The sequence below is a fragment of the Psychrobacter sp. CoH-33_TS_01 genome, assembly GCF_058189395.1.
Genome location: NZ_JBVGQI010000007.1, coordinates 1 through 115343 on the forward strand (window position 1 = coordinate 1; position 115343 = coordinate 115343).

Annotated in this window: 102 protein-coding genes, 6 tRNA genes and 2 pseudogenes (1 of these 110 running past the window's edge); 78 read left to right on the forward strand and 32 right to left on the reverse strand. The window is 45.9% G+C overall.

Annotated elements, in window-relative coordinates; translation table 11 throughout:
- Nucleotides 1-238 precede the first annotated feature (238 nt).
- Together polA and ACZ2XM_RS11090 are read right to left on the reverse strand one after the other, a co-directional pair.
- A complete protein-coding gene (gene polA, locus ACZ2XM_RS11085) occupies nucleotides 239-3217 on the reverse strand; it encodes a DNA polymerase I (protein WP_490611143.1) in 2979 nt (992 codons plus the stop codon).
- A gap of 383 nt (nucleotides 3218-3600) precedes the next feature.
- Nucleotides 3601-4014: an Ohr family peroxiredoxin gene (locus ACZ2XM_RS11090; RefSeq protein WP_490589829.1), complete on the reverse strand. Its 414-nt coding sequence runs from the start codon at nucleotides 4012-4014 to the stop codon at nucleotides 3601-3603.
- A 299-nt stretch (nucleotides 4015-4313) separates the two neighbouring features.
- Here ACZ2XM_RS11090 and ACZ2XM_RS11095 point away from each other — a divergent pair, with 299 nt between their 5' ends.
- The 9 genes from ACZ2XM_RS11095 (at nucleotide 4314) to rimI (ending at nucleotide 12183) form a co-directional block, all read left to right on the forward strand.
- Entirely contained in the window at nucleotides 4314-5909 is a 1596-nt protein-coding gene (locus ACZ2XM_RS11095; RefSeq protein ID WP_490589828.1) for a peptide chain release factor 3, read from the forward strand.
- Between the two features lie 240 nt (nucleotides 5910-6149).
- Entirely contained in the window at nucleotides 6150-7010 is an 861-nt protein-coding gene (locus ACZ2XM_RS11100) for an RsiV family protein (protein WP_490589827.1), read from the forward strand.
- A 157-nt stretch (nucleotides 7011-7167) separates the two neighbouring features.
- Nucleotides 7168-8775, forward strand: a complete 1608-nt coding sequence (locus tag ACZ2XM_RS11105; RefSeq protein ID WP_490589826.1) for an FHA domain-containing protein — start codon at nucleotides 7168-7170, stop codon at nucleotides 8773-8775.
- A gap of 239 nt (nucleotides 8776-9014) precedes the next feature.
- Nucleotides 9015-9090 (forward strand) — tRNA-Thr (locus ACZ2XM_RS11110).
- Nucleotides 9091-9201: 111 nt separating this feature from the next.
- Nucleotides 9202-9285 (forward strand) — tRNA-Tyr (locus ACZ2XM_RS11115).
- A 99-nt stretch (nucleotides 9286-9384) separates the two neighbouring features.
- Nucleotides 9385-9458 (forward strand) — tRNA-Gly (locus tag ACZ2XM_RS11120).
- An 82-nt stretch (nucleotides 9459-9540) separates the two neighbouring features.
- A tRNA-Thr gene (locus ACZ2XM_RS11125) sits at nucleotides 9541-9615 on the forward strand.
- A 424-nt stretch (nucleotides 9616-10039) separates the two neighbouring features.
- Nucleotides 10040-11230 carry an elongation factor Tu gene (gene tuf / locus ACZ2XM_RS11130; RefSeq protein ID WP_490610537.1) on the forward strand — a complete coding sequence of 397 codons (1191 nt, stop codon included), beginning with the start codon at nucleotides 10040-10042 and terminating at the stop codon, nucleotides 11228-11230.
- Nucleotides 11231-11691: 461 nt separating this feature from the next.
- Nucleotides 11692-12183, forward strand: a complete 492-nt coding sequence (gene rimI / locus ACZ2XM_RS11135) for a ribosomal protein S18-alanine N-acetyltransferase (protein ID WP_490589340.1) — start codon at nucleotides 11692-11694, stop codon at nucleotides 12181-12183.
- Between the two features lie 52 nt (nucleotides 12184-12235).
- On the opposite strand, the gene ACZ2XM_RS11140 is transcribed toward rimI, so the two are convergent.
- The 3 genes from ACZ2XM_RS11140 to trxB all read right to left on the reverse strand — a co-directional run bounded on the left by ACZ2XM_RS11140 (nucleotide 12236) and on the right by trxB (nucleotide 15142).
- Nucleotides 12236-12682: a MerR family transcriptional regulator gene (locus ACZ2XM_RS11140; protein ID WP_490589339.1), complete on the reverse strand. Its 447-nt coding sequence runs from the start codon at nucleotides 12680-12682 to the stop codon at nucleotides 12236-12238.
- A gap of 154 nt (nucleotides 12683-12836) precedes the next feature.
- On the reverse strand, nucleotides 12837-13667 hold the full coding sequence (locus ACZ2XM_RS11145) for a leucyl/phenylalanyl-tRNA--protein transferase (protein ID WP_490589338.1): 831 nt from the start codon (nucleotides 13665-13667) through the stop codon (nucleotides 12837-12839).
- A gap of 452 nt (nucleotides 13668-14119) precedes the next feature.
- Nucleotides 14120-15142 carry a thioredoxin-disulfide reductase gene (gene trxB, locus ACZ2XM_RS11150; RefSeq protein WP_490589337.1) on the reverse strand — a complete coding sequence of 341 codons (1023 nt, stop codon included), beginning with the start codon at nucleotides 15140-15142 and terminating at the stop codon, nucleotides 14120-14122.
- A gap of 553 nt (nucleotides 15143-15695) precedes the next feature.
- On the opposite strand from trxB, the gene ACZ2XM_RS11155 reads away from it, so the two are divergent.
- A complete protein-coding gene (locus ACZ2XM_RS11155; protein ID WP_490589336.1) occupies nucleotides 15696-19115 on the forward strand; it encodes a DNA translocase FtsK in 3420 nt (1139 codons plus the stop codon).
- Between the two features lie 382 nt (nucleotides 19116-19497).
- Here ACZ2XM_RS11155 and pepF read toward each other — a convergent pair whose 3' ends face one another.
- The gene (gene pepF / locus ACZ2XM_RS11160) at nucleotides 19498-21369 is read right to left on the reverse strand and encodes an oligoendopeptidase F (RefSeq protein ID WP_490589335.1); all 1872 of its coding nucleotides are present in this window, start codon (nucleotides 21367-21369) and stop codon (nucleotides 19498-19500) included.
- Between the two features lie 121 nt (nucleotides 21370-21490).
- Nucleotides 21491-22768: an MBL fold metallo-hydrolase gene (locus ACZ2XM_RS11165; RefSeq protein ID WP_490589334.1), complete on the reverse strand. Its 1278-nt coding sequence runs from the start codon at nucleotides 22766-22768 to the stop codon at nucleotides 21491-21493.
- A 350-nt stretch (nucleotides 22769-23118) separates the two neighbouring features.
- Between ACZ2XM_RS11165 and ACZ2XM_RS11170 the strand changes: the two genes are divergently transcribed.
- Nucleotides 23119-24612, forward strand: coding sequence for an amidase (locus ACZ2XM_RS11170; RefSeq protein WP_490589333.1), 1494 nt, complete (start codon nucleotides 23119-23121; stop codon nucleotides 24610-24612).
- 72 nt (nucleotides 24613-24684) lie between these two features.
- Here ACZ2XM_RS11170 and ACZ2XM_RS11175 read toward each other — a convergent pair whose 3' ends face one another.
- Nucleotides 24685-25452 (reverse strand): DODA-type extradiol aromatic ring-opening family dioxygenase, encoded by a 768-nt coding sequence (locus ACZ2XM_RS11175; protein WP_490589352.1) that lies wholly within the window; start codon nucleotides 25450-25452, stop codon nucleotides 24685-24687.
- Nucleotides 25453-25741: 289 nt separating this feature from the next.
- Complete coding sequence (rlmH, locus tag ACZ2XM_RS11180) at nucleotides 25742-26230, reverse strand: 23S rRNA (pseudouridine(1915)-N(3))-methyltransferase RlmH (protein WP_490589332.1); 489 nt, start codon at nucleotides 26228-26230, stop codon at nucleotides 25742-25744.
- A gap of 879 nt (nucleotides 26231-27109) precedes the next feature.
- Here rlmH and ACZ2XM_RS11185 point away from each other — a divergent pair.
- Nucleotides 27110-27556, forward strand: a complete 447-nt coding sequence (locus tag ACZ2XM_RS11185) for a DUF2147 domain-containing protein (protein ID WP_490589331.1) — start codon at nucleotides 27110-27112, stop codon at nucleotides 27554-27556.
- A 189-nt stretch (nucleotides 27557-27745) separates the two neighbouring features.
- Here ACZ2XM_RS11185 and ACZ2XM_RS11190 read toward each other — a convergent pair whose 3' ends face one another.
- A complete protein-coding gene (locus ACZ2XM_RS11190; RefSeq protein ID WP_490589330.1) occupies nucleotides 27746-28291 on the reverse strand; it encodes a DUF421 domain-containing protein in 546 nt (181 codons plus the stop codon).
- Between the two features lie 292 nt (nucleotides 28292-28583).
- Here ACZ2XM_RS11190 and ACZ2XM_RS11195 point away from each other — a divergent pair, with 292 nt between their 5' ends.
- A complete protein-coding gene (locus ACZ2XM_RS11195; protein ID WP_490589329.1) occupies nucleotides 28584-29234 on the forward strand; it encodes an O-acetyl-ADP-ribose deacetylase in 651 nt (216 codons plus the stop codon).
- Nucleotides 29235-29274: 40 nt separating this feature from the next.
- Here the strand turns inward: ACZ2XM_RS11195 and dacB are convergent, their stop codons facing one another.
- From dacB to dapC, 4 genes are all read right to left on the reverse strand, one after another.
- Nucleotides 29275-31161, reverse strand: coding sequence for a D-alanyl-D-alanine carboxypeptidase/D-alanyl-D-alanine endopeptidase (gene dacB / locus ACZ2XM_RS11200; RefSeq protein WP_490589328.1), 1887 nt, complete (start codon nucleotides 31159-31161; stop codon nucleotides 29275-29277).
- 129 nt (nucleotides 31162-31290) lie between these two features.
- Complete coding sequence (locus ACZ2XM_RS11205; protein WP_490589327.1) at nucleotides 31291-31896, reverse strand: 3'-5' exonuclease; 606 nt, start codon at nucleotides 31894-31896, stop codon at nucleotides 31291-31293.
- Between the two features lie 3 nt (nucleotides 31897-31899).
- Nucleotides 31900-33969, reverse strand: coding sequence for a DUF294 nucleotidyltransferase-like domain-containing protein (locus tag ACZ2XM_RS11210; protein ID WP_490589326.1), 2070 nt, complete (start codon nucleotides 33967-33969; stop codon nucleotides 31900-31902).
- A 196-nt stretch (nucleotides 33970-34165) separates the two neighbouring features.
- Complete coding sequence (gene dapC, locus ACZ2XM_RS11215) at nucleotides 34166-35434, reverse strand: succinyldiaminopimelate transaminase (protein WP_490589351.1); 1269 nt, start codon at nucleotides 35432-35434, stop codon at nucleotides 34166-34168.
- Nucleotides 35435-35789: 355 nt separating this feature from the next.
- Here dapC and ACZ2XM_RS11220 point away from each other — a divergent pair, with 355 nt between their 5' ends.
- A complete protein-coding gene (locus tag ACZ2XM_RS11220; RefSeq protein ID WP_490589325.1) occupies nucleotides 35790-36428 on the forward strand; it encodes a hypothetical protein in 639 nt (212 codons plus the stop codon).
- A gap of 129 nt (nucleotides 36429-36557) precedes the next feature.
- Here ACZ2XM_RS11220 and glnD read toward each other — a convergent pair whose 3' ends face one another.
- Both glnD and map read right to left on the reverse strand, forming a co-directional pair.
- Complete coding sequence (gene glnD, locus ACZ2XM_RS11225) at nucleotides 36558-39257, reverse strand: [protein-PII] uridylyltransferase (RefSeq protein ID WP_490589350.1); 2700 nt, start codon at nucleotides 39255-39257, stop codon at nucleotides 36558-36560.
- Nucleotides 39258-39580: 323 nt separating this feature from the next.
- Nucleotides 39581-40375 carry a type I methionyl aminopeptidase gene (map, locus tag ACZ2XM_RS11230; protein ID WP_490589324.1) on the reverse strand — a complete coding sequence of 265 codons (795 nt, stop codon included), beginning with the start codon at nucleotides 40373-40375 and terminating at the stop codon, nucleotides 39581-39583.
- Between the two features lie 326 nt (nucleotides 40376-40701).
- On the opposite strand from map, the gene ACZ2XM_RS11235 reads away from it, so the two are divergent.
- The 9 genes and pseudogenes from ACZ2XM_RS11235 (at nucleotide 40702) to ACZ2XM_RS11275 (ending at nucleotide 49504) form a co-directional block, all read left to right on the forward strand.
- A complete protein-coding gene (locus tag ACZ2XM_RS11235) occupies nucleotides 40702-41751 on the forward strand; it encodes an esterase/lipase family protein (protein ID WP_490589323.1) in 1050 nt (349 codons plus the stop codon).
- 164 nt (nucleotides 41752-41915) lie between these two features.
- Complete coding sequence (locus ACZ2XM_RS11240; protein WP_490589322.1) at nucleotides 41916-43028, forward strand: lipase secretion chaperone; 1113 nt, start codon at nucleotides 41916-41918, stop codon at nucleotides 43026-43028.
- A 539-nt stretch (nucleotides 43029-43567) separates the two neighbouring features.
- Nucleotides 43568-44620: an esterase/lipase family protein gene (locus ACZ2XM_RS11245; protein ID WP_490589321.1), complete on the forward strand. Its 1053-nt coding sequence runs from the start codon at nucleotides 43568-43570 to the stop codon at nucleotides 44618-44620.
- A 199-nt stretch (nucleotides 44621-44819) separates the two neighbouring features.
- The gene (locus tag ACZ2XM_RS11250) at nucleotides 44820-45872 is read left to right on the forward strand and encodes an esterase/lipase family protein (RefSeq protein WP_490589320.1); all 1053 of its coding nucleotides are present in this window, start codon (nucleotides 44820-44822) and stop codon (nucleotides 45870-45872) included.
- A 350-nt stretch (nucleotides 45873-46222) separates the two neighbouring features.
- Nucleotides 46223-46738 (forward strand): META domain-containing protein, encoded by a 516-nt coding sequence (locus ACZ2XM_RS11255; RefSeq protein ID WP_490589319.1) that lies wholly within the window; start codon nucleotides 46223-46225, stop codon nucleotides 46736-46738.
- A 216-nt stretch (nucleotides 46739-46954) separates the two neighbouring features.
- Complete coding sequence (locus ACZ2XM_RS11260) at nucleotides 46955-47923, forward strand: Xaa-Pro aminopeptidase (RefSeq protein ID WP_490589318.1); 969 nt, start codon at nucleotides 46955-46957, stop codon at nucleotides 47921-47923.
- Between the two features lie 69 nt (nucleotides 47924-47992).
- Entirely contained in the window at nucleotides 47993-48163 is a 171-nt protein-coding gene (locus ACZ2XM_RS11265; RefSeq protein WP_490589317.1) for a DUF2256 domain-containing protein, read from the forward strand.
- A 76-nt stretch (nucleotides 48164-48239) separates the two neighbouring features.
- A pseudogene (locus tag ACZ2XM_RS11270) lies at nucleotides 48240-48332 on the forward strand (DUF2256 domain-containing protein); the annotation flags it as partial.
- A 236-nt stretch (nucleotides 48333-48568) separates the two neighbouring features.
- Nucleotides 48569-49504 (forward strand): Abi family protein, encoded by a 936-nt coding sequence (locus tag ACZ2XM_RS11275; RefSeq protein WP_490589316.1) that lies wholly within the window; start codon nucleotides 48569-48571, stop codon nucleotides 49502-49504.
- A gap of 221 nt (nucleotides 49505-49725) precedes the next feature.
- Here the strand turns inward: ACZ2XM_RS11275 and ACZ2XM_RS11280 are convergent, their stop codons facing one another.
- Both ACZ2XM_RS11280 and ACZ2XM_RS11285 read right to left on the reverse strand, forming a co-directional pair.
- Nucleotides 49726-50652 carry a bile acid:sodium symporter family protein gene (locus ACZ2XM_RS11280; RefSeq protein WP_490589315.1) on the reverse strand — a complete coding sequence of 309 codons (927 nt, stop codon included), beginning with the start codon at nucleotides 50650-50652 and terminating at the stop codon, nucleotides 49726-49728.
- A 170-nt stretch (nucleotides 50653-50822) separates the two neighbouring features.
- The gene (locus ACZ2XM_RS11285; protein ID WP_490589314.1) at nucleotides 50823-51491 is read right to left on the reverse strand and encodes a hypothetical protein; all 669 of its coding nucleotides are present in this window, start codon (nucleotides 51489-51491) and stop codon (nucleotides 50823-50825) included.
- A 215-nt stretch (nucleotides 51492-51706) separates the two neighbouring features.
- Between ACZ2XM_RS11285 and ACZ2XM_RS11290 the strand changes: the two genes are divergently transcribed.
- Together ACZ2XM_RS11290 and ACZ2XM_RS11295 are read left to right on the forward strand one after the other, a co-directional pair.
- Nucleotides 51707-52045, forward strand: coding sequence for a virulence RhuM family protein (locus tag ACZ2XM_RS11290; RefSeq protein ID WP_490589313.1), 339 nt, complete (start codon nucleotides 51707-51709; stop codon nucleotides 52043-52045).
- A 198-nt stretch (nucleotides 52046-52243) separates the two neighbouring features.
- Nucleotides 52244-53179, forward strand: coding sequence for an Abi family protein (locus ACZ2XM_RS11295; protein WP_490589312.1), 936 nt, complete (start codon nucleotides 52244-52246; stop codon nucleotides 53177-53179).
- Nucleotides 53180-53326: 147 nt separating this feature from the next.
- Here the strand turns inward: ACZ2XM_RS11295 and metH are convergent, their stop codons facing one another.
- On the reverse strand, nucleotides 53327-57133 hold the full coding sequence (gene metH / locus ACZ2XM_RS11300; protein WP_490589311.1) for a methionine synthase: 3807 nt from the start codon (nucleotides 57131-57133) through the stop codon (nucleotides 53327-53329).
- A gap of 497 nt (nucleotides 57134-57630) precedes the next feature.
- Between metH and ACZ2XM_RS11305 the strand changes: the two genes are divergently transcribed.
- A complete protein-coding gene (locus ACZ2XM_RS11305; RefSeq protein ID WP_490589310.1) occupies nucleotides 57631-58170 on the forward strand; it encodes a fasciclin domain-containing protein in 540 nt (179 codons plus the stop codon).
- A 148-nt stretch (nucleotides 58171-58318) separates the two neighbouring features.
- Here the strand turns inward: ACZ2XM_RS11305 and ACZ2XM_RS11310 are convergent, their stop codons facing one another.
- Entirely contained in the window at nucleotides 58319-59848 is a 1530-nt protein-coding gene (locus ACZ2XM_RS11310) for an alanine/glycine:cation symporter family protein (protein WP_490589309.1), read from the reverse strand.
- 859 nt (nucleotides 59849-60707) lie between these two features.
- Here ACZ2XM_RS11310 and ACZ2XM_RS11315 point away from each other — a divergent pair.
- From ACZ2XM_RS11315 to ACZ2XM_RS11325, 3 genes are all read left to right on the forward strand, one after another.
- On the forward strand, nucleotides 60708-61346 hold the full coding sequence (locus ACZ2XM_RS11315; protein WP_490589349.1) for a LemA family protein: 639 nt from the start codon (nucleotides 60708-60710) through the stop codon (nucleotides 61344-61346).
- Between the two features lie 230 nt (nucleotides 61347-61576).
- On the forward strand, nucleotides 61577-62758 hold the full coding sequence (locus ACZ2XM_RS11320; protein WP_490589308.1) for a TPM domain-containing protein: 1182 nt from the start codon (nucleotides 61577-61579) through the stop codon (nucleotides 62756-62758).
- Between the two features lie 125 nt (nucleotides 62759-62883).
- Nucleotides 62884-63414 carry a TPM domain-containing protein gene (locus ACZ2XM_RS11325; RefSeq protein WP_490589307.1) on the forward strand — a complete coding sequence of 177 codons (531 nt, stop codon included), beginning with the start codon at nucleotides 62884-62886 and terminating at the stop codon, nucleotides 63412-63414.
- An 8-nt stretch (nucleotides 63415-63422) separates the two neighbouring features.
- Here ACZ2XM_RS11325 and ACZ2XM_RS11330 read toward each other — a convergent pair whose 3' ends face one another.
- Complete coding sequence (locus ACZ2XM_RS11330; RefSeq protein WP_490589306.1) at nucleotides 63423-64190, reverse strand: NAD-dependent deacylase; 768 nt, start codon at nucleotides 64188-64190, stop codon at nucleotides 63423-63425.
- A gap of 173 nt (nucleotides 64191-64363) precedes the next feature.
- Between ACZ2XM_RS11330 and ACZ2XM_RS11335 the strand changes: the two genes are divergently transcribed.
- A complete protein-coding gene (locus ACZ2XM_RS11335) occupies nucleotides 64364-64741 on the forward strand; it encodes a hypothetical protein (RefSeq protein WP_490589305.1) in 378 nt (125 codons plus the stop codon).
- 38 nt (nucleotides 64742-64779) lie between these two features.
- Here the strand turns inward: ACZ2XM_RS11335 and ACZ2XM_RS11340 are convergent, their stop codons facing one another.
- A complete protein-coding gene (locus ACZ2XM_RS11340; protein WP_490589348.1) occupies nucleotides 64780-65124 on the reverse strand; it encodes a DMT family transporter in 345 nt (114 codons plus the stop codon).
- 705 nt (nucleotides 65125-65829) lie between these two features.
- On the opposite strand from ACZ2XM_RS11340, the gene ACZ2XM_RS11345 reads away from it, so the two are divergent.
- Both ACZ2XM_RS11345 and ACZ2XM_RS11350 read left to right on the forward strand, forming a co-directional pair.
- The gene (locus tag ACZ2XM_RS11345; protein ID WP_490589304.1) at nucleotides 65830-66138 is read left to right on the forward strand and encodes a hypothetical protein; all 309 of its coding nucleotides are present in this window, start codon (nucleotides 65830-65832) and stop codon (nucleotides 66136-66138) included.
- Between the two features lie 364 nt (nucleotides 66139-66502).
- Nucleotides 66503-66763 carry a hypothetical protein gene (locus ACZ2XM_RS11350; RefSeq protein ID WP_490589303.1) on the forward strand — a complete coding sequence of 87 codons (261 nt, stop codon included), beginning with the start codon at nucleotides 66503-66505 and terminating at the stop codon, nucleotides 66761-66763.
- A 314-nt stretch (nucleotides 66764-67077) separates the two neighbouring features.
- Here the strand turns inward: ACZ2XM_RS11350 and ACZ2XM_RS11355 are convergent.
- Nucleotides 67078-67155, reverse strand: a tRNA-Arg gene (locus ACZ2XM_RS11355).
- Between the two features lie 338 nt (nucleotides 67156-67493).
- Here ACZ2XM_RS11355 and ACZ2XM_RS11360 point away from each other — a divergent pair.
- From ACZ2XM_RS11360 to ACZ2XM_RS11370, 3 genes are all read left to right on the forward strand, one after another.
- Nucleotides 67494-68177, forward strand: a complete 684-nt coding sequence (locus ACZ2XM_RS11360) for a c-type cytochrome (protein ID WP_490589302.1) — start codon at nucleotides 67494-67496, stop codon at nucleotides 68175-68177.
- 504 nt (nucleotides 68178-68681) lie between these two features.
- Complete coding sequence (locus ACZ2XM_RS11365; RefSeq protein WP_490589301.1) at nucleotides 68682-69644, forward strand: ABC transporter ATP-binding protein; 963 nt, start codon at nucleotides 68682-68684, stop codon at nucleotides 69642-69644.
- A 47-nt stretch (nucleotides 69645-69691) separates the two neighbouring features.
- The gene (locus ACZ2XM_RS11370; protein WP_490589347.1) at nucleotides 69692-70465 is read left to right on the forward strand and encodes an ABC transporter permease; all 774 of its coding nucleotides are present in this window, start codon (nucleotides 69692-69694) and stop codon (nucleotides 70463-70465) included.
- A gap of 130 nt (nucleotides 70466-70595) precedes the next feature.
- Here the strand turns inward: ACZ2XM_RS11370 and ACZ2XM_RS11375 are convergent, their stop codons facing one another.
- Complete coding sequence (locus ACZ2XM_RS11375) at nucleotides 70596-71114, reverse strand: AmiS/UreI family transporter (RefSeq protein WP_490589300.1); 519 nt, start codon at nucleotides 71112-71114, stop codon at nucleotides 70596-70598.
- A gap of 411 nt (nucleotides 71115-71525) precedes the next feature.
- On the opposite strand from ACZ2XM_RS11375, the gene queF reads away from it, so the two are divergent.
- The gene (queF, locus tag ACZ2XM_RS11380) at nucleotides 71526-72395 is read left to right on the forward strand and encodes an NADPH-dependent 7-cyano-7-deazaguanine reductase QueF (RefSeq protein WP_490589299.1); all 870 of its coding nucleotides are present in this window, start codon (nucleotides 71526-71528) and stop codon (nucleotides 72393-72395) included.
- Between the two features lie 108 nt (nucleotides 72396-72503).
- On the opposite strand, the gene ACZ2XM_RS11385 is transcribed toward queF, so the two are convergent.
- Nucleotides 72504-74219, reverse strand: coding sequence for a proline--tRNA ligase (locus ACZ2XM_RS11385; protein WP_490589298.1), 1716 nt, complete (start codon nucleotides 74217-74219; stop codon nucleotides 72504-72506).
- Between the two features lie 553 nt (nucleotides 74220-74772).
- Between ACZ2XM_RS11385 and ACZ2XM_RS11390 the strand changes: the two genes are divergently transcribed.
- Nucleotides 74773-75534: a DUF4230 domain-containing protein gene (locus tag ACZ2XM_RS11390; RefSeq protein WP_490589297.1), complete on the forward strand. Its 762-nt coding sequence runs from the start codon at nucleotides 74773-74775 to the stop codon at nucleotides 75532-75534.
- Between the two features lie 631 nt (nucleotides 75535-76165).
- Complete coding sequence (locus ACZ2XM_RS11395) at nucleotides 76166-76576, forward strand: hypothetical protein (RefSeq protein ID WP_490589296.1); 411 nt, start codon at nucleotides 76166-76168, stop codon at nucleotides 76574-76576.
- Between the two features lie 207 nt (nucleotides 76577-76783).
- Here ACZ2XM_RS11395 and ACZ2XM_RS11400 read toward each other — a convergent pair whose 3' ends face one another.
- Nucleotides 76784-78373, reverse strand: a complete 1590-nt coding sequence (locus tag ACZ2XM_RS11400; RefSeq protein ID WP_490589295.1) for a cryptochrome/photolyase family protein — start codon at nucleotides 78371-78373, stop codon at nucleotides 76784-76786.
- Between the two features lie 215 nt (nucleotides 78374-78588).
- On the opposite strand from ACZ2XM_RS11400, the gene ACZ2XM_RS11405 reads away from it, so the two are divergent.
- From ACZ2XM_RS11405 to ACZ2XM_RS11445, 9 genes are all read left to right on the forward strand, one after another.
- Nucleotides 78589-79239, forward strand: a complete 651-nt coding sequence (locus tag ACZ2XM_RS11405) for a phosphoribosylanthranilate isomerase (RefSeq protein ID WP_490589294.1) — start codon at nucleotides 78589-78591, stop codon at nucleotides 79237-79239.
- Nucleotides 79240-79345: 106 nt separating this feature from the next.
- On the forward strand, nucleotides 79346-80596 hold the full coding sequence (gene trpB, locus ACZ2XM_RS11410; RefSeq protein WP_490589293.1) for a tryptophan synthase subunit beta: 1251 nt from the start codon (nucleotides 79346-79348) through the stop codon (nucleotides 80594-80596).
- 192 nt (nucleotides 80597-80788) lie between these two features.
- Nucleotides 80789-81664: a tryptophan synthase subunit alpha gene (gene trpA / locus ACZ2XM_RS11415; RefSeq protein ID WP_490589292.1), complete on the forward strand. Its 876-nt coding sequence runs from the start codon at nucleotides 80789-80791 to the stop codon at nucleotides 81662-81664.
- A gap of 288 nt (nucleotides 81665-81952) precedes the next feature.
- Nucleotides 81953-82831, forward strand: coding sequence for an acetyl-CoA carboxylase, carboxyltransferase subunit beta (gene accD, locus ACZ2XM_RS11420; RefSeq protein ID WP_490589346.1), 879 nt, complete (start codon nucleotides 81953-81955; stop codon nucleotides 82829-82831).
- A 205-nt stretch (nucleotides 82832-83036) separates the two neighbouring features.
- The gene (locus tag ACZ2XM_RS11425) at nucleotides 83037-84431 is read left to right on the forward strand and encodes a bifunctional folylpolyglutamate synthase/dihydrofolate synthase (RefSeq protein WP_490589291.1); all 1395 of its coding nucleotides are present in this window, start codon (nucleotides 83037-83039) and stop codon (nucleotides 84429-84431) included.
- A gap of 405 nt (nucleotides 84432-84836) precedes the next feature.
- Nucleotides 84837-86081, forward strand: coding sequence for an SPOR and LysM peptidoglycan-binding domain-containing protein (locus ACZ2XM_RS11430; protein ID WP_490589290.1), 1245 nt, complete (start codon nucleotides 84837-84839; stop codon nucleotides 86079-86081).
- A 278-nt stretch (nucleotides 86082-86359) separates the two neighbouring features.
- Nucleotides 86360-86899 (forward strand): DUF2726 domain-containing protein, encoded by a 540-nt coding sequence (locus tag ACZ2XM_RS11435; RefSeq protein ID WP_490589289.1) that lies wholly within the window; start codon nucleotides 86360-86362, stop codon nucleotides 86897-86899.
- 209 nt (nucleotides 86900-87108) lie between these two features.
- Entirely contained in the window at nucleotides 87109-88554 is a 1446-nt protein-coding gene (locus tag ACZ2XM_RS11440; RefSeq protein ID WP_490589288.1) for a hypothetical protein, read from the forward strand.
- 141 nt (nucleotides 88555-88695) lie between these two features.
- Nucleotides 88696-89919 carry a hypothetical protein gene (locus ACZ2XM_RS11445; protein WP_490589287.1) on the forward strand — a complete coding sequence of 408 codons (1224 nt, stop codon included), beginning with the start codon at nucleotides 88696-88698 and terminating at the stop codon, nucleotides 89917-89919.
- Between the two features lie 32 nt (nucleotides 89920-89951).
- Here ACZ2XM_RS11445 and ACZ2XM_RS11450 read toward each other — a convergent pair whose 3' ends face one another.
- The 6 genes from ACZ2XM_RS11450 to gatC all read right to left on the reverse strand — a co-directional run bounded on the left by ACZ2XM_RS11450 (nucleotide 89952) and on the right by gatC (nucleotide 96323).
- Entirely contained in the window at nucleotides 89952-90923 is a 972-nt protein-coding gene (locus tag ACZ2XM_RS11450) for a DUF1853 family protein (protein ID WP_490589286.1), read from the reverse strand.
- Between the two features lie 159 nt (nucleotides 90924-91082).
- Nucleotides 91083-91418 (reverse strand): helix-turn-helix domain-containing protein, encoded by a 336-nt coding sequence (locus ACZ2XM_RS11455; RefSeq protein ID WP_490589285.1) that lies wholly within the window; start codon nucleotides 91416-91418, stop codon nucleotides 91083-91085.
- 1019 nt (nucleotides 91419-92437) lie between these two features.
- Nucleotides 92438-92514, reverse strand: a tRNA-Pro gene (locus ACZ2XM_RS11460).
- A 251-nt stretch (nucleotides 92515-92765) separates the two neighbouring features.
- Nucleotides 92766-94277, reverse strand: coding sequence for an Asp-tRNA(Asn)/Glu-tRNA(Gln) amidotransferase subunit GatB (gatB, locus tag ACZ2XM_RS11465; protein WP_490589284.1), 1512 nt, complete (start codon nucleotides 94275-94277; stop codon nucleotides 92766-92768).
- A complete protein-coding gene (gatA, locus tag ACZ2XM_RS11470) occupies nucleotides 94277-95773 on the reverse strand; it encodes an Asp-tRNA(Asn)/Glu-tRNA(Gln) amidotransferase subunit GatA (RefSeq protein ID WP_490589283.1) in 1497 nt (498 codons plus the stop codon). The genes gatB and gatA overlap by 1 nt, the downstream gene beginning before the upstream one ends.
- 235 nt (nucleotides 95774-96008) lie before the next feature.
- Nucleotides 96009-96323 (reverse strand): Asp-tRNA(Asn)/Glu-tRNA(Gln) amidotransferase subunit GatC, encoded by a 315-nt coding sequence (gene gatC / locus ACZ2XM_RS11475; RefSeq protein ID WP_490589282.1) that lies wholly within the window; start codon nucleotides 96321-96323, stop codon nucleotides 96009-96011.
- A gap of 831 nt (nucleotides 96324-97154) precedes the next feature.
- Between gatC and ACZ2XM_RS11480 the strand changes: the two genes are divergently transcribed.
- The 31 genes and pseudogenes from ACZ2XM_RS11480 to rpsD all read left to right on the forward strand — a co-directional run.
- On the forward strand, nucleotides 97155-98192 hold the full coding sequence (locus ACZ2XM_RS11480; protein ID WP_456320548.1) for a rod shape-determining protein: 1038 nt from the start codon (nucleotides 97155-97157) through the stop codon (nucleotides 98190-98192).
- 201 nt (nucleotides 98193-98393) lie between these two features.
- Nucleotides 98394-99215 (forward strand): annotated as a pseudogene (gene mreC / locus ACZ2XM_RS11485) (rod shape-determining protein MreC); the annotation flags it as partial.
- A 192-nt stretch (nucleotides 99216-99407) separates the two neighbouring features.
- Nucleotides 99408-99893 carry a rod shape-determining protein MreD gene (gene mreD / locus ACZ2XM_RS11490; protein WP_490589281.1) on the forward strand — a complete coding sequence of 162 codons (486 nt, stop codon included), beginning with the start codon at nucleotides 99408-99410 and terminating at the stop codon, nucleotides 99891-99893.
- A gap of 60 nt (nucleotides 99894-99953) precedes the next feature.
- Complete coding sequence (locus ACZ2XM_RS11495) at nucleotides 99954-100631, forward strand: Maf family protein (RefSeq protein ID WP_490589280.1); 678 nt, start codon at nucleotides 99954-99956, stop codon at nucleotides 100629-100631.
- 127 nt (nucleotides 100632-100758) lie between these two features.
- Nucleotides 100759-102513 (forward strand): Rne/Rng family ribonuclease, encoded by a 1755-nt coding sequence (locus tag ACZ2XM_RS11500; RefSeq protein WP_490589279.1) that lies wholly within the window; start codon nucleotides 100759-100761, stop codon nucleotides 102511-102513.
- Between the two features lie 309 nt (nucleotides 102514-102822).
- Complete coding sequence (rpsJ, locus tag ACZ2XM_RS11505; RefSeq protein ID WP_010196670.1) at nucleotides 102823-103134, forward strand: 30S ribosomal protein S10; 312 nt, start codon at nucleotides 102823-102825, stop codon at nucleotides 103132-103134.
- A gap of 56 nt (nucleotides 103135-103190) precedes the next feature.
- A complete protein-coding gene (gene rplC, locus ACZ2XM_RS11510) occupies nucleotides 103191-103829 on the forward strand; it encodes a 50S ribosomal protein L3 (protein WP_490589278.1) in 639 nt (212 codons plus the stop codon).
- A 14-nt stretch (nucleotides 103830-103843) separates the two neighbouring features.
- Nucleotides 103844-104446, forward strand: coding sequence for a 50S ribosomal protein L4 (rplD, locus tag ACZ2XM_RS11515; protein WP_490589277.1), 603 nt, complete (start codon nucleotides 103844-103846; stop codon nucleotides 104444-104446).
- A complete protein-coding gene (rplW, locus tag ACZ2XM_RS11520) occupies nucleotides 104443-104790 on the forward strand; it encodes a 50S ribosomal protein L23 (RefSeq protein WP_490589276.1) in 348 nt (115 codons plus the stop codon). Before rplD ends, rplW begins: the two co-directional genes overlap by 4 nt.
- Before the next feature lie 11 nt (nucleotides 104791-104801).
- On the forward strand, nucleotides 104802-105629 hold the full coding sequence (rplB, locus tag ACZ2XM_RS11525) for a 50S ribosomal protein L2 (protein WP_490589275.1): 828 nt from the start codon (nucleotides 104802-104804) through the stop codon (nucleotides 105627-105629).
- Between the two features lie 11 nt (nucleotides 105630-105640).
- Nucleotides 105641-105916 (forward strand): 30S ribosomal protein S19, encoded by a 276-nt coding sequence (gene rpsS, locus ACZ2XM_RS11530; protein ID WP_490589274.1) that lies wholly within the window; start codon nucleotides 105641-105643, stop codon nucleotides 105914-105916.
- A gap of 9 nt (nucleotides 105917-105925) precedes the next feature.
- Nucleotides 105926-106255: a 50S ribosomal protein L22 gene (rplV, locus tag ACZ2XM_RS11535; protein WP_201497758.1), complete on the forward strand. Its 330-nt coding sequence runs from the start codon at nucleotides 105926-105928 to the stop codon at nucleotides 106253-106255.
- Between the two features lie 3 nt (nucleotides 106256-106258).
- On the forward strand, nucleotides 106259-106984 hold the full coding sequence (rpsC, locus tag ACZ2XM_RS11540) for a 30S ribosomal protein S3 (RefSeq protein ID WP_490589273.1): 726 nt from the start codon (nucleotides 106259-106261) through the stop codon (nucleotides 106982-106984).
- A gap of 3 nt (nucleotides 106985-106987) precedes the next feature.
- Nucleotides 106988-107401, forward strand: a complete 414-nt coding sequence (rplP, locus tag ACZ2XM_RS11545; RefSeq protein ID WP_490589272.1) for a 50S ribosomal protein L16 — start codon at nucleotides 106988-106990, stop codon at nucleotides 107399-107401.
- On the forward strand, nucleotides 107401-107598 hold the full coding sequence (rpmC, locus tag ACZ2XM_RS11550; protein WP_201497755.1) for a 50S ribosomal protein L29: 198 nt from the start codon (nucleotides 107401-107403) through the stop codon (nucleotides 107596-107598). The genes rplP and rpmC overlap by 1 nt, the downstream gene beginning before the upstream one ends.
- Nucleotides 107595-107870: a 30S ribosomal protein S17 gene (gene rpsQ / locus ACZ2XM_RS11555; RefSeq protein WP_490589271.1), complete on the forward strand. Its 276-nt coding sequence runs from the start codon at nucleotides 107595-107597 to the stop codon at nucleotides 107868-107870. Before rpmC ends, rpsQ begins: the two co-directional genes overlap by 4 nt.
- A gap of 151 nt (nucleotides 107871-108021) precedes the next feature.
- Entirely contained in the window at nucleotides 108022-108390 is a 369-nt protein-coding gene (gene rplN / locus ACZ2XM_RS11560; RefSeq protein WP_169393464.1) for a 50S ribosomal protein L14, read from the forward strand.
- A 9-nt stretch (nucleotides 108391-108399) separates the two neighbouring features.
- The gene (gene rplX, locus ACZ2XM_RS11565; RefSeq protein ID WP_490589270.1) at nucleotides 108400-108717 is read left to right on the forward strand and encodes a 50S ribosomal protein L24; all 318 of its coding nucleotides are present in this window, start codon (nucleotides 108400-108402) and stop codon (nucleotides 108715-108717) included.
- A 21-nt stretch (nucleotides 108718-108738) separates the two neighbouring features.
- Nucleotides 108739-109275 (forward strand): 50S ribosomal protein L5, encoded by a 537-nt coding sequence (gene rplE, locus ACZ2XM_RS11570; RefSeq protein ID WP_490589269.1) that lies wholly within the window; start codon nucleotides 108739-108741, stop codon nucleotides 109273-109275.
- 12 nt (nucleotides 109276-109287) lie between these two features.
- Nucleotides 109288-109593 (forward strand): 30S ribosomal protein S14, encoded by a 306-nt coding sequence (rpsN, locus tag ACZ2XM_RS11575; RefSeq protein ID WP_201497751.1) that lies wholly within the window; start codon nucleotides 109288-109290, stop codon nucleotides 109591-109593.
- Nucleotides 109594-109604: 11 nt separating this feature from the next.
- On the forward strand, nucleotides 109605-110003 hold the full coding sequence (gene rpsH, locus ACZ2XM_RS11580; protein ID WP_490589268.1) for a 30S ribosomal protein S8: 399 nt from the start codon (nucleotides 109605-109607) through the stop codon (nucleotides 110001-110003).
- A gap of 385 nt (nucleotides 110004-110388) precedes the next feature.
- A complete protein-coding gene (gene rplF, locus ACZ2XM_RS11585) occupies nucleotides 110389-110922 on the forward strand; it encodes a 50S ribosomal protein L6 (RefSeq protein WP_490589267.1) in 534 nt (177 codons plus the stop codon).
- 11 nt (nucleotides 110923-110933) lie between these two features.
- On the forward strand, nucleotides 110934-111284 hold the full coding sequence (gene rplR / locus ACZ2XM_RS11590; RefSeq protein WP_490589266.1) for a 50S ribosomal protein L18: 351 nt from the start codon (nucleotides 110934-110936) through the stop codon (nucleotides 111282-111284).
- 2 nt (nucleotides 111285-111286) lie between these two features.
- Nucleotides 111287-111784 (forward strand): 30S ribosomal protein S5, encoded by a 498-nt coding sequence (gene rpsE / locus ACZ2XM_RS11595; protein ID WP_490589265.1) that lies wholly within the window; start codon nucleotides 111287-111289, stop codon nucleotides 111782-111784.
- Nucleotides 111785-111804: 20 nt separating this feature from the next.
- Nucleotides 111805-111984: a 50S ribosomal protein L30 gene (gene rpmD / locus ACZ2XM_RS11600; RefSeq protein ID WP_201497746.1), complete on the forward strand. Its 180-nt coding sequence runs from the start codon at nucleotides 111805-111807 to the stop codon at nucleotides 111982-111984.
- Nucleotides 111984-112439, forward strand: a complete 456-nt coding sequence (gene rplO / locus ACZ2XM_RS11605) for a 50S ribosomal protein L15 (RefSeq protein ID WP_490589264.1) — start codon at nucleotides 111984-111986, stop codon at nucleotides 112437-112439. The genes rpmD and rplO overlap by 1 nt, the downstream gene beginning before the upstream one ends.
- Before the next feature lie 19 nt (nucleotides 112440-112458).
- Nucleotides 112459-113787, forward strand: coding sequence for a preprotein translocase subunit SecY (secY, locus tag ACZ2XM_RS11610; RefSeq protein WP_490589345.1), 1329 nt, complete (start codon nucleotides 112459-112461; stop codon nucleotides 113785-113787).
- Between the two features lie 92 nt (nucleotides 113788-113879).
- A complete protein-coding gene (rpmJ, locus tag ACZ2XM_RS11615) occupies nucleotides 113880-113996 on the forward strand; it encodes a 50S ribosomal protein L36 (protein ID WP_201497744.1) in 117 nt (38 codons plus the stop codon).
- 224 nt (nucleotides 113997-114220) lie between these two features.
- Nucleotides 114221-114577, forward strand: coding sequence for a 30S ribosomal protein S13 (gene rpsM, locus ACZ2XM_RS11620; RefSeq protein WP_490589263.1), 357 nt, complete (start codon nucleotides 114221-114223; stop codon nucleotides 114575-114577).
- Between the two features lie 20 nt (nucleotides 114578-114597).
- A complete protein-coding gene (gene rpsK / locus ACZ2XM_RS11625) occupies nucleotides 114598-114987 on the forward strand; it encodes a 30S ribosomal protein S11 (protein ID WP_131668158.1) in 390 nt (129 codons plus the stop codon).
- A gap of 74 nt (nucleotides 114988-115061) precedes the next feature.
- Nucleotides 115062-115343: the start of a 30S ribosomal protein S4 gene (gene rpsD, locus ACZ2XM_RS11630; protein ID WP_201497742.1), read on the forward strand. It continues 360 nt past the right edge of the window; 282 of the gene's 642 nt are visible here — the first part of the coding sequence; its start codon is at nucleotides 115062-115064; the stop codon falls past the right edge of the window.

A 115343-nucleotide genomic window follows, 5' to 3' on the forward strand; every position in this document is an offset into this window, starting at 1 on the left:
AAAACACCAAATGCCTTATCAGCCTCAAGTCGCTCATATCGCCTCTTGATTCTGATTTGCTAAGATGGTATCTACATAGTCTAAGTATTACCATTTACGAAAAAATAAGCTGAGCAAAAAGCCCAGCCTATCTTGTTATTCACAATTAAGTTTTTATAGGAGATAAAAGCAAATCCCTCTAAATCTTCCTTTAATAAAGGGAGACTTCAAAGCAAAATGCCATGATATTGTTTAGCGCTTAATGAGCCTCATCCCAGTTCTCACCAGTATCTGTCTCAACCAATAGCGGTACGGCAAAGTCGACGTCCCAACCTAATTGTTTGGCGGTATCGTTCAACACGCCTTCCATGGCAGTCTTGATTAAAGCACTAATCTCATCGGTCTTATCCGCGTCCACTTCAAACACCAATTCATCATGCACTTGCAATAGCATCTTGGCATTTTCTTTCGGCAACACTTCGTCTACCGCAATCATCGCCAGCTTAATGATATCCGCAGCGCTGCCTTGCAGTGGGGCATTAATGGCAGCACGCTCAGCGGCTTGTTTGACCATGCGATTGCTATTGTTTATATCTGGCGTATACAGCTTACGGCCTAAGATAGTCTCAATATAGCCATGTTCATAAGCGCCAGCGCGGGTGTCTTGCATATACTGCTGCACGCCCGGATAGCGGCTGAAGTATAACTTGATATAGCTTTGCGCCTCATCGCGGGTCATTTGCAGCTGCTTGGCGAGACCAAAGGCGCTCATACCGTAGAGCAGTCCGAAGTTAATCGCTTTCGCATTACGACGTTCTGTAGAGCTGACATCCTCGACGGCTTTGCCCAACACTTCGGCAGCAGTAGCCGTGTGAATATCGAGACCTTCGTTAAACGCGCGAGTTAAGTTAGCATCGCCTGAGAAATGCGCCATCAAGCGCAGCTCAATTTGCGAGTAATCCGCAGCTAAGATGACGCGACCTTCCGGAGCAATAAATGCCTGACGGATTAAGCGACCTGTGGCGGTACGAATCGGAATATTCTGTAAGTTGGGATCTGTAGAGGACAGGCGACCAGTACTGGTCAGCGCCTGATGATAGCTAGTATGCACGCGGTCAGTCTCAGCATCAGCCACGGCATCGAGCGCATCGGTATAGGTATTCTTTAGCTTGGCCAGGCTGCGGTACTCTAAAGCAATATCGACCAGTTCGTGGTCTATTTTTGACAGTACGGACTCAGAGGTCGAGTACTGGCCCGACTTCGTTTTCTTACCACCTACGACACCGAGTTTATCAAACAGCATTTCGCCCAATTGCTTAGGAGAGCCTAGGTTAAACTCTTCATCTGCGACTTGATAAGCGCGTTTTTCTAAAGCGATAATCTCTTCGTCAAAGCGTTTGGACAGTTCGTTTAAGAAAGGACGCTTAATCAAAATGCCATTGGCTTCCATCTGGCACAAGATTTGTGCCGTCGGAATTTCTAACTCATGCAATAGACGTGAGTTGGTAGCGTCGTCTTTAAGCTTGCTACTAAATAACTCAAACAGTTGCCAAGTAATATCCGCATCTTCACAAGCGTAGTCACTGGCGATATCGATAGCGACTTGATCAAAGCTCACTTGCTTCGCGCCTTTACCGGCTACGTCTTCGAAAGTGATCGTTTGCGTGTGGAGATAATGGCGGGCGAGGTCGTCCATGCCATGACGGGTAATCGCCGCATTAATCACGTAGCTGGCGAGCATGGTATCCATTGCCCAATTATTCGGCGCAATGTTTAGGTCGATGCCGTATTTGCTTAACACGTGGGCATCATATTTTAAATGCTGCCCGATCTTGCCAATCTTTGGATTCTCTAAAATAGGTTTTAGGGCTTGCAATACAGTATCGCGATCCAGCTGTTTTGCAACGAGTTCATCTCCTTCTAGCGCATGGGTTAGTGGCACGTAATAAGCTTCATGCGCTTCTACCGCAAAAGACAAGCCTACCAACTCGGCCTGACGCCAATAGACACTGGTGGTTTCGGTATCGATGACGAATTGCTCAGCGTCTGCCAGTTTAGCAACCAAAGTCTCAAACGCGGGCAGGTCTAAAACGGTATGCCAAGCCTTGTCATGGTGCTTGCTGTCTTTGACGTGTTCGATGATTGACGCTTGTTTTTGGTTTTGCAGCGTTTTGGCAATCTGCGCTTGCGATTCGCTAGCGGCCTTACTGTTATCAATGCTATCGCTGCCGTTTTGCACATTAGACGGGTGGTTTGGATGGTCAAGCGAGGCCAGTTCGTTTTTAAATTCCAACTCGCTATACAGCTCTCGCAGATCGTCTATGAATTGACAAGGGTCGGTATTCACCCGCAGGTCTTCCCAATCTTGACCGATATCTAGGTCGGTGACGATGGTCGCCAGTTGCGAGTTCATGGGGATATCGTCAGCGTGTTCGATTAGGTTCTTACCCGCGCGGCCAGAGATTTTATCCGCATGCTCTAAGATACCGCCTAGACTGCCATATTCATTTAGCAGTTTTTCTGCGGTCTTTTTACCGATACCAGGCACGCCTTTGATGCCGTCAGAGGCATCACCCATTAGCGTTAGATAGTCGACCATTTGCGTGGGCTTGATACCAAACTTTTCGATGACCCCTTGTACGTCAGTAATTTTACCGGTAAAGCTGTCTTCTAAAATCACGCAGTCATTGACCAACTGCGCCATGTCTTTATCACCGGTTGAGATGACGACGTGGTGGCCTTCGGCGACTGCCCGTTGGGTCAGGGTGCCGATAATGTCATCGGCCTCAGCGCCTTCGATACGCAATAGGGGAATACCAAGCGCACGCACCAAACGATGAATGTACGGAATCTGCTCAGCGAGCTCAGTGTCCATCTTCGGACGGTTGGCCTTATATTCAGGGGATAACGCATGGCGAAAGGTGGGGGACTTAGTATCAAAACACACTGCCATATGGGTCGGATGATAGCGGCGCATCAATTTCAACAAAGCATTCAGTGTGCCGCGAATTGCGTTGGTCATCAGCCCTTGAGTCGTCATCATCGTCTTCGGCAGCGCGTGATAGGTGCGGAATAAATAATAGGAGCCATCGACTAGGATAAACGGCGGCGTGTCTTTATTCACGTGGGATGTGTCCATCATCGCCACATCTGGCATGTCTGAAAACTTTGGCATCACATTGGGGTCAAGCGCCGCGTGTGAAGTATCGGAAGTGCTAGTAGAAATATCGTCAGTCATAGAGAGCGTCACTTAGCAGTTATGAGGATTGTTATAAGATAAATAAAGAAAGAAAGGATAGCGCTAGTAGTCTTGCGATAGCTAAAAAATAATCAAAAGAAAAATTCAAATAATATGAGTTTATTATAACGAAAATTTTGCGCCCTGCCCGAGAGTTTGCCGTTGCGTTTTGGTTGGCGAAATATGGGGGAGGTAGTAGTCAAGGTTGGTTTTATGGCGGAGTAGGGTGGTGTTAACGAGAGCGTTTTATATTAATTCTATAAACGTTAAAAAGCCCAAACTATCGCTAGCTTGGGCTGTTAATCTGTTGTCCCTACTTGAGAATCTTATGTTTTTCAAAGTATCTGATTTTCAAAGTAGATAGTGCTAACTGAGCGATAGGACTATTTAACTTCTGAAGTCACTTCTACGTCCACGTTACCACGAGTGGCTTTCGAATACGGGCAGACTTCGTGAGCTTTTTCGACCAAGCTTTGGATTTCATCAGCAGACAAATCCGTGTTTTCAGCGATAACGTGAATTTTAGCCCCAATGTTATAGTCGTGCTCGCCACCAGACAATAGCTCGACAGTGACTTTGGCGGTAGAGTCAAACTTTACGCCTTCCATTTGCTTGACGACACCGAGGGCGCCATCAAAGCAGGCCGCATAGCCCATGGCAAAAAGTTGCTCAGGGTTGTTGCCGTCTTTACCAGAACCTGGTGCTACCATATTGATGGTCAAATCGCTGTCTTTTAGACTAGCGCTACCGGTACGACCACCAGTGACTGTGGCTTCTGTTGCGTATAATGTTTTCATAAGGCATCCTTGTTTTGTTTATATTAATAAGCATTTTATAAAGTTAAAAGAAGTTGCGGTGTTTATTATCACCCAATTCACTATAGCAGATAAATACCTTGGTAGCGTTTTTTACCCGTAAGCAGATGCTAAGGGTTTGTAACTTTTTTTCTGGCGGCTAACCTAAACATCTTCTGCAAGCCCCCCCTAAATCCGCTACAATACGCCCACTTATTTCTCTTATTTTTAATCGGTTGCCGGCATTCTAATTCCGATTGCTTACCTTTTATATTGTCATATTACAGTTGAAGCCATAAATTATGAGCGTAGATCAAAAGACCTTAAATGCGGAAGTGGCCAAGCGCCGTACCTTCGCTATTATCTCGCATCCCGATGCGGGTAAGACCACCATGACCGAAAAACTTCTGCTTTGGGGCCAAGCGATTCAGGTCGCTGGGGAAGTCAAAAGCCGCAAATCAGACCGTCATGCCACCTCGGATTGGATGAGCATGGAGCAGGAGCGTGGTATCTCGATTACCACTTCGGTCATGCAGTTTCCTTATAAAAACCATGTGGTCAACCTCCTCGATACTCCAGGTCACGCCGACTTCTCAGAAGATACTTACCGTACCTTAACCGCTGTAGACAGCGCGTTGATGGTGATTGATGGCGCGAAAGGGGTCGAGGCCCGAACCATTAAACTGATGGAAGTCTGTCGGATGCGCGACACGCCTATCATTTCTTTTGTCAACAAACTGGATCGCCAGATTCGTGATCCGCTCGAGCTATTGGATGAGATCGAGACTGTCCTCGGCATTAAGTGTGTGCCATTAACCTGGCCGGTGGGTATGGGTCAAGATTTCGTCGGCGTGTATAACCTGACGGAAAACAAAACTTATTTCTATACCAAAGGTCATGGCGGTGAGATTATCGCGACCGAGACCCGCGAAGGTTACGACTATCCTGATGTGCGTGAGCGCTTGGGCAATTTGGCTTTCGCGGCATTTGAAGAGTCGTTAGAGCTGGTGCAAATGGCATTAGAAGACTTTGACGCAGAAGCTTTCTTAGCGGGCGAGATGACCCCGGTGTTATTTGGTACCGCTCTTGGTAACTTCGGTATCGATATGGTGCTCGATACCTTGATTCAGTATGCGCCGCCACCGAAAGATCACCCGACGGAGCAGCGCGAAGTGCTCGCCAAAGAGACGGATTTTACGGGCTTTGTGTTTAAAATTCAGGCCAATATGGACCCGCGTCACCGTGACCGCGTAGCTTTCTTACGCGTGTGCTCAGGGAAGTACGAAAAGGGTATGAAACTCAACCACGTCCGCCTCGGTAAAGAAGTGCGTATCTCGGATGCGTTGACCTTCTTAGCAGGCGATCGTGAGGCGCTAGAAGAGGCCTACCCAGGGGATATCATCGGTCTGCACAACCATGGCACTATCAGTATTGGTGACAGCTTCACCTCAGGTGAGACGCTCAACTTTACGGGTATCCCGCATTTTGCGCCAGAGCTGTTCCGCCGCGTTATCCTTAAAGACCCGCTGAAATCAAAAGCCTTGCAAAAGGGTCTGCAGCAGCTCTCTGAGGAGGGCGCAACGCAGGTCTTTATGCCACAGATTAATAACGATTTAATCTTGGGCGCCATCGGTGTGCTGCAGTTTGAAGTGGTCGCCCATCGACTCAAAGAAGAGTATAAGGTTCAGTGTATCTTTGAGCCGGTCTCCATCGCTACCGTGCGTTGGATTCATTGTGACGATGAGATTGCTTTAGCGAAATTTAAGCGTAAAGCCCATGACCAATTGTCTCTCGATGGCGGTGGCTATCTGACGTATCTAGCGCCGTCACGCGTGAATCTACAGTTGATGATTGATCGCTATCCGGAAGTGACGTTTAGTAATACGCGTGAGCATTAAGATTTAGCCATCAACCATTTAAGGTGGTTATGAGATAGTTTTTAGTAAGAGAAGAAGGCACGCTGATTAGCGTGTCTTTTTTTATAGCTAGTCCTATTAACCTCAGTATCAACATAGTTTCAACAATGATTTAGGCTGAGATAAGCTATGATTAAATGGGTTGTAAAATAACTTAGCCGCTAGTTTTTAGGCAATAGCCCAGCTTTTTAATGAATAATAATCGTGAATAAGGATTTCGCTATGTCAGCTCGCCAATGGCAGCTTACGCCCTCATTTATTACCTCTACTCTTGCTCGGCAGGCTAAAAGACTGGGCGCTCCTATGCTTATGGCTATGAGTGCTAGTACGGTGCTCCCTGCGCAGGCGGCCACGCTGATTTATAATACGGATTACTTAGAATACTCCTTGCCTGAATCGGTCAGTGAAGCCTGCTTAAGCAAAGACAATTGCCCTGAGGTTCACATTCAGTATCTAGCCACCAATCACGCTTGGATGAATACTATCGTAAATGATTTGGTGAATGAGATCGCTACGGATGGCCGTGATATGAGTGCGCCGGCTAGCGAGAGTGTTAAGAGTAAGCCCAAAAGTGCAGCAGCGGTAAAGACCTCGTTAGATGAGTTTACCCAGTCGCAGATGGCGGATTTGCCAGCGGATAGTATGTTGCACTACAGCATTGATGTGCAGCCTGAGTATCTTGGACATGTGGGTGATTTTGAACTGTTTGAGGTGAGCTCTTATCTGTATTTAGGCGGGGCGCATGGGATGCCTTATGTCGAATATGTCTTGCTAGATAGCCAAAACAAACGGCGCTTAGGTTTGGATGATTTGTTGATTGCGGCAGCAAAGCCTAAGTTTGAGGCGCTGGCCTATGACGCGTATAAAAACTGGGTTAAAGACTTTACAAATGATGTGGCAGAATATGAAAAAAGCTGGCCTTTTAGTATGACAGATAATGTGTCGCTGAACGATCAAGGCGTGGTATTAAAGTATCAGTCTTATGCCATTGCCCCGTACGCTTCTGGACAGCCTGAATTGGTTATTCCTTATAATAAATTGGCGGGAGTACTCAGACCACAGTATTTATCGGCTTATCGTTAGACGCTATTTTACGCCTTAGCGCGGCAGCCAGTGAGTTGCAAAATAGCCACTGGTGAAACAATTAATCGTAGTTAAACTACTAGTAAAACATTAGCAAAATACTAGCAAATAGATAAAATTAATGACAATAGAGTTTGCACATAATAGGAGAGCGTAGATGGACAACCCGAGTAATAATTCGACGACAGATAGCGGCCCTAATGGGAACAATGCAACTGTGCAGTGGCAATTGAATGCCTTAACTGAAGCCTTAGGGGATTTGACCCTAAGTGTGACCGACAGCTTGTCCATTGGTCGCGGCTCAGACAATGACGTGGTCTTAGGCAGTAAGCAAATTTCACGCAATCACGCCTTATTAAGCGTGCTCAATGGTCAACTTTATCTTAAAGATTTGGCCTCTTCAAATGGTACTTTCGTTAATGACAATCAAATTGAAGCCAATAAATCTAAGCTGTTAAATGCTGATGATAAAGTCAGTTTTGCGGCCTTTAGTTTTGCGGTAGCGCCAGCGCCAACAGCCGCTTCTGTGTCCGATACAGCGCCCGTTGTGGCAGAGACCACCCAAGATACGCCAGAGGGCTTAGCTGAGCCAAGCGTCACCACTGAGAGCGCCTCTGCTGTTGATGCAGACCCCGTAACGAGTGTGAGTCAAGACTCTGTGGCTGCTAGCGAGCTGCCTGTCGCCGCAGATATGGGCAATATCCCTGCCCAGGATGCAGTCGCTAAGCTGGATACTGCTCAGATCGATAATACTGTTGCAGATAGCAGTGCTACTGACTCGGACAATGCTAGTTTGAATACCACGCCAGACCCTGTAGCTAGCGAACCTGAAGTATTAGAGTCCGTGTTACCACCAGTGCCTTTAGAAGCCTTAAGCTCAGTAAACGTTGACTCCATTTCTGATAATAGTAGGGAGGCGCAAGAGGCCGGTGCTGACACCGCAGAGACGATCTTACAACAGCCTGTACAGCCTTTACAGGCCAATCTAGAAGCCAGTCCAAGTAGCTCTACTGAAACGTCTTCAGCGGCCTTAGAGACGGATACTGTGTCAGACACTGCACCTGTGGTAGAGAATGATACTGCTGAGATTATAGAGACAGATGCTGATGTCGTAGATAGCTTTGACACTGTAGAGGAATCAGTTGCCGCTAAACCCACTTCTGTTGCGCCGACACCGGTATTAGCAGAGTCCTTGGCGTCAAAACCAACGGTCTCTACGGAAGCTGAACCAGTAGTAGAACCTGAACCAGTAGTAGAACCTGAACCCGTAGTAGAACCTGAACCCGTAGTAGAACCTGAACCAGTAGTAGAGCCTGAACCCGTAGTAGAGCCAGTAGTAGTAGCTGAGAAGGCATTAACAGTCACAGAACCAACCGTATCTGAGCCCGTACAACCCGAGCCCGCCTTAAAGCCTAGCGAGCCGTCACAGGAGAGCACCATGCCTACTAAAGATATGTCTGACCCGTCTGTCAAAGACCCTCATGATAAAACCACGACGACCGAGCTGCAGCAGGAAGCCGATCCCGATGTATTACGTGCCAAGCAAGCGGCTACCAGCCAGTTATCTGGGACTGCCAACTTAGGCAATCCTAAAGATTTGGGCACTACTGGCAATAATGCGATGGATCAGGCAGTGACCAATACCGCCACCCATTCGGATATCCATAAAAAACCAAGTGGCGGTTGGTTTATTTGGTTATTTATTGGCTTAATTATCCTAGGAATCGCTTTATGGATGTTCAACATGGGTGGCGTGGGTGGCTAGTTACTAGGTAAATCCAGTTAAGCGCCTGTTAATAGATAAAAAAATAGGGGATAGTGATAATTATTATTGCTGTCCCTTTTTTGCCCTCTAAGCCTTGTAGTATTTGGCTCTACGTGATTTTAATAGTTGTAAAAACGAGGCTAAAATTGATATTTCTCAAATTAATTTAAAATAAATCGCAAATAGGGGTTGTGTTTTAAATTATATTTGATAGAATACTCCCCACTTTGAAGCAACAAGCCGACTTAGCTCAGTTGGTAGAGCAACTGACTTGTAATCAGTAGGTCGCCAGTTCGATCCCGGCAGTCGGCACCATCTTCAAAGTAGCTATTTTAAATAGCCCGCTTTTTAAGTAAAGCAAAAACTTAAGTGATTGGTTATAATCAAAGAAGCCTTATGGCTTTGCGAAAACTAGTTACTTAATCAGGTGGGGTTGGGGAGCGGTCAAACCCAACAGACTGTAAATCTGTCGCGAAAGCTTCGAAGGTTCGAATCCTTCCCCCACCACCATTTTTTATCTGATTTAAGTATTTTACTTAATCTACGACTTAGACCTCCAACTGACGTCTAAGGGTTAGAATCAGAAACCTGCTGAAACTACATGGCTTTGCGGGTGTGGTATAATGGTAACACCTTAGCCTTCCAAGCTAATGACGCGGGTTCGATTCCCGCCACCCGCTCCACTAAATATACATCAATACCTTCTCAATAATTTTGCTGAGGGATTTTTTTGTATAATTATTAGCACGATAGTCTACTCTTTATGCTCATATAGCTCAGCGGTAGAGCACTCCCTTGGTAAGGGAGAGGTCTCGAGTTCAATTCTCGATATGAGCTCCAATTTTGAATAGAGTAAATAAGAAGGTAGCACATCTGTGTTGCCTTTTAGTGCTGTCAGTTAGTATATAATCAGCTCATCTATAAGCGTTGTTTTATCTATAACTTGGATTAAGTAAGATAAAATAGGCTGAAAATTCAGCAGTTTGTAAGTGCTAAAAGTTTATAAGTAGTACCTTTATAAGTAGTAACAAAGAAAAATTTAGAAAAACCCCCTAGTGTATAGTTTGTTTATAGTAGGGTGAGGCCGTAGCGATGGCAAAATAGAGCCATCTCTTATTAATGAACCGTTAATTAATGACAACGAAGTCTTAGAGTTGAATATCGTTAAAGCCGATACTGCACAGTGATATATATCACTGGTGACCGCAAGCAAAGCTTTATACGATAGCCGCTTCTAAACTTTTAATAACAGAAGGATATACCCATGGCAAAGGCCAAGTTTGAACGTCTAAAACCACATGTCAACGTCGGTACCATCGGACACGTTGACCATGGTAAAACCACTCTAACTGCTGCTATCGCAACAGTAGCTGCTAAAACTTCTGGCGGCGAAGCTAAAGACTACGCAGCTATCGACAGTGCCCCTGAAGAAAAAGCTCGTGGTATCACGATCAACACGTCACACGTAGAATATGACACACCTACGCGTCACTACGCCCACGTCGATTGCCCAGGTCACGCCGATTATGTTAAAAACATGATCACTGGTGCAGCCCAAATGGACGGCGCTATCCTAGTAGTATCTGCTACTGATGGTCCTATGCCACAAACCCGTGAGCACATCTTGCTATCACGTCAGGTTGGCGTACCATACATCGTTGTCTTCATGAACAAATGTGACATCGTTGATGACGAAGAATTGCTTGAGCTAGTAGAAATGGAAGTTCGTGAACTTCTATCTGACTACGACTTCCCAGGTGATGACACGCCAATCGTTAAAGGTTCAGCAACTGAAGCCCTTAAAGGTTCAGACGGTCAATACGGCGAGCCAGCGGTTGTAGAACTGCTTAACATCCTAGACACTTACATCCCTGAGCCTGAGCGTGACATCGACAAAGCATTCTTGATGCCTATCGAAGACGTATTCTCAATCTCTGGCCGTGGTACTGTTGTAACAGGTCGTGTTGAGTCTGGTATCGTACGTGTTGGCGACGAGATCGAAATCGTTGGTATCCGTGACACTCAAAAAACCACTTGTACTGGTGTTGAGATGTTCCGTAAATTGCTAGACGAAGGTCGTGCTGGCGAAAACTGTGGTGTGCTACTCCGTGGTACTAAGCGTGAAGACGTTCAACGTGGCCAAGTACTAGCTAAGCCAGGTTCAATCACTCCTCACACTAAGTTTGACGCTGAAGTATACGTACTGTCGAAAGAAGAGGGTGGTCGTCACACACCATTCCTAAACGGCTATCGTCCACAGTTCTACTTCCGTACTACTGACGTAACTGGCGCAATCCAATTACAAGACGGTACTGAAATGGTAATGCCTGGTGATAACGTTGAGATGGGCGTAGAGCTTATCCACCCAATCGCTATGGACAAAGGTCTTCGTTTCGCTATTCGCGAAGGCGGCCGTACTGTAGGCGCTGGTGTTGTTGCTAACGTTCACGCGTAAGTCATAACCCTAAGCTAAACTAACGCTAACCGAGCAATTGGTTATTCGTTAGCTAAAAAGCCGTTCTCTTTGTTGAGGGCGGCTTTTTTTATTGTCTTCTATTTAGTGCTAAATCCCTCCCTAACCCTGAGTCAGGAAACAGTAAAGGTTTGGGGAACCTTTACCCTGACGCAAGAGAAAATCTATGATTTTCTGTCAATAGCTAATCTCTGTTAAATAAAGGAAAAAATCCCTCCCTAGCCCTCCCTTTTTAAAAAGGAGGGAAAAAAAGCGTATATCTTTAAAGGGGTAGAGGATTGCTGTTTTGAAGTCCCCCTTTTCCAAAGGGGGATTTAGGGGGATTTGCAGTTTCTCTGTCCTACGCGAGCACAGTTCTGTCCTGACTCAGAGATTTAGGGAGATGTGCAGTCCTAATATATAATAAAACCAACCCAAAACTCTTTATCAACAATGGCCTTACTATGAGCCCAACTATTCATATTCAGCAATACCAAAAACACGAGTCATTACTCAAAAGAGAGATTAACGTGATTCAGGCCGTCGCTGCAATAGAAGCGCAAGTGCAGCCGTTAGATGCTTGGGCGGAGCAAGCAATCACTGACTTACTTAGCCAAGATATCAATAAGCTGCTGCTAGCTATCAAAGACAAAGAGGTGGTGGGCTACTGCCTTTATCAGCAGCTGTTTGAGCAAGGAGAAATTTTCCGTATAGCAACCCATCCTGACCATCAACGTCAGGGTATAGCGGCGCAATTGCTCAGTAAGTTATTTGAAGTATTAAAAGAGCAAGGAGTAGAGAGCTTATTGCTAGAAGTGCGAGCAGATAATGAGCCTGCGATAAGATTGTATGAACGCTATGGCTTTGCAGTCATTCACGAGCGTAAAGACTATTATCAAGCCGCCAACCAAGCTGCTATGGATGCTTTGATTATGTCGTGTGATTTAAAATATTAAGATAAGCGCTATTTTAAGACAGTTGCTATTCTTAGATAACCGCTATTAAGAGCTACTTTTTCTGCAAAGGTGACTCCGAAAAGGTATCAATATCGTAGCGGGGTATCGATTGGCAGTTGGCCAGTTTCATTTGCTCTAACTGAGAAAGGCGGTTGGTCAATTGCACAATCACGGTATCCAAGCTGCGTTGTTGCCGCTGAGCTTGCTCGAGCTTTTCCGTGATCGTCACGATTTGCTCATCAACATTCAAGGTGCCGTCGTAATAGTCATTAAAGCTGCCGCGCATTTCAGTCAATTTAAATCCAACCGTTTGCGCATCTTTGATGGTTTTAATCCTATGAATACACTCAGGATGATACTCACTATAATGGCGCGAGCCCGCTTGGCGTTTGCGCGACTTTAATAGTCCCAACTGGTCGTAATGGCGGATGGTATCTTTGGTAGTGCCCGCCTGCTTAGCCAGCTCACCAATGAGTAAGTAATGGACCTCCGTGTGCATAGTTTGCTCCTATTGTGTGGCCGAAACCTATCTTTCTACGACGGTTTTATAGATATAAGGGGTTAAGGGGTGCTGAGTACTGGTCGTTATCCGAATGCTGCCACAAAAATTACAGCCAGTCATTCTGCCGTAGTTTTAACGACTCCAGCGTCTATTAGCGACATTTGGCTTGCCAAGCGAAATAAGTAAGTAAAGACTGACAAGCTATGGGGTCGAAGTTGTTGGCTTGCCAAGAGATGCCCTGCTGTGGGGTCAATTTAGGAAGTAATTCTAAAAATTGCTGCCGCTCTAAAGTCTGTGCGCCCAAGCTGAGCAAATGTGGGTTGGGCAATTGACAGTCTATCAAAGGTATATCGCTATAGTCACACAAGCGCATCAAAGCCCAAAAGGCGACTTTAGAGGCATCAGTGACAGTATGAAACATCGACTCACCAAAATAGATGCTGCCTATTTTTAAGCCATAAAGCCCACCGATTAATTGTCGACCTTCGCCGCTATTATCGTCCCGTTGAGTATCTGCACCAGCAATACTATCATTAATTTTGTCAGTAGTATTATTAGTAGCTTGCCACACCTCAATACTGTGAGCGAAGCCCAACTCATGTAGATGCAGATAAGCCTCCATCATCTCTTCATGAATCCAGGTATCCTGCGCATAACTGCGCGGTAGACTACAATTTTGAATCACCTCAGCAAACGCTTGGTTTAAGGTAACTTGCCACTGTGCATTTTTTGCCGTACGCCGCAGCGATTTGCTCGGTTGATACTCACTAGGGGCTATGACGCAGCGGGGCTCAGGGCACCACCAAGCGATAGGCTCATCGTCATTAAACCAAGGAAACATGCCTTGGCAATAGGCCGATAGTAGGGTAGCCGGCGCTAAATCTGCGCCCATGGCAATCAGTCCCGAATGCTGCGGGTCGGCGGCAATGGGGTTAGGAAAGTCATAATGGTTGCTGGCCAGAATTTGTGACAGCAGGGTCATAAGAGCCCTCTTAATTTAACGGGATAACGTCTGTAAATGGGTGATGACTGCTTAACTTTTAAGGTAGTAGTCCTTGGTCATAAGCACTGACGCAAAAGGCTGCCTTATAAAAGACAGCCTCTCTATTCTAACGGATTATACCAACGAATTTTCAGGGCGTGTCCTCAATTGAATCATGAGGCTAAAAGTGAGATAGATTTTTGTCAGTCCATGGAAATTTTGCAGAGAATATGAGCATATTGTCTAGAAATTTTCGCAGAGTGACGAAAATATAGCCAGTTTTAGTCCATTACACGCTAGTGTTGTTAATTGAGGACACGCCCTAGTTATGTTATGTGCATAAAAATAGGCTTATCAATCGCTAACGGGCACTACTGGGAGCAAATAATGCCCCATTAACTCGCTCACATAATTAACCCTGCATAATTATCATAGGTATTGAACGGTACAGCTTAGCTATTGGCCGCTTGATCGGCAGTCAAAGTAGAAGCATAGGTATGATCTTTGGCGACAGTTTCACCAACAGCATCCAGATATTTTTCAGCATCTAGCGCCGCCATACAACCAGTACCGGCTGAAGTGATGGCCTGACGGTAGACGTGATCAGCCACATCACCACAAGCATAAACGCCTTCGATGCTGGTCTGGGTAGCATTGCCGGCTAGACCGCTTTGTACCACGATATAACCGTTTTTCATTTCAAGCTGGCCGGCGAATAAATCTGTATTGGGCTTATGACCAATAGCGACAAATAGACCGTGAACATCAACCTGTTTGGTGCTGCCATCTTGGGTAGATTTTATGATGACGCCATTGACGCCCATCTCGTCACCCACCACTTCTTCGACGGTTTGATTCCACTCGATAGTGACGTTGCCATTTTTAGCTTTTTCAAACAGTTTATCTTGGAGGATTTTCTCCGAGCGTAGGCTGTCACGGCGATGGATTAACACCACTTCAGAAGCGATATTGGATAGATAGAGCGCTTCTTCAACGGCTGTGTTACCGCCACCGACGACCGCGACCTTTTGATCTTTATAGAAGAAACCGTCACAAGTGGCACAGGCTGAAACGCCAAGGCCTTTAAATTTCTCTTCAGACTCTAGTCCCATATATTGGGCAGAGGCACCAGTAGCGATAATTAAGGCATCGCAAGTATAAGTGCCATTGTCGCCTTGTAGTTTGAAAGGACGCTCAGTCAAAGTCACGCTATTCACATGGTCATAAACCAATTCAGTACCGAAACGCTCAGCATGGGCTTTCATACGCTCCATAAGGTCAGGGCCAGTCAGACCGTGCGCATCGCCAGGCCAGTTATCGACTTCTGTAGTAGTGGTCAGCTGACCGCCGACTTGCATGCCCGTGACGATGACCGGTTTTAAGTTAGCACGCGCCGCATAAACGGCAGCAGCGTAGCCGGCAGGACCTGAACCTAGGATGATGAGTTTTTCGTGACGTGGGGCCGTATCTGACATAAAAATTCCTTATTATTAAATGAATACTGGTTACTGAAAAAGGTCTTTGACTAAAATTCGGGTAAGTATACCCGTTTAAAATAGGGGTAGGGTTATGCCTACTTAAACGCCGTAGTAATAGCCAACTGGGCAAAGTATTTATAAACCTAAACCCAGAACAAGTTATTAGCATGGCCGCACTAAATTTTAAGCTTTTTAGTCGCAAGAGGGTTCAATATACAATGCTACTACCATAAGGGCAGTGAGACCAAATCACAAGTGAGATTAAGTCATCATTGGTATAAGTGCAGTTGATAAACAGCGCTCAAAGGGCTAGCTTTAGCTCTCTGTAGCCAATCTTGCGTAGACTGCCTATAGTGTGTAGCAAATTTGCGATTATTGGGCCTATCGTATTAGCTAAGCGCCCCTAGTATTTGTTACTATAGAGCGCTCGGAGTACTATGATCGTCATCCTGCCCACCTGCGCTGATTCAGCCACGCAGCGTCGTCCTCTATCGGCTCCTCATAACCCTTACTACCCTAATACCCGTACGACAATTAAAGGTGACCATTCGTGACATTTGCACAAATTATAGAGTATGTCAAAAAAGGAATATTTACAGTATTGGGGCTATTTTTAGCCTTGTACTTGTTTGTAATTTTGGTGACTTATTCGGCAAACGACCCCAGCTGGTCGCATATCAGCAGTGATATGACCAGTATTAATAATATGGGCGGAACGACGGGCGCATGGTTATCTGACCTATTTTATGTCTTTTTGGGGTGGGGGGCATGGTGGCTATTTGCCTTTTTAGTTTATGAGACCGTGCTGCTATGGTGGGAGAGACGGCCTACTTTTGGCTTGCTAAGGCTGGTCGCCTATATTTTCTTACTGCTAGCGGGCAGCGCGCTATTCACGCAAATCAGTGCGCTATTGCAAGGGGCTACAGAAGGCACTGCGATCGCTGGTAAAGCGGGCGGCATCATAGGGTTAGAGTTGGCCACGCGGTTAGCGCTATTGATGACTACTATCGGCAGCTTAATTTTCCTATTGGTATTCGTGCTTATTACGATGACTTTTGCCTTTAATATTCATTGGCTTGAGCTATATCAAGGTTTGGTGGGCCGCGCTTGGCTCGGCTCTGGCGTCAAGGCGAATGACGATGCTATCAGCTATGATGACGAAAGGGCAGCTGCTGATGAACAGATTGCAGCAGACCACGCCGATAACCATGATTTTGATGAAGATAGCCTAGTGGATGATGACCATAAACATGGGCAGCTGCCATTACGTATGCGTGCGCCAATAGTGGATGAAATTAATAAAGATAGTGCAGACAGCACAGACAATTCGACCGCTAGCGCTCCGCAAACAAGTGGCCGTGCTAGCATTACAAATGTGCTTAATGACTTCTTAATGAAATCAGGTTTAGGCGCTAGTCTCAAGGAACAATTGCAAGCAGAACAAGAGGAGCAAGAAGCGGCTACGGCGGCTAATCTGGCCAATGTTACTGTAACCCCGAACGCTACAGATGAACCAACTTCTTTAGACGAGACTCCGTTACAGAATACGCAAGATACTGAGGATAATAAGCCGGCACCGGTAGCTGAAAATGTAGCTCCCGTCATTGTGAAAAAAGTAGAGCCCAGCTTTAAATGGAATAATGACGAAACCGTATCGTCGCTGTTAAATTCTAATAGCAGTGCGGCCAGTAATGTCCATGCCCATGATGCGCCCGCTACCCAAGAGCAACCAGAAGCTGCGGACTTGGCCGCTGCATCAGCCATCACGATTGTACCTGCGGTAGCTTCTGTCGTTGCTGCCACTACAGCGACTGCCACCACTTCGACAGCTCCGCAAACATCAGTTCCGCAAACACCTGAGTTGAGCGCGCAGGCTGAAACAGCGCCCGTGGCACAACCAAGCGCAGCAGTGGCAGCCGAAACCGTTCAAGAACCAACCGTTAATGAGGTTGCAGAAGATTTAGCGACCACCACGGAGACGCCAACGGCTGTTAGTGTGGATGCGTTGGCAGAGTCGTGGTTGTCCAGTACTGAGACTGAAGGATTGGCAGCCGATTGGGAAGCGGATAAACCGAAACCTGCAATTATAGATACGCTGGCTCCGGCTGCGTTGGCCGCTACTCAGATAGCCGATAGCGTGGCGACTCCTACTCAGACGGTAGCGAACCCAAAGGCTCAGCCTATTGAGTCTACTGAAGCGCCGGTAACCGCTCGTGCAGCTGTTGTGGAGGAGTCCGTTGGGTTAAATGGGTTCGATATGACGCCCACTAACACTCCGCCGGCGAACCCTAAAGAGCCACCTACCGCTATAGAGCCGGCTGCAGTAGCAGCACCTAGACCTACGGTGAGCTTTGCAGTGCCTGAAAACGGAGCTAGCAATCATATTGAAGATATGGTGCCAGAGGATGACGTTGCGACGTTACCCGCGATTGAAGATGATGCGGCTTATGCGGGCAGCTCGCGCTCTATGCAGACGGCCAAATATCGTGCAGGGTTAACCCCCATTCCAGAGCTGTCCATTTTGGATAAGCCGGACCCTGATCGTAAGCCCAGCTATACAGAAGCTGAGCTAGAGCAACTGTCAGAATTATTAGAAATAAAACTACAAGATTTCAATGTTAAAGCGGAAGTGAAAAACGCTATTCCTGGCCCGGTCGTTACTCGGTTTGAGGTCGAGCTAGCTCCCGGTATCAAGGCCAGTAAGGTTACTGGAATCTCGCGAGATTTGGCGCGCTCGCTGTCTATGGCCTCATTGCGCGTGGTCGAAGTTATCCCGGGTAAGCCTTATATCGGTATTGAAGTACCGAATAAAAAGCGTGAGATGGTGCGCTTAATTGAGCTATTAACCACTGAAAAGTACCAAGACCCGAAAGCACAAATTAGCATGGCGATGGGTAAAGATATCGGTGGCAATCCTATTATTACGGATCTTGCCCGTGCTCCGCATATGTTGGTTGCGGGTACGACCGGCTCGGGTAAATCAGTTTTGGTGAACTCGATGTTGCTATCGATGCTGCTGAAATATAAGCCTAGCGAATTGCGCCTTATCCTGATTGACCCGAAACAGTTAGAGCTGGCCAACTATAATGACATTCCGCATCTATTGACGCCGGTAGTGACGGATATGACTGAGGCGGCGAGCAGCTTGTCTTGGTGTGTCGCCGAGATGGAGCGCCGTTATCAACTGATGAGCTTGCTCAAAGTGCGTAAGCTGGGTGAATTCAATAAAAAAGTCATCGCGGCTGAAAAAGCGGGCAATCCTATGATTGATCCATTATGGCGCCCCAATGATAGCGTCAGCATTAGCCAAGCGCCAAAGCTGAAGACCTTGCCTATGATTGTCATCGTCGCGGATGAGTTTGCCGATATGATTATGCAAGTCGGTAAGCAAGCGGAAGAGCTGATTACACGTCTAGCACAGAAGTCCCGAGCGGCGGGTATTCACTTAATGCTGGCCACTCAGCGTCCGTCAGTCGATGTCATCACCGGTCTGATTAAGGCGAATATTCCCGTGCGTGCAGCGCTACGTGTGAACTCAAAGGTCGATTCGCGGACTATTCTAGATGCTGGCGGGGCAGAAGATATGCTCGGGAATGGTGATATGCTATTCCTAGGCCCAGGACAGATTGAGCCCGATCGTGTGCATGGGGCTTATGTCAGTGATGAAGAGGTCAACCGAGTCTGTGATGCTTGGCGTGAGCGTGGTGCCCCGGACTATATCGATAATATGGCGAGTAACTTTGAGTTGTCTAGCCCAAGCGATACGAGTGGCAATAATTCAGGCGAAGATGACAACCTCTATGATGAGGCCGTCGCTTTTGTGCTAGAGACCCGTAAAGTATCTGCGTCTAGTATCCAGCGCAAGTTTAGCATTGGCTATAACCGTGCTGCGCGTATTGTCGACTCGATGGAGGAGGCAGGACTGGTCAGCTCGATGGGTAAGAGTGGTAAACGGGAATTACTAATGTAGCATTTATAGAAAGTTAGAAAATTTTGTGGCTAATAAAAAAGTGGGTTACTGTTAAGTAGCCCACTTTTTTTATTCTCTATAAGACTAGTGCTGTGCCAGACGGTTTGTACTGGAATATTGCTGTTACCATAGAGGACAACCTCCGCACTGGCAACCATTTAAAACATATAGTTGGGCTAAAGCGCCAGCCTACAAAAGCCAAATCTTGCACAGGTTAAGTCTTACACAGGTAAAGTAAGTTAGCGTAGGCTGGGTTTTTAACCCAGCACTTACAGATATTTCAAACCTATAGCTGGGCTAAAGCCGCAGCCTACAAAAGCTAAATCTTACCTAAGTTAAGTAAGTCAGCGTAGGTTTGGTTTTAACCCAGCACGGTCTAAGCCTAACCTTCTTGCAGCTGCTCAGTAAGCTCAACCGCCTGCTCAACCAACTCACTAATAAAGCCGATACTGTCAATCAAAGTGGCTTTATCTGTTATATCCACACCGACCATCTGTGCCAACTCAGCTGGAGTTTTTGAACCCCCGGCGCGCAATACCGCTAGCCAATCGTCGATGACGTCTTCACCATTGCGCAGCTTTTTAAACAGTTGCGTGGCGATACTCAATCCAGCGCTATAGGTATAGGAATACAAGCCTAAGTAATAGTGGGGCTGGCGCATCCAAGTGAGGGCAGCATCGTCATCAATCTCTACCGTATCGCCCCAGAATTCCTGCAAGGTAGCCTTTTTCAGCGCATGTAAATCTTCGGTACTGAGGTTTTTGCCGGCATCGACAGCGCGGTAAACTTCACGTTGGAAGTGGGCTTCTAAGTAATGGGTGACGAAGTTATGGTAATAAGTATTGGACAGTAGGGAAGCGATAACGTAACGCTGAAAAGCCATATCATCTTGCTTTTGCTGCAATAGATGATGGCCTAGGAGCAGCTCGTTACAGGTAGAGGGCGCTTCAATAAAGTAGAGCGAGGGCTCATAACTGAGGTAGTTTTGCTGCTGACCGGCATTGTAGAAATGGCCGGCATGACCGATTTCGTGAATAAGGGTGAAAACGTCGCCCAAATTCTCTGTCCAAGACAGCAAGATATAAGAGTGCTCGCCATAAGGGGAGGCGCAGAAACCACCGGTACTCTTGCCTTTATTTTGCGCAAAGTCATACCAACGTTCGCTAAATGAGCGCTTAACCATAGCTGTGTAATCGTCGCCCAATAATGTTAAGGCGTCTACGCAATAGTCTCTGGCCTCATCAATGCTGACCTTGGCGACAAAATCCGCATCAAGCGGGACCTTTAAGTCAGCAAAGGTCATTTTGTCGATACCATTGGCCTTTTGTAGCAGACGGGCATAACGGCGCATCGGTTCGGCTAAATGGCTCATTATCGTATCGATATGCTCATCGTACATGGCGCGAGGGATTTTTTGCTCATGCAGCAAGTAATCAAATACGGAGTCAAAGCCGCGCATATCGGCAAGGATTTTCTCTTTTTTTACCTGAGCTAGATAATCGCTAGCAATGGTGTGCTGCGACTGACGTAATTGGTCTGAGAACGCTTTAAAAGCGGCACGGCGAAACTCAGTACGTACATCGCTTTCGTACTCATTTTCGAAGGTAGAAAAACTCAGCGGGTAAGTTTTGGTATTGCCTGTAGAGTCACTAACTGCAAAATCTGAAAAGCTCATATCGGCTAATTTGCACTGCTCATAATTGTTATAGGGCAGTTCTAATACCGGCGATAAAGAGATTAGCGCGGTCTCAACATCTAAACTTAGGGTATACGGTTTTTCCGCAAGTAGGTCGGTTAAAAATGCTTCGTATTTAGCGTTGAGTTCGATCGCTTGTTTTAGTAGCGACTCGTCGGCTTGTTTCAACGTTTGCAAAACAATGGTGGTTTGGCTATTCAGTTTGGCGACACGCGAGTCGAAGTCTTGCGCACGAATTTGCAGCTCGCTATCGCTCATATCGACGGCACTTTGCGCCCCGGCATAAGTACCTGCTTTGGATAGAATAGTGAGATAGTGCTCATACACTTCTAATAAATTAATAATGTCAGGGGCATCGGTCAGCGCCAGCATCTTCTCACTGCTAAGTTGCTCCGCCAAGGTAGCCGCTTGCTCTAGGTCAGCATAAAAGTCTGCAGGCGTGGGATAAAGGGCGCTCATATCCCAAGTCAGTTCGGTAGGCACGTCTTTACGTAGCGGTAAGGCTTGTGGTTTGCTAGGTGTCATTGTGTCTGACGTATTGGCAGTAGCTTCGCTCATAATTTTCCTTATTAGATTCTGTTTTGTTAACGGAGTATGGATAGTTAACAGGGTAGCTTGATTTCACTTAATGTAATGGCCTATTATTTATTTTTCATTCATTTATTGTCAGCACTGACGGCTAGTTTTCGGCTTCCCACCAGGCGTCAGTCGGCAATTTATCTAGGGTAAACACTTCGCCAACGCGCGGCGTTGCCAGTTTAATTTGTTTATCCATGGCTACTTGCGTATTGCCTTTTGCCACCGCTTGTTTGATACGGCGCACGGGGTCACGCCAATGATGGGTGGATAAGTCAAACTTACCCCAATGTATAGGTAGAACGACTTTAGCTTGTAAATCAAAGCCTGCTTGCGCCGACTCTTCGGGCAGCATATGCACATCACGCCAGCGCTCGTTATAGGCACCATCCTCCATAAAGGCAATGTCAAACGGGCCATAACGCTCGCCAATATGGGCAAACTCACTCGAGTAGCCACCATCACCGCTAAAGTAGACGTTTAATGTCGCCGATTGTACGACCCAACTGCCCCATAGCGTAGTACGGTGGCCTTTGATGCGGCGGCCACTAAAATGGCGGGTGGGGGTAAATACTACCCGTAACGCATCTTCTGTCAGTGAGGTATCCGTAGGACTTGCTTGAGAGGGTTCAATACCAGCAATCTGCATATCTTCGTACCAATCAAACTCGCTAATCATATTCTCCGGCACGCCCCAACGCACTAAATGAGCTTTCACGCCGAGTGGCGCATAGAAGTGGCCGGCTTTATTCTGCTGCATCAGCTGTTTAATAGCTTTGTGATCGAGATGGTCGTAATGATCGTGCGAGATAAGCACGACGTCAATGAAGGGCAGGTCGGCCACCTTAGGCGCATGGGTCATAGCAAAGGGCTTACCGCCAATAGGCGCAGGCGAAGCACGATGAAATACAGGGTCGGTGATGATGGTTTTGCCTGCTAAGCGAAACAGGACAGTGGAATGGCCGAGCCAGACAAACTCACCTTCGGCTAGAGGCTGCGTCGTTAGGGTCAATTTATGCGCGGTTTGTTGCTTCCCACTAGTTTGAGGTTTGCCCAATCGATAACTAAAAATAGGGTGGCTAGGATTTTTGCCTTTTGGCGGAAATAGGAACTGCTTAAGAATATTGCTTTCTTCTGATGAAACCCCATCGGTGACATCATCAATATCTAGCGTGGTGGCATGGGTAGGTACCAAATTGACGAAAGTTTCGCCATTAAAGTGCTTTGAGGCTTTAATTCTGGCTAAGGTTTCTGCGTCGGGTCTACCGCCAAAGGTAGGTGCGAGCTTGAGAAATAGCCAAGTCCCTACGCCTATAACCACCACCAACGTGACGATAAAAATAAGGAGCCACTTCACTATCAGCAACAGCAAATAAATCATCAATTAAGTCCTAATAGAATAAGTAAACCAGCGCGTATTCATCGCTTAATGAGGGTGAGAGTAGTCATTTGAAACAGCAGCAATAGTTTTAGCCCAGCTGCTCTATATTAAACCAGGGTGAGATAAAATTTGTATGACTTCGGGATGGCTTTGAGGGGAATTAACTGATGTTGCTATTAAAGTGTGACACTAGGCAGTATTTTATGCATCGCAATAATTCCATAAAAATAACTCATTATTATTGCTTAAGTTTTTAACTTTAAGACAGAAAGCTACTCAGTAAGACCGCTACTGTTCACGGGGGTAAAAAGCTATACTTTGCTATGACATACCACTAAGGAAGGTAAATTATGTTTAAAGAATACCGCCATTACGACGCTATGGGTCTCGCCGAACTGATTAAATCGGGTGACATTAGCGCCAAAGAAGCCCTCGATGCCGCTATCTATCAAGCCAACACCTTAAACCCTAAGCTCAATGCCATTATTCATCGCTTTGATGAGCGTGCGTATCAGGCTATGCAGGCAGGATTGCCGGAGGGCATTTTTAGCGGCGTCCCCTATTTGCTCAAAGACTTGTCTTTTTACTTTGCGGGGGAGCCTATTAAGATGGGCAGTCGTAGTGTCCATATTGTGCCCGAGCAAGATAGCGAAATTGTGACGCGAATGCGCGCTACCGGTGTCAATACTTTTGGTAAGACCAATACGCCTGAGTTTGGCTTAATCATTACTACCGAACCAAAATCACAAAAGCCTGCGCACAATCCTTTTAAAAAGGGCTATAGCACAGGCGGCTCATCGGGCGGTAGCGCAGCAGCAGTGGCGGCAGGAATTGTGCCGATGGCAGGAGCGGGGGATGGCGGCGGCTCCATTCGCTTTCCCGCGGCTTGGTGCGGCGTGTTTGGTCTAAAGCCCAGTCGCGGTCGCAACCCTTCTGGTCCGGTCTATGCGGAAGGTTGGGAGGGCGCAGTCGCCGATCATGTCATCACCCGCAGTGTGCGTGATAGTGCGGCCATGTTGGATGCGACGGCGGGTGCAGAAACTGGGGCACCCTATGTGATTGCTCCGCCTGACGGCAGCTTTTTGCAAGCCGCCCAACGTGCGCCTAATCCCTTAAAAATTGCTTTGATGCGCGAGCCGTTATTTCCCAATGCGCAACTGGATGCTGAAGTGCTGGCGGTACTCGAGCAAACCGGCAAGCAATTAGAGGCGATGGGGCATGTGGTCGAATACGCCGTACCCAACATCAATATCGATAATATGTGGCGAGACTTTTTCACTGTGGTCAGCGCGCACACCGCTTTTCATGTCCGTGAAATCAGCCGCGTCTATGGCCCTAAGCAAGTGGCGAAAATAGAACCGCAAACGCGCAATATGGCGATGATTGGCAACGCATTAACCGCTATGGACTTATTGGCCGCGAAGCATGGCTGGCATGACGTACAGTATCAAACAGGGCTGTTTCTGCAGGACTATGACCTGATACTGTGTCCAACGGTGCCCACGCCAGCAGTGAAGCATGGCGTATTGCCACCCAGCAAGCTCGACGAAGTGTTGCTAGGCGCCTCAGGACTTCTCAACAAAGGGGTGAATATGGGCAAACTGGTTTATAACTCCAGCCTCATTGAAAAGCTCAGTGCCCCCGTCTTAAGTAAGATGGCCTATACCACTTTGGGCAATATTACGGGTCTGCCAGCGATGTCCGTGCCCTTAGGAATGAGTAAAAAAGGTTTGCCCATAGGTATGCAGTTTATCGGTCAAATGAATGATGAAGCGACCCTATTGTCTTTAGCGGGCGAGTTGGAGCGAGCAGGGTGCTTTACTAAACTGGCTTTTGAGAGCTAAGCATTTATTGTTTTTACAGTTTTCACCATCATTGTAGCTGGTCAGAGTTAGTCTGATCGGCTATTTTTAGGGCTAATCAAAGCGATAAATATCCATACCCAAACTGTGATGCGCCATACTTTCATGGACGACGGAGACCCGTTGACCGGCCCCTAAGGCAAAGAATAGCGGCAATAAATGCTCACTGCTCGGATGCACTTTCTCAACTTCAGCAAACTGTTGCCAATCTAGCGCCGAGGGGATATGGGTCTTGAGCTGCGCCAATAACCAAACCTTAAAAGCTTGTGCGGTATCGTCAACACTAGTGGCATTCCACCGTAGCGCAGCTAGATTATGGGTAATATTACCGGAACCAATTAACAGCACTTGCTCTTGGCGTAAGGCGGCAAACATAGCCCCCAGCTGATAGCAAGCATGACTGTCATAGTGCTGCGGCAAAGACAACTGCACTACCGGCACATCAGCATCGGGATATAAATGCAGTAGTGGAGTCCAGACCCCATGGTCTAAGGCTCGTAGCGGATTGACACTACAGGGGACGCCACGAGTAGTCAATTGTTGAGCAAGCGATTCTGCAAGTGGAGGGTGACCGGCTACTGGATAGCGAATGCGATAAAGCTCAGGGTCAAACCCCGAAAAATCATGCCAAGTGACCGGTTCTGGATGACCGCTGAGCTCAAGCTTAGGCGATAGCCAATGCGCTGACATAATAACAATAGCCCGCGGCTTCGGTAAGTTATGACCTAAGCGGGCGAGCGCATTGGTGGTAGCCGATTGCTCTATGGCCAACGTTGGGGCGCCATGCGAGATAAACAGAGCCGGCAAAGTGGCTGCATCCAAGTCCGGCGTTAAAATGGGCGCGCCCGTTAACGGCGGCTGACTCAGGGGTACAGCGGCAGGTAAGGGCAAATCCAGATAAGACGAAGCAGTATTTTTACTCATTGCCTTATTATGGGGTCAATATTGGCGCTTTTAAACGGTCGCAACAGGGTCGATGGCCTTTAGTTGTTTAGGTGATTTATCAGCGCCATTTTTGCTAGCCATTTTTTATAATAAAAGCTTAGGTTTATATGGCAGCTTAGTTGCTGCACTGGCTGAGTTTCCACAGTTTTTTAGGTGCTGCACTGGTTTAATTGCCCCGATGGTAAGGATGGTTGTTGTTTAAACTCATAGCACGATACAGTTGCTCCATCAGCACCACCCGCACTAGCGGATGTGGCATGGTCAATTCAGATAATGACCATTTAAAATCTGCGGCTGCTAGCACCTCAGGCGAGACCCCATCGGCACCGCCGATCACTAAGGCAATATCATCGCCCAACTGCATGGCATCGGCTAATTTGCTAGCTAGGCGCTCTGTAGATAAGGACTTGCCTTTGACATCGAGTACCCAAAGCTGCTCACGACTGGCCGCTTGATGTGTGCTCAAAATAGCTTGGCCTTCTTGCTCACGGTATTGGGCTAAATTCGCTAGCGAAGGGCTTTTTGCTCGTTTAGCAGCCGGCAGTTCGATGACTTCAGTGGTCAGCATAGGGCCGATGCGCTTGTGATAATCGTCAAATCCCGTTTGGATCCATTGGGGCATTTTATGACCGACGGTCAAAATTCTTACTTTCATGAGCGCTATCGCTTATTTAATTTATTTCATTAATAGTGAGTGAAGGGGGTAGGGTAAGGCTAAGTTTAAGGCTCTACATCGTGGTCAATATAGGCAGTCCTCTAAAGACTCGCTATCTGCCCGTTTGCAACAGGATATGACTATATTGACGGTGACTCTAGGCGTTATCGTCAATACCGAGCACCCGCCTATGATAAAAGAGTTGTCCCCTATAATAAAGGGGCGGTATGAGCAGTAAGGTTAAAATAGTAACTGATTAAAAATTTAATTTAGCTCTAAAACGCATCTCTTATTTACTGGTTATAATTGGTATTAAAAGGAAGTTAGAAAATAAAAGCCTAGCTATTACTAAGAACCAGTATTTAATAAAATATGATTATTCCATAAAGATTTTGGCTTAGTAATTAATAGTTATTTGATGAGTCATTGCTATTTGCCTGAGCGCTATATAGCAGCTACTTGCAACATTATAGTATTTTATTTAAATATTTTTATGTTAAATGATTCGATTTATATCGTTATAAATAATTACCGTTTACTAGAGCGTAACAAGCTTTATAATTCGGGAGCTGTAGGCAATAGCTAAGCTAATAGGCTGAATTTATTGGAATAATATTAAAGCTATCTTTTGTATTAATTGGTTACATATAAATAATATTGCTCCATCTCAGTAAGGTTATTAACATTAGTGCTCAACAGTTGCTCTGTTTTGATAGCATTATATATGGTCTACTGAGTCTGTATTAGACAGTTGTTCTTTTAGCATAAATGTTTTATGCTGCATTCGAGTTTAAAAAGAGCAATTTATTTATCTTAACTTATTTAAATAGCTAGCATTAATGTCTAATGTTAGTGGATTAAAAACGAAAGGAGTCGTTTATGAAACGCATCGTAACTGGTTTAGTAACTATCGCAGCAGGTACTTTATTATCAACAGCCGCTATGGCCGCTTCATTAAATGGCAGCCAATGGCAAACCGTTGATGAAAAAACCGGTGAGAAAAAAGCTATCGTACAGATTACCGAGAGCAATGGCCAAGTCTCTGGCAAAATCATTAAAGTGATGAACGCAGCAGACGCCAAAGAAAAGTGCACCAAGTGCTCGGGTTCTCTTAAAGACAAGCCCATCGAAGGCTTAAACTTCTTATACGGTATGAAAGCGGATGGCACTAATGAATGGTCAGGCGGTAAGCTAGTAGACCCTGAATCAGGTAAAGTTTATTCTGGTAAAATCACGCTAAGTGATAATGGTCAGAGCTTAAAACTACGCGGTTATGTCGGTAGCCCAGTCTTTGGTCGCTCACAAACTTGGAAACGTATCAAGTAAGGCGCTGCAACCGCTAGTGTCATTGATTATTAGTCTCGCTGACTTATGAAGCTAATATTAGCTAAGGTCTAACCCTGGGTTGGACCTTACGAAAAAAAGGATAGCCGTTAACTACGCGCTATCCTTTTTTTATGGCCAATTTTTACTTAGATTGTTTCTTTAGATTGTTAATGGGCATATGAGTAAAATTTAGCGCATCAAAGTTTGGATGCTTTGGGAAATAGGTAAGCCGTTGACGCTATTTTTATGGGCTGCTGTGTCAGGTTTTGGAATGACTGTGAGTTTGGCATCAGACTCAAACACGATAGCCTCAACCTCATCGTAATCGTTGATGCCTTCAGCACGCATCGCACATTCCAACTCTTGGCGACACAGACGCTCTTTACGCATAGCCTCGGGTAAGAACTGCCCTTGATAAAATACAATCCTAGGCTCTGATAAAATAAAGGAGCTGAAATGGGGCGAGATTGACGCCGTTTTAGTCACCAAGTACTGTAGAGTATAAAGGGTCACTATCGACGCTGCGCCTTCTACGAAAGGAATGCTTTTGAGCAAAATAGTGCTGGCACCGATAGAGCCGATCATGACGGTGACGACCCAGTCGAAGTTATTAAGCTGTGAGGTGGAGCGCTTACCGGATACTTTGGTAATGCCCACAATTAACAGATAAACCATGGCTGAAGCGATGACGATACGGCCCAACTTATCAAAGTTATCAAAAATGAGATGTTCCATACGGGCTCCTAGCGCTTAATTAAACCTAGCGCTTAATTAAAATGGTATCAAGATAGCATGACGCTAACTCGTCTATAACATCAGCAATATTTACTACTGAGGTAACCGTAAACTATGCTTAAACATTGTCGGCGGGCTATAGTAAAGGGTGAAAGTACCAGCGTCCATTACCCTCTGTAAATATAGATAAGCTGTAGCTAAATCCCGACAGTGTGTCGTTTTACTTAGCTTTGCCAAGAAAAACCATTTAGGTAAACTTACTTTATTAATTAAACCATATAAGGAGTAGTCTATGTTGTCTGAAAAGCCTAAAACAAATAAAAATGCCAAGTTAAATCAAAGCGGCACGACGGGTAGTCCAGCAATAGGGGAGCCGATATACAGCAAAAACATAAGTGCCCAGTCGCAAGATACGGCGATACGATTGAGCGTGGTACAGGGCGATATTACGAAACTACCTGTAGAAGCTATCGTCAATGCAGCAAATTCTAGTTTGCTAGGAGGCGGGGGTGTAGATGGTGCGATTCATCGAGTGGCGGGGCCGGAGCTGTTAGCGTATTGCCGCACGTTAAACGGCTGTGCGACGGGTGAGGCCAAAATTAGCCCAGCTTTCAAGCTACCGGGCAAGTATGTGATTCATACGGTAGGGCCCATCTGGCATGGCGGCAGCCGCGGGGAAGCGGAATTATTAGCCCATTGTTATCAGCGCGCCATCCAATTGGCGGTAGACAAGCAGGTTACCAGTATCGCTTTTCCAGCGATTAGTACCGGCGTTTATGGCTACCCCTTGGCAGAGGCGACTCAAGTGGCCATTACTAGCGTGCAAGAGAGCTTATTACATCATGCCAGCACGGAGCAAAACTTAGCACTGACGGAGGTCATTTTTTGCTGTTTTTCAGCAGACGATGCCGAGGTCTATGCGCGGATGTTGGCAGCGAGCTGACCCCCGTTTGTAGCGTGTAGTTAACTATCTATGGCACGCTCTAGTGTTGCGCGGTCCAATCCAGCATGTCGTCGAGTACGCGGCGCGCCTCGTAAGTGTTAAGCGCTTCTTCTTTATTAATAAGACCGACCACCACGTAATCTTGCCCGGATAAGCCTTTGACATAACCGGCCATTGAGGTGACATTATTGAGCGTGCCCGTTTTAATCCAAGCGCGACCAATAGCTTGCGAATTAGGCAGACGCGCGCTGTGCTCCTTGATGGTGCCACTGACGCCAGCGATACCTAACGAGTCTACGTAGGCGGTAAACTCGGGGCGAGTGTAGGCATATTGCAGCAACTCGGCCAGGTTGGCTGCGGTCACGGTACAAGTACGGCACAGCCCTGAGCCATTGGTCATCACTGGTGGGGGCGTGGTGAGATGACTGCGCCACCACTGCTGGATAGTTGTCAAGGCAGCAGGGTAGTCGCTTGAGAGGTGTTGGTAGTACAAGCTATGCCCTACTTTATGAGCGGCTGTCGTAGGGACCTCTTCAGTCGTGGCTGCAAATAAAGGTAAGGTTAACGTCACTTGTTCAGTCATAACATTGTTTGAATGATGATTAATATCATGGACAATATCGCGTAATGACGCTGAGGGATAGCTGATCAGAGGTAATACGGATACGGCCTGTTGGCGGACTGGGGACTCTTGACTGATGACATCACCACTTAAGGAGTTGCCCAGTTGCCTCCACATTTGCTTGACGGCGCGCTTGGCAAAGTCCTTAGCATCGGGATAAGCCACATAAAAGGTGCGCTCACCACAATTAGCAGGCATGGCGCTAGCGAAATTTAAGGCATTCGTACGCCACTGCGGCGCTAGACTATACCGCGGGCTGCTACAAGCCCCTTGGCGCATAGCGATAGTGGGGGGCAGATCATAATCGGCTAACCGCGGAGCATATTGCAACTGCGCACTGCCGCTAGTGTCTGGAAAACTGTGAATCTCTAGGGTGGAAAAATTGACCAAAAAACCGTCGGGACTGGCGTTATAAGGGCGCAAAGGGTCATTATCAAAGGCGGCAGGGTTTTTACTCACATTACGAAAGACCGAAGTATCTACGATAATATTGCCTTGGATATGGCGAATACCGGCCTGCTGCACGCGGGCTAGCAACTGCTCTAAGCGTTCTTTGGTCAGCTTTGGGTCGCCGCTACCTTGGATAATCAAGTCTCCATAGAGTGTCTCACCGATGCGCATCCCTGAATAATACACTCGGTTTATCCAAGCGAAGTCACTGCCTAGAGTATCCAAAGCGATAAAGGTGGGAATGAGCTTCATTGTGCTGGCGGGCGTGCGCGGGGTATCCGGTAGATGATATAAGGCCGTTGGTAAGGGGGTGGGCAAAACAGGAGCAGGCGCGGCAACCGTCGTATTACTTTGCGAATGCTCTGACGAAGTAGCCGCTGACTTACTGGCTGCGTTAACAGTCGCCGTGGTCGCCTCAGTGGGTATCTCTGTGGTTATTATTAAGGGGTCGCTTGCAGGCTTGGTCTTAGTACTGCCAGTACCAATAGCACTACCAATATCAGGGCCATTACCAGTGGTCGGACTGCTCGGCAGCGTACTGGTAGCGGTAAAGCCTGGGTCAGAACTTAGGGTCTGACCATTGTTTTCGGTCAGTACTGAAGGCGGCTCTTTTTCTAAGACCACCGCGGCTGGCAACTGGCTGGTTACTGTGGTCTCACCCTGGTTTTTTTTACCGACAGGGATTATGACTAGGCTTATCTCTTCTGAGCTTAAATTGGCTTTATGCAAAGCCGTTTCGAGTTCTGCAGGCAGCTGCGCTTGGGCAGAGATACTGATGGCCAAGGTACAGGCAGCTAATCCGGTAAGGGCAAATAGGCGCGCTAACGGGGTCAAGATATGAGACAAAGTGGGCATGAGACAGACAACTACTATAGCAGGCAAAGGAAAGTGCGAGTACTCTACTATGAAGCGGCCGTTATGGGAAGTAGGAGCAAGAAAAGTCTGTTTAAGCACGCGCACTTACTATAACTATAACGCTAATAGCTAACGCAAATGCAAAAAAGCCATCGCTGTCATTACCGCATCATTATAGGCATCATGGCTGCCCAAATCCGGGATGTTATATTCTTTGATAATGTTATTCAGGTGATGCGACTGGTGCTGAATGCCTCCTGTATTGTGGCCATTACGCCGTTGATAGAGGGTGCGAATATCGATGACCGGATTGGGCAGCGGCGTGCCCATATAAGCCTTCACTAAAGGGTTTAAAAAAGCCATATCGAGTTGCGGGCAAAAGCCTACGATAGGGCGGTTGCCGATGAAGGGCAACAAGATAGCCAGCATGTCCTCATAACTCATGCCGCCCTCGACATCGCTGGGGCGCAGACCATGAATAATAATGGTGTCTGCTGAAGGCATGACCGGTGGCCGGCACACCATATATAGGCCATTACCAGTATCGATACGCTGGCCATTCACATGAATAGCGGCGATGGATAGTAGATGGTGACGCTTGGCATTGAGCCCCGTCATCTCACAGTCGATCGCTACCCACTGCTCAGCGTTAGGCGCACTAAACATATTGGCCAGTTCAGGTCGAGTGAGTGCGCGCTTAGCGAGGCCCGTTTTTAAGCTATGCAACCAGCTCATCGGTTAGGTCACCTCAAGCTGGTAGCGTTGACGCAGCTCATTCTTAAAGCTTTTGACCACATTTAAGCACTCTTTGAGCAAGTCACGTTCGAGGGCTGATAAGGTGGTCGGGTCGACTTGACGGGCAAACTTATCGTCGTTGGTCAACGCGACCCCCAAGCGCAGCCCCATAAAAAACTCTAACGCCTCGTTTAAGGTCTCAGCGCGGAGCTCGGTAAACACGCCCGCTTGCACCAGCGCAGTCAGTCGCCCCTTACTGCTGGTCACTGCTAAGATGTCCTGTTCTAAAGCTATCGCACGAATGCCATGCACTAACGGGAATAGTCCGGCCTTTTTAAGGTCTACATCTTGCGAGGCAGGCTTACCGATGAGGGGAGCAAACTTCTTCCACCATTGGCTGACATCGCCAAACTGTAGCGCGGCACGGGCAAAATTACGCACAAACATAGGGTCGGCATTTTTATGAGCGACTTGCAGATGGGTGCGTAAGCTGTCGAGTAGTCGCTCATCACCGCAGACATACGCCGCGTCTAACAGCGCAGAGAGCCAAACACTATGGATAGGCTCACGTACCTCAAACCATGAGGAGATTTGGTTTTTAAAACGTCCGAGCGGCTGCCGCCAAATAGGGTTGGTCATCATGATGTTGCCATCGCATAGCGGATAGCCCATATCGGCGAGGGTCTGATTGAACTGCTCAGCAAATTCCGCCAGTTGGGGGTGGCTAAAGCCATTACGGATAATCAGAGCATTGTCCTGATCCGTGCGCATGATTTGCTCACCGCGGCCTTCTGAGCCCATGACGATGACGCAAGTATTTTCAAAAACCATCTCAGGGACTAATAACCGCCACAGCTTGGTAAAAACTTGCGCATTAAGCGTTTGTACCATACGACTAATCACACCAATCTTAATGCCATTTTGCTGTTGTGCGCGGATATATTGGCCGATTTGCTCAACAGCGTCATGCAGCATACTAACATTGACCGCCTGCTCGATTTGTACTGAGATAAGCTGCGAGTGCTGATTGAGAAAGGCCAGTAAATCACTTTGACCGAGTATCCCAATAATCTCACCGTCTGCACCAATGACCGGCAGCCGGTGAACACGATAGCGAATCATAGTTAGCAGTGCTTCGCTAACGTCTTGCTGATGGGCGATCGTACGCAGTTTAAATTTGGCATAGTCGCCACAGAGCGTCTCGGACATATTGACTGACTCACTGACCGCTCGGCAGATATCCGCATCGGTTAGGATGCCAATATGGCTTTCCTGCCCCTTGGTCGGATGGCGCTCAATGCTTGGTTGCCGACGGACTAGCACGTGTTTGAGGCCGGCTGCGGTCATGGTCTGAGCCGCTGTGAACAGACTGTCGCTTGCTGCGACCATATGCACGGGCAGTAAAGGAATCGTGGTGACCGGCTGCAGCATAATTTGCTGGGTTTCTCGTTGCAGCGGGTGAGTTGCTCCGGTCTCAGGCGTGGAGAAAGCGTGGGTGCTATTTAGCGACTCGCCAGCAGTGGTGCCCATACGTTTACGGCGATTTAGCGCTTGTAAGCGTTCGCTAAGTTCACCCGATAACAGCTGCCGGATATGATGGTTTTGTGCTGACAGGCGGTCGATAGCGGCCCCATCAATCTGTAGCAGCAGCGACTCCTCTAGTGCGCTATAACTATAATGGTCGGCTGGGATAGGGATGGCTTGAGTGTCTTTGGCAGGCAGGCGATTATTATCTTGGTGGGGGCTAGCATAGTGACTGGGATGGTGTGCAGAGCTAGCAGCGTGCATAGCGCTGCGCTCGCTACTTAATTTATAAGCATCGCTTTCATTGATGGGCTGACGGGCATCAAACCAGTCGTTACTAAAGGCAGAGGCCGCAAACTCGCCTATATAGTCATCAGCGAGTTGCTGCTGCACGCGGCCCTTTAAGACCACATAAAAATAAGCGTACTCGTCATGAGTTAGCGCCTCTCCTTTGCCCAAATAGCGGACTTGGGTATGTTTTTTTAGGCTCTGGCGCTCAACCGGACTTAAAACATCAAAAGGCGGCTGGGAAAAGTCCAAACTGGTCATGGGCAACTCCTTTGCTATGACGGGGGCAGTCGTTGGTCTCATCGCACATACTACATTATCCTACCCAGCTCTTTTTTAGCCTGCCTGGCCTTAAAGAGAACTGAGTAGTGTCTTAAAAAAACCGAGTAGTTTATCTATAAACTAACAGGTTATTGACCACTGCAGATTGAATTAAGACACGCAGTCAATAACAACATTAAGCCGTAGTGTCCGAGGTAGCAGGCATCGCCAATAAGGACTTAATACGGCTAATAGCCTCCTGGTTCTCTTCTATACTAGCCACTAGGGCAATGCGGACATAGCCTTTGCCTGGGTTAATGCCATCGACTTCTCGCGACAGATAACGGCCGGCTAGGGCATGAATATTGACCTGTTCAAACAAAGCGCGAACCAAAGCTTCATCATCCCCTTCACCAGCAGCATTGGTAAAGGCTGCGGGCACGCGTACCCAAAGATAGAAGCCGGCATCCGGCATCGTTAGCGCTAAGGTATCGCCCAACTCTGCCATCCATAGCGCAAATTTCTCAGCGTACAAGCGGCGGTTTTCACGCACATGGTTTTCGTCTTGCCAAGCTGCAATCGAAGCCAGTTGATGCGGAATAGGCATCGCACAGCCATGATAGGTACGATATTGCAGGTATTGGGCCAGTACTTGCGCATCCCCGGCGACAAACCCTGAACGTAGTCCCGGCAAGTTTGAGCGTTTAGACAGCGAATGAAACACCAAGCAGTTTTTGAAATCGTGACGGCCCAGCATCGCACATGCTTGTAATAATCCCACTGGTGGGGTGTCAAAATACAACTCGCTATAGCACTCGTCGCTAGCAATGACAAAGCCGTATTGATCGGATAAGCGGATTAAGTCTTCCCAGTCCTCAAAGCTCATCACTGCGCCAGTAGGGTTATTAGGGCTGCAGACAAAGACCAACTGAGTATGCTCCCAGACCTGCGCCGGCACACTACGATAGTCACCCTTAAAGTTATTCTCAGCTGTACAAGCAATAAAGTAAGGCTCAGCTCCTGCTAATAAGGCTGCCCCTTCATAAATCTGATAGAAGGGATTGGGCATAACTATTAATGGCTTATCAGTAGCAGCAGCTGACTTTATCCCTGTCGTTTCTGACGGCAGGTTAATGATAGCCTGCACACTGCTAAAGATAGCTTCACGCGTTCCCATAACTGGCAGGACTTGGCTGTTCGGATTGACATGATGCAGCATAAAGCGGCGCTCTAGCCAATGCGCAATGGTTTGCCGCAGTTCAAACAGACCGTTCGTCGTAGGATAGTGGGCTATTTTGTCCAAATTTTCTGTTAAAACGTCCAGCACAAAGGCCGGCGGCGCATGTTTTGGCTCGCCAATACCTAGCTTAATCTCTTTAAAATCAACAGCTGGCGCACTATTTGCGAGCAAAGTTGCCATCTTGGCAAAGGGGTAGGGATGGAGGTCAGCAAGTTTGTGATTCATCATATTCATATCTATAATAAAAGTTAACAATAAGAAACGTAACTATATAAAAGGTAACAATCAACAAGTAATCAATAAGTTGGCGGAGAAGCTATCAACAATATGTTAATAAGCCCTATCCACAGCGATAATTATGCTGATTGGCAATAGTTAAAAACAATATAGGTCAATCGCAGTGTAGCACTTTCGACGAAAAGTGTCTTATCTAGTACAGCGGAATTTTACGGCTATTTATAGGGCCTAGCCCATAGCGCTACTAGCCCGCTTTAATTTAAGCGGAGGACACGATTTGGACGCAAGCTGGTCACGGCGAGTCTGGCTTTTACAATTATAGATGACACAGAGGCTGGTTATTATGGGCAAAGCATTAGCAAATGATAGCGACAGCTTAAGCACAATCAACGGAAATATGATGGATTTATTGATAGATCAAGAGCGGGAATGGCTAATGGCACGCGAGAAAGTGATTGCGCTGCAGTCCCGTATGTTATTTTGGTATGGTGATAACAGTAATATTTTATGGGTATTATCGCAGTTGATAAGTTATGCCATCGGGACGATGTTGCTGATGTTCTTAAGCCGGCTGTTCGATTGGGACTTGACCCTATGGCACTATGTGGCAGTTTTTATTATACAGACCGCCGCTTTTGTGATCGCTTATACTTCGCGAGGCCGGTTAGCACAAAGGTTAGAGCGGCGTATTGCGCAATCAGACCAACGTCGTGAGCAGTCGCTCGATAGACTGTATACTTTGGCCACAGACAGTATCTTACGCGATATTCATGCGCATACACCGTTGACCTTACTGGATATTGAAAGTCGCTATCAGTATCGCTTACAGCTGGCGAGCCTACAGCTTATCTTGCAAAAAGAAGTCGAGCAGGGGCGACTGTTATTAAATCATCAGGACTTTACGGTCCATCTGCCGCCTGAGTTTGCGGAATACGAGCTGCATCAGTATGCCGGGCAAATGATTTATAAAAGTATGCTATAGCTTTACTTGTTGACCATCTTTGCTTTTAGGATAAAGAGGCCGCCATAGAAAAAGCTCTTAATAAGTAGAATAAAAAAGCCCCTTAATAAGGGGCTTTTCGCATTGGGAGTCATAGTGCATAACCGCAGGTTAAACAGTTTCAGCCGTCTGGGTAAAGCTGTCCATTAAAGCCTGTTTTAAGGCCGCTAAGCGCGGCTCAGACAACGGCTGGTCATTGTTATCGCTAATATAGAACATATCTTCAGCGCGCTCGCCTAAGGTCGTAATCCTAGCGGCATGCACTTCGATAGAGTGTTGCAAGAAGATTTGACCCACGCGCGCGAGCAAGCCGGGCTGATCCAAAGTCTCTAAGGTCATAACGTGCTGCTTAGACGAGGCATTGAAGTCGAACGCTACGCGAGTCGGCACTTCAAAATGGCGCAGTTGTCTAGGGAGTCGCTTTTGCGCCAACTTGACAGTAGTGGGGTGCATAAAGGCGCTGATAAGCCGCTCTTTGAGCTCCTCTTGGCGCTCCGTATCGGTCAGTAGCGTGCCGTGACGGTCCAGCAGCACGTAAGAGTCCAAAGCGAAGTCACGAGTCGCTGTGATAATACGAGCATCTAGAACATCTAAGTTCATTTGGTCAAAGACCGCCATAGTGACGGCAAACAAATTGGCCTGATCCTGCGTGTAGACAAACACCTGCACCGCATCTAGGGCCAGCTCGCGATGTTCTCGCAATACCACTAGCGGCTGACTGTCGGCATTAGAGGCTTGACCTATCGGTGGATGATTAAGGATAGCTTCGGTATGCCACAAAATATCTTGCGGTATCTCCCGTAAGAAATACTCATCGCCCAAGTCGTCCCAGAGCGCAATCACCTCAGCCCGGTCCATATGCTGATTATCGACGCTGTCTAGCATCTCGATAGCTTGCGCACGGGTAGCGGCAATCATATCTTGGCGATTGGTCGGAGCATCGATATCAGCCCGTAAGATACGGCGCGTCTGCGAATACAGCTGCTTCATGAGCGTTGCGCGCCAGCTGTTCCAAAGTTGTGGATTGGTCGCATTCATATCTGCGACGGTCAGCACGTACAGATGGTTTAAGTGGGTGACATTACCAACGATATTAGCAAACTCGCTGACGACCTCGGGGTCGGAGATGTCTTTTTTCTGGGCGGTCATCGACATTAATAAATGATAGCGGGTCAACCAGCCTACTAAGTTGGCATCGGCTTGGCTCATGCCATGCGCTAAGCAAAACTCGATAGCATCCAACTCGCCTAAAGTACTGTGGTCGCCATCGCGGCCTTTGGCGATATCATGGAACATCGCAGCCAATACTAAGATTTCTTTACGCTCAATCCGGCCAAAAATCGCACTCACTAGCGGATACTCATCTTGATGATGGGCGTCTAAAAAGCGCCGTAAGATACGGATTAAGAATAAGATATGCGCATCGACAGTATAGCGATGAAACAAGTCGTATTGCATCAAACCCGTGACTAAGGCAAAGGCCGGGATGTAGTTGCTCAATACCCCATAGCGGTTCATCGTGCGTAGACGGTGATAGAGGTAGTTTTGTTCTTTTAAATTGGCTAAGAATAACGCTTTATTTTTCGGGTTTTCGCGATAGCCTTGGTCAATGCCGCGCGCAGCAATTTTTAACGCGCGTAGGGTACGGGTACGAACGTGTTTAATCCCGTGCTGACCCATTAATAAAAACATCTCTAGGATAGCATCAGGATGCTGCGCAAAGACCCGGTTGTGGGAAATCGCAATCTGGGTGCCAATCTGATTAAAACGGGCGTTCAGTGGGGTCTTTTTAGGGCGCTCGTCATCAGGCAAGCGCGGCTCAATGATGGTCTCATAATAATGGGTGGTGAGCATCTCAGAGAGCGTTGAGATTTGCATAGCGCAGCGGTAATAATCGCGCATAAAACGTTCAACGGCCGCATTACGCGTGTCCTCTGGTCGCGACTCATAGCCCATTAACGTCGCTATTTCCCTTTGATAATCAAACAGCAGCTTGTTTTCATTGCGTCCAGTCAGCTCATGCAAGTAATGACGTATCTGCCAGAGATAGTCTTCAGCAAAGGTGAGGTCATCAAACTCTTTTTCGGTCAAAAAGTCTTGCTGCACTAAATCATAGAGTTTACTGACTCGGAAGTAGCGCTTGCTCACCCAACCGATAATATGAATATCCCGCAGACCACCGGGCGCCGTCTTGATATTAGGCTCCAGATTATATTCGGTGGCGTTATGATTGAGGTAGCGGCTTCTGGCCTCCGCCATCTTAGTCTCAAAAAAGTCCTTTTGCGGCCACGCTTGATTGACTACGTCTCTTGGGACATTAGTGAGCGCCTCATTGCCCGCCAATAGGCGCGCCTCTAATAGGGCGGTAGCAATGGTTTGATCGGCTGCAGCGTCTAAGCAATCATCAACGCTACGTACAGAAAGCGCCGGCTCAATGCCCATATCCCAAAGTTTGGCGACAAAATCATTGAGCTGGGGTTTGGTCGCATCGTCAATCTCTGCAGGCGAGAGTAACAGAATATCGACGTCAGAGTGCAGGGACAACTCTCCGCGGCCATAACCGCCAGTAGCAAATAGCGCCAAGTCAGTTTTGTCTAATGCGAAATGTTCGAATAGAGCGACCAGTAAGCTGTCGATAGCCCCAGCGCGGGCGGTGACCAATTGACGAATACCGACCCCATGCGCCAAGGCTTTATTGATATCGTCATTGACTTGCGCCAACCAAGCGGGTACTCCGAAGTGGCGTTCAGTAGATTGAGCTAGAGGAGGCAGGGGGGTAATGTAGATCGTCGCGGCGTCGCACGTAAACATAGGGGCATCCAATTGAGGTGGAAATAAGGGTCGTACTGGCAAGACTGCGACTAGGGCAGCCGCCGCTGCGATGCAAATATTGTCCGTATCTGCATCGCTATATCTGTGGGCAAAATTAATGGCTATCGCCACGATATAGTAGCATTACTAAGCTTTTACCATAACAAAAAAAAGATCGCCTTGGCGATCTTTATCTGCAAACTATAGCGGTAATAATTGCGCGCATTTTACTAAAAAAACGGTCAATTCAATAGGTTAGTCATGGGACAGTCAGCTTTTAACAGATGGCTAGTTTTTGACCAACTTTAGCCATTTAATAAATTCTAGCTATTTAAAAAGCTTAAGTCTTCTTCAGGACGGGTGGTAAAGACTTCACAGCCATTATCCGTCACGACCATAGTATGTTCCCACTGTGCAGAGAGCTTACGGTCTTTCGTCACCGCAGTCCACTCATCGGCCAGCACTTTAGTCTGCCAAACGCCTTGGTTAATCATGGGCTCGATGGTGAAGGTCATGCCGGTCTTCAGCTGCATGCCCGTACCTTTTTTACCGTAATGTAGAATCTGTGGCTCATGATGGAACTCGTTACTAATGCCATGACCGCAGAATTCGCGGACGATGCTAAAGCGCTCAGGCTCTACCACTTCTTGGATGGCCGCGCCGATATCGCCTAAATAAGCGCCGTCTTTGACCACACTCATGCCCGCATACAACGCCTTTTGTGCGACGTCACAGATACGCTGCGCCATAATTGAGCCATTACCCACGATCCACATTTTTGAAGTATCGCCGTAATAGCCATCTTTGATGACGGTCACATCAATATTAATGATATCGCCATCTTTGAGGATTTTACTGTCAGTAGGGATGCCGTGGCATACTACGTGGTTTACTGAAGTACAGATCGACTTCGGAAAGCCATTGTAGTTTAGCGGAGCCGGGATGGCTTGTTGGACATTGACAATATAGTCATGAGCAATTTGGTTTAAAGTTTCAGTGGTGACGCCAACTTTGACGTGCTCATCGAGCATGACCAACACATCGCTGGCCAGCTTTCCCGCCACGCGCATTTTATCGAGTGCTTCGGGAGATTGGATTAAAGAAGTCTTTTTCATCATGGTAGGTCTTATTTTATATAAATTTTGTAGAGCGCAATTATACCATAAAGCGGTTCGCCCCCACCAAGAGCACTTGGTTATAGTATAAAAGATGGCCATGAGCTAAACCGATAGGCAGTGCTATACAAGTAATACGGGCCAGTACACGTTAACCTGCTGATTTATACTTAAATAAACTGTATGTTATCGTATTAGTTGTATTCCTAATTGTTAAGTATTATCTTATAGCAATTGTTAAGTATTGGCTTATAGCTATAAGCCCGCCGCCATTATGCTGACGGCAAGTTAAGGACTGCTGCCCTAGGGCTATTTACAAGGATGTTATTATGAAGCTTTCTGTGGCCTCGTTGAGTGCCCTCGCCGCCAGTGCTATGGTATTTGCTATTCCCGCTACCAGCGCTCAAGCCGCCAACTATTATAACTGTGCCAATGCTACCGGCTGTAAACTGGTCAACCAGCAGCGTGCCACCTCCAACCATACCGCTACCCAATATCCTGTGGTGATGGCGCATGGCCTCGGCGGTTGGACACGCCTATTTGGGGTGGTGGATTATTGGTACGGCATTCCGCAAACCCTGATGCAAGGGGGCAGCGAAGTCTACGCCACCAAAACCTCTGCAGTGCATGATAGTGAGTACCGCGGCGAGCAGCTATTGCAGCAAGTACGCACCATTACCGCTATTTCTGGCAAACCTAAAGTCAACTTATTTGGTCACAGTCATGGCGGGCATGATATCCGCTATGTGGCCGCGATAGCGCCGGAATTGGTCGCGTCAGTCACCGCAGTCTCAAGCCCCGAACAAGGCTCAAAAATGGCCGATTGGGTGGTAAAAATGGTCACGGAAGGCAGTGCGAAAGATGGTTATGCCCCCGGTGAATTCAACCTAGGCAGTCAAGCGGCTCTAGCCTTCTTTCACTTCGTCGGTGGCTTTATGGATGTCGGCTCGGGTGTGCCCTTAAATCAGCTGCAAGAGCAAGACGGTTGGAAAGCTGTTGTGGCCCTGACCACCGACTATAGCAAAGGCTTTAACGCCAAGTACCCTGCTGCCATGCCGACCAAATACTGTGGTATGCCTGCCGATACCAAGGTCAATGGTATCCCTTATTACTCGTTTAGCGGGGTAGGGCAAGTCACCAATGGTCTCGACCCCTCTGACTATATGTTTGCGCTGACTGCGCTGAGCTTTGGCGATGAGCCCAATGATGGGCTAGTGTCTAAATGCTCAAGCCGCCTAGGCTACGTCATCCGTGATGATTATAAAATGAACCATTTGGATTCTGTGAACCAAGCCTTTGGTCTTACCGCCTGGCTGCAACCAGACCCAAAATCTATCTACCGTACCCAAGTGAATCGTCTGCGTACAGCCGGTTTATAGTCAGTAAGCGCTTATCATGGTCGGCTCGTAGCGACCAAGCTAACCGTTTACAGCGACCAGTTAAGTCTATTGTTAAGACAATAAAACAGCAGGCTGATTACCCCTTTTATTTATAACTGTATTGATAACTGCTATTTTATCTGAGCAGGGAAGCCCGTGGTATTATGCAAAACAAACAACGCTCGAAACTCGTTATCATCGTCATTGCGCTTTTGGTATTGATATTATTGGCCAGTTTTATTTGGTGGTTAAAGCCGGATAATAGCGCTGCCAATAATGCTGGTTTAAATGCTGATGGCACGCCTAGTAACGCAGTGGCTTCGGCTACCGGCGAGACTATCTTGCCGGGTAGTGCCGGTGTTGCCGGCAAGGCAAACGCTAACTCACCTTTTGTCACTGGCTTAGAAAATATGCCACGCTCGCTGCAAGATACCGATGTCGATGGTGAAATCATTATTGATGAAAATAAGCAGCTGGTAGTCACCGAAGGCCTCCGTCGCTTGTTCGATTATTTTTTATCAGCGATGGGTGAAGAGGACGAAGCCACTATTATCCAGCGGGTAGAGGCCTATATCCGCAGCCATACCCCTGAGCCTGCGGCGAGCTCTGCTATTGAGATATTCGCTCAATATAGAGAGTACCTCAAAGCCCTCGATAGCTTGCAAAACAGCTATGGCAATCTGCAGATGCAAGCGACCCAAGCAGGGGAGGTGGACTTGAGCTTAATTGAGCAGCGCCGCCAAGACATGATCCGTCTGCGCAAACAGATATTTACCCCTGAAACCATCGAAGCTTTCTTTGCAGGAGAAGATGCCTACGAAGACTACAGCATGGCGATGGTGCGGATTCAACAAGACAGCAGCTTGAGCGAGGCACAAAAACAAGCCAGCCGTGAGGACTATATCAGCCGTCTGCCGGATGGGGTCATCAAGCAAAACTTTGAGCAGCAAGCCAATTTTGGCGAATTGATGCAGCGGACAGAAGAGTTAAAAGCTAAAGGGGCTAGTCCTGAGGCCTTGTATGCCATGCGTCGCCAAATAGTGGGAGAGGCGGCGGCCACCCGTCTCGCGGAAGTCGATAAACAAGAGGCGGATTTTGATACGCGATTTAATGACTATCAGGCCAAGCGCCAAGCGCTGATTGCCCAAGCAGGTAGCGAAGCTAAAGCCCAAGCGCAAATCACTGAGCTCGAACGCAGTCAATTTGATGAGTTAGAACGCAAGCGTTTGACCGGGTATGCCAAGCTCAAGCAAGCCGAGCAGAGCAATACGCCTTAATAGCCCCTATGTATAGCGGTTAAAAAGTAACAATTCATGACCTCAACAGTCATATTATCGTGATTATAGTGCCTAATATATTAAATAATCTAAACAATCCAGCAAAGCCACTTTGCTGGATTTTTTGTTGGTTTTAATTATCGGCCTCTCTTTAGCAGTAGCAATAACATAACTACATATTGCTACTATAGGGTTAAACTTGACTAACTTACTTGCGATAAAGGCTGAACAATACCGTGTTCACCCTCTAAACAGACAAAACGACCGTATGAATAATAAACAACCAATGTTTAGTAAGATTAACGAGTTTTCAGATTACCAATTGCTTGGGCTGCCTTGCTATGTCAAAAGATAGCCGCTAATGTTAAATAAACGCTCTAAGACAGTTGTAAAAGTGGATACTTTGCTCAGTGAGGATGCTGGGCAAGCTTTTAGCCTAATCTTGTTATGTTATAGCAGGTAATACTGCTCGAAGATTAAAAGTGAGGGACTGTAATCAGCGTACAGACCCTATTATTAAACACAAGGACGTCAGAACAATGAAGAAGCCCGCCAATCGTTTTCAGCTACTCTCTGCCAGTGCAGCTATCTCTGCTATGGGGATGCTAGCTATGACCTCAACTTCCGCTTCTGCCAGCAGCACGTATTACACCTGTGATGCGCCGACGAGCTGTAAACAGGTCGATAAAAGATATCTAACCACCAGTTATAACAATACTAAGTATCCTATCGTGTTAGTGCATGGCTTTTTGGGATGGAATCGTCTGGCTGGTGTTTTAGACTATTTTAATGGCGTACCGCAAACGTTAATGAGTAATGGTGCTGATGTTTTTACTACCAAAACCTCTTCGGTCAACTCATCAGAGGTGCGCGGCGAGCAACTGCTTAAACAGATTAACTACGTGACCGCTATTACTGGCGCCAAAAAAGTCAATCTGATGGGTCATAGTCAGGGTGGGATTGATAGCCGCTATATCGCTACGGTAGCGCCGTCTAAGGTCGCCACGGTAACTGAAGTCTCCAGCCCTAATAAAGGCTCAGGCACTAGTGACTTTGTGGTGGAGAACCTGATCGATAATAAGGCGACAGCCAATCAGTTGGGTGGCAAAGTGTTGATCGCTGCGGTCGAAGCTGTCGGGGTGTCCTCCGATATTCTGTCTGGCGTACCCCTAGACCAGTTGCAAGACCAAAGCAGTCTTAATTTTGTGACCACCACCACCACCAAGGCCAGTGCTGATTTTAATGCGAAGTATCCTGCGCCGCTACCTGCGAGCTATTGTGGCCAGCCTACTTCAACCAAAGCGCCTAATGGTATCCCTTACTATTCTTGGGCAGGGATAGGCAACGTCACCAATGTCTTAGATGCCAGTGATTATGTACTAGCATTGACCGGTCAGACGCACAAAGGTGTGCCTAACGATGGCTTGGTGGATCATTGCTCTACTCGGGTGGGCTATGTGATTCGTGATGATTACCAGATGAACCATCTAGATACTATCAATCAGTTGTTTGGCTTATCGTCATTGCTCGAAACCAATCCATTGACGGTATATCGTGCCCAAGCAAACCGTCTAAAAAATGCCGGCTATTAACCCTTAGATTAGGCCTTAATCTTTAATAAAAAGCAGTATTCAAGGAGTGAGTGCTGCTAATAGTTCGTGCCATCCATGACCTAATGCAGCGTGGTGAGCCCTGATAACATTAACAGCAGCATGGCTGACTGTTAATCAAGGCTGTGTTCACCGCTATTGTTTTGTTCCACTTATTGTTTACTACAAGGAAGTATAATCAATGAAAAAAATTCCCAGCCGTCTCAAGCTGCTGTCCGCCAGTGCCGCTATCTCTACTATCGGCCTGCTAGCGATGGGCTCAACCTCTGCGTCTGCGAGTGGCTCGTACTATACGTGCGATGCGCCTACCAGCTGTAAGAAAGTCGATAGAAGAATACTCACCACCAGCTACAATGCCACCAAATATCCTATCGTCATGGTGCATGGATTCTTTGGCTGGAACCGACTGATCAGCTCTTACGATTACTTTAATGGTGTGCCGCAAACTTATATGAGAAACGGCGCCGAGGTGTTTGCGACCAAGACCTCTTCGGTCAACTCTTCAGAAGTACGCGGTGAGCAGCTGCTCAAACAGGTTAATTATATTACGGCGATCACGGGCGCGCCGAAAGTCAACTTGATGGGTCATAGCCAAGGCGGGATTGATACTCGTTATGTCGCGACTGTAGCGCCAAAAAAAGTGGCCTCAGTGACCGAAGTCTCTAGCCCTAACCAAGGCACCTTAACCAGTGACTTTATCAAAAAAAATCTATTGGAGAATGACAACCCAGGGGTGCAGTTAGGCAGCAAAATATTGATCGCAGCGGTCGAAGCGGTAGGTTTTAGTGAAGATGTGCTATCAGGGGTTCCCTTAGATCAGCTGCAAGACCAAAGCGCACTAAACTTTGTCAATACCACCAATACAGCCAGCGTAGTCGATTTTAATGTTAAGTATCCGGCCCCCGTGCCTGCTACCTATTGTGGCCAGCCAACCGCGACAAAAGCTCCCAATGGAGTGCCGTATTATTCTTGGGCTGGGACCGGCAACCTCACCAACGTGTTAGATGCCAGTGATTATGTGCTGTCATTAGCTGCCTTGACGCATAATGGTATCCCGAATGATGGTCTAGTCGATCATTGTACTGCTCGAGTGGGTTATGTGATTCGTGATGACTATCGTATGAACCACTTAGATACGATTAACCAGCTGTTTGGCCTTAGCTCTTTGTTAGAGACCAATCCGCTTACGGTCTATAGCACCCAAGCCAACCGCCTTAAAAACGCGGGGTATTAAGGGATAGTTGAGCTGAAGAGCTATTAGCATCAACGTAAATATAAACAGCCTGACTAATGATAAAAGCCCTCGTTATCGTAATGATAGTGGGGGTTTTTGCTATTTAGACGATTTATAAGGGGGACAGCGTTATAAGTCTATTAGTTATAAACCTATTTAAGTCATTGAAATATTTAAAAGTGTTAGCAGGTTATCTTGTCCCTGACAATAGATGGTAGCAAAACACCTAACAGAGCAAACACAGTTGTCTCTGTTGTCATACATAACTGCCATGACATTGGCAGGGTTTGAATCCATAATAGCGCCATTAGATAAATTAATATATTTAGCAATAACTTAAGGACTATTTTATGAAAAATTTAACCACGGCTCTATTGACTGCTACTATCGCTGTTGGCGCCCTTGCGGGTTGCCAAACCACGCCAAGTACGCCATCTACACCAGACCAAAATATGGGTGCCGCTCAACCGGTTAACTCAAAAATTCTACAAGCTTACGATTGGCAGTTAGTAGACGCAAAACGTGCCGATGGTACGAAAATTGCGCCATTATTCTATAACCCAGCTAAGCCATTGACGCTAAAATTCACGACTGAAGTGACCAACCAAAGCAATGAAGACCGTGTTTCATTCGTGAACACGTGCAATAACTTAGGTGCGGCTTACAGCATCCGTAATGGTAGCGTAGAGCTAAACAACGCGCTAAGCACCATGATGTCTTGCCCAGAGCCAGAAGCTAAATTTGATAGTGCGACTATGGCCGTTGTTCAAGGTAAATACAGCGTGTCACAGCAAGGCCAACAAGCACCAGTGTTGACTATCCAAGGTCAAGATACCGTTGCTCATTTTAAAGCGGTTAAAAAATAAGACTTGTTATTATCAACCTAGTTATTAACCGAGATCTTCTGTAAGTTGGTTTTAAAGTTTTAATCTAATAAATCCTTGCAGCAAAACACCGTCATTACTTATGGCGGTGTTTTTTTATGGAAATTTTATAAGTTTAATAATACGAGTAAGGCAGTCGCTTTTTACCACTAGGTCTATTATATTACAGGCTTACTAACCAATTATTGTGAGCTTACTATGTCTCAGGCTCAAGCCAAATTGATGCTAATTAAAACGGCTAGTTTGACGGTGTTTATCTTGTTAGCTTCGGGCTGTGCGACGACTCTGCAGAATGGGGTAGGACAGACGGTTGTGCAACCGTCAATTAACCCTACTTTAACGGCTGGTATGCCCGCTATCGATCGCCAAGGCCACATTGCCTATGTCGAGGAGCAGGGCTCAGGGACTAACAAGCACTCAGCACTGTATATGATTAGCCCTGACGGCAGTAATCGTCAGTTGCTCACTTCGGTCAATGGCTATATCTATGCGCCGACTTGGTCTATGGATGGTAGCAAGCTAGCTTATAGCGTGCAGACCACCGCGAGCTATCCTTTTATTTATGTCTATAACCTGGCAGATAACACCGTCTTTAAAGCGGTGGGGGCGGCGGGCAGCAATCTATCTCCTTCATTCTCGGCAGATGGCAGCAAGCTGCTGTATAGCTCAACGGTGGGTGGTAATGCCGATATTTATGAGCTGCAGTTGAGTGATGGCAGTCTTAAACAACTCACGACGTTGCCCAGCACCGAGGTGCAGCCGAGCTATGCGCCCGATGGTCGTAGCTTTGTCTATGTCAGTGATAAGGCCCGCGCGGGCAAGCCGCAACTGTATCGTTATAGCTTTGCCACCCAGCAGGCGAAGCGGATACCCACGTCAGGCTATGCCGCCAGCCCGCAGCTAAGTCTGGACGGCAGCAAGCTGGGGTATCTGAATGGTCGCCAAGCTGCAGTGATGTCGCTCGCTACTGGGCAAGTGGTTAACTTGGCAGAAACCGGTCTTGATGAACCCGCCAGATTATCGCCTAGTGGTCAGTATGCGGTGTATCCTGTGCGTAGTGGGCCGGAAGGCGGCAGTTTAGTGATTCGCTCATTAAATGGGGGCGCGAGCTATACCATTTCTAGTGGGGTAGGGACTACGGCTCGAGCACCGGTTTGGGGGCGCTAGCTGGTTTTCAGTCTGAGCAAGCATCAAGGCATGTTATTATCAGGATCATAATACTGAAATGAGAGCCTTATGGCGCACAAAAAAAAGAACGTCCGCAAAAAAGAATGCCCGGTTTGCTTTCGCGAGTTTAGCTGGAGCAAAAGATTGGATAAAAATTGGGATGATATGGTCTATTGCTCAGATCAGTGCCGCCGCGTCAAAAAGTATGAGAATTTAGACCATCAGGGCAAAGAAATGTGAGCAGGGCTGGGCTATGGCGCATAAAAAAATCAATTTACCACAGAAGACTGGCCCCGTATGCTAGCGGCCCTTTACTTGGCGCAAGAAGTGGGAGCGTGATTGGGATCAGGTAATTTATTGCTCTGAGCGCTGTCGGCGAAGTGGTAAGGATGATAACTGGAAAGAGTAAGCTGTGTAAAAGAATTAAAACTTGTAAATCGGGAGCTCTAAAAAACTCTAGTACTATAATTAGTTAAGGTTAATTAGTCTGCTAGAGCGTCATCTATAATAAGAATTTGACGATATGGGCTTTCTATCATTAGCGTAATTGTAGATGTATAGTGGTTTAAAAACACAAGCACATTAGCTTAAATATTAGGTGTTTTTTACTCTGTTAATACTTGATTATCCCTAATAGAGAAATGTATGACCCCTCATCAAAGTAAAAAACGTATTCTTAAGAAGTGGTATTCTTTTGATCAGCAACTGACTCTCTTGCAAGGAAGAGACCTAGTTATCAAAGATTTTGAGCGCGCAAAGCATTATTTATCTTGTATTGGTTATTATCGGTTAAGTGGATACTGGTATCCTTTTCGACAACCAATGAATAATAAGATGAGACATGATAAGTTTGTAGCAGAAACTAATTTTAATGATATTTTAGATATTTATCAGTTTGATAAGAAATTAAGATTGATTTGCTTAGATGCATTAGAGCGCATTGAAATGGCTTTGAGAACTGACATAGCTTATGTGTTGGGGCGCTCAGATCCTGAGGCTCATTTGGACAGTCGATATCTAGATGGAGAGTTTACAAAATTTGATAAGCGTCTAGGTTTTTCTAGACATGAACGATGGCTGGAGCGTTATCATCAGCAAATAAACCGGTCAAAAAAACAAGCTCTGGTTCAGCATCATTTACAACATTACGAGGGTATACCCATATGGGTTGCAGTTGAAGTATTAGATTTTGGCTCAATCTCCATGTTGTATTCAGGAATGAAATATAAGCAGCGTCAAGAGATTGCAGGTAAGTACTTGATAAATGAAAGTATTTTTTCTAGTTGGATTCATTCCTTAAACGTTGTACGAAATATCTGTGCTCACCATTCTAGACTATGGAACACTAATATCGCGAAACCAGCAAAAAAGTCCAATCAGAGTGATAATTGGCATTCATTAAACAGAAAAAAGATATTTTTCTATTTATGTATGATGAAGTATTTGTTAGCTATTATTAATCCTCGTGCTAATTGGGATGCGCGAGTTGAGTTGTTATGTACCCAATTCCCCATACCTAGTAATAAGGCAATCTCTCTTGAAGATATGGGCTTTAGAAGCTGGCAAGATTGGAAGCTTTAGTTTAGGTATTCTGTAGACAAAAAAAAGAAGACCGCCACATTTCTTATCGAGACATGCCCAATAAGTAGAGGTGACGGTGCTGTTGAGCTAATAATAGCAAACGCTATTATCGCAAACAAGATAGTTTTGTAAACTTATAGCTTGAACGAAAATGTTGTCTAAAGATATAACTGGTCTATTCTTAAAAAATAGTCAGGTTTATAAACTTTAATATAGTTTTTTTACTTATCCCGCCGAGAACAGATATTAGCCACAATAGCCCCGCTAAAGTTATGCCAGACGCTAAAGATAGCACTCGGTAGACCGGCGACGGGATTAAAGTAAGTAGCGGCTAAGGCGGCCCCTAAACCTGAGTTTTGCATACCCACTTCGATCATGATGGCGCGGCGTTGGCGTTCAGTGAAACCGCAAGCGCGGGCGATTAAATAACCAAGCGCAAAACCAATTAAGTTATGTAGAGCAACTACCAAAAACACCATGGCGCCACTGTCTAAAATAGTGGCTTTCGAGGCAGCAATAATAGCCGCGACAATCACCACGATACCCACTACTGAAAACAGCGGCAAGATGCTGGTGACTACTGCAATCTTTTTACCCAATAGGCGATGTACCACAATACCCAAAACTATCGGTAAAATAACGATTTTGGTAATGGTCAGCATCATGCTGGCCAAGTCGATATCGATTAATTGACCGGCAAATAATTTGAGTAAAAGTGGCGTTAAGACGGGAGCTAAGACCGTAGCGATCGAAGTAATAGAGACGCTCAGCGCCACATCGCCTTTGGCCAAAAAAGTAATGACATTGCTGGCGGTGCCGCCGGGACAACAGCCTACCAAAATCACGCCGATAGCGATAAAAGGGTCGAGATGAAAGACCACTGTTAATAAATAGGCAATCAGAGGCATCAAGGTAAATTGCGCTAATAGCCCCACTATGATGGCTTTCGGGCGTTTGATAATCGTCAAGAAATCATCGATATTGAGCGTCATGCCCATACCAAACATAATCAGCCCTAGCACAGGGACAATGAATTTCACCAACGGCGCAAAGACTTCCGGAAAGAAAAACCCTAGTACACCACTCACTAGCGCCCAAAGTGCAAAAGTTTTACCAATCCAACTTGATAGGGCGGCGATTTGCTTCATGGGTCATCCCTGTTTATTTGGCTAAAGCCATCTATTATAGATAAGTGGGTTTAATTTTACCTAAGTTTACTAGGCAGTTAGTAGGTTATCTACGCCAAGACTGATTTATATCTAAAAAAATACCGAGCTATCGTCTCGGTATTTTTGGTTTATTCGACTGAAGGTTAGTGCTAACCCATATCTACAGGGTAGCCAATGTCTAAGATGTCTTCGACCAATTGGGCGATATTCACTAGCGGATTTAAGCGCTGCACCATGTCTTTATTCAAAGGTTTATGGGCAAAGATGTCGGCGACGATTTGCTCATCGATAGTAATTTCACTATCGGGCTCGAAATCGGGTTGATAATAATCACGTGCCCAAGCGATATAGGCCAGCTCTTTATGCGCTAAAAATCCTAAAAATGGAATGTTTTCCATAGCGGGTGTCGCTGACCAAGCGCTCTCAGTGGCCAACTGATAAAAATATAAGCTAGCTTCCTGGTGGGCAAAAGACTCTTCATCTAAAAAGTCTCGTAGTGGGGCATTATTGGCGCTAGCGGTAATATCAGGTGCGCTGGTAGTTTGGGTTAAGGATTTGGCAAACAGCTTGCCAACGGCATAGGGGGGCGTGTCTTCCTTCATATTACTGAGCATAATAAAGTAGTGCGAGCCATTGCCGTCACGCATCTCAGCCATCGCTTGCTGGTCATCCCAATATTGGTCAAAACCAAAGTAGCGAAAATTTCCTGCAGGGTCCAATATCGCATCCAGCATGGCTAGGCTTTGGCAGGTTTTATAGAGAATCTCGGGTGTGGGTAGGTCGCTGATTTGGGGTAATACGGTTGGGTCTTGGGTCATTTTATTTTTTGCGTCCTTAATTGATGAAATTAGGTTTTTTGGCTAAAAGTTGTAGGGTTACTGATAACTAAGGTCAGGCCATAATATCGTTTTTATTAGCTTAAAGGGGCTTTGTGATGGTGAGGGTTAGCATATGACACAAACAGTTCGTCAGTTTTCATGTCAAGTAAACCACTTTAAATAGTGGTAGAGTAAATAAAACGTAAGGATAAACCATGACTACTAATAATAAGAATAACCCTTCAAAGGACAGCCTTTCCAATATTGAAATCTATCAAGGCGAAGACGGTAAGGCTGACATTCGAGTCCAGTTTGATAATGACAGCGTATGGTTAAATCGACATCAATTAGCAGAGCTGTTTGACCGGGATGTCAAAACAGTCGGAAAACACATTAATAACGTATTTAAAGAAGGCGAGCTGGATGAAGAGGCAACTGTCGCAAAATTTGCGACAGTTCAGAAAGAGGGTGAGCGACCTGTCAACTTGATAACTACAGCAGTCTTTACGAATCAGTTCGTACATATGCGCGGTAAAGGCTTCGGTTTTATCTAGTAGCAATACTGGATTGTCTTTAATATCCGCTTCATGTCTAATTATCATTTAAAGTATTATTGTTATAAGCCAAATATATGCATATTAAATAATATAAAGTTATCTATATAGAGGTTAATTATCATCTCGGTTCATATAATATGATAAATTAATTATTATTAAGAGACTCTTTATAGTTAAAAAAAGGATGTGGATAATTTGAATCAACAAGCTTGTAAGCCGTGGCAGTCTATAAACCAGCAATTAACTATACTTGAGAGTCGTGGAATGACTTTTATAGATAAAGCTAAAGCAGAGCACATTCTTGCGCATATTAATTACTATCGTCTAAGTGGTTACTGGTATCCATTTCGTCAAATGATGCTTGATTCGTCAAGAAGTGATAATTTCGTTCAAGATACAACATTCGAAAATATTTTAAACATTTATTTATTTGATAAGCAATTACGTCTTTTGTGTTTACGAGCACTTGAAAGTATAGAGATGTCAGTACGAACCAATATAACCTATAGCTTAGGCCGAATTAGCCCAATTGCACATTTCGATAAAAACAACTTTAATCAACAATTTGTAGAAAAAAATGATAAAAGAGGTAAAGAGAAAAGAATACACTATGAAAAATGGCTAGAGAAATACACTCTGCAGCTTCGGATAGCTCATAAGACTCCATTTATTAAGCATCATACAGATAATTATACCAATGTACCTATTTGGGTCGGTATAGAGGTGCTAGACTTCGGCTCAATATCGGTCTTGTATTCTGGTTTGAAAGGAGTTCAACAAAGAAAAATAGCTCAATCATATGGTGTCAATAATGCAAAAACTTTTGAGAGTTGGCTTAGATCGCTCAACTATATACGCAATATTTGTGCGCATCATGGACGTTTATGGAATGCCAATATAGATGTTATTGCACGAATGGATAAAAGTATTATGGGACTATCCTCAGCGGACAACAAAAGATTATTCTTTTATTTGCTGATGATTAAATATTTACTAACGATTATTAACCCAAACTCTATGTGGAGCGTTGAGGTTAAAAACCTGTTGCTAGAGTTCCCTAATCCTAATAATAAAGCAATCTCTTTGGATGGTTTAGGGTTTACACAGTGGCTAGATTGGGCTAATAACTAAAACTTAAGCAATAGAAAACCGCCACGTTTTCTAATCCAATGTTGCCAGAGGTAGTAGATAGAGGTGGCGGTGCTGTTAAATTAATAATAGCAAATGCTAATGTTGTAAGCAAGCTTCCTTCAACAAAGTAGGTTGAATTTTGTAAGTCTACAAATTCGGACTCAACCAACGCTCAGCTGTCTTCATATCCCAGCCTTTACGCTCCGCATAATCCGCCAGTTGCTCTTGATCGATCTTACCCACGTTGAAGTAAGTACTCTCTGGGTGCGAATAATAGAAACCACTCACACTAGAGGCCGGCCACATCGCAAAGCTCTCGGTCAAGATAGTACCGATAGCGTCGGTCGTACCTAACCACTCAAAGAGTTTGCCTTTTTCCGTATGCTCAGGGCAAGCAGGGTAGCCAGGAGCAGGGCGAATACCAACATACTTCTCTTTAATTAGCTCTTCATTGGTGAGCGACTCATCGACTTGATAGCCCCAGTACTCTTTACGGATTAGCTCGTGCAGATGCTCAGCGAAGGCTTCCGCAAGACGGTCACACAGGGCTTGTACCATAATAGCGCTATAGTCATCACCGTTTTCTTTGTACTCGGTCGCTAGCGGCTCGGCACCAGTGATAGAGACGGTAAACCCGCCAAGATAGTCGTCATGCTCACTGAGTGGTGAGATAAAGTCAGCCAGGCTATAGTTCGGCTTACCACTGGCTTTATCGGACTGTTGACGTAAGTGCTCAAATTGGAAAGTAGGCTGACCACCTGCACTGACGGGTTTATCATAGACCGTCACCGTATCATGACCTGTGCGGCTGGCGGGCATAAGCTTAAACACACCTTTGGCGCTGATGAGTTTTTCATCAATCATTTTACGCAGTAGATCTTGCGCATTACCAAACAGGTCTTTGGCTTCTGCACCCACCACGTCATCTGCAAAGATTTTAGGGTATTTGCCGACCAAGCCCCATGAGATAAAGAACGGCGTCCAATCAATATAAGGTATAAGATTATCGATAGGGTAGTCGTCAAAAATCACTTGGCCCAAAGTATTCGGGACTGGTGGCGTGTAACTTTCCCAATCAAACTGGAAGCCTTGCTCGATAGACTCGGCATAGCTAAGTTTGGGAGCTTTCGGTTTACGATTGGCCAGACGCTCGCGTACTTTGGCGTATTCCTCCCGCGCTTCTTCAATTAGACTCACACGGTGTTCCGCTGAGAGTAGTTTAGTCACCACGCCCACTGCTCGTGAGGCATCGCTCACATAGAGGACGGCATCGTTCTGATATTGCGGTTCGATTTTCACTGCCGTATGCGCTTTTGAGGTCGTCGCGCCGCCAATCATCAGCGGCAAGGTCATGCCACGCTCTTGCATCTGCTTAGCGACATAGACCATCTCATCGAGACTGGGAGTAATCAGACCTGATAGACCGATGATGTCGACTTTCTCAGCGATAGCGGTGTCTAATATCTTATCGCAAGCTACCATCACGCCTAGATCGACGACATCATAGCCATTACAGCCGAGTACTACGCCGACGATATTTTTGCCGATATCATGCACGTCGCCTTTGACCGTGGCCATCAAGATTTTACCTTTGGCCTCACCTTCGACTTTTTCCGCTTCGATGTACGGGTTGAGCCAAGCGACCGATTGCTTCATGACGCGGGCAGATTTAACGACTTGTGGTAAAAACATCTTACCGGCGCCGAATAAGTCGCCAACCACGTTCATGCCGTCCATGAGTGGTCCTTCGATAACATCGAGGGGTTTAGGGTACTTGAGGCGCGCCTCTTCAGTATCCGCATCGATATAAGTGGTGATGCCTTTTACCAGCGCGTGTTCAATACGTTTTTCTACCGATTGCTCGCGCCAAGATAAATCGACCGTGCCATCGTTTTTCTTACCGCCAGCCTGGTAGCTCTCAGCGATACTCATTAGGCGTTCGGTCGCGTCTTGCCCCGTCTCACCTTGATTGCGGTTAAACATCACATCTTCGATGGCTTCGCGCGCGTCTTTCGGGATTTCATCATAGACCTCAAGCATGGCTGGGTTGACGATACCCATGGTCAAGCCGACTTTGATGGTGTGATAAAGGAATACCGCGTTGATGGCCTCGCGAATAGGGTTGCCACGGAAGCTGAAAGAGACGTTGGAGACCCCGCCGGAGACCATAGCATTGGGGAGATTATTACTAATCCATTCGGTGGCGTTAATAAAGTCTGCGCCGTAGTTATTGTGCTCAGGGATACCGGTAGCGACCGCGAAGATGTTCGGGTCAAAGATGATATCTTCACTTGGGAAGCCAACATCATCGACTAACACGTCATAGCTGCGCTTACAGATTTGAATTTTGCGCTCGTAAGTGTCCGCCTGACCGTCTTCATCAAACGCCATGACGATGACCGCCGCCCCATAACGCATGCATAGCTTGGCCTTTTCGACGAACTCTTCATGGCCTTCTTTCAGCGAGATAGAGTTGACGATGGCTTTACCTTGCGTGCGCTTCAGTCCCTCTTCGATGATGTCCCACTTTGAGGAGTCAATCATCAGCGGCACTCGGCTAATATCTGGCTCACTAGCGACCAAGTTAAGGAAGTGAATCATCGCTCCCTTGGAGTCGAGCATACCCTCATCCATGTTGATATCGACGACCTGCGCGCCGCCATCGACTTGGTCACGGGCGACATCTAACGCTTCGTTAAACTCGCCGGTCTTGATGAGACGTAAGAATTTCTTCGAGCCGGTCACGTTAGTCCGTTCACCGACGTTGACGAACAGGCTGTCTTTAGTAATGTTAAAAGGCTCTAGACCCGATAGACGGCAGGCTGGCGCAATTTCAGGAATTTTACGGGGTGGGAATTTCGCCATCTCTTTACTGATAGCTGCGATATGTGCTGGGGTTGTACCACAACAGCCGCCGACGATATTCACGATACCCGATTTGGCAAAGCCATGCAGTAGCGCCGCGGTTTCATCAGCCGTCTCGTCATACTCTCCAAATTCGTTGGGCAAGCCCGCATTAGGATGCGCAGAGACATAAGTATTGGCGATGTCTGATAAGGTCTGAATATGGGGCTTGAGCGCATCGGCGCCTAATGCACAGTTAAAGCCTACGCTTAGCGGCTTGGCATGGCGAATAGAGTTATAGAAAGCCTCGGCTGTTTGCCCCGAAAGCGTACGCCCTGAAGCATCGGTAATGGTGCCCGATATCATGATGGGCAGCTCATAACCAATCATCTCAAACACGCCAGTCACCGCAAAGATAGCGGCTTTCGCATTCAGCGTATCAAAGATAGTTTCGATAAGAATAAGGTCTACACCGCCTTCAATCAGCGCTAAGGTGGCCTCGGTATAGTTATCCACTAGACCATCGAAGGTGACGTTACGAAACCCTGGGTCATTGACGTCAGGAGACAGTGAGCAGGTGCGTGAAGTTGGGCCTAAGACACCGGCGACGAAGCGCGGCTTTTCTGGGTTCTGCGCGGTCATCGCATCTGCTGCTTCACGAGCTAGACGGGCCGCTTCACGGTTAATCTCAGGGACGAGATATTCCATATTGTAGTCGGCCATCGAGATGCGCGTACCATTAAAGCTATTGGTCTCGATAATATCGGCACCGGCATTCAGATGGTCGGTGTGGATGGCTTTAATCAGCTCAGGTTTGGTTAATACCAGCAGATCGTTATTGCCCTGTACGTCTTGCGGGATGTCCGCAAAGCGCTCGCCGCGATAGTCTGCTTCCTGCAACTTATAGGTCTGGATTTGCGTGCCCATAGCGCCATCGAGCATTAAGATACGCTGATCTAACTGCGCCACAATGCGTTCTCGTGCCGTCAGCTGCTGCGTCTTAAATGGCAGCACCTCAGGTGGGGTGAGTACAAAAGCCTTGGGGTCGTGATTAATAGGCTGGGCAGGGGCGTCAGTAGCGGCGGCGGGCGAGTGAGAGCATTTGGTCATAACGATGTCTTATACGAGTCAAGAAAACGAAAAATAAGGGGCAGGCGAGCAGTAGCGTGCCATACAGAATGCTAAACAATGTAACGACCTAGTTTAGCATAGCCATGACCTAAGCATAATTGCTGATGAGTCATAATTTGCTGAATTTAGAGACTATATAGTATATAGAAGGTGGCAAATGCCCAGTTAAACATACCTTATCAAGGCGAGAGAATAATAAGCGTGCTGAAATGGTGAGAGGGAGAGATGAATAGCTGATAAGCCAAGATAAATACGTATTTAAGTTAGCATCAAATCTGGTTGCATTATTTACATAGAGTCAACATAAATTCATAAAACACAAGTTGCGAAACAACGGCTATTAAATTAAATTAATCTTAATAATCAAAAGTGGTTATTAATATTAATTTACTAATCATTGTTGTTTACTTAACGTTTTTATTTCATCAGGGACATTGATAGGCTGATGAACCACTTCAGGAAATTAAGGATAAATTATGAAGACTTTAAAGATTGCTATGTTATGTACCGCAGCGGTAGCTATGGGTGGCTTAACAGCTTGTAATAATATGATGCCTACTAAGACTATGCCAGCTCATACCCAACCTATGGCAAAAATGAATGTTGTGCAATTGGCACAAAGCAACCCAGACTTCTCAATTTTAGTAGAAGCTATTATGCAGGCTGGCTTGGTAGATGTCTTATCTAACCCAGATGCACACTACACAGTATTTGCACCAAACAACGCCGCTTTTGCTAGCTTGTTGCAAGAAACAGGGATGACCAAAGCCCAGCTATTGGCAAATAAACCAATGCTACAGCAAGTGTTGTCTTACCATGTGGTTAGCACTCCAATGGCTATGTATGCCAAAGATGTGAAGCCAGGTATGGTCACTACTGTCAGTAATGCGAAATTTACGGTAACCCCGCAAATGATGATTAAAGACAGCAAAGGCCGTATGGCGAAATTGGTTAAGACTGATCTTGCTGCTAGTAATGGGGTAGTGCACGTTATTGATAAAGTACTGCTTCCATAGAAACTATAATAATAGAAACTAATATTTCTCTAAGACGTATTAGCGTCAGAAATTTAAGTTAGTTATAACTTAAGATGGCGCAATAAAAAACCCGACACTCAACTGAGTATCGGGTTTTTTTAATTCAGACAGTCATAACAACCGAGTATTAACGAATGTTATGCTTATCTTCTTCAGCTCTACGCACACGCTCTTCCCAGTAAGGGGCGTTTTTGATACCGAATTTTGCAGGATCAAAAGTATAGCGAGCAACGCCGGCTTTACGCTGGGCTTCGTAATCTTTAAGCGCAGCAATAGCAGGCTTACCGATAAAGAAGATAACCAAAATACCTACGATGTTCAACCAAGCCATCAAGCCAACACCGATATCACCGATACCCCAGATGTAGCCTGCGCTATTAAGACCGCCGTAAGCTACCATCAACATGATTAGTACTTTAGCGATAAATAGGCCAGTTTTCTGCGCACCACGGCCGATAAAGCGCGTCAAGTAAGTGACGTTGACTTCAGCGATATAGTAGTAAGCAAGAATAGTAGTAAAGGCAAAGAAGAATACGGCTATGGCAATAAAGGTATTACCGAAAGTACCATAAACGGATTCCATCGCCATTTGGGTAAAGGCTGGAGAGTTGATTTCAGTGGCTTTATCTACATTTTGTAGGATGAATTCGCCATCAGGCTTAGTGCCCTGAATGTTATACATGCCTGTAGATAAAATCATAAATGCTGTGGCAGAGCAAACCAGTAAAGTATCTACATAAACTGAAAATGCTTGTACCAAACCTTGCTGTGCAGGATGGTCAACTTCAGCAGCAGCGGCCGCATGAGGACCTGTACCCTGACCGGCTTCGTTAGAGTAAACTCCACGTTTTACACCCCAACCAATCGCAGCACCAAAACCTGCTTGGGCTGTGAAAGCATCACCGATAATCAAACCAAATACTTCAGGGACTTGTGAGAAGTTACTGAACATGATGATGAGCGCTAGTAAGATATAACCGATAGCCATGAACGGTACGACGTATTCAGTGAACGTAGCAATACGCTTGATACCACCAAAGATGATGACGGCTAGGACTAACAAGATACCTGCTAGTGCAGCTAAACGAATGATACCGACTTCCATACCTAGGAAGTTGATGACTGAGCCTTCGCCCAATACCTGCGCAGTAGCGTTGACAACGCCGTTAGCCTGTACGCCTGGTAAGAAGATACCACAAGCGATGATGGATGAGATGGCAAATAAGATACCATACCATTTTTGCCCTAAAGCTTTTTCGAAGTAATAAGCTGGGCCACCACGGTACTCGCCCGTAACGATGTCTCTTTCTTTATAGATCTGCGCTAGAGTAGATTCTGTATAAGCAGTAGAAGCGCCTAAGAAGGCCACGACCCACATCCAGAATACGGCACCTGGACCACCAAAACCGATGGCTGCTGCAACCCCAGCGATGTTACCCATACCAACACGGCCGGCGAGTGATACTGCCAAAGCCTGGAATGAGGAGATACCTTGATCACTTGATTTGCCTTTGAACAATAGGCTAATCATCTCACCGAACAGACGCACTTGCACAAAGCGCGTCAAGATAGAATAAAATAGTCCTGCGCCTAAGCACAGATAGATTAGAGCGGGGCTCCAAATAATCCCGTTAAAAACGTTGACCAAAGCTTCCATATTATTATTCCTAAAATTATCCTTTTATAACCTCAATACTCGAAAACCGAGTCAGCGCAGTTGTCACATCCTATGAAGCAAGCTACGTTAAGCAAGTTAGGGCGGCCAAGACCACCTGATTCACTAACTGTTTAACAAAGGATTGTTTCACAAATTACTGTTTAACAAAGCGTCGTAATGAACAAAGTAAGGTGACTCAGAGTAGCGTTGACTTAGCAGTTATGCCTAGAGGTCGTTAAGATAAAACATTTAGTGAACTGTATCTATCGGCTAGTCTAGTTAACATGACTTCAGATGGTAATCGAAGCAGCATACAGAATGGACCAGCGGATAAAACAGACGATAAAACATACAATTAAGCAGGCATACTTAAGTTATATACGGGTGTGTGTCCTAGTTTGTGTTAATAAACTAACCCAATGTAACTGGGAAGTACGCCTAAGTAACTGCAATTTGCCACAAAAGTAAAACAAATACTAGAATTTTTTTAGCAAATCGTCAGTTTATTAAAATTAGCAAAACTATTATAGTATTCGCCTGCTCCGATAAGGGCGCAAAACCTTATGAATAAAGCACTAAAGCAAACAGACGTCTAGTGTTAATAACTCAGACTAAGTGGTTAATATGGTGAATATTTTCGTTAGAAAATATCGATTTAAGCGGCCAAAGCGTTATTTTTAGTAACTACAATTTGTAATATGACTAAAGTGGTATCATTATTAGAGTAATTATAACTTGCTAAGACCTTGACCGACTGTCCGCAAGCTTGCCTTAGCTATAAAGTTACCATTATGGCTATAGAGGCAGGACTATTATTAGCGGCAATAGCGGTCTTTTTATGGAGAGAAATAGGATGAACATGCAACACACAGACTCAGCTCAGCGTAAAAAAAGCGCTGGCGTACTAAAGCCAATGATGTTGAGTGCGATATTGGCCGTGTCTTCGGTCGGTATGACCGGTTGTGGTTATAACGGCTTACAAGCCCAAGATGAGCAAGTCACTGCGGCTTGGTCTGAAGTGGTCAACCAATATCAGCGCCGTGATGACTTGGTGCCAAACTTAGTCAAAGTGGTTAAGCAGTACGCTGACCAAGAGCAAGAGGTGTTTACCCAAGTGGCGCAAGCACGCTCACAAGCGGGCAGTATCCAAGTGACTCCAGAGGTCTTAAATGACCCACAAGCTATGGAACGCTTCCAAGCGGCACAAGCTCAGATGGGCAGCGCCTTATCACGCTTGATGGCGGTATCTGAGCGTTATCCGGAATTAAAGTCCGATAAATTGTTCCAAGACTTGCAAGCTCAGCTAGAAGGCACGGAAAACCGCATCACGGTAGCGCGCAAACGCTATATCGATGAAGTGCAGAGTTATAACACCACGGTTCGTCAGTTCCCAACTAATATTACTGCCAAAGTATTTGGTATGGATGCGAAGCCGAACTTTACGGTCGCTAATGAAGAAGAAATTTCAAAAGCGCCTGAAGTCGACTTTGGCGAATAAGCGCTATGCTGGGTGTGTATATACAGTAGTGGGCTAGACAAAACGGTAAGGCGACCTTTGATGAGATTTAAGAATAGTCAGATGAATCTTGGAACGGGGATAGCTCTTACCGTTTTTTTTGGCACATTGTTGGCAAAGTAAATAAGCAAACAAATAAAAAATATTAGTTTTTCGCGCCCATTTCGTTAGGCGCGTCACTATAAGTAAAATATTAGGTGGTAGAGATCAACATGCGAAACTTTAAGCCATGCCTAACTGCAATACTCATAGCGTGGGGTACCCTGTATGCGCCAGTAGGTTTTGCCGCTAATGAGGCGACTGCTGCGGCAAGTAGCGCGCAATCACAGCCCTTAGTGGATCGTAGTGTTGAGGATTTGGTCGCTATCTCTAAAGCGGGTCAAAGTAACGAAGCGATTAATGATGCAGTACTGGGCAATGAGGCGATTCGTGAGGCGCTGCCTAATGCGGCTGAGTTTGATGCCGACTCAAATTCTGCAACGGCGGAAGCTACTGCGACGCCTACCGTTACGCCACGCCGCTCAAGTGCGGAAGGGGTAGCCGTAGACAAACTGATTTTAAATAATCCTGTCGTCGACCAAGCGGGTATTTTAACACCGCAAGAGAAGCAGCGTTTAACGGCTCAATTGCGCAGTATCTACGATCAAGGGTTGGCCCAAGCTGCGTTAGTTATAGTGCCTACCACCAATGGCATTCCTATCTTTGATTACTCTTTAAAGGCTGCTGAAAAATGGCAGTTGGGTGATGCGGATACGGACGACGGTTTGCTCATAGTGGTCGCGGTGAATGATCGCGATTTATATATACAGTCAGGTTATGGCCTAGAAGGGGTGTTACCTGATGCCGCGCTCAATCGCATTATCCGTGAAAATATCACGCCAGCCTTTAAACAAAATGATTATGCTGGTGGTCTTTCTGCTGGTATTAACCGCATTCAAGAGCGGTTAACGTCAGATCCTGATGTGTTGGCGCGAGCGGATGCCCAAGCTGCCGAACGGACGCAAAGTCAAAATGACATGGAAGGCTCGCCATCGCCGATTTTCTTATTCATTATCGCTATGATTTTTGGTAGCGTGATCACCTCTATCTTTGGTCGTATTTTAGGCTCTATCTTAACCGCCGGGGGGTTTTTCTTTGGCTCGCTAGCGTTGGGTGGTGGCTTCTTTATGACCCTGATTATGGCCATCTTCTTATGGATGTTCTTAATCGCTAAAGGGAGCGGTGGTGGCGGCCGAGGGGGTCGTGGCGGCCGCGGTGGTGGTTTCATCTTCCTACCAGGCGGTGGTTTTGGTGGCGGCGGAGGCGGCGGCTTTGGTGGTGGTGGTTTCGGCGGCGGTGGCTTTGGTGGCGGCGGCGGTGGCTTCGGTGGTGGTGGGGCAGGCGGCTCTTGGTAGCTAGGCCTCACTTTCATTCACTCCATGGCTAGGGCAGCTAGTTCAATAACTTACTGTCCAAGCCCCATCGCTAACCCGTGTAGCAGTTAATAAAAAACAGCTCGTATTATTTTGAGGAATTTTTAATGGAACAATTACATTCACAGCCGACCCAGCCAAGCTTTGCGCGTTGGTGGCGACAAGTGATGTTTGTCCCTTTTTTGCATAGCAAATGGATTACACCTGATGCTCGGCAACGCCTAACTGCCAAAGTCACTGAGGCTGAAATAGGCCATCGCGGCGAGGTATTTTTGGTCATCGAAAACCATTTACCTATTGGCAATGCCTATCATCAAAGTTGTCATGAGCGTGCTATTGAGTTGTTCAGCCTATGCCGTGTTTGGGATACCGAAGAGAATACCGGCGTATTGGTCTACGTCAACGTTTGCGAGCATGACTTAGAGATTATCGCAGACCGAGGGATCAGTGAGCACGTCAGTCCTACGGTCTGGCAAGCGATGTGTGATAAAGCTATCGCGGGCATCAAAAATAAGAAAGTAGAAGCCAGTCTCGCCGAGCTGCTAGACGAGATAGGTCAGCTCTTAAGACAGTATTACTATCTAGAGCATGACCCTGCTGGCAATGAGCTGTCAGATACGGTGATGTACATAAAATAGCGGCTATTTTAATTTTTAGCTTGGCTAAGTTGCACCACTATTTCAGGTAAGACTTGACCCGCGGGATAAGGCAGTTGTATATCCACAAGACCACTGTCTGTGGGCTGTGGGTTAATCTCAATCACTGTGGCACCATTCTGCTTAGCGGATTGGGCCAGTCCAGCCGCCGGATAAACCATACTAGACGTGCCAATACTAATAAACACGTCACAGGCTTCTGCCGCCTGTTGTGCCGTTTGCCATGCCTCTTGCGGCAGCATCTCTCCAAACCACACTATACTCGGGCGTACTTTACCGCCACACGACGTACAGGCCACCAGCTCGGTCGTCGCCGTATCAATATCTGCCTCATGCGTCTTGCCGCATACGCTACAATGATTCTTCCATAACTCCCCATGTAAATGAGTCGCTTGACTGCCGGCTTGCTCATGTAGGTCGTCTACGTTTTGGGTAATTAGACTGATGTCGTGGCCCAATTCACTAGCTTGAGCCTGCCAAGTGGCTAAGGCTTGATGGGCAGGATTGGGTAGTTTCTCTTTCACCTCACCGCGGCGCCATTGATACCACGACCAAACCAACGCGGGATTTCGCTCAAAGGAGTCGATACTCGCTAAGTCTTCTGCCCGAAAATTCTCCCACAGCCCGGTTTGTTTGTCTCGGAAAGTTGGAATACCGCTTTCTGCAGAAATGCCTGCGCCCGTCAGAATACAAATGCGCTGGGCATTATTGAGCACATAAACCGCTTTGCTTAAGTCAGTATGAGCATCTAAAGTCATGGCAATGTCCTTTTTTAAAATTATATTTGAGAAATTTACTAATAGTTTATTACAGGCTACTTGTCAGTCATGAAAGCGTCACACTTTAGGTTTCCTGAGTTGGTGGTGAAATCCTAGAGGATAGGCGATATACTGGTGTTTTACTCATTAACCATAGCAGAAAAATAGAGGATATGACGATGACATTAGGTGGGGGGTGGTGGCTAATTATCGTGCTGGTCGTTGTGGGAGTATTATTTGCGATAGCGCTCAGTCGTCGCGACAATAAAAGCTCGCAAAAAGATAAGATTAAACCGGTAGCGCCGCCGACAGCTGATATCGTAAAGCTGGATCAGTTGCTAAATAGGCATCTGCCGAATGTGACTACAACCGTAAAGCACAATCGCATCTTAGTGCAGGATGGCCAGAATCAGCGTCTGATGCTCACGATGGATAAAAAGCTTAAGGCGGGCAGTCGCCAACTCGGTGAGGCAATGGTTATCAATTTTCATAAATTACCCAATGATGAAGTACTGAAGCAAACGGTACAAGCTAGCCTTAAGTCTTCTTAATGAGTAAGGTTTGAGCCAACCGCGCAAGCATCTATAGGCTAATGCGGCACGGTATTAGAAAATATATTTAACACCACCACCCCAGTGACAATCAGCGTAATTCCCAATATCGCCGGCAAGCCGAGAGACTGCTTAAAGATAAACAGCCCTACGATAGACGTCAATACAATCCCCAAGCCGCCCCAAATCGCATAAGCCACGCCCAGTGGAATGACCCTGAGGGACTTGGCTAAAAAAAACAGTGAGATACCATATAAGGCAGCCATCGCCACGGTCGGAGCCAGACGGGTAAATTCGGCAGATTTTGCCATAAAGGTGGTGCCAAGCACTTCACAAATTATAGCAAGGCCTAGGTAGCCATAGGCAATTGTCGTCGGAGACATCATAAGTGCTTCACTTGGTTAAAAAAGGATAGGAGGCAGCAGGGTACAGTAAAGACAGCCGGCCTGACGTAGTATTGTAATAGCTATATTTTAAAATTTATACCCGATAATACCTTCACTTACACCTTGCGACTTGGCAATATTTTTGGCAATAGCGGGTTAGCGTTGAATTAAACGAGGTCAAGATGAAATAGCTTTGACTAGTGGATAAATAGTAAAGAGGGGTATAAGTTACTTTGATAGATTATAACATCTAATAGATAAAGGTGATTATAAGCCTCTGGCGATGAAATAAGAAGCGTGAATGCCGCCTCTAGCCCATATAATAAAAGGCTTTGATGTAAAAACTCTTATATAGATTTTGGTAGCGGAAAAGGGGACACAACCAGTTTAGAAGATAGAAGGTGAGTACCCGTAACAACAACTGTATTAGGAGTTACCGTTCCTCTGGGTTCGGCGCAGAAATTTTTTGGAAGCTTGCACGTACAGGTACAAACGATAATTCTATAATAGGAAATGCTTTTCATGATAAAAAAGAAAAAGAGATATCTGATAAAGCATTGAAGAAATTTAACGATAACAAATAAAAAAATTTCAAAGGGATATAGTGATGAAAAAAGCTACCATTATTGTTTTATTAGTCTTAATTTTATTGGTAGTTCTAGCTATAGTGATAGAGGGCTATCACAATCTATTATCGAGATATTGAAAACTCTTCACAAGAATGGACAGCTTGAATTAGGAGCAGCGGTAAGCTATGCCACAGGCAATGATGCTTTAACAGGGGGCGAGTGTTGGGGCTGTTATTCGCATAGTAGTTACTATGCAGAAGTACCTACCCAATACCTTATGGATTCTACTAGAACGAACTATGTGGATAAACGAGGAAATATTGTTCCTGGAAACCAAAGAATAATAAATCAAGAAAGAATCAAATATGAGGAAAAATGGGGTAAACCAGTTAATGGAAATAAGCCTTCTGCTACTATTTTAGTCATCCCTAAAAACTCCTAACAAGGAAGTAATTACAATGAAAAGCCTTATTAAGATTAACGTTGTCATGATGTCGTGTCTGATATTAACAGGATGTTTTCCCTGTAAGTTAGGAGACTGGAATTGTAGTCAAATAGACCCTACATGGTCTAAAAATATTGATGAATGCCAACGCACTCAAAGGAGTATTGCAAAAAAAATTCTCACAGACAGATATTCTGACAAAGTAGATAGTGAAATAGGAAATAGCTGTATACAAAACACAAAATACAAATTTAAGACCACAAACTAAGTCATCGTCTTAATCAGATTTATACTAATAGATTGAAGCTAATGAATACCAAAGACTTAGTCAGCATAAGTAGTAATGTGGAGTTCAAATATAATGAAAAACCTTATTAATTCTATTGCGGTATTGGTGTTTCTTTCAGGTTGTGTATTTCCTGGGCCTAGTTGTGGCTATGACATCAATTGTAATAAAGATATCAGCAATACTGCCTGGTATAAGAAAAGAAAATCATGCATTAATGAACAACAAAACATAGCCAAAAAATTATTGCAACAGAATTACAATGAAAAAATTGACAGTGAAATTTATAGTGAGTGTGTTAAAAACACAAACTACAAATTTAAAACGCCAAACTGAATTTTGGTTTTAACAAAGCTTTAAAAAGTAGATTCGTACTAATGGATTAATTTTAATTTAAACCATGACTGCAATCAGAAAGAGTTTAGGATTAAAATCCTTTCTAGTTTTATAGCTATAGTTTTCTGCATAAGTCCTGCAAGCAAACTTATCCCGATGACATTATTACAGAGTAGGCTACTTCTTAAAGGTTGATAAAGACACAACAGACAGCCCTTGTAGATAAAGGCTTTAAGAGAAATATTAGACACAAAAAAACCTCAAACAATATAATCTTTGAGGCGAAACTTGAATAAAAATTAAGTTGAAAAATATGGTGCGCCCGGCGGGAATCGAACCCACGACCCTCGGCTTCGGAGGCCGATACTCTAATCCAACTGAGCTACGGGCGCGATGTAGCGAGATACTTCAATATGATTTTATTGCTCGCCGTAAGCTAACAACAGTGAACCATGGAGCGCTGAATAAATACAGGTCGTATTTATAGCAGATTTGCAGACCGCCTAGTCTAGCAAATAAACCACTAAAAGCCAATATAAGACGCCATATCAAGAAGTTTTTTACGAAAATCCACTTAGTCATCAATCCGGCATGGCAATTTGGTACCCTTTTCCCTTATAATACTAGGGAGAATTTATATAATTTATGTTCACCGAAGCCAAGTTCGCTCGCTAACGCCGCTATGCCGCCACAGCCAGCCACTGGCTTTCGTAATAAGAGAACGTGACGCATGAAAAAAACAGCCATTAAAACAGCTGCCATGTTATCAGCAGCTGCCTTGTTAGCCATGTCTGGAATAGCCGTTAGCCAAGCAGAAGAGACCACCCCAGCCGCCGAGCCTGTTGCCGAAGTGGCTACCGCTGAGCCGGCTGCTGCAGAAGCTGCGGCTACGGATGCTCCTGCCGCAGAAGCGGATGCCGCTGCAGAAACCGACGCTGCCGCAGAGGGCACTGAAGCTGCTGCTGACGGTACAGATGCTGCCGCCGCTGAAGCTGCCCCGGTGGCTGCCGCTGCTGATGAAGAACCTATCCCAGTAGACACTCCGCAAGTTCAGAAGCTTATGGCGCTATATCCTAAATTGATCGCCCGCATTGAGCCTGTTGGTAACGTCTGCTTTGAAGGCGAAGAATGTGATATTACTGTGAGAGCCGCCGGAGGTTCAGTAGATGGTGAGCCGCGTGATGGTAAAGCGGTCTATGATGCGGTTTGTCACACGTGTCACGCTACAGGTCTGCTAGGCTCGCCTAAGTTAGGTGATGCTGGCGCTTGGGGCCCACGTATTGGCAAAGGTAAAGACACTTTGTACAATCATGCCATCAATGGTTTTAACGCTATGCCTGCAAAAGGTGGCGCGGATATCGATGATGAAGAAGTACAAAACGCTGTCGATTATATGGTTTCTGAAGCCAGCTAGTTGCTGGGGTAGCTTAGACTTAAGGCGATTACGCCAATCGCTGTTTTTTGTCTGATTCTGCTAAGAGCGCTTATTCTATTCTGTAGAGTAAGCGCTTTTTGCTGTGGTGGGTTTACTGGTCTTTATCATAGCGGCTAGGGCTATTACTCTAGCTTTGTAAAATTGTACGGTAGTTTGCCAGAGGTTTGGTCAGTAACTCAATAGGTTAGGTAAAGCAGTGTCTTGAAATACTTATCAATGAACCTCACTGTATGTCTTTAAGATTCATCCCTACTGTTGTCGCTATAAAACTGCCGTTATAAATAAGCGTCACTATAAATAGCGTCATAATAAATTTAAAATATTTTTTCTCTCCCTATTATTCAGCAGCGTTTACGTAGCCAAGTCTTGCCTATTATAAAATTTCTGCTTATAGACTGACTGAGTAAAGAGCGCGCCTATTATCTAGCGCTTGTGGTTGAGCTATTTTAACTGCGCTGTCATCCACCATATATAGAGGTTGTCATGGCTGAAGTTCCTGCCCTTCAAATCGAACATCTATCAAAAACTTATGCCAATGGGTTTTCTGCATTAAAAAACGTCAGTCTTACCGTCCCACAAGGGGGCTTTTTTGCTTTACTTGGGCCCAATGGCGCCGGTAAATCGACGATGATTGGTATCATCAGCTCCTTGTTTAAACCCACAGAAGGCAGTGTGCATATTTTTGGCACCGATTTATTGAAAAATCCAGGCGTTGCCAAACAATACCTGGGCGTCGTCCCGCAAGAGTTTAACTTTAACCAGTTTGAAAAAGTTGAAGATATTCTTATCATTCAAGCGGGCTATTTTGGCATCCCAGCTAGTGAGGCCAGACCACGAGCCAAGCGTCTATTGACTGCCTTGGGACTGTGGGACAAGCGCAATACCAAATCGCGTGAGCTGTCCGGCGGTATGAAACGCCGTTTGATGATTGCCCGTGCCTTGATTCATAAGCCGAAGCTATTGATTCTCGATGAGCCGACTGCGGGGGTAGATATTGAGCTGCGCCGCTCAATGTGGGAGTTTATGCAGCAAATTAATATCGAAGAAAACACCACCATTATTCTCACCACCCATTATTTGGAAGAGGCTGAGCAACTGTGTAAACGCATCGCTATCCTCGATCAAGGTGAGATTCGCATTAATACGGAGATGAAAGACTTACTGGCGCAGCTGTCGGTTGAGACTTTCGTGTTTGATTTGGCGCAGCCGTTAACCCAAAAGTTGGTCATCGATAAAGTAACTGAGGTCAAGCAGCCTGATGAGCTGACGTTAGAGGTGACCCTCACAGAAGGCGAGTCCCTCAACTGTGTGTTTGAGCAGTTGAACGCGCTGAATATCGAAGTGGCGAGTATGCGTAATAAAGCCAACCGTCTAGAAGAGCTGTTTATGCGCTTGGTAGATCAAAACATTCATGGACAAAGCAGTATGAAGGAGGCAGGACTATGAACCAGGACCCTATCACTCAAGCACCTGTAGTGACCTCACAGCGAGAGATGACTTTTGCCAAAAAGTGGGTTGCGTTTAGTACCATTCTGCTAAAAGAAGTGCGCCGAATTCTACGTATCTGGCCACAGACGCTACTGCCTCCGGTCATCACCATGACCTTGTACTTTGTCATCTTCGGTAAGATGATTGGTTCGAGAGTCGGTGAGATGGGCGGCGTACCGTATATGCAGTTTATCGTGCCTGGCCTTATCATGATGTCCATTATTACCAACAGTTACTCTAACGTGGTGTCTAGCTTCTTTAGTGCGAAGTTTACCTCCAGTATCGAAGAGCTGTTGGTCTCGCCGGTCTCCAAACACGCTATCTTAATGGGCTATGTCAGCGGTGGTATCTTCCGTGGGTTGATGATTGCGGTGATTGTCTCCATCGTCGCGCTGTTCTTTACCGATTTGAGTATTGTGCATTATGGCGTGACGATATTTACTGTATTAGGGACAGCGATTTTATTTGCGCTAGGGGGCTTTATTAACGCGGTATTTGCCCGCTCGTTTGATGACATCTCTATCGTGCCTAGCTTTGTTTTGACCCCATTAACTTACTTGGGTGGGGTGTTTTACTCGCTAGAGAACTTGTCGCCATTTTGGCAGAATATCTCGCTATTAAACCCTATTGTGTATATGGTCAACTCTTTTCGCTATGGTATTTTGGGCTATTCAGACGTCAATGTTTGGTACTCGATGGCAGCAATCTTTGTCTTCTGTGCCATCTTTTATGTGATCGCTTATCGGCTGTTAGATAATGGGTCAAGAATTCGCATTTAGCACTACCTAACAAAACCGGATTGGTGAAAAGGAGGGCCCAATGATTATTGGGCTCTTTTTTATGGTTAAAACTAAGGGGATAGGGCGCAAAGTCATCTTACAGGGGCAAATGATCGCCGTAAATTAGACGCTAATATATTTTATAGATATCTTGTAGGCTCAGTAGTCCCGGTAGCCAGCCGGTGGTCACTGCGCAAAATATCGTATAGAGTCCCACTTGTCGTTGGATGTTTTTGGACAGACTGAGCATAACAAAATAGCAAAACCACAGCGCTGACCAAGCGTACCAGTTAAAGATACTCCAGCCACTGAAGTCCAGACTGACCTGAAAGGTGGCGTTGAGGGCAATGCTGAACGCGGTAACACTGACAAAGAAGCAAAACCAGCCCAACCCTTTAGAATTTGCCTGTAAAAACTGGTTGGCACCGACCCACAGATAGGTGAAGGCAAAAAGGAAGGTAAAAGCGCCGGCACTGATTAATTTCGCATCTTGCGCAGGGTTAAACACCAAATACACCGCAATAAGGAAGCTGAGTAGCCCGACCAGTAAGTTGATAACGGTCACTTCTTTGTCTTCAATCTTGCCTAACAGCCACAGGCCATTGATAAATAAAACCGCCCCAACAAACAGCAAAGTTAAGCCTAACATGGGTATTTCCTTATAGCACCAGTGCGCGCCATTGCCTGTTAAGGTGAAATGGTGGCAAATGGGGGAGTGGTAGATAGAGTCACTGAGTGATGAACTGGCTGAGTACGCGGGTCTATTTTAGCTAGCAGAGGGGGCTAGACTGAGGTGGTAGACCTTGGCGAGTGCCAATATATTCTTAGCTTAAGCGTCGGATTATAATCCTTTTTTTAAAGGATATTAAACTAAATTATTGCCTATCAATGTGGGTTTATAATGGGGCTGAATCATGGCGGTTTTTACGTCAATTCGCTACGAATATCGGTATAAATTTAGCAGGATTTTCACTGCGATCCCTCAAATTCTTAATCCGGCTGTCTTATTATTGCTGTAAGATAGCGCTCGTTTCTTATTAGCAGATATTAAAGGTTTTTTATGAGTATCCATGGCGTATTAGGCGAATCCACCAGCTATCCCAAAACTTATCATCCTGAATCACTGTATGCGATTCCGCGTAAGCTAGGCCGTGATGTAATCTTAGGACAGAATGAGTTGCGTCAGTTGGATAGTTTGACTGTAGGTGTTGACTGGTGGCATGCTTTCGAAGTGTCTTGGGTCAATCTGCAAGGGGTTTCGCAAGTGGCTTTAGCACGCTTTGCTATCCCTGCGACCTCGCCCAATATCGTCGAGTCTAAATCACTGAAGCTATATTTGAACAGTCTCAACTTTACTGAGTTTGCAGATTGGCAAACGGTAGAGACGACCATCACTAAAGATTTATCCGAGTGTGTGGGTGCACCAGTGACAGTGAGTTTGTTTGCGCTAGCAGAAGTAGGTAGTGAGACAGGACTATTAATCAATCAGCCGCAAGGTCGTTGCATCGATAAGGCACTCGAAGGCCAAGATATCAAAATAGCGCTGACCGAGCATCCCGATGCCAGTTTGCTAGGGGAAGTGAATACTGCTGGCGAGATTAGCCAAGACTATCAACTGTATACGGATTTACTGCGCAGTAATTGCCCTGTGACCGATCAACCGGATTGGGGTACGTTGGCCATTGAGATGAGTACCACCGCTAGTGTCGATGAGGGCAAGCTATTGACCTATATCTTAAGCTTCCGTCAGCACAATGGCTTTCATGAGCAATGTGTCGAGCAGATATTCGCCGATTTAACCGACCATTTTGCACCGTCTAAACTGATGGTGCGTGCTTGGTATACGCGCCGTGGAGGTATTGATATCAATCCTTGCCGCGTTAGTGATTTATCGTTGTTACCAGAGCCTAGCCGTTTGGTCCGTCAGTAGTTTTATAACTCTAAAGTTCTAGCATAAAAAAAGACCCTCAATGCAAATCGAGGGTCTTTTTTATTTTGACTAAATTAAGGGATTAACCGCTAATTTTAGCTCATTGCTTTAGCCCAGTATTTTAACTAATAACTCTTCACGGCTAAGCAATTGCTTTTCGCTATCACGGCGGTTCACATACTCGTATTTATTCTCAGCTAGGTTGCGGTCTGAAACCACGATACGATGCGGAATGCCCACTAGCTCTAAATCGGCAAATTTGACCCCAGGACGCTCATTACGGTCATCTAAGACCACATTGATACCTTTGGCTTTCAGCTCTTCATACAGCGCTTCAGCGGTCTGCATGACCGTCTCTTCTTTCGACTTCATCGGTACGATAGCGACATCGAACGGAGCAATAGAGTCGGCTAGGTCCGGCGTTTGTGGCCAGATGATGCCGTTTTCGTCGTTATTCTGCTCGATAGCCGCCGCTACGATACGGCTCACACCGATACCATAACAACCCATCATCAAGGTGACCGGCTTGCCATCTTCGCCAGAGACTGAGCAGCCTAGCGCTTTTGAGTACTTGTCGCCCAATTGGAAGATATGACCGACTTCGATACCGCGTTTGATCTGAATCGTGCCTTTGCCATCTGGTGAAGCATCGCCTTCAACCACGTTACGAATATCGACGACGCGGGTGATAGTGGCATCACGGTCCCAGTTCATGCCCGTGCTATGCTGGTCGGCGACGTTGGCACCACTGACGAAATCAGAGAGGGCAGCAGCAGCACGGTCGACGAATACCGGCATATCTAAATCAACGCCGATGTAGCCTTTAAGCAGACCAGCCTTTTTCATGTCTTCATCAGAAGCCATGGTAAACGGTACATCAACTTCTTCGATTTTTTCAGCTTTGATAGTGTTCAGCGTATGGTCACCACGAATTACTAGCGCGACCAATTGCGGATTGCCCTCAGCATCATGACCATTCGCGATTAAGGTTTTCACTGTTTGTGATAATGGGATATCCAAATGCTCAGCGACTTGCTCACAAGTAGGCATATTGACCGTAGCTACGTTGGCACGTTCTTGGGTGGGCGCTTGGCGCTCAGTCGTACAGATGGCTTCTGCCAATTCAACGTTAGCGGCATAGTCTGAATCCGTAGAGAAGGCGATATCGTCTTCACCACTGTCTGCCAACACATGGAACTCGTGCGAGGCAAAACCACCGATAGAGCCGGTATCGGCTTGCACAGGACGGAAGTCTAAACCTAAACGGGTAAAGATACGGGTATAAGCTTCAAACATATCTTGGTAAGTGTTGGCCAATGAGGCTTGGTCCACGTGGAAAGAGTAGGCGTCTTTCATAGTGAATTCACGCGCCCGCATCACACCAAAGCGCGGACGAATCTCGTCACGGAATTTGCCTTGGATTTGGAAGAAAGTCATTGGCAGTTGTTTATAGCTGCGCAATTCTCCTTGAGCCAGATTGGTAATCACTTCTTCGTGAGTAGGGCCTAGGACGAAACCGCGCTCATGGCGGTCAGAGAAACGCAAGAGCTCAGGACCGTAGTCTTCGATACGACCGGTCTTTTCCCACAGCTCTGCTGGCTGTACCATAGGCATCAGCACTTCTAAACTACCGATACGCAACATCTCTTCACGGACGATACGCTCTACTTGTTGCAGGACGCGTAGGCCCATTGGCAACCAAATATAGAGGCCTGAAGCCATCTTACGAATAAGACCGGCTCGCACCATCAATTGGCTCGAGGCGATGTCGGCATCGCTAGGCGTTTCTTTCAATGTCGCGAATAAAAACTGACTGGCTTTCATATGTGTCAAGCAACCTTAACTGTATTAATAATAGGCAATCTGACTATGGTAGGTAAACTTGGCTGCAGACGCAATGACTTTTTCTCTAAAGGGTAATGGACAGCTTGGCAAACCCTTGTAAACGTTGACGCTTAGCCCATAGCCTCTAATATTTATTTATCAGAATATTTATGGGGGGTAAGGCTGAATTTGTAGGACTAGATGGCTTTTTAAGCAGGGGAATAGGAACAGGCTGATAGCAAAATATTATTTATGAATCAGTTGTAGCCTTGCCTAAGTATTTTTTAATACTGGCTATGGGATAGTTATTGCGACTTTGCGCCGAATTTATGGCTTTATTGGTTATCAAAATGCCGCTAAAGATGTAAGTAGTAGTAATTAGGTAAAAGTTAATGATTTACTAGTGGCCAACCCCCATATTAGAACTATAGATAGATAATAAAGCTTAAGTAGCTAACTTGGGTCAGAATAGACTCGGAGCTCCCGGCTTAAAATAATCAGAAGGTTGCTACAGCTAATCGGTTGGCGACCTAAAATAGAGCGAGAAGAGACTATGCTAAAAAAACCTCAGCCGAATACCCCTGCGCAACCTAGCCATCTGCACGCTTCCCCCAAAGGTGGCGGTTCTAAGGGTTGGTTAGGGTTACTGACTTTACTGTTGGCGCTGGCGGCAGGTTATATGCTGTGGCAAAACTTGTCAGCACCGAAAGGCCCTACCATTCAGACGGTGAGCCGAGAAGGGGTGGTGAGTCGTATTCAAAAGTTAAATCGGCTAGAGACCGTGGCCTTCAATGTGGACACGGTGATTACCAGTCAACGCGAAGGCACGTGGCAGCGACTCTGGCAAGATGAGCAAAAAGGGCTGTTTATCGCTCATGGCCGCGTGGTCGCTGGGGTAGATTTGAGCAAGTTGGGCAGTGAGATGGTACAAGTCACTGAGCCTACGGCAGAGCAAATAGAAAAGGTGAAACAGGAAGCGGAGAGTGCAGGTCTTAACCCTGATGCGCCTTTGACTATTATGCCTAATATTATGGTGACCTTACCGCCTTCAGAGATTTTCTCAGTCTATCTCGATAATATCGAAGTCTATGATTGGCAGGCGGGTTTATTTGGGATGTTAGAGGCCGATCCGAAAATCTTAAAAGAGGCGCAGATTAGTGCTAAAAAAGAAGTGCTAGAGCGGGCATGTCAGGATGACGTGATGGTACAGGCCGAAAAAAATGCGAAGGAACAAGTGGAGCAATTGTTTGCCTTAACTGGCGCTACGGTTTCTGTAACGACTCAAGGCGCTGGTGCTTGCCAAGTTATGCAATAGCGTATTCTTGTTCTTGCTACTGACGCCTCTATAAAGCGCTCCTTATTGCAAGGGGTGCTTTTTTTATACTTAAAAATTAATAATATCTTAATTTAATAAACATAATTCTATTTATTTATCAATATCTTACATTATTATTCAGCTCAGCAGGCACCATTTTGTTAAGTTATTTTTGATAGTTGTTTGACTAAACCTGCTAAATTAATCTACACTGGGATATCGGCTTTTTTCTAGTATTTTCAAATAGATAGAAGGTATTTTATTGAGTTTTTTTGATCAAAATTAATATTACAACATAAGTAATGCTGGCTTTATACCGTAAGAGCAACTTCGTAATAGGAAATGATCAAATCTAAAATAGCCGACAATATTTCGTATCACTATGATATCTATGAAATTAATATAATTTTGCTACAAGGCTGATGAGGTAGAGGGGTATTAGAAACCGTAATAAATCGCTAAGTCGTATTGCTGTAATTAGGGTTAGGTCCATAACTATGGGATAAGAAAAGACGGTTTAAAAAAATAAAAAAGGAGTATCAGGGAAGAAGGCTCGAGTCATTGTTTGGATAAATAAATAACGATAATAAATAGTAGCTTATAGCTAGAACAATAGACAGGGAGAGATAACATGAGTGATTCTGCGAGTCAGAATAAGCCAGATAAACTGCTGCACACGACTTTTTTTGGCGTATCACAGGTTGAGCAAGTGCTTTTTAAGGGCTACCTGCGAGTGCTGTTAAGATTGGATGTCACCCTTGTTTGGTTGGTGGAGCGCAGTAATAAGCTCGACTTACTGGTAATTAATGAGGCCCTATGCAATACCCCCTGTGTGCAGAAGCTACGCTTTGAGCATCCCAGCTGTCACGTACTCTTTATCAGACGCTGCAAGACGGGTAAGGGCAACCTTCAGGACAATAAAATCGTACTGCCCCTTAATGAAGCGGCTGAGTTGAGCGCCCTGCACAGCTGGTTGCAAAGTAATCTTAAGGTTTTGCATAAAGACGTCGCAATGACTGAAATCGCCGCATTGAGCTCATAGCAGGCCAGCCAAGTTGCTAATTCCAGTAAATTTATAATAGGCCAAGATTAGAAAAACCCGCCTCATCAATAGTGAAGCGGGTTTATTTATGGGTAGACATTAGGACTGAAAGATTAATACTGCTCAGATACTACTTTCTAAACAATTTAAACGAGCGCTTGGCTTATTCTCCCTTAAATCATTGTGTCTACCTCATTTATATTGAACTTATTCCCCTTTAAAAGCCGCAATGGTAGCCAGCCGTGCTGCTTTATGATCCACCATAGGGGTAGGGTAGTCTACTTTGGCAAACTGACCGCCCTTGCTTAAAGCTTTAATGAGTTTCTGCTCATCATGCAAAATGCTGGCGGGAATGTCTTTAAGCTCGGGTAACCACTGTTTGATGAATTCAGCCTCTTTATCATGAGTCTTACCCTGGCTAAATGGATTCATAATACGGAAGTAAGGGGCAGAGTCTGTCCCGGTAGAGGCGCTCCATTGCCAACCGCCATTGTTTGAAGCAAAGTCACCATCGATCAGCTGCTGCATAAAGTAGCGCTCGCCTAAACGCCAATCGATCAGCAAATCTTTAGTCAAAAACATCGCCGTCACCATGCGCAGGCGATTGGGCATAAACCCTGTGGTGTTCAAACAACGCATCGCAGCATCCACTAAAGGCACACCGGTCTTGCCCGCACACCAAAGCGCAAACTCATCCGCATTATAAGACCAGTCAATCTTAGTGTCCGTTTCGACCTTATAGGCCTTATGACGTACGATATCCGGACGCTCAAAGATGACATGGCGATAAAAGTCACGCCAGGCCAATTCACTAATCCAGCGTTGAATATCAGTACTGCTGTTCTTGTTTTCGCTACTACTATTGTCATTATTCGCAGCAGCATGCAGTGCTTTTTGCGCTTGTAGATAGCAGCGGCGTGGGCTAATAGCGCCAATAGTTAGATATGCAGATAGATGACTGGTAGCATCTAAAGCGGGGCGGTCGCGACTGATGTCATAATCATTGATATCGTCCGCTACGAAATTATCCAAGCGATGACAGGCTGCCAATTCACCGGCAGGATAGTCCTCATGCGTATGAGCCAGCACCTCTTGTACGTCTTCGTCTGTTTGTTGGGTTAATTTTTGATAAGTAGCGAGCGTTTGCTTATGCAGTTTAGTGATAGTCGCTAACGTCTCTGTTAAGGGTTTGGACGCTGCATTGCTACTAGTAGCTGTGACCTTAGACGCATTGTGCAAATTCGGTGGACTAGCATCGAGGATAGCTTGCCACTTCTTATAGAAGGGGGTAAAGACCTGATACATAGTGTCGTCATTGGTGGTCACGGTCTTTGGTGGCAATAGGCATTGGTCGTGATAGCGGGTAAATTCGATATTCGCTTTAGCCAAGGCTTTGGTTAACAACTCATCGCGAGCTAATTCGTTCACTTCATATTCATAGTTGGCAGCGACGTGGGTGATATTTTCTGACTGACAAAGTTGCGTTATTTCCTCAATACAGTCGTTAAAGGTAGTTGCTATGCTCACTTGCAGTGGGATGTTGAGCTGCTCTTGCAAGTCGTTCGCCAATAGCGGTAGCGTTCGACCAATTAGATCGACCTGGACTAATGAAACATCATGCTCATACCACTGCTCAGGCGTAATAAAAAATACGGCGGATACGGTGGCTTTATTCTGAATCGCCAACTCACAAAGGGCGGCTAATGCGGTATTATCATGACTGCGCAAGTCGCGGCGAAACCACATAAGATAATGCGGCGGCTCGGTAGAAGCAGTAGAGGCAGTGACACTGCTCATGAGGTTATCCTTTTGTGGTGAGCGATGCTAAATAGCGCTAAAAGTATGCTAGGATAAGTTTTTTAGTGCAAATCTTATTTTACTAAACTCTTTTTTATAGGTACTTATTCTTCCTTTTTATCAATCTGGTTATTTTTATCAGTTATGTTGTTTTTATCAGTTTTTTTATAAAGGTTAAGCGAATTAGACGCTAGGTCGCCAAGGATTATGACACCATGCAGGTAAAATTTTGCGGCTTCACCCGAATAGACGATGTACAGCGCGCGCTGACATTGGGGGTTGATGCCTTAGGCCTAGTGTTTTATCCGCCCAGCCCGCGTGCTGTAACTGCGGAACAAGCATTGCCTTTGGTGAAAGCTATCCCTGCCTTTGTGAGCATTGTGGCCTTAGTGGTGAATATGAATGAGGATGAGTTGGTAGCGCTGGCGAGCAAGGTGCCTTTTGATGTGATTCAATTTCATGGTGATGAGACGCCGGCTGAGTGTCAGCGCCTAGCCAGCACCGTGAATAAACGCTGGATTAAGGCTTTACGCATCGATAAACAAACGCAAAATTTAGCTGACATTCAAGCTTTAATTCAAGCGTATGCTAGTGCAGGTGCAAGCAGTATTTTGTTAGACGCGTATCAACAGCAAGCCTATGGCGGCACTGGGGAGCGCTTTGATTGGTCACTAATACCTGAGGTAAGCAAATTGCCAATTATACTAGCAGGGGGATTAACCCCTGAAAATGTTGCAGATACGTTGTCGCTACCTATTGTAGCGGTAGACGTAAGTGGTGGGATTGAAGCCGCTAAGGGCATCAAAGACGGCGATAAGATGGCCGCCTTTATTAAAGCGGTCAAGCGCGATCGTTGGCAAAGCTAAGTTATTCTATTGCAGTCCCTGTTGTTGCTGATATTAGGCTGACAGAGATTAGCTATTACCCCTTATATGACCCTTATTTTGAATTTGAAAAAGAGCGAACTCTATTATGAATAATTTTGACAATATCCCGCACAATGACGAAGTGAACGAAGAAGTTACCAATTACAACCTGTATCCTGATGCTAAAGGGCATTTTGGGGTGCATGGTGGTAGATTCGTTTCTGAAACTTTGATGGCCGCGTTAGAAGAGCTTGAGACCCTATATAACCAAGTGAAACAAGACCCAAAATTCTGGGAAGAGTATCATAACGACTTGATTAATTACGTTGGTCGTCCTACACCGCTATACCATGCCAAACGGTTGAGCGATGAGATTGGTGGTGCGCAGATTTACTTTAAACGCGAAGATTTAAACCATACCGGTGCTCATAAAGTAAACAACACTATTGGCCAAGCGCTATTAGCAAAAATGTCTGGTAAAAAGCGTATTATTGCTGAGACCGGTGCTGGTCAACATGGGGTAGCAACGGCGACGATTGCGGCGCGTTTAGGGCTAGAGTGTATCGTTTATATGGGTGCGGACGATGTTGAACGCCAAAAGATGAACGTCTATCGTATGCGTCTATTGGGCGCGACGGTAGTGCCCGTAACCTCGGGATCCCGTACGCTAAAAGATGCGATGAACGAAGCGATGCGCGACTGGGTGACGAACGTCGATAGCACGTACTATATTATTGGTACAGTAGCGGGTCCACATCCTTATCCGTTATTGGTGCGTGACTTCCAAGCCATCATTGGTAGAGAAGCGCGTATCCAGCATCTTGAAAAAACGGGCAAATTACCCGATGCTTTAGTTGCCTGTGTGGGTGGTGGTTCGAATGCTATTGGTCTGTTCTTTGATTTCCTTAACGACCCTGAAGTGAAAATGTATGGCGTTGAAGCTACGGGCGATGGTATCGAATCAGGTCGTCACTCTGCGCCGCTAGCTGCCGGTCGTATTGGCGTCTTACACGGCAACCGCACTTACCTTATGGCCGATGATGATGGGCAAATTCAAGAGACCCATTCTATCTCAGCCGGTCTTGACTATCCGGGCGTTGGCCCTGAGCATAGCTTCCTAAAAGACATGAAGCGAGTCGAGTATGTAGGCTGTACGGATAAAGAGTCGCTAGAAGGTTTCCATGAAGCGACGCGTAAAGAAGGCATCATCCCTGCGTTAGAGTCTGCGCATGCGGTTGCTTACGGTCTTAAACTGGCCAAGACGATGCGTCCGGATCAGACCATTATCGTGAACATGTCAGGTCGTGGTGATAAAGATTTGCATTCTGTGATGAAAGCTGAGGGTATTGAGCTGTAGGAAAGCCATATCACAATAGCCGCAAGCGGGCCTATTTTGACCTAAAGCACTCAATTTGATTGATTTACCGCTAATTTTTGAGTGTTTTAGAGTCAGGCGATTGTTATCAAGCTATTGTTAAAAAAAGCTTACTTACTAATGGCGAATTTAAACCCTCATATATGTCTTAAAACTTATGAATAAGAGATGACCATGACCCGTATTGAAACGACCTTTGCGACCTTAAAGCAACAGAATAAAAAAGCCCTCATTCCTTATGTTATGGCTGGTGATCCGCGGCCTAATGGCTTTGTTGAGCTGCTCCATGATTTAGTAAGCCACGGCGCCGATATGATTGAAGTAGGGTTACCATTTTCCGACCCAATGGCGGATGGCCCTACGGTATCATTAGCGGGTGAACGCGCCCTAGCTGCTGGTACGAGTACGCGCCAAGCTATTGCTATGGTAAAAGAGTTCCGCGAAAAAGACAGTAAGACCCCAATTATCCTAATGGGCTATTTAAACCCGGTAGAGATTATTGGTTACGACCGTTTTATCGACCTGTGTGAAGACGCAGGCGTGGACGGTATCTTAATGGTTGATTTGCCGCCTGGTGAGGCTGGTGCCTTTACTGGTCAGCTAGCTGATAAGGCGATGAATGAGATTTTCCTATTGTCACCTACGACGTTACCTGAGCGCCGAAAACAAGTACTAACGCATTGTAGTGGTTACATCTATTATGTCTCACTCAAAGGTGTGACAGGTTCAGCGACCCTAGATACTGCAGATGTCGGCAAACAAGTGCAAGCCATTAAATCTGAAACCGATTTACCTGTTTGCGTCGGTTTTGGTATTCGTGATGGCGAGTCAGCCAAAGCCGTGGGTCAGTTTGCTGATGGCGTGATTGTCGGTAGTGAGTTGGTGCAGCATTTTGCTGGCTTAGGTGCGGATACTGATGCAGCTACAGTAGCAGCGGCACAAGCTAAAATTATGGCGAAGATGGATGAGCTGCGCGCGGCGTTAGACACTTTAAGCTTGGATGCTGCAAGCTTAGAGAGTACCACCTTAAATCCTACCAATCCCGTGTAATTTTGAGTGGCTTTGCATGATTGCAATAATCGCAGCCACTAAGTTTGTGGAATGCTGCTAGCGGCTACTTCGGGTGATGGTAATTTGTAATTTAACCCTTAGAAGTCGCTAGTATCTGCTTTATGATGATAAAGCGCTTTGCGAAATAGGGTTTACAAGTGTAAACTAAAAGCAATTTTGTAAGAGTGATTTGAACTTATGACCCAGTCTACTGATACCATGACCCCAGAGCAGGCACAAGCACAGAATAGTGCGCAACAATCTGCTGCCACTATTAATAACGCTGCTATGAATCAAACTTGGCTTGATCGACCTATTCCGCAAGTCAAAAGACAGGCGACCCCGCAACTGACAGCGGTTGAAACAGAGCCTTCTACCCAGTGCTCTGAGTGCCACTCGGTGATTACCAATACCGCGCTCATCTTTAATTGCTACGTCTGTCCGCATTGCGACAACCATTTAGCCATGACTGCGCGTGAGCGCTTAACTTGGTTCTTAAGTCAAGTTGACGCAGAGTTGGGGCAGGAGTTTACTACCGGCGATCCGCTGTCTTTTGTGGACAGCAAACCTTATCCAAAACGCTTAGCCGAAGCCCAAGAGAAGACCGGCGAGACTGAAGCTTTATTGGTGATGAAAGGGCGTTTACAGAACTTAGCACTGGTCGCCTGTGCCTTTGATTTCCGCTTTATGGGCGGCTCTATGGGCTCGGTAGTCGGCGATAGATTCGTCCAAGCCGCTGAGCAAGCTTTAGCGGACGGCATTCCTTTAGTTTGCTTTGCCGCTTCAGGTGGCGCTCGTATGCAAGAGGGGCTATTGTCCTTGATGCAAATGGCACGCACGGCAGCAGCCATCGAGCGTTTAAGACTCGCGGGTATTCCGTATCTGGTCGTGTTAACCAACCCTGTGTATGGTGGCGTGACCGCATCGCTCGCCATGATTGGTGATATTCATCTGGCCGAGCCAAAAGCAATGATTGGTTTTGCGGGCAAACGCGTAATCGAGCAGACGGTGCGTGAGACCCTAGAAGAACCGTTCCAACGCGCTGAGTTTCTACTTGAGCATGGCGTGATCGACCAAGTGGTGCATCGCCATCAGTTAAACGATACCATTTACCGTTTATTAGCGAAAATGACTCATCACGACAACTTATTAACCGCAAAGGCTTAATGCCCTTAAGGTTTGATGTCTTGAAGGCTTGAAGGCTTGAAGGCTTGAAGGCTTGAAGGCTTGATGCCACTTAAGCCTTCAAGCGGTTATCGGCTGTGGAGAGTCCCAACGGCAACCCCCTTACTCTTATTTGTCACTATTTCTAATAAGCATCGCTTGTGCCTTCTGCCATGAGCGGTGCTTATCTTACTTATGATGGGCTATTATGACGCATCCTACCTTATCCCCTGTAGCAACTCCTGATCTCACCAGCTCCTTATCGCATTGGTTAAATTACATGCAGCAAATTCACGTGTCAGCCATAGATATGGGCTTGTCGCGGGTTTTGCCTGTAGCTGAGCATTTGGGCGTGGTACAGTCGGCTAAAGATGATGGCTATGTGTTTACGGTGGCGGGCACCAATGGTAAAGGCTCGACGACGGCGGTGATCGCGGAGATTTGTCAGCAAGCCGGCTATAAGACCGCATTATACCAATCACCGCACCTGATTGATTTTAATGAGCGCGTGCGTATTAATGGTCAGGCGGTAGGCGATCAAGTACTGGTCGCGGCCTTTTACGCGGTTGAGCAAGCGCGTTTAGCCTGCAGTTTAACCTTATCTTTTTTTGAGATGACCACCTTGGCGGCGATGCAAATCTTTGCCCAAGCCGACTGTGATGTATGGGTATTAGAGGTCGGGCTGGGTGGGCGTTTAGACGTGGTCAATATCATCGATCCTGATATGGCGGTGATTACCAATATTGGCATCGATCATGTCGATTGGTTGGGCGATACTAAAGAAAAGATTGGCGCAGAGAAGGCCGGTATCTTACGTCAAGACGGTACGCTCATCTTTGGTGATAGCGAGATGCCGCAGAGCGTGCAAGATAAGATTACTGCGTTAAACGTCACTTGCTACCAAGCGGGGCAGGATTTTTCCTACTTTTCGGCTATTGAGTCAGTGGATAGCATAGAGTCAGTGGCCAGCATAGAGTCAGGGAGTGATGACGTTTGGCAATACAGTAATGCCGCTGTGACGATGCAATTGCCGAAACCTCCCTTATCCATTAGTAATACCGCTAATGCCCTCTCAGCTATCTTGGCGAGCCCTTTGAGCATCACGCAAGAGCATATGGCTGCCGCCCTTAAGAGCGTGCGCTTAGCCGGTCGTTTTGATCGTCGTCAGATAGCCGAGAGACAGTGGCTATTCGATGTGGCGCATAACCTGGAAGGGGTTAGCTTTGTCATGCCGCAAGTGACGCGGGCTTGGCAACAGCATTTGCAGGCCCATCCCACCGCGCAATTGCACCTGGTATTTTCTATGCTAGTGGATAAGCCGATTCAAGAAGTGGTCGGTTACTTAGTGCAGTCGTCTCTGCCTATTCAGCAATGGCATGTGGCGGCTATTGAGCAACCGCGAGCGGCCCCGGTCGAGATGCTCAGCGAAATTCTGTCAGCCCAGTTACCAAAAGGTGAGGTAACCACTTATCTTGATTTGGCCGACGCCAGTACCGGGGTCATTGCAGCCACCACGCCAGAAGACTTTATTTTTGTCTGTGGCTCTTTCCACACTATTGCTGAAGTATTGATAGCGCTAAAGGTAGAAAGTATTCCTGAGTAGCTGTAATAAAGCATTAGCCGCAAAAATCAGAAACCATCAAAACGCTCTTACTTTGACCTCAAGTCTGAATAGCGCCACGCTAATCGTAAATAGTCTTATCATAGCGCACACTTAGTGTTATATTTGCTAGGAATAGCCTAGCTGTGCCAGCGAATAAGGCAATAGATAGCGGTCCAACTACTAGCCTCTGCGCCATTACCGCGCAAGCTAAGGGCACTGAGTAAGGCAGACAATAGCGAGCAGATGTTTTATAATCAAGTCGTTATGTGGCCTCGGGGCGCAGATAATTGTAGTAATTGTCCCGGTATGCAGCATCTATCGTATTACGAAAAGCGATTTTATCGTACGCAAACTGCGATAAAGCGATCGCCATTTAATCACTGATCAGATAAGAGACCATAGCGGATGAATTTTTCGAGACAAACCCTGTTGGGACTAGCAATGATGGTAGGCGGCGGTGTAGTGCTGTTCGCCATGGTACAACAAGTTGGTACCTCAAATCAGGCGAATGCTCCTGAACCTACCGCTATCGAGCAGTCAGCCTCGGCAGCCTCAGAGAACGGCCAACCGCTCACCACGGATGTGGCTACGGAAGAGCGTATCTTGGCGCAAAAGCAAAAAGAACGTGAAGCGCGCGTGGCCCAGCAAGAACGCCGTACGAAAGAGTTTTTAGCTGAGCAAGAACAAGCGGAAGCGAATGCACTAGCCAAAGCTCGAGCAGAAAATGAACAATATATGAATAATAATGCGGTTGAGCCCGTTGGCGATGATACTAGCCCAGAAGTGGCGGCCTCGATAATCGCGAAACCTACGGTGCAAAACCGTACCGATACCACGGCTACTGCAACGCAAACGCCAGCGGCCACAACTGCTACAGTGGCTAATACCGCTAATGACGAAGCCAAGAAAACGGCAGCACGTGAGGCGGCCGCTCAGAAAGCTAAACTGGCTGAACAAAAAGCGGCTGCGGATAAGCAAGCTCAACAACGCGCTGCGGAGCAAGCAAAAGCAAAGCAGAATGAGCAAGCCAAGGCCCAGCAAGCCTCAGCGGATAAAAAGAAAGCGGATGAGCTAAAGGCAGAACAGAAAAAAGCTGAGCAAAAACAGGCGGAGCAGAAAAAGGCCGAAGCCGCAAAAGCTGCGCCAAAGACACCGGGCAGTTATGAGGTCAAACGTGGCGATGGTTTAATCCGTCTGGCGCGGGAATATAACGTCCCTGTTGAAGCGCTAGCACAAGCCAACAATATGAGTACCTCTGACAGTCTGCGCGTTGGCCAAGAATTAAAGATACCTTCCAAAAGTCAAATCTCGCGTTTAGAGCGGGAAGCGGCAGAGGAAAAGAGAAGGGCTGAGGCAGCCAAAACCGCCCAGCAGCGTTTAGCACAGGCGCGTCAAGAAGCCGCTAGAGGCGAGGCTAAGGGCAGTTTTGGCGTACAGGTAGCGCTAGCCGATAACCAGGCTAAAGCGGATGAAGTGGCTAAGAAGCTACGCTCAGCGGGCTATAAAGTCTCTACCAGTCCGACCAGTCGCGGTGTGCGCGTCATTGTAGGCCCAGAGACGGGAAAACCGGCCGCCTTAGCGTTAAAAGATAAGATCAATGGCGACTCACGCACAGGGATTAAAAACGCTTGGGTTCTATACTGGCGTTAGGATATAAGACATAAGCGCTGCTTAACTCAATTCTCAATGATTTATGACTGAACACGACACTAGCTGTCGTGTTTTTTTATGGGCTATTGAGCTGGCATAGCCTCTCAGGTAGCATGTCAGCGCGATTAAGCCGATAATAACTTAGCCTACTAATAAGTTAAGCTCGTAGGCAGGTTAGTAGAGAAGTTGGCTTATTCTTTTTAGCAGTTTATTGGTTTTTTATAATGGTACTTAAAGCAGGTTTAGAGAAATCTGTTTTACATAATTAAGGTATTTTCATGTTATTTGGCAGTTTATTCCTATTTGCTGCACTCGGTTTTATCTGCTTTATTGTCTTAATCAAAGTTAAGCGGTCTACAAAGTCTAGTCGACGTCCTGTTGATACCCCCGTCCGCGGTGATGAGCTTGCTATTTGGCCATTTGAGCCTATGCCTTTGATGACTGATACCGAAGTCCTCTTTTTTCGCAAGTTACAACAGGCCGTCCCAGAGTTCTATATTTTTAGCCAAGTGCAACTGTCTCGTGTCATCGAACCCAATGATGAAGCAGGGACAGACAAGCGCTTTTGGTTCAATCGTATTTGCCGCCAAAGTGTCGATTATGTGTTGGTCGATGGTGATGCGCAGACCACGCTACTGGCTATTGAACTGGATGATTGGACACATACTGGCGCCGCGCGACAGAAAGCGGATGATAAAAAAGATAAGGCCCTTGCTAGCGCCGGTATTCCGATACTGCGTTTTCACGCCGAGCGGATGCCTAGTGTCGATATCTTACGTCATGAGATACTTAAAGTAATCGAGACTTATTCAACATAGGTCTAATTAAAAGGGTGCTATATCCCATTCCTTAGTTAAATTATTACTTTGTAAGTCAAGAGACAAAACACTTGGTCAGTCTTATAAGACCATGTTACTATTATGTGTATCTTGTTAACACTATCTTTCATAATTATACGTAGTGTAGGGCGAGATAAATAGAAAAGCTAACAAAGCCCTTTATACTTTGGATAAGACAAGGACCATTTATGAAATTATTTAAGCTTTCTGCTTTAGCATTGGCGAGTACTTTGGCTTTAGCAGGCTGTGGTAGTGATAACGATACAATAGGAAATGGTACGCCTAGTACGCCAACCCCACCGCCAGTAGATAACAGTCTAAGTGAGTTGGAACAAGCAAAAGAAATGATTCGCACGGCCAAGCTGTTTGTTAGCGATAATTATGCGGTAAAAACAGCTTATGAAAATGTTGGCGAAATCTTAACCGATAAGCAGCAGAATCGCTTTAGTGATGCTTTAAGTGTTCCTGGCGGTATCTACTACTATATGGAAATGAAAAACTTAAAGAGCATCAATGCAGCAGATATCAATAAGCTAGCGAATAATCAAGATTTTAAAAATGCTATGAGTGGTTTAGTCTTAAAACCGAGTAGTAATTTTACGGCCACATTATCTCCGCAAGGTAAATTTGAGCTATCTGGCACCACAGAAGTGCAAAGCAGCGAGACCGATTATATCTATAACCCAAAAACGAATAGATATGAAGAAACAGTTCTATCCACTGATAAATTTACTAGCGTATACGACGGTTATATCAATTCACTGACTTCTAATACCTCTGCAAAGAGTTTCGCAGGTAAGTTTGGCTTTAACAGTTTAAAAATTGGCACAGGTGCTGAGGCAATTACCTTGACTGCTGCTAACCAAGGCCTCAACATTACCGGTGAATTTAGCGATAAAGTGGCGGTTAATGACGACTTTGATTTGGACGAAACCCATGATGCTGGCATCAAGCTTGAAAAAGCCATGGCTACCTTAAAGGATGTCAAGTTAGTGGCTAATGATAGTGTGATTGAAGCTAAGAATCTGAAGTTTGCTATCTTAGATGTCACCAACACCTTGCCTGATGGCAGCGAGTTTTTCATTACCCTCCCTTATCAGCTAGAGCTGACAGGTCATATGAAAAAAGACAAACCAGCTACCGATGTCGAAATTACGGTTAATGCGAAAGCTAATGAAGCAGACGTAAAGAATTTTATCAAGCTCGATAAAGATTATGAATTAGAAGAGCAAGCCGGAAAATTTGTAGGTATGGAGATCCTTTTATCGCTCAAAGGTAAAGTGACCAAAGATAAAGGCGCTGTTATTCCACTTAATTTCCAAGCTAATTTAAAGCGTACTGCTCGTGATGTTATTAAACTTGAAGGCTTAACCGCTACCGTTGAAGGCAAAACCTTATTCGTAGAAGGTCAAACCAATTTAAATACGGATTATAGCGTTAAGAGTAGCCAACTTAAGATCAAACAAAATAATGCCTTTGTTATCTTAAATGTTGATAAAGATAATAAATTTATTAAAGACAGCACTGGCAAGCTAGCGGACATCATGGTGGGTACTAAAGACTTTGGTGACTTGATGGATAATAAAGGTAAGATTACGGCTAAGTTTAAGGACGATAGCCTTATCGTGCTATAAATAAGCCTTACGATAATATTAATAAAAGAGACAGTTGCGACTGTCTTTTTTTATGGCTATTGACAAAATCTATAGGTTTTGAGGCAGCGCTCAATTGTATCTACATCATCCTTAAACTTATACCCTGTAAGGAATTCACTATTGAAAGGTATAGCAACTATACTGCGTACTAATAACAGTAACCCATTAACTCGACCGCATCTATACCGAGTAGCAGCGCTGACTTGCTTTATTAGCTTAGGGTTAGCAACTACTGCTCAAGCTTATGCTATGACCCTTACGGATAAGGCAGTAGCCGCTAACAACAGTAAAGTAACCACTACGGATAATAAAGTGGACTTTTCGATGATGGTAACCGCGCACAGTCCTGCGCAGCCTATTTCTGCCTTTATTGACGATTGGGATGCGCCTTTAGACAGTGGCGATCATGCCTATTTACAAGGCAGAGTAGCCATAGATGTGCGTCCGGCAAGCAGTGCTATCAGTTATGGTCTGGGGTGGCGTTATGATTATCTCATGCAGTTTAGCGATGAGACCGCTCAAGTCTATTGGCAATATGAGAATAAAGTTTCTGGTGCAGCAGATAAGACCTATCCGCTATATCTGCAAGCTTCACACAATGAGCGCGTAGGGGCAAATATAGGCTATAGCTATCCCATTAATCCTGACTGGCAATTGGCAGCAAAGGCAAATATCTGGCAGGGGTTACATGCATTAGACGGTAAAATTAACGGTCAACTTACCAGTCAAGCTATAGCGGCAGGTGCCAATATTCGTGATAGTGTGAATAATGCCGATGCTTCCGTCGATTATTACTATGATAAGCCTGCACTGGGTGAAGAAAACCTGGGCTGGGATCCCGATAAACCTAAAGGGCTTGGTTACTCTCTTGATGTACAGCTAGCGGGTAAGCTCACGCCAACTACTACGCTTAATCTGCAAGGGTATGATTTGCTGGGGCGTATGCAATGGCGCGATATGCCGAGTACGCACTATGCCCTGGACTATGATGTTAGCGGTCGGCCTCTATATACTCTTGAGGGTCAGCTAGATAGCAACGATGTCACTCAAGATTTACCTTGGCGCCTTGAAGGGAGCCTGTTGCACCAATTAAACAGTAAATGGCAATTGGGCGCCCATGCTCAAGCAAACGACATCCAAACGTTATATCAACTGTCTGCGGGTTATGAACTAGATAACCGTACTTTGCCGGTTACTATTACGGGACTCGTAGAGCCGCAAACCAGCGCGCTAGGGGTAGCGGTCGACAGTAAATACGGCGGTATTAAACTATTAACAGATGATCTTAAAGCAGATAAAGCCAAACGTAGTGAGATTAGCCTATATGGTCGTTATGTTTGGTGAGAGTTATATTGAATCAAAAAAGAGTGCTGGTTTTATTGAGTAGCAGCTTTATCTGTTAGCACTTTTGGGCGATAAATAACCAAAGGTCGCTCGCCTGCAAAGTACAGCCCTGACTCTGGTGGCGAGTTCTCTGACCATTCGATGATGGGAAGATTCTCGTCATAAAAACGACGCTTAGTAAACCATTCCACGTAGTGGGCGCGGCGCAATTGACTCGTATCAATCGTGGCCAATTGCGCTAAATCATTACCATCATACCAAGCATGTAGGGGTAGGTTAGGAGCTAGCCAACTTGGACGGGTAAAGCTAGCATCCGTATACGGGTAAAAGAAACGCCCTTTGATTACCGCGATTCGCCTATCTATCTTGACGCTATCATGATCGCCGATATCTACCCGCACTGTCCTAAACTGCTTACTCTGCATATGGGTCATCTTACGCTCAAGATTATCCCGCGAGTTCATACCGACCCAATTGGCATAGTGATAGGGCGCTGAGCCTAAGAAAAACTTAATCGCCAACTCCCAATGCTCAACCTCTCCAGTATCATGATTACGCAGGATATAATCGAGCTCCCCGATCGTTTGCTTCTCGCGATATAGCTGCACATTATGTGCTAGCACCTCATAAGGGTGACAACCCTTCACAAAACCATCGTTTAACCAAAAATGCAGCAACCCTTCAAAGTGAAACCCTAGACGATAAGGACTCGGCCGGCTCATGAGAAATCGAGTCAGGTCACGATAAGCCTTAGTGGTGTCTAATATCGCCAACCTATTCTGATAGTTCACAAATTGCTGTTGCCAGAATTCTGCTGAGTGCATTGTCACGGTTGGCGTATTGATGAGCGGCCGATGGTCTACCCAAGTATTAAGCACGGGAGGTGAGGCTAGAGTATAGGCCAAATCACGCACAAAGGGACGCTGATAGCGCTCCCATGGGGCTACGCTAGAGCTAGTATCAGGGGTAATTAGGGAAGGGGATAGAAGGGTAGACTCAGACATAGGGCAACTCTTTGTATAGTGCTAAAAGCATAGCAGCACTGTTACCCTAACGGCTGACTTATCAAATGTCTAGCGGGTTTGCGCAATCTTCTTTCGTGTTGATAACGGTATATAAAATTTACTTTATAAAAAGGACTGCGACTTATTCGGCAGTTTAGTTTAAGCCAATTCATCTATCAATTCAGGGTGCTTATCTATTAGCTTAATTAGAGAAGCGGCTGCACCACTAGGTTTGCGTTGCCCCTGCTCCCAAGACTGTAGTGTGTTGATAGATATGCCTAAACGATCAGCAAATTGACGCTGTGATAAGCCCGTCTGCTGGCGTGTCTTTACTATAGCTGGTGGGGTAACTCGTCCCACTTCACCTTGTGATAGTTGGCGTAACGATAGCGTTAAGCTGTCTTTAAGCGCTATAGCATCTGGGTCATCAGCAATCACCGCTTGCACCATAGCGTTAATATCGTGCTCATTAAGATTTAAAGTAGGTATGCTCATGTCTTTTGTCCTGTTAGCTTTTTAACTTCAGTCGCAGTCAGATTATCTTTTTGCTGTTTGGTATAAACGTCTAAACAAAATATATAGCCATCAGGCAACAAGTTATAGTATATAACTCTCATACCACCTGACTTACCAGCGCCAGTTGACCATCTAATTTTACGTAGACCCTGCGCCCCTTTGATAACGTCACCCATTAAAGGATTTACAGATAAATAGGTAATAAATTCTAAGCGTTGCTCATGAGATAATATTTTGTCTATTTTCTTTTAAAATTCAGGTGTTTCTATTACTGTATACATAGCAACCCTTATTTTGTCATATCTAGTAGTATAATACTTAGTATGACATAGAGTCATAATTAATTATTAACAGTAAAAATTGTGATAGACATTGAGCCTTCCAATAAAGTAAACGAGATATGAATATAATGTGGAATGGCGCAGTTATAACTTTAAATTAAGCACAAAAAAAGCCAACCATTGAAAATAATGATTGGCTTTTCTATCGAACTAATTTGGTCAAAAACTTAGAGTAAAAAAATGAATTATTTATCGTCAGCCTTGTAGCGACTAGGTTGAATAGTATGAGCTTATAAATATACCGCAAAATATACCGTAATAGTGAAAAGTTACTCGCATTTTAGCGACCATTTAGGGGCAAATCAGTTATTAAGGTATTTACGGAAAGACAAGTTGCTGACCCATTAAATCAGAATAGCCTGAAGATGGAATGACAACACTTTGTTGCTAACACGATTTACGTGCTCACCATTTAACAGCATCACCATTGCTAGGCATATTTAGGCTGCTAGTGGTGTAATCATTGGTATCAAGGAACTTGTTGATGTAGACATGAGTTAGCAATGTGTTGGTATATTCCGATGATATCAATCTCTATACCAACAATAATACCAACATTCTATTTAGAAAAGTACAGGATAGGGGAGAACCCTAAACCTGAAAAATGCCCAAAATAAAGGGCTAGCAGTCTATGAAAGCTAACCCTATATTCATGTTTGGTCGGAACGGCAGGATTTGAACCTGCGACCACTACACCCCCAGTGTAGTGCGCTACCAGACTGCGCTACGCCCCGATGGATGACTATTTTACTCATTATTCCCCAATTTGCAAGAGCAAATCAAGAATGATTGTCCTGATAGCCCAATCAACCTAAATTTTCTAGGTGGATGTCGAACTATCAAGACGAAAATAGCGTACCTTGTCTTCGAGTGCACTTCACCCTAGTATGGGAAAACTAGGATGAAGTTAGCTAGCACACCTTCCCCTCGTAGGGGAAGGCTGAGATGGGGTTATAAAGTCACTAAGTAATAGTAACAGCCTAGATTAGCCCAACAGCTCTTTTAAGATTTCATTGACCTGTTGTGGATTGGCCTTACCACGGCTGGCCTTCATCACTTGACCGACCAAACCGTTAAAGGCTTTTTCTTTACCGCCTTTATACTCTTCAACCATAGCTGCATTATTCGCAATGACTTCTTCAACCATTGCTTTAATAGCACCGGTATCGGTTTCTTGCTTTAGCCCTTTGGATTCAATGATTTTATCCGCCGCATCAGCACCATCACCGCCTTCGCCTTCGTACATCGCGGCAAAGACTTGCTTGGCTAATTTACCAGATAGGGTGTTGTCATTGATGCGTTTGATTAGCCCCGCAAGTTGTTCAATACTGATAGGCGTGTCGTTGATAGTTTTCTCATCTTTATTGAGAGCGCCCATCAATTCGCCCATCATCCAGTTGGCAGCGATTTTTGCATGCTCAGTACCAATGATAGCTAGCACAGCTTCAAAGTAATCGGCGAGCTCACGACTGCCGGTGATGATGCGAGCATCGTATTCAGACAGGCCAAGCTCGGCCTCAAAACGGGCACGGCGCTCTACTGGCAGCTCCGGCATAGCAGCACGAATTGCATCGACCGTCTCCTGAGAGATTTGCACAGGCAGCAAGTCAGGGTCTGGGAAGTAGCGATAGTCATTAGCGTCTTCTTTGGTACGCATCGCACGGGTTTTATCGGTCTCAGGATCATACAGTAGAGTGGCCTGAATGACCTTGCCGCCATCTTCGATGACATCGATCTGACGCTCGATTTCACTGTTGATAGCGCGTTCGATATTGCGGAAAGAGTTAAGATTTTTCAGTTCGGTACGCGTGCCTAACTCATCACCAGGTTTGCGTACTGAGACGTTACAGTCACAGCGGAATGAGCCTTCAGCCATGATAGCGTCCGAAATACCGATCCAAGTCACCAACTGATGGATAGCCTTAATATAAGCCACCGCCTCGCTGGCAGAGCGCATATCGGGCTCAGAGACAATCTCGATTAATGGCGTGCCTGCGCGGTTTAAGTCAACACCGGTCATACCTTCTACCGCATCGTGGACAGATTTGCCCGCATCTTCTTCTAAATGACCACGGGTGATGCCCATGCGCTTGCTGTATTCATTTTTGCTACCTTCATTCACCACGACATCGATATAGCCTTTACCGACGATAGGGTTGGCCATCTGGGTGATTTGATAGCCTTTAGGCAAGTCAGGATAAAAGTAGTTTTTACGGTCAAAAGTATTATAAAGCCCCAGCTCAGCATTGACCCCTAAGCCAAACTTTAACGCGCGCTCGATTAAACCTTCGTTTAATACTGGCAAGACGCCTGGCAAGCCTAAGTCAACGATGTTCGCTTGGGTATTGGCCTCATGACCAAAGTCAGTAGGCGAGGTAGAGAAAATCTTACTGTCGGTATTGAGCTGACAATGAATCTCGATACCGATGACCACTTCATAGCCGTCTACCAAGAGCTCTTTTCGAATAGGGCCGGTGTTCTCTGCGATAAACGTCATTAGATGCTCTCCTGGGCGATAGCCGATAGCTTGGTGTGGTGGTCAGTATGTTGTTGATACAGATGCGCGGTGGTCAGCAGTTTGTCATCGTTCCAATGGTTGCCGATGAGTTGCAGACCGACAGGCAGTCCCGCTTCAGTAAAGCCAGCAGGCATGCTAATAGCTGGCAGACCCGCTAGGTTAACAGCGATCGTATAAACATCACCCAAGTACATGCTGACTGGGTCTAAAGTTTCACCCAGTTTATAAGCAGCAGTAGGTGCAGTAGGACTAGCGATCAAATCACACTCTTTAAAGGCTTTTTCAAAGTCTTCTAGAATGACGCGGCGGACTTTCTGCGCTTTAGTATAGTAAGCGTCAAAATAACCCGCTGATAGCGCATAAGTACCCATTAGGATACGACGCTGCACTTCAGGGCCAAAGCCTTCAGAGCGTGAGCGGGTATAGAGGTCGGTTAAGTTCTTAGGGTCTTCACAACGATAGCCAAAACGTACGCCATCAAAGCGTGATAGGTTCGATGAGGCTTCAGCAGGGGCTAGCATATAGTAAGTTGCTAGGGTCACTTTAGGATCGGTGATATTAACTTCAACGATAGTAGCACCTAATTCTTCGTACTTTTTCAATGCCGCACGGACGTGGGTGTCCACTTCGCCATCTAGACCTTCACCGAAGTATTCTTTTGCTACACCAATTTTTAACCCTGCGAAAGGCTTGTCACCAGCATTGTTCTTAGCGTCCGCCAATACTTGCACATAATCCGGCACAGCGCGATCGATAGACGTAGCATCTCTTGAGTCATGCCCCGCCATCGGGTGTAATAGATAAGCGCAGTCTTCTGCAGAGCGGCCTAAGGTGCCGGCTTGATCGAGACTAGAGGCGTAGGCAATCATGCCAAAGCGTGACACTCGGCCATAAGTGGGTTTCATACCTGTTAAGCCGCAGAATGAGGCCGGCTGACGAATAGAGCCCCCCGTATCACTACCGGTCGTGACGGGCGCAAAACCTGCCGCTGTTGCTGCTGCTGAGCCGCCTGAAGAGCCACCTGGCACATGGTCAAGATCCCAAGGGTTATGCACCGCACCGTAGTAAGAGCTCTTATTGTCCGAGCCCATAGCGAACTCATCCATGTTGAGCTTGCCCAAATTAATAAAGCCGGCGTCACGGATATTTTTTACAATAGTGGCATCGTAAGGAGAGACGAAGTTATGCAGCATTTTTGAGCCACAAGTCGTCAGCAACCCTTCGGTACAAAAGATATCTTTATGCGCCATTGGCACACCTAGCAGCGCACGGGTATCACCGGCAGCACGTTGCTGATCCGCCAATTTGGCAGCAGCGCGAGCATTGTCAGCATCGACCGTGATAAAGCTGTTTACTTTGCCATCTAGTTTTTCGATACGACGTAAATAATGTTCAGTCAGCTCAGCGCTGCTAAATTGTTTGTTGTGCAGACCATCGACGAGTTCGGCGACGGATAGGGTATGTAAATCAGACATAATTAGCGTCCATCGGTGATTGTAGGAGCAAGCCTGCTAAGCGCGGCTTTAGCTTACTGTTAGCAATAACAGCAAATACCTGCCAGACCTCTCACTTATTGCGAGCAGGCCGATAGGGATGAGCAAGCTACTTAGGCAGGGTTGTCACTACGAATAAAATTTATTGTTATGAGAAGGATAAAGAGAGTAGCGCCGTTAAATAAAGAGTAGCGCCATTAAATAAATAGGCTAAGGCTTATTCCATAACTTGCGGAACCAAATAGAGACCTTGCTCTACAGCAGGTGCCATCGCTTGATTCTTTTCACGATCGATATCAGGGTTAGGGATATCAGCACGTAGGACTTGGCAAACTTCATGGATGTTAGCCAATGGGGTCAAGCCATCAGTGTCGACTGTGCTGATAGTTTGCATCATGCCTAAGATTTTACCGATATCATCGGCATAGCTACTGGCCGTAGACTCATCGACCCCTAAACGGGCGAGTCTGGCCACTTCTAAAATGTCATCGGTACTGACGTTATCGTTGGCTGGGGTAGTTTGCTCACTCATAGTGGCTCCATGGCAAAAGTAAAAAGGGTTTATTTATTATCAAAAAACGCGTTGTGAAACGGCATAAAATAGCTAAGCAAAAATAAAGCTATCCAATATTAAGGGAATAGGCTGAGTTCAATACAGACATTATAAAGCATCTGCAGGTATTTTTTGCCACTCCTTTACGCTCCCTTACAGAGGGTAATGCGCTGACGCTTTAATGGTTTTACTAGCGTTTTGATTGCAGCTAAAGCAACTGACTGAAAATTCAGTGGCGTTAAGTAGGCAAAAAAGAACCTGGGTAGCAAAAACAGGGTAAACAGATAAGAAGCTGTAAGATGGTATTGACTTGAATTCGCTATGATAGGGACGATAGGCATGAGCTATTGCCCTTAATCCTAGTGGTTTCTTATAGAAAGGTATCAATTACTTAGCAATCTTATGCGCTGAGGAACAGTTTTTTATTAAACCCTAGTAGCGAGCTAAGTTAAAAATAGGGGTAATAAGGGTTTGTAGCAGTAGATTGTCAAACTTGCTTACAATTCAATTGTATATGCCCTATATAGTACATAAGCAAGATTAATCGGTGATTTTTATACATTTAGTGGGTATAATTTACCGCTATTTACGCGATACCACGTAATAAATGCAGAATCCTGCCCCTTTTGACTTGTTGCATGCGCGAACTTTCGTTAGAGTGTGCGCCTAGCTGACATTAAGCTAACAGCCTGTTTAAAAGACGTATTAAATTAGCTTGTCATTCAGCATTAATTATATAGTAACGCTAATAGATTATAATGCTAACCGCTCACGCCGCCTCCCATTCGCCCCCTTAGTAAGACGCTGGATATATTAGTCATGAACCCGTTCGGATTTTTATCAAATAATATTGCAATCGATCTTGGCACTGCCAATACCCTTATCTTTATTCCTAACAAAGGCGTCGTCCTCGATGAGCCTACGGTTGTGGCGCTGCGTAGTAATAGAACGCAAAACCCAACGGTAGCCGCTGTAGGCCTAGATGCGAAGCAAATGTTAGGACGAACCCCAGCCAATATTACTGCTATCCGCCCGTTAAAAGATGGCGTAATCGCTGATTTTGAAGTGACGCAAAAGATGCTGAAGCATTTTATCGCGAAAGTGAAGGCCAAGCGTTTTATGGCGCAGCCGAACGTCGTGGTCTGTGTGCCTTGCAAATCAACGCTGGTCGAGCGTAAGGCCATCCGTGAAGCGGTGTCTTCTGCTGGCGCGAACAAAGTAATGCTACTAGAAGAGCCTATGGCGGCGGCAATCGGAGCGGGCATGCCAGTCCATGAGGCCAGCGGCTCTATGGTAGTGGATATCGGTGGTGGTACGACTGAAATAGCGGTCATTGCGCTATCAGGTTGTGTCTATGCTGAGTCTATCCGTATTGGTGGCGATTTATTTGACGAAGCTATCATTACCCATGTGCGCCGTACTCACGGTTGTGTGATTGGTGAGACCACTGCTGAGCGTATTAAGCAGGAAGTGGGCTCAGCCATTAACGAAGATGAGATGCTAGAAGTCGAAGTTCGTGGTCGTAGCATGGCTGAAGGGGTGCCAAAAACCTTTACTGTGAATTCTGAAGAAATCCAAAAAGCGCTAAGCGATCCTTTAAGCGGTATTATCAGTGCGGTGAAAGCTGCCCTTGAACAGACGCCACCAGAATTGTCTTCTGATATCGCCGAGCGCGGTGTTGTGCTGACCGGTGGTGGTGCTTTATTGCGTAACTTAGATAAATTATTATCTAAAGAAACTGGCTTACCCGTCACAGTCGCTGAAGACCCATTAACGTGCGTGAGCCGCGGTGGTGGTATGGCACTAGACTTTATTAATAACAAAAGCCTAAATATGATTTTTGTCTAAGCTTGTACCTTGCTATAGCTTTATATTAAAGGTTTTATACTTTGATAAAAGATAACAATCGATAGTAATAGATAACGGCCATAGTGTGCCGTTATCTATTATTTAAGCGTTCAATATTTACGTTCAATATTCAATAGTTAAAACGAGTGGAGGGGTTATGAAGGAGAGCATTCAGGTCGTCGTGCAGCTCAAAGGTGCGCGATGAGTCCTAGTATTTTTGCTCGCCAGCCCCTCTCAATTCGTAAGACTGCTGCTGTATTGATTGTCGCCATGATTCTTATGTGGTTCGACAGCAAAAATCCGGAGTGGTTTAACCCTATTCGCAGTACCAGTCATGCCGCTATGCAGCCTATCTATGAGCTGTCCTTGCTCCCCAGCTATGCCGCCCATTGGTCTAGTGGTCGTATGGAGTCCAAGGAATCCCTACGCCGCGAAAATGTCCAACTCAAATCTGAACTTATCCATGCCCGTGCCAAATTGCAGCAGCAAGATTATATCTTGGCGCAAAATGCACGCTTGCAAGGGATTCTATCGACGACCCGTCCTGAACAATATGACCTGACCTTAGCCCAAGTTATCGGTACCGATACTAACCCGCTAAAGCAAATCGTCGTGCTCAATAAAGGCGTGCAAGATGGGGTTAAAGTCGGGCAGACGGTGATTGATGAAAAAGGGATTTTGGGTCAGGTGATTAATGTCTATCCGAATACCAGTCGCTTGCTGTTGATTACGGATGAGTTGCAGTCGGTCGCTGTGACCGTGAAGCGCACGGGGCAACGGGCTATTATCACGGGTGAGGGCACGCCTGCAGATTTACGCCTCAACTATGTGTTCAAGACCTCGGATGTGCGGGTAGGAGATGAGCTGGTCTCTTCAGGGCTGGGCGGCCGTATTCCTGCTGGTTACGCAGTAGGCCGCATTCGCTATGTCGACCCTGACCAGGGCGATAACTTCATGCATATTGAAGTGACGCCAGCCGCTAACTTTAATGACAACTCTTATGTGCTGATTTTGCAAGATAAAACCAGTAAAAATGCTCAGCGTCAGGCTATGTTAGAGGCGACGGAAGCGGCGGCTTTAGATGAGCTGCCCGTGGTAGGCGCCTTACAACCTGTGGATAGCCTGGACAATCCTGCGCTAGCGAATGCTACCGGGGCTGACCCTGCGACTTTGCCGTCTACCCAAGACGCCTCTGCTCAGTCAAGCAGGTAGCCTATGTCCAGCTCTGATTCCACCCATTCTAATTTTGAGATTGTTTTAGCCATCGTGCTAAGTTTCATCTTGGCCTCTTCTCTAAACGTCTATCCGTTAAGTCTGGGTACGGCCACTTTACGACCGATGGTCATGATTATGGTGCTGATATTCTGGCTGATTTTCCAGCCGCGCCATACCGGACTGTTTACCGCTTTCATTATTGGCTTAATCGCAGATTTACTGCTAGATACCCGTTTAGGACAACAAGCTTTCGCTGCTGTAGCCATGGCATTGGTGGTCAAAATCGCTAGTATTTATATTAAGCAACTGCGGACTTTAGGGGCGTGGTTTTTGGCGTGTGTGTGTCTGTTAGTCTTTCAATCCGTCCTTTGGATTTTGCAAATGATTACGCAAAATACCTTTGTCCCGCAAGGCGGTATCTCTATGCTGATGAGTATGGCTTGTTGGCCCCTTATTCTATTAGCGCTGCGCCGTTATACGCATTAGCCGCTATCCTTGTCTGCTAGACTCTGCTTATCACCTTTATCTAACCAGATGTGACTCCCTATGAAAATTATTTTAGCTTCGGGCTCTCCGAGACGTCGTGAGCTGTTACAACAAGTCGGTTTAGAGTTTAGCGTCATGTCAGCCGATATTGACGAGAGCGTATATGAGGCTGAAACCCCACAAGCGTACATCCAACGTATGGTCGCGCAAAAGGCGCAAGCAGCATTAGCCGTTTTAAATGCGGATACGGCGTGCTTAACAGATAACGAGCAGGGCTCAACGCTACTATTGCTCACGGCAGATACTATAGGTATCTTACCCGATGGTAAGACTATCTTAATCAAGCCAGAAGATGAAGCCCATGCGCTAAACATGTGGCAGCAGATGTCAGCGAGTACCCATCAGGTTTGTACTGCGGTACAGGCGACCCTACTGACTCTGCAAAGTGTGCAAGATACAGATAACACGGATACAAACCTTTTGTTTACTAACGTATGGTCGCAGTCTCTCCTAGAGAGCACAGAGGTGACCTTCGTGACTTTATCTGAGCAAGAAATGCAGCGCTACTGGCAGACCGGTGAGCCTGCTGATAAAGCGGGTGGCTATGCCATTCAAGGTGGGGCGGCGCATTGGGTGGAGCGTATTAAAGGCAGTTATACCAATGTCGTAGGTCTGCCATTAGCCCAGACGCTAGCGTTGATTGAGCAGGCTGAGGCAAGTGCGGCGACGCTAAGCTAAGAGACGCTACAGAAAGCGTTAAGGTCAAAAGTAGGGCTATGGTTACCAAGTCGGCTGTCTCTAGTCAGAGGGCGGCTGCTTTTGTTACACTATGATTCCATAAGATATATAAAATAGAAGAGTGGCTATGTCTGAAGAACTGCTGATTAATGTAAGTCCCATGGAGTCTCGGGTGGCAGTCTTAGACAATGGCGTGCTGGGCGAGATTTATATCGAGCGCCACCATAAGTTGGGCTTGGTGGGTAATATTTACTTGGGCACAGTAGTCCGGGTACTGCCTGGTATGCAGGCGGCCTTTGTTGATATTGGTCAATCCCGTACCGCGTTTTTGCACGTCAACGATATGCAGCGCTTGCCGCGTCCTGTACCAAGCCAAGCTAAAGCTGAGCAACCCGAAATAGACTCTGCTAATAATGACTATGACAGTAGTGATATTAATCCTACTAGCGATTTTGAAGAGGGTGTTTTTAGTAGTCAAGGTAATAATGAGACTGTGGCCAGTGCCAGAGTAGAAGAACCGCTAGCGGCAGACAGTCAGCCCCTCAAGCCCAGTGGCAAAAGACCCATCACTCCGCCGAGCAGCTTGCGGATGACCCCGCCTGTGGTCAGCCCCAAACCTATCACGCCTCGCCGCGGTAGCATTCCGCAACCGCCTAAACAAGACCTCATTCAGCATCGCTTGCATGAAGGTCAGCGTATCTTAGTACAAGTCACTAAAGATCAACTGGGTACCAAGGGTGCGCGGCTTACCACAAACATCACTTTACCCTCGCGCTATCTGGTTTATTTGCCGTCGAGCGAACATATTGGCATCTCGCAGCGTATTGATAGTGATGAAGAGCGCCATCGCCTTAAGACTGAATTGTCGAGCTTGATGCAAACGGTCAACTTAACTGGCGGCTTGATTGCCCGTACTGCGGCTGAACGAGTACCGGTCGAGAAGCTAGAAGAAGACATCTACTATCTCTTACAACTTTGGCGCACCATTCAAGCGCGGCGTAGCGAAGCAAAACAGAATCAAAGCTCGGTGCTGCTCTATCAAGAGCTGTCACTACCACTACGCTCTATCCGTGACTTAGTGCATGCGGAGACCGAAAAGGTCGTCGTCGATAATGAAGCGTTATATGAGCAAATTCGCCAATTCGCCAAAGAGTTTGTACCCTTTATCTACGAGCGTATCGTTCACTATACCGCTGAGCCGGCGCTGTTTGATGTGCATCGGGTCGAGGAAGACTTGCGCGATGCGTTAAAACGCCGTGTTGATTTGAAGTCCGGTGGCTATCTGATTATTGATCAAACCGAAGCCATGACCACTATTGATGTGAATACCGGCTCTTTTGTAGGCGGTCGCTCTTTAGAAGATACAGTCTATAAAACCAATTTAGAGGCTACCCATGCTATCGCTCGACAGCTTAGATTACGTAACCTAGGCGGTATTATCATCCTCGACTTTATCGATATGCTGGAGCAAGAGCATAAAGATGATGTACTGACGAGCTTGCAAGAGCAGCTGTCTCAAGATTACGCCAAGACCAATATCACGCAAGTCAGTGAGCTTGGCTTGGTAGAGATGACCCGCAAGCGCACCAGGGAGTCACTAGAGCAACAACTGTGTGAGCCGTGCTCAACGTGTCAGGGTAGGGGCTTTGTCAAGACCGCTGAGACCGTCTGTTTTGAGATTTTCCGCGAGATTATGCGCTGCGCTCGTACTTATAACGCGCCGAAGAAGTTTACGGTAGTCGCCCATGCGGCGGTAATCGATTTATTGCTATCTTCAGAAGCAGATACGGTGGCAGATTTAGAATATCTATTGGGCAGAGTCATCACCTTTGAAGTCGAAAACCTTTATACCCAAGAGCAATACGATATTGTTTTGGACTAAAAACGTCCCCTTGCAATACCCTGAGAAGTGTGTATAATACATACCACTAAATTGTATGAGCGCCGCCCACTAAAAAGGCTGTGCGCCATGACAGCTAGAGCATCGATTCTAGCACTGAACACCCTATGCCTTAACTACCTCCTTTAATAATTGGGACGGTCGGTTGGGCTTAAAATTATTTTGCTTTTAGCACGCTGCTGGTTCTATCTAGAATGTTTTAGCCGCTTGAAGTAAATCTTTAACCAAACGGCTTTTGAGCATGCTCTGATTGACAGAGATGACAAAGGCCCATATTAGGAGCTTGCTGGCATGGCTAACCAGAGAATCCGTATCCGACTAAAATCATTTGATCACAGATTGATTGATCAGTCGGCACAAGAGATTGTCGATACCGCAAAGCGCACTGGTGCGCAAGTTTGTGGCCCTGTACCGTTGCCGACTCGCATCGAGCGATTCAACGTTCTAACCTCTCCACACGTCAACAAAGATGCCCGTGACCAATACGAAATCCGTACCCACAAGCGTATGGTTGATATTGTTCAGCCTACCGACAAGACTGTGGATGCGTTGATGAAGTTGGACTTGGCCGCCGGTGTTGACGTTCAAATTGCTTTGGGTTAATCAACTGCTAATTAGCAGTAGCCCAACCCATTAATTGGATATAAAAGAGGTTTAAAATGGCAATCGGTTTAGTCGGTAAAAAATGCGGCATGACCCGTGTCTTCACTGAAGCAGGTGTTTCTATCCCTGTAACCGTGATTGAGGTCGATGCAAACCGCATTACTCAGGTAAAAACTACTGATACAGATGGCTACGAAGCCATCCAAATCACTACAGGCGAGCGCCGTGACAGCCGTGTAACGGCAGCCCAAAAGGGTCACTTCGCTAAAGCTGGCGTAAAAGCTGGTCGTGGTGTTTGGGAGTTTCGTGTTGAGTCAAGCGATCTTGAAGGTCGTGAGATTGGCGGTGAAATCCTAGCTGATTACTTCGAAGAAGGTCAGATGGTTGATGTCACTGGTCAGAGTAAAGGTAAAGGTTTTCAAGGCGGTGTAAAACGTCATAATTTCAGTATGCAAGACGCCACTCATGGTAACTCAGTATCGCATCGTGCGCTGGGTTCTACCGGTCAGAACCAAACCCCTGGTCGTGTTTTCAAAGGCAAAAAAATGCCTGGCCAAATGGGTAATAAGCGTGTGACCGTGCAAGGACTAGAAGTGGTTTCTGTAGACGCCGAAAAGGGTCTGCTCGTCATCAAAGGTGCTATCCCAGGCGCCACTGGTGGTGATGTCATCGTACGTCCGTCAATCAAAGCCTAAGCAAGGGGATTAACGTGAATTTAAAAACAGTTACAGGTGCTGCAGTTGAGCTTTCTGATACGGCTTTTGGTCGTGAATTCAACGAAGCACTAGTGCACCAGGTAGTAACGGCTTATTTGGCCGGTGCTCGCCAAGGTACACGCGCGCAAAAGACCCGTGCAGAAGTATCGGGCGGTGGCAAAAAGCCATGGCGTCAAAAAGGTACGGGCCGTGCTCGTGCTGGTTCTATCCGTGGTCCAATCTGGCGTGGCGGTGGGCGTGCATTTGCAGCCAAGCCACAAGATTGGTCACAGAAAGTTAACCGCAAAATGTACCGCGGTGCTATGCAATGTATCTTGGCAGAACTTATTCGCCAAGACCGTCTGATCTTAGTTGAAGAGATGACTGTTGCTACACCAAAGACCAAAGATCTTATCGCTAAGCTAAAAGACTTGAATGCACCTAAAGCACTAATTATCACCAACAGCGTTGATGAGAACTTGTACTTAGCTGCTCGCAACATTCCACATGTTAATGTCCTAGGCACTGACGAAGTGGATCCAGTGAGCTTGATTGCTTATGAAACAGTAATCATGTCTGTCGAAGCTGCGAAACAATTTGAGGAAGCACTAGCATGAATAACGCAAGACTATATCAGGTCTTAAAAGGCCCTGTCTTCTCAGAAAAATCTCAGATGCTCGGCGACTCACTTGGTGTGCAAGTATTCAAAGTTGATACTAATGCTACTAAGCGTGAAATTAAGAAAGCAGTTGAGTTGATGTTTGATGGTGTTGAAGTTACTCGCGTAAACACGTTGAATGTTAAAGGTAAGACGAAGCGTTTTGGTAAGAGTATTGGCCGTCGTAATGACTATAAAAAAGCCTACGTTACCTTAAAAGCTGGTCAAGATGTACAAATGGCTGATGCTGGTGAGGAAGTAGAAACTACTGCCCCTGCTAGTGAAACAGCGAACAACGAATAAGGATTACACTCATGCCTATCGTAAAAGCAAAGCCAACATCACCTGGCCGCCGTTTTGTTGAAAAAGTGGTGCATCCACACCTTTATAAAGGTCGTCCGTATGCTCCGCTTGTAGAATCAAGAAGCAAGTCAGGTGGTCGTAACAATAATGGCCGTATCACTACTCGTCACATTGGCGGTGGTCATAAGCAACATTATCGTATCATCGACTTCAAACGTACTAAAGATGGTATTCCAGCGACAGTTGAGCGTATCGAATACGATCCAAACCGTACTGCACATATTGCTCTACTTAAGTATGCTGATGGCGAACGCCGTTACATCATCGCTGCTAAAAAATTAGCGGTTGGCGATGCGGTAATGTCTGGTGAGACTTCACCGATTCGTCCAGGTAACTGCCTACCACTGAAGAATATTCCAGTGGGTACTGTGATCCATAATATCGAACTTAAAATCGGTAAAGGCGCACAGATGGCTCGCTCTGCGGGCGCAGCAGTTCAGCTACTAGGCCGTGATGGCACCTACGCTATTTTACGTCTACGTTCAGGCGAAACTCGCCGCGTTCACGTCAACTGCCGTGCTGTTATTGGTGAAGTATCGAATACTGAAAACAACCTAAAATCACTTGGTAAAGCGGGCGCATCACGCTGGCGCGGTATCCGTCCTACGGTACGTGGTACAGCAATGAACCCAGTTGATCACCCACATGGTGGTGGTGAAGGTCGTAATATGGGTAAACATCCAACTAGCCCATGGGGTCAGAAGTCTAAAGGACTTAAAACGCGTCATAATAAGCGTACTGACAGTATGATCATCCGTCGCCGTCGCGCCAAGAAATAAAGGAAAATTTCATGCCTCGTTCATTGAAAAAAGGTCCATTCATCGATGCGCATTTGTTTGCCAAAGTTGAAAAAGCTTTAGACTCAAATTCGCGTAAACCGATCAAAACGTGGTCGCGTCGCTCGATGATTCTGCCACAAATGGTTGGCCTAACGATTTCTGTTCATAATGGCCGTACTCATGTACCTGTCATTGTTAGTGAGCAAATGGTTGGTCACAAACTAGGTGAATTTGCCCCGACTCGCACATATCGCGGTCACGGCATTGACAAAAAAGCTAAAAAATAGGTGCTCATCATGGAAGTAACTGCAAAACTACGCGGTGCCGCCATTTCGGCACAAAAAGTTAGACTTGTCGCCGATGAAGTTCGTGGCAAACCAATCGAACGTGCTTTGGATATTTTGACTTTTAGCAATAAAAAAGGCGCTGTCTTTGTTAAGAAATGCCTTAACTCAGCTATCGCTAATGCCGAAAATAACCACGGCCTAGATATTGATGCTCTTAAAGTATCAACCATCTATGTTGATGAAGGCATCACGCTAAAGCGTATCCTACCACGTGCCAAAGGTCGCGCTGATCGTATCAGCAAGCGTACCTGTCACATCACTATCAAGGTAGGAGAATAACTCATGGGTCAAAAAGTACATCCAATCGGAATCCGTCTTGGTGTTGTCAAAAAGCATAACGCCAACTGGTATGCTGATCCTAAACAGTATTCAGAATACCTAATCAACGACATTCAAGTCCGCACGTTTCTACGTAAGCGTTTAGACAATGCGATGATCAGTGGTATTACCATTGAACGTCCTACTGGCGCTGCTAAAATTACTATCGCTACTGCCCGTCCAGGCATCGTGATCGGTAAAAAAGGCGAAGACATTGAGAAGCTTCAAAAAGAGCTAACCAAAATGATGGGTGTTCCTGCCCAGGTCAATATCGAAGAGATTACCTCTCCTGATCTTGACGCTCGTTTGGTAGCTGATGGTATCGCAAGCCAGCTAGAGCGTCGCGTTATGTTCCGTCGTGCTATGAAGCGCGCAGTACAGAACAGCATGCGCTCTGGTGCCCAAGGTATCAAAGTTGAGCTATCTGGCCGTCTAGGCGGTGCTGAGATTGCTCGTACCGAATGGTACCGTGAAGGCCGTGTGCCATTGCACACGCTACGCGCTGACATTGATTATGCATCAGTTCGTGCCGAAACTACTTATGGTACTATCGGTGTGAAAGTTTGGATTTTCCGTGGGGAAATCCTAGACGGTATGAACAGTGTCTACAATCCCGTCAAAGAAGAGCAGACTCGCGCGCCGAAACGCCGTGGTCGTGGTGGAAACCGTCGAAACTCAGACAGAGGTTAAACTATGTTACAGCCAAAACGTACCAAGTTTCGCAAAATGCACAAAGGTCGTAACACGGGTTTAGCACATCGTGGTAGCACCGTTGCATTTGGCCAAATTGGTCTAAAATCTCTTACGCGTGGCCGTATGACTGCCCGTCAGATCGAAGCAGCCCGTCGTACAATTACTCGTCGTGTTAAACGTGGTGGTAAAATTTGGATCCGTGTCTTCCCAGACAAGCCAATTACCAACAAACCACTTGAAGTGCGTATGGGTAAAGGTAAAGGTCCTGTTGAATATTGGGTTTGCGAAATTAAGCCTGGTAAAATCTTATATGAAATCGAAGGGGTTTCAGAAGAGCTTGCTCGTGAAGCGTTGACGCTAGCAGCAGCTAAGCTACCCTTCAAAACTACCATTGTTAAGCGGACGATAATGTAATGAAGATCAGTGAATTACGAGACAAAACAGTAGAAGAGCTGACCCAGTTACTTGATGAAAAGCAACTTGATGCTTTCCGTATTCGTATGGCTAAAGCAACCGGTCAGTTGGGTGGAACCCATGAAGTCAAAAGCAATCGTCGTATGATTGCTAGCATTAAGACTTTGATTAACGAGAAACAACGAGGCGACGCATGAGCGAAAACAATCAAACTAGCCAAGATGTTGGCATGGTAACTGGTAGAGTTGTCAGTAACAAAATGGACAAATCTATCACCGTATTGGTTGAGCGTAAAGTTCGTCACCCGTTGTACGGCAAGCAACTACGCCGCTCTACCAAAATTAAAGCACACGATGAAGACAATGTTTGCCAACAAGGCGATCTAGTTCGAATCAAAGAGACACGACCAATCTCGAAAACTAAAGCATGGACTTTAGTAGACGTACTCGAGACTGCCGTTAAAATTTAAGTAAATTGCAATTAAAGTCGGAAGCTGTTAAACTAGCCGCCTTTTTATACAAAGGTCGCCCGCCCTCATTTATCTTAATCTATGCGAATGCTAGAGAGGGTAGAGCGCGGCAGTGGATGGCTTTTTTTGCTCATACGTTTGGAGTAACGCAATGATTCAGACTGAAAGTATGCTGGAAGTTGCAGACAACAGCGGTGCAAGACGTGTTCAGTGTATTAAAGTACTGGGCGGGTCACATCGTCGTTATGCATCAGTTGGCGATATCATTAAAGTAACCGTAAAAGAAGCTATTCCTCGTGGCCGCGTCAAAAAAGGCGATGTCATGAATGCAGTAGTCGTCCGTACCAAAAAAGGCGTGCGCCGTCCCGATGGCTCAGTCATTCGTTTTGACGATAACGCAGCTGTTTTGTTAAACCAAAACAAAGCGCCGATTGCAACTCGTATTTTTGGACCGGTAACTCGTGAACTACGTGGTGATCAGTTTATGAAAATTGTATCACTAGCACCAGAAGTACTGTAGAGGTAACCCATGGCTAAATTACGTAAAGGCGATTCGGTAATTGTTATTGCTGGTAAAGACAAAGGCAAACAAGGTACCGTTTTAGCTGTTAAAGCGGATCGCATTAAAGTTGAAGGCATTAATATTGTCACTAAACATCAGAAGCCTAACCAGGCAGCTGGCGTTGAAGGCGGCATCATTAAGCAAGAAGCTTTCCTGCATATTTCTAATGTCGCATTATATAATGCGCAAACCCAAAAAGCAGATCGTGTATCTTACCAAACTGGCGAAGACGGCGTTAAAAACCGTGTTTACCGTTCAAATGGTGAAGTTGTTGCGACTGCGTAAGACACTAAGGGTGTAATGGTAATGGCAAGATTAAAATCTTTATATAACGACCAACTCAAGCAACAAATTAAAGAAGAGCTTGGTTTAGACAATGTGATGCAAGTACCGAAAATTACTAAGATCACATTGAATATGGGTGTTGGCGGCGCATCTCAAGACAAGAAATTGCTTGAAGGCGCAGTGGCAGACATGACCGCTATTGCCGGTCAAAAGCCAGTCATCACTAAAGCTCGTAAATCTATTGCTGGATTTAAGATTCGTGAAGAATGGCCTATCGGCTGTAAAGTAACGCTACGCGGTGAGCAGATGTACGAGTTTTTAGATCGTCTCGTTGCCATTGCGATTCCACGTATCCGTGACTTCCGTGGTTTTTCACCGAAAGCATTTGATGGCCGTGGTAACTACTCTTTGGGCATCAAAGAACAAATCGTATTCCCAGAAGTAGAATATGACAAGATTGATCGTCTTCGTGGTCTTGATGTCACTATCACTACCTCAGCGGAAACTGATGAGCAAGGTCGTGCGTTACTTAAAGCTTTCGGCTTCCCATTTAAATAAGGTAAAGACGTTATGGCAAAGAAGAGCATGATTAATCGCGAATTGAAACGCGAAAAAATGGTTGCTAAATATGCTGAACAGCGTATTAAGCTAAAAAGCATCATCAGTGATTCAAATGCAAGCGATGAAGAACGTATGGACGCAATGTTAGAGCTACAAGCTCTTCCACGCAACTCATCACCAGTTCGTCTGCGCAACCGCTGTGCAATCACTGGTCGTCCTCACGGTTACTTCCGCAAGTTTGGCTTATCACGTAATATGTTACGTGAACGTGTCATGCAAGGCGATGTGCCTGGTGTTCGTAAAGCTAGCTGGTAAGGAGTAATTACATGAGTATGCAAGATACAGTCGCGGATATGTTAACGCGTATTCGTAACGGTCAAATGGCTAATAAAGTCACCGTTGAAATGCCAAGCTCTAACCTACGTAAGTCAATTGCTGACTTGCTAGTTAGTGAAGGTTTTGTATCGTCTGCTTCTATCACTGAAGAAGACAATAACAAAGCTACATTATCTGTTGAACTTAAGTACTATCAAGGCAAGCCGGTTATTGAAAGCATCCAACGCTTCAGCCGTCCTGGTCTTCGTCAGTACCGCGGTAAAGATGCGATTCCTACAGTGAAGCAGGGTATGGGTGTGGCAATCGTCTCAACCAGCCAAGGCATCATGAGTGATCGTGCTGCACGCGCAGCCGGCATCGGCGGTGAAATCATCGCGTTTGTTGCTTAAGCCAACTACATAATATATTTTCTAGATTTACGCCAAGCGTAAGTCTAGAAACGAAAGTCTATTGACCAACTTCTCACAGTTTAAGAGTTTTAATTAATAATAGTGCGATTATTGAGTATGGTTGAATGGATCGCTAGTAAGTAGTTATTAGCCAACCACCCCTATATCAGTTACGTTACTGCTATTAAATTATCCTCTACTGCTTGTCTCAATATCACCTTTATCGATTTATTTTAAATAAATAGCTAAAATGATAGCGATAGATGAATAGCCTCTAGTGAAAAGTTGGATCAATTATGCTAAACTAGCCGGCTTTTCGCCCGTTAGTTTTTTCGCAAATCTACAGTCGTTAATTTTTTTAAGTTCTTTTTTTAAGGAAACTCCTATGTCTCGTGTGGCTAAAGCCCCAGTGACGCTGCCTAAAGGCACTAGCGTTACTTTGAACGGTCAGCAGGTCGAAGTTAAAGGCAAGAATGGTACTTTGTCTTTACGCCTGCATGATTTGGTCGAGCTGAAACAGGAAGAAGATACATTACTTCTCTCACCTGTCAAAGACTCTAAAGACGCAATGATGCACACTGGTACTATGCGTTCACTATTGAACAACATGGTCCAAGGTGTCTCAGAAGGTTTTGAGCGTCGTCTTCAGCTAATCGGCGTTGGTTATCGTGCAAACGTTGCCGGTAACAAAGTAAACCTAAACGTAGGTTATTCACACCCTGTTGAATACACTCTACCTGAAGGTGTGACTGCTGAAACCCCTACTCAAACTGAAATTATTTTGAAATCAAATGATAAGCAGCAGTTAGGTCAAGCAGCGGCTAAGATCCGTGGTTTCCGTCCACCAGAGCCATATAAAGGCAAAGGTATTCGCTATAGCGACGAACATGTAGTTCGTAAAGAAGCTAAGAAAAAATAAGGTGAGATGAAATGTTTGATAAAAAAGCAGCTCGTCTGCGTCGAGCTAAGAAAACCCGTGCCCACATCCGCCATCTTGCAGTCCATCGCTTGACGGTTAATCGCACACCAAGACATATCTATGCACAGATTATCTCTCCAACTGGTGGTGAAGTGATCGCGCAAGCCTCTACATTAGATGGCACATTGCGTTCAGGCGCCACAGGTAATATCGATGCCGCCACTTCAGTGGGCGCGTTGATCGCTGAACGTGCAAAAGCAGCTGGTATCACTAAAGTTGCCTTTGATCGTAGCGGTTTTAAATATCACGGTCGAGTAAAAGCCCTTGCGGAATCTGCTCGCGAAAACGGATTGGAGTTTTAATCATGGCTAAAGTTGAACAATCAGACGGTTTAGTAGAGCGCTTAGTTACGGTTGATCGTGTTGCTAAAGTTGTGAAAGGTGGTCGTATTTTCTCTTTCACCGCACTAACTGTAGTTGGTGATGGTAATGGTCGTGTTGGCTTTGGTCGTGGTAAAGCACGTGAAGTTCCAGCCGCTATTCAAAAAGCTTTAGAAGCTGCCAAACGTAATATGATTACGGTCGAGCTTGACGGTGTGACATTATTCCACCCGATCAAAGCCCGTCATGGCGCCAGCAAAGTATTGATGCAACCAGCCTCTGAAGGTACTGGTGTAATCGCTGGTGGCGCAATGCGTGCAGTATTAGAAGTCGCGGGCGTTAAAGACGTCTTGACTAAATGTTATGGTTCTACCAACACTGCTAACGTAGTTCGTGCGACGTTTAACGGTTTACGTGATATGTCAACTCCTGAACAGATGGCAGCAAAACGTGGTAAATCTGTAGACGAAATTTTGGGCTAAGCTTAACTAGGTGAGTTACGATGAAAACAATGAAAGTCACTCAAATTAAATCGGGTGCCCATCGCCTTAAGAGCCACAAAGCGTGCTTGAAAGGATTGGGATTACGCCGTATTAGACATACTGTAGAAGTTGAAGATACGCCTTCTACTCGTGGTATGGTTAATCGCATCAACTACATGGTAAAAGTGGAGGACGCGTAATGGGTCTTAAATTAAATGAATTATCGCCAGCACCAGGTTCTAAGAAAACTGCACAGCGCAAGGGCCGTGGTATCGGTTCTGGCCTTGGTAAAACTGGTGGTCGTGGTGTAAAAGGCCAGAAGTCACGTTCAGGCTCTAGCATCGGTGCCGGCTTTGAAGGCGGTCAAATGCCTTTATACCGTCGTCTTCCTAAGTTTGGTTTTACCAGTCAAATGGCTATGACCACTGCTGAAGTACGTCTGTCTGAGCTTAATAAAGTTGAAGGCGATGTGATCAGCGTTGCAACTTTGAAAGCGGCTAACATCATTCGTCATGACATGAAGCGTGCGCGCATCATCTTGTCTGGCGAAGTTAAAAAAGCTTACACTTTCCAAGGTGTTAAAGTGACTAAAGGCGCTAAAGAAGCCATCGAAGCTGCTGGCGGCAAGATTGAAGAGCTAGCAAGCGAGGAGTAAGACCGTGGCTAAACAATCGATGACCTCATCGGGTATCCCGCTCAACCCTATAGCTTTTATTCGTAAATACGATGAGCTGTGGAGTAGAATGCTGTTTTTGATCGGTGCATTGATTGTTTATCGCTTGGGGTCTCATATTCCCGTACCGGGCATTAACCCCGTCAATCTGGCGGATTTATTCTCACGTAATGAGAATACCATCCTCAGTATGTTCAATATGTTCTCTGGCGGGGCACTCGAGCGGATGTCAATCATGGCGCTCGGTATTATGCCGTATATCTCGGCCTCTATTATCGTGCAGATGATGTCAGCAGTACTGCCTTCACTAGAAGCGTTAAAGAAAGAAGGTGAAGCGGGGCGGCGTAAACTGAATAAGTATACCCGTCAAGGTACGCTAGCATTAGCCCTAGTACAGTCTCTTGGGATGAGTGCAGGTCTAATCAGCCAGAATCTGACATTATCTACCGGTCTCACATTTTACATTCCGGCAGTGACCTCTTTAGTCGCTGGAGCGATGTTCCTAATGTGGCTCGGTGAGCAGATTACAGAACGCGGTGTTGGTAATGGCATCTCGATGCTAATTTTTGCCAGTATCGTCGCCGGTATGCCCGGCATGATTTCGCAGTCTATTGAGCAGGTCAATCAGGGTCAGATGAATCTGATTGTGCTATTTATCTTTGTGGTATTAGGAGTTGCAGTTACCGCCGGTATTGTTTATATCGAACGTGCCCAGCGCCGAGTACCAGTGAATTATGCACAAAAGCAGCAGCAAGGTCGTAAGATTTATGCGCAGCAGCAGTCGCATTTGCCACTAAAGATTAATATGGCCGGGGTTATCCCAGCTATTTTCGCCAGTTCGTTATTGTTATTTCCAGCGAGTCTTGGGCAGTGGGTAGGGCATTCAAGTGATCCTACCTTAGTGCAAAAGATTCTACAGAATATAGCGCTAGTCCTGTCACCAGGACAGCCGTTATATTTAGTGCTCTTTGGTGCGATGATTATCTTCTTCTGCTATTTCTATACCGCATTAGTCTTTAGTCCGCGTGAAGTGGCTGAAAACCTTAAACGTAGTGGCGCTTATATCCCTGGTATTCGTCCCGGACAGCAAACGCAGCGTTACTTGGATCACGTGTTAAATAGGTTGACCTTTATTGGTGCTATTTACATGACCGTGATTTGCTTAATGCCGATGATTATTCAGTCTTCCTTTGGAGTGCCATTTCACTTAGGTGGTACGTCATTACTTATTATGGTCGTTGTGGTAATGGATTTCATCTCCCAGATGCAAGCGCATTTGATGACCCATCAATACCATGACCAGACGTTAATTCAGTCACCAGCTCAGTAGTTGCTTTATATTTATAGCTTGCTTGTTATCATTAAGGGTAGGCTATAATATTAGAGTAATCTCAGGGTCGATGGCTATTCTAGGAGAATGCTATGAAAGTTCAAGCATCAGTTAAAAAGATTTGTGGCAGCTGCAAAGTAGTGCGTCGTAAAGGTCGCGTTCATGTAATCTGCAAAGCAGAACCTCGTCACAAACAGCGTCAAGGCTAATCTAGAGTCAGCACTCTTTTAAGAGGACTACTCTTTAGTACTTGATATTTAAGGGCGGATGCGATATCATCCGCCACTTGCCGTGGTTATACCCTTTTTTAGTTGTGTTTACAGTTAAAATTAAGGGTGTGATTAGCGATAAATCTGAAGAATAAATGTACCAATACGGCTTCACTTCTATAAGTTAGTTGGTCACTTTATTTTTCGTTAATGGAGAGAAATCAATGGCTCGTATTGCCGGCGTAAACATCCCGGATAATAAGCATGCTGTGATTTCACTAACTTACATTTTTGGTATAGGCCGTACCACTTCTAAGGCTATCTTAGAAGCTGTTGGCATCGCTCCTACTACTAAAATCAGTCAGTTAGATGATTCACAATTAGATGCTGTCCGTGCACAAGTAGCAAATTACATGACTGAAGGTGATCTTCGTCGTGAAGTGTCAATGAATATCAAGCGTTTAGTTGATCTTGGTTGTTACCGTGGCATCCGCCATCGTCGTAACCTACCAGTAAGAGGTCAGAACACCAAGAACAACGCTCGTACTCGTAAGGGTCCGACACGCCCTCTCAAAAGATAATTAACTTAGGAAGCTAAAAGATGGCAAAAGACACTCGCAGTCGCAAAAAGGTGACTCGTCGTTCAGTATCGGAGGGCGTAGCCCATATCCATGCGTCTTTTAATAACACCATTGTAACTATTACCGATCGTCAAGGTAATGCTTTGGCTTGGGCCACCGCTGGTGGGCAAGGCTTCCGCGGTTCACGCAAATCTACACCATTCGCGGCTCAGGTCGCAGCTGAAGTTGCTGGTAAAGCAGCTCAAGAATATGGTGTTAAGAATGTCGACGTTTTGGTCAAAGGACCAGGACCGGGTCGTGAGTCTGCGGTAAGAGCACTAGGTGCATTGGGTTATAAAATTAACAGCATTTCGGATGTTACCCCAATTCCACACAATGGTTGCCGTGCGCCCAAAAAGCGCCGCGTCTAATATTAAAGACGAAGCTTTTATACAATTTATACTTTTATACTATCTATGTATAGAAAGCTGAAGGAGACAGTTACATGGCCCGTTATATTGGACCAAAGTTAAAACTATCACGTCGCGAAGGCACAGACCTTGGTCTGAAGTCTGGCGTAAAACCGTACGACGTAAAAACGAAGAAATCAGCTCGTCCACCAGGTCAACATGGTGTTAGCCGTAATAAGAGCTCAGAGTATTCTTTACAGCTACGTGAAAAACAAAAAGTTAAGCGTATGTATGGCGTGTTAGAGCGTCAGTTCGCTAACTACTATAAAGAAGCAGCACGTATGCGTGGCGCTACAGGTGAAAACCTGCTAGTTATG

What these genes read in the sequence shown, in the direction of transcription:
- polA (WP_490611143.1), bottom strand. Translation starts at nt 3,217, where the DNA reads ATGACTGACGATATTTCTACTAGCACTTCCGATACTTCACACGCGGCG.
- ACZ2XM_RS11090 (WP_490589829.1), bottom strand. Translation starts at nt 4,014, where the DNA reads ATGAAAACATTATACGCAACAGAAGCCACAGTCACTGGTGGTCGTACC.
- ACZ2XM_RS11095 (WP_490589828.1), top strand. Translation starts at nt 4,314, where the DNA reads ATGAGCGTAGATCAAAAGACCTTAAATGCGGAAGTGGCCAAGCGCCGT.
- ACZ2XM_RS11100 (WP_490589827.1), top strand. Translation starts at nt 6,150, where the DNA reads ATGTCAGCTCGCCAATGGCAGCTTACGCCCTCATTTATTACCTCTACT.
- ACZ2XM_RS11105 (WP_490589826.1), top strand. Translation starts at nt 7,168, where the DNA reads ATGGACAACCCGAGTAATAATTCGACGACAGATAGCGGCCCTAATGGG.
- tuf (WP_490610537.1), top strand. Translation starts at nt 10,040, where the DNA reads ATGGCAAAGGCCAAGTTTGAACGTCTAAAACCACATGTCAACGTCGGT.
- rimI (WP_490589340.1), top strand. Translation starts at nt 11,692, where the DNA reads ATGAGCCCAACTATTCATATTCAGCAATACCAAAAACACGAGTCATTA.
- ACZ2XM_RS11140 (WP_490589339.1), bottom strand. Translation starts at nt 12,682, where the DNA reads ATGCACACGGAGGTCCATTACTTACTCATTGGTGAGCTGGCTAAGCAG.
- ACZ2XM_RS11145 (WP_490589338.1), bottom strand. Translation starts at nt 13,667, where the DNA reads ATGACCCTGCTGTCACAAATTCTGGCCAGCAACCATTATGACTTTCCT.
- trxB (WP_490589337.1), bottom strand. Translation starts at nt 15,142, where the DNA reads ATGTCAGATACGGCCCCACGTCACGAAAAACTCATCATCCTAGGTTCA.
- pepF (WP_490589335.1), bottom strand. Translation starts at nt 21,369, where the DNA reads ATGAGCGAAGCTACTGCCAATACGTCAGACACAATGACACCTAGCAAA.
- ACZ2XM_RS11165 (WP_490589334.1), bottom strand. Translation starts at nt 22,768, where the DNA reads ATGATTTATTTGCTGTTGCTGATAGTGAAGTGGCTCCTTATTTTTATC.
- ACZ2XM_RS11170 (WP_490589333.1), top strand. Translation starts at nt 23,119, where the DNA reads ATGTTTAAAGAATACCGCCATTACGACGCTATGGGTCTCGCCGAACTG.
- rlmH (WP_490589332.1), bottom strand. Translation starts at nt 26,230, where the DNA reads ATGAAAGTAAGAATTTTGACCGTCGGTCATAAAATGCCCCAATGGATC.
- ACZ2XM_RS11185 (WP_490589331.1), top strand. Translation starts at nt 27,110, where the DNA reads ATGAAACGCATCGTAACTGGTTTAGTAACTATCGCAGCAGGTACTTTA.
- ACZ2XM_RS11190 (WP_490589330.1), bottom strand. Translation starts at nt 28,291, where the DNA reads ATGGAACATCTCATTTTTGATAACTTTGATAAGTTGGGCCGTATCGTC.
- ACZ2XM_RS11195 (WP_490589329.1), top strand. Translation starts at nt 28,584, where the DNA reads ATGTTGTCTGAAAAGCCTAAAACAAATAAAAATGCCAAGTTAAATCAA.
- dacB (WP_490589328.1), bottom strand. Translation starts at nt 31,161, where the DNA reads ATGCCCACTTTGTCTCATATCTTGACCCCGTTAGCGCGCCTATTTGCC.
- ACZ2XM_RS11205 (WP_490589327.1), bottom strand. Translation starts at nt 31,896, where the DNA reads ATGAGCTGGTTGCATAGCTTAAAAACGGGCCTCGCTAAGCGCGCACTC.
- ACZ2XM_RS11210 (WP_490589326.1), bottom strand. Translation starts at nt 33,969, where the DNA reads ATGACCAGTTTGGACTTTTCCCAGCCGCCTTTTGATGTTTTAAGTCCG.
- dapC (WP_490589351.1), bottom strand. Translation starts at nt 35,434, where the DNA reads ATGAATCACAAACTTGCTGACCTCCATCCCTACCCCTTTGCCAAGATG.
- ACZ2XM_RS11220 (WP_490589325.1), top strand. Translation starts at nt 35,790, where the DNA reads ATGGGCAAAGCATTAGCAAATGATAGCGACAGCTTAAGCACAATCAAC.
- glnD (WP_490589350.1), bottom strand. Translation starts at nt 39,257, where the DNA reads ATGTTTACGTGCGACGCCGCGACGATCTACATTACCCCCCTGCCTCCT.
- map (WP_490589324.1), bottom strand. Translation starts at nt 40,375, where the DNA reads ATGATGAAAAAGACTTCTTTAATCCAATCTCCCGAAGCACTCGATAAA.
- ACZ2XM_RS11235 (WP_490589323.1), top strand. Translation starts at nt 40,702, where the DNA reads ATGAAGCTTTCTGTGGCCTCGTTGAGTGCCCTCGCCGCCAGTGCTATG.
- ACZ2XM_RS11240 (WP_490589322.1), top strand. Translation starts at nt 41,916, where the DNA reads ATGCAAAACAAACAACGCTCGAAACTCGTTATCATCGTCATTGCGCTT.
- ACZ2XM_RS11245 (WP_490589321.1), top strand. Translation starts at nt 43,568, where the DNA reads ATGAAGAAGCCCGCCAATCGTTTTCAGCTACTCTCTGCCAGTGCAGCT.
- ACZ2XM_RS11250 (WP_490589320.1), top strand. Translation starts at nt 44,820, where the DNA reads ATGAAAAAAATTCCCAGCCGTCTCAAGCTGCTGTCCGCCAGTGCCGCT.
- ACZ2XM_RS11255 (WP_490589319.1), top strand. Translation starts at nt 46,223, where the DNA reads ATGAAAAATTTAACCACGGCTCTATTGACTGCTACTATCGCTGTTGGC.
- ACZ2XM_RS11260 (WP_490589318.1), top strand. Translation starts at nt 46,955, where the DNA reads ATGTCTCAGGCTCAAGCCAAATTGATGCTAATTAAAACGGCTAGTTTG.
- ACZ2XM_RS11265 (WP_490589317.1), top strand. Translation starts at nt 47,993, where the DNA reads ATGGCGCACAAAAAAAAGAACGTCCGCAAAAAAGAATGCCCGGTTTGC.
- ACZ2XM_RS11275 (WP_490589316.1), top strand. Translation starts at nt 48,569, where the DNA reads ATGACCCCTCATCAAAGTAAAAAACGTATTCTTAAGAAGTGGTATTCT.
- ACZ2XM_RS11280 (WP_490589315.1), bottom strand. Translation starts at nt 50,652, where the DNA reads ATGAAGCAAATCGCCGCCCTATCAAGTTGGATTGGTAAAACTTTTGCA.
- ACZ2XM_RS11285 (WP_490589314.1), bottom strand. Translation starts at nt 51,491, where the DNA reads ATGACCCAAGACCCAACCGTATTACCCCAAATCAGCGACCTACCCACA.
- ACZ2XM_RS11290 (WP_490589313.1), top strand. Translation starts at nt 51,707, where the DNA reads ATGACTACTAATAATAAGAATAACCCTTCAAAGGACAGCCTTTCCAAT.
- metH (WP_490589311.1), bottom strand. Translation starts at nt 57,133, where the DNA reads ATGACCAAATGCTCTCACTCGCCCGCCGCCGCTACTGACGCCCCTGCC.
- ACZ2XM_RS11305 (WP_490589310.1), top strand. Translation starts at nt 57,631, where the DNA reads ATGAAGACTTTAAAGATTGCTATGTTATGTACCGCAGCGGTAGCTATG.
- ACZ2XM_RS11310 (WP_490589309.1), bottom strand. Translation starts at nt 59,848, where the DNA reads ATGGAAGCTTTGGTCAACGTTTTTAACGGGATTATTTGGAGCCCCGCT.
- ACZ2XM_RS11315 (WP_490589349.1), top strand. Translation starts at nt 60,708, where the DNA reads ATGCAACACACAGACTCAGCTCAGCGTAAAAAAAGCGCTGGCGTACTA.
- ACZ2XM_RS11320 (WP_490589308.1), top strand. Translation starts at nt 61,577, where the DNA reads ATGCGAAACTTTAAGCCATGCCTAACTGCAATACTCATAGCGTGGGGT.
- ACZ2XM_RS11325 (WP_490589307.1), top strand. Translation starts at nt 62,884, where the DNA reads ATGGAACAATTACATTCACAGCCGACCCAGCCAAGCTTTGCGCGTTGG.
- ACZ2XM_RS11330 (WP_490589306.1), bottom strand. Translation starts at nt 64,190, where the DNA reads ATGACTTTAGATGCTCATACTGACTTAAGCAAAGCGGTTTATGTGCTC.
- ACZ2XM_RS11335 (WP_490589305.1), top strand. Translation starts at nt 64,364, where the DNA reads ATGACGATGACATTAGGTGGGGGGTGGTGGCTAATTATCGTGCTGGTC.
- ACZ2XM_RS11340 (WP_490589348.1), bottom strand. Translation starts at nt 65,124, where the DNA reads ATGTCTCCGACGACAATTGCCTATGGCTACCTAGGCCTTGCTATAATT.
- ACZ2XM_RS11350 (WP_490589303.1), top strand. Translation starts at nt 66,503, where the DNA reads ATGAAAAACCTTATTAATTCTATTGCGGTATTGGTGTTTCTTTCAGGT.
- ACZ2XM_RS11360 (WP_490589302.1), top strand. Translation starts at nt 67,494, where the DNA reads ATGAAAAAAACAGCCATTAAAACAGCTGCCATGTTATCAGCAGCTGCC.
- ACZ2XM_RS11365 (WP_490589301.1), top strand. Translation starts at nt 68,682, where the DNA reads ATGGCTGAAGTTCCTGCCCTTCAAATCGAACATCTATCAAAAACTTAT.
- ACZ2XM_RS11370 (WP_490589347.1), top strand. Translation starts at nt 69,692, where the DNA reads ATGACTTTTGCCAAAAAGTGGGTTGCGTTTAGTACCATTCTGCTAAAA.
- ACZ2XM_RS11375 (WP_490589300.1), bottom strand. Translation starts at nt 71,114, where the DNA reads ATGTTAGGCTTAACTTTGCTGTTTGTTGGGGCGGTTTTATTTATCAAT.
- queF (WP_490589299.1), top strand. Translation starts at nt 71,526, where the DNA reads ATGAGTATCCATGGCGTATTAGGCGAATCCACCAGCTATCCCAAAACT.
- ACZ2XM_RS11385 (WP_490589298.1), bottom strand. Translation starts at nt 74,219, where the DNA reads ATGAAAGCCAGTCAGTTTTTATTCGCGACATTGAAAGAAACGCCTAGC.
- ACZ2XM_RS11390 (WP_490589297.1), top strand. Translation starts at nt 74,773, where the DNA reads ATGCTAAAAAAACCTCAGCCGAATACCCCTGCGCAACCTAGCCATCTG.
- ACZ2XM_RS11395 (WP_490589296.1), top strand. Translation starts at nt 76,166, where the DNA reads ATGAGTGATTCTGCGAGTCAGAATAAGCCAGATAAACTGCTGCACACG.
- ACZ2XM_RS11400 (WP_490589295.1), bottom strand. Translation starts at nt 78,373, where the DNA reads ATGAGCAGTGTCACTGCCTCTACTGCTTCTACCGAGCCGCCGCATTAT.
- ACZ2XM_RS11405 (WP_490589294.1), top strand. Translation starts at nt 78,589, where the DNA reads ATGCAGGTAAAATTTTGCGGCTTCACCCGAATAGACGATGTACAGCGC.
- trpB (WP_490589293.1), top strand. Translation starts at nt 79,346, where the DNA reads ATGAATAATTTTGACAATATCCCGCACAATGACGAAGTGAACGAAGAA.
- trpA (WP_490589292.1), top strand. Translation starts at nt 80,789, where the DNA reads ATGACCCGTATTGAAACGACCTTTGCGACCTTAAAGCAACAGAATAAA.
- accD (WP_490589346.1), top strand. Translation starts at nt 81,953, where the DNA reads ATGAATCAAACTTGGCTTGATCGACCTATTCCGCAAGTCAAAAGACAG.
- ACZ2XM_RS11425 (WP_490589291.1), top strand. Translation starts at nt 83,037, where the DNA reads ATGACGCATCCTACCTTATCCCCTGTAGCAACTCCTGATCTCACCAGC.
- ACZ2XM_RS11430 (WP_490589290.1), top strand. Translation starts at nt 84,837, where the DNA reads ATGAATTTTTCGAGACAAACCCTGTTGGGACTAGCAATGATGGTAGGC.
- ACZ2XM_RS11435 (WP_490589289.1), top strand. Translation starts at nt 86,360, where the DNA reads ATGTTATTTGGCAGTTTATTCCTATTTGCTGCACTCGGTTTTATCTGC.
- ACZ2XM_RS11440 (WP_490589288.1), top strand. Translation starts at nt 87,109, where the DNA reads ATGAAATTATTTAAGCTTTCTGCTTTAGCATTGGCGAGTACTTTGGCT.
- ACZ2XM_RS11450 (WP_490589286.1), bottom strand. Translation starts at nt 90,923, where the DNA reads ATGTCTGAGTCTACCCTTCTATCCCCTTCCCTAATTACCCCTGATACT.
- ACZ2XM_RS11455 (WP_490589285.1), bottom strand. Translation starts at nt 91,418, where the DNA reads ATGAGCATACCTACTTTAAATCTTAATGAGCACGATATTAACGCTATG.
- gatB (WP_490589284.1), bottom strand. Translation starts at nt 94,277, where the DNA reads ATGACGTTTATCGCAGAGAACACCGGCCCTATTCGAAAAGAGCTCTTG.
- gatA (WP_490589283.1), bottom strand. Translation starts at nt 95,773, where the DNA reads ATGTCTGATTTACATACCCTATCCGTCGCCGAACTCGTCGATGGTCTG.
- gatC (WP_490589282.1), bottom strand. Translation starts at nt 96,323, where the DNA reads ATGAGTGAGCAAACTACCCCAGCCAACGATAACGTCAGTACCGATGAC.
- mreD (WP_490589281.1), top strand. Translation starts at nt 99,408, where the DNA reads ATGTCCAGCTCTGATTCCACCCATTCTAATTTTGAGATTGTTTTAGCC.
- ACZ2XM_RS11495 (WP_490589280.1), top strand. Translation starts at nt 99,954, where the DNA reads ATGAAAATTATTTTAGCTTCGGGCTCTCCGAGACGTCGTGAGCTGTTA.
- ACZ2XM_RS11500 (WP_490589279.1), top strand. Translation starts at nt 100,759, where the DNA reads ATGTCTGAAGAACTGCTGATTAATGTAAGTCCCATGGAGTCTCGGGTG.
- rpsJ (WP_010196670.1), top strand. Translation starts at nt 102,823, where the DNA reads ATGGCTAACCAGAGAATCCGTATCCGACTAAAATCATTTGATCACAGA.
- rplC (WP_490589278.1), top strand. Translation starts at nt 103,191, where the DNA reads ATGGCAATCGGTTTAGTCGGTAAAAAATGCGGCATGACCCGTGTCTTC.
- rplW (WP_490589276.1), top strand. Translation starts at nt 104,443, where the DNA reads ATGAATAACGCAAGACTATATCAGGTCTTAAAAGGCCCTGTCTTCTCA.
- rplB (WP_490589275.1), top strand. Translation starts at nt 104,802, where the DNA reads ATGCCTATCGTAAAAGCAAAGCCAACATCACCTGGCCGCCGTTTTGTT.
- rpsS (WP_490589274.1), top strand. Translation starts at nt 105,641, where the DNA reads ATGCCTCGTTCATTGAAAAAAGGTCCATTCATCGATGCGCATTTGTTT.
- rplV (WP_201497758.1), top strand. Translation starts at nt 105,926, where the DNA reads ATGGAAGTAACTGCAAAACTACGCGGTGCCGCCATTTCGGCACAAAAA.
- rpsC (WP_490589273.1), top strand. Translation starts at nt 106,259, where the DNA reads ATGGGTCAAAAAGTACATCCAATCGGAATCCGTCTTGGTGTTGTCAAA.
- rplP (WP_490589272.1), top strand. Translation starts at nt 106,988, where the DNA reads ATGTTACAGCCAAAACGTACCAAGTTTCGCAAAATGCACAAAGGTCGT.
- rpmC (WP_201497755.1), top strand. Translation starts at nt 107,401, where the DNA reads ATGAAGATCAGTGAATTACGAGACAAAACAGTAGAAGAGCTGACCCAG.
- rpsQ (WP_490589271.1), top strand. Translation starts at nt 107,595, where the DNA reads ATGAGCGAAAACAATCAAACTAGCCAAGATGTTGGCATGGTAACTGGT.
- rplN (WP_169393464.1), top strand. Translation starts at nt 108,022, where the DNA reads ATGATTCAGACTGAAAGTATGCTGGAAGTTGCAGACAACAGCGGTGCA.
- rplX (WP_490589270.1), top strand. Translation starts at nt 108,400, where the DNA reads ATGGCTAAATTACGTAAAGGCGATTCGGTAATTGTTATTGCTGGTAAA.
- rplE (WP_490589269.1), top strand. Translation starts at nt 108,739, where the DNA reads ATGGCAAGATTAAAATCTTTATATAACGACCAACTCAAGCAACAAATT.
- rpsN (WP_201497751.1), top strand. Translation starts at nt 109,288, where the DNA reads ATGGCAAAGAAGAGCATGATTAATCGCGAATTGAAACGCGAAAAAATG.
- rpsH (WP_490589268.1), top strand. Translation starts at nt 109,605, where the DNA reads ATGAGTATGCAAGATACAGTCGCGGATATGTTAACGCGTATTCGTAAC.
- rplF (WP_490589267.1), top strand. Translation starts at nt 110,389, where the DNA reads ATGTCTCGTGTGGCTAAAGCCCCAGTGACGCTGCCTAAAGGCACTAGC.
- rplR (WP_490589266.1), top strand. Translation starts at nt 110,934, where the DNA reads ATGTTTGATAAAAAAGCAGCTCGTCTGCGTCGAGCTAAGAAAACCCGT.
- rpsE (WP_490589265.1), top strand. Translation starts at nt 111,287, where the DNA reads ATGGCTAAAGTTGAACAATCAGACGGTTTAGTAGAGCGCTTAGTTACG.
- rpmD (WP_201497746.1), top strand. Translation starts at nt 111,805, where the DNA reads ATGAAAACAATGAAAGTCACTCAAATTAAATCGGGTGCCCATCGCCTT.
- rplO (WP_490589264.1), top strand. Translation starts at nt 111,984, where the DNA reads ATGGGTCTTAAATTAAATGAATTATCGCCAGCACCAGGTTCTAAGAAA.
- secY (WP_490589345.1), top strand. Translation starts at nt 112,459, where the DNA reads ATGACCTCATCGGGTATCCCGCTCAACCCTATAGCTTTTATTCGTAAA.
- rpmJ (WP_201497744.1), top strand. Translation starts at nt 113,880, where the DNA reads ATGAAAGTTCAAGCATCAGTTAAAAAGATTTGTGGCAGCTGCAAAGTA.
- rpsM (WP_490589263.1), top strand. Translation starts at nt 114,221, where the DNA reads ATGGCTCGTATTGCCGGCGTAAACATCCCGGATAATAAGCATGCTGTG.
- rpsK (WP_131668158.1), top strand. Translation starts at nt 114,598, where the DNA reads ATGGCAAAAGACACTCGCAGTCGCAAAAAGGTGACTCGTCGTTCAGTA.